Below are 110,453 nucleotides of genomic sequence, written 5' to 3' on the forward strand. Positions count from 1 at the left end.
GGACTTCGTGCTCCCGCCCGACCGGGCCTACTCGGAGACCTGCGCCGGGGTCGCCACGATCCAGCTGGCCCACCGGCTGCTGCTGGCGACCGGCGAGACGCGCTACGGCGACATCGTCGAGCGGGTGCTGCACAACGTGATCGCCACCGCGGTCGCCGACGACGGCCGTTCCTTCTTCTACGCCCACACGCTGCACCAGCGCGTTCCGGCCGAGCCGCTGCGGACCGACCGCGAGCAGCTGCGGTTCTCGGGCGGCGTGCGGGCGCCCTGGTTCGAGGTGTCCTGCTGTCTCAACAACGTGGGCCGCCTGGTCGCCTCCCTCGGCACCTACATGGTCACCGAGGATCCGGGCGGCGTGCAGATCCATCAGTACGCGCCGATGCGCGTCGAGGCCGGCGGCATGGTGCTCGACGTCGACACCGACTACCCCGACTCCGGCGTCGTCACCGTGACCGTGGTCGAGGCCCCTCCGGCCCCGCGCACGGTGACGCTCCGCATCCCCGAGTGGGCCAGCGGCCCCGAGGGCGTGCACCGCCGGGTGTTCCGGCCGGGCGACGAGATCCGGCTCGAGCTCCCCATGCGTCCTCGATGGACGTTCCCCGATCCCCGGGCCGACGCCCTGCGCGGATGCGCGGCGGTCGAGGTCGGCCCGATCGTGATGTGCGCCGAGTCGGTCGATCTCGACGGGGTACGCCTCGACGAGCTCCAGGTCGACACCTCGGTCGCGCCCGAGGCCGGCGCCGTCAAGGGACATCATTTCCATCCCGCCGACACCGGCTGGCCCTACCAGAGTCACCGCACCGCCACCGAACGCCCCGATCCGGTCGTGGTTCCCCTCGTCCCGTACCACCGATGGGCCCGTCGCGGCCCGTCCACGATGCGGATCTGGTTGCCCACCAACCCGTCCTGAGTTCGTCCGAAAGGGAGGTGACGCGATGCCAAACCCCCGGCTGGCACTCGCGTTGACGACAGTTCTCATCGGCTCCACCGCTGCGATCGCGCTGACTCCCACAGCCGCGTCCGCGGCCCAGACGATCGGCTATCCCACGTTCTCGGGCTCGTCGATCCCGGCCCCGCCGGTGGCGATGACCACCGGCAACACCATGCAGGCCATCTACCACGCGGAGAAGGGCGGCACCGATTTCTGGATGGACCGGCTGCTCGCCCGCTCCGGCAACGATCCCTCCGGCACCTGGCTGATGAGCCGGGGCCGGGCCGTGTTCATGAAGACCCACACGCCCTCGGTGCTCGGCTTCGGCGGCACGGTGGCGTATTGGGAGAGCATCAACGACCAGCCCGCGTTCACCGTCACGGCGGGCTCGGGCACCTGGACCGAGCAGGTGGCGCAGCGCTGGCAGGCGCCCAGCCACTGGAAGAGCGTGCACACCAACGGCTCGCTGCGGATCAACCAGACGAAGTTCATCACCCAGAACGACGTCGCGGTCGACAATCTCGCTCTCACCAATACCGGCTCGTCCTCGGCCACGGTGGCGTTGCGCGTCACGTCTCCGTACGCCACTTCCGGCAGCGGCTCGGAGCTGACGGGCCAAACCACCGTCAAAAACGGGCTTACCACGATATTTCCCCGCCTCAGTGCGGATGGTTTCGCGGCCGCCAGCGGCGCGCTGACCCGCTCGGTCACGGTCGCGGCCGGCGCCACGGTCACGGTCAAGGTCCAGCTCGGCTTCGTGGCCAACGAAATCCCTGAGTCTTTGTCCGAATATAACGCGTATAAGGCGTACACACCGGACACGGCCTTCGCGACTCAGGTCCGGGCGTACAACCTCTGGTGGGCGCAGAACCTGCCGTACATCGACGTGCCCGAGCCGGCCATCAAGAAGGAGATCTACTACCGCTGGTGGCTGATGCGGTTCAACAACCTCGACGCCAACATCCCGGGTCAGGACTTCCAGTTCCCGACCAGCGTCGAGGGCGCGCTCGGCTACAACAACGCGATCGCGCTGACCCAGCCGATGCACATCGACGACCTCAAGTACCTGCGCAACCCGGCCTACTCGTACGGCGACTGGCTGTCGGTCGGCCAGGTCTCCAAGGGCGGCCGGTTCATGGACAACCCGGGCGACCCGGAGAACTGGTCGAACAGCTACACCCAGTACATCTCCGAGGCGGCCTGGCGCAGCTACGAGCTGCACGGCGGCCAGCCGGGCATCGCCGGCAACCTCGCGAAGTACGCGGAGGGTGACGCCAAGGGCCAGCTGTCCTACTACGACCACAACAACGACGGACTGATCGAGTACGACTGGGCCGCGCTCACCGGCAACGACGCCGACGCCGTCTCGTTCGACTGGAAGTCCGGCAACATGGACCGCGCCGAGTCGGCCTACGTCTACAGCGGCGCCCTCGCGTCGGCCCAGGCCTACGCCGCGATCGGCAACACGGCCAAGGCGAACGAGATGCAGGCGGTCGCCGACCGGATCAAGAACGCCATCGTCACGTACCTCTGGGACTCGACGAACAAGCTCATCGAGCACCGGCACGTGGCGTCCAACAGCCTCGTGCCCTGGAAAGAGATCAACAACTATTACCCGTACGCCGTGGGCGCCATGCCCAACACGGACGAGTACCGCCAGGCACTGCGCCTGTTCGCCGACCCCGCCGAGTACCCGATCTTCCCGTTCTACACGGCGAACCAGAAGGACAAGGCGACGGCCGCGGCGGCCGGCTTCCCGGGCAGCAACAACTTCTCGACGATCAACTCGACCGTCCAGTTCCGGCTGTACTCCTCGGTGCTGCGCAACTACCCCAACCAGTGGATGACGGCCGACGACTACAAGAAGCTGCTCTACTGGAACACCTGGGCGCAGTACGTCGGCGGCAACACGGCCTGGCCGGACGCCAACGAGTTCTGGGCCGACTGGAACGCCGGCACCAAGACCATCGACTACCGGTCCTGGATCCACCACAACATCCTCGGCAGCAGCAACTGGACCGTCATCGAGGACGTGGCGGGTCTGCGGCCGCGCACCGACAAGCAGGTCGAGCTGTGGCCGATCAACATCGGCTGGCCCAACTTCGCGGTCAACAACGTGCGCTACCGCAACGCCGATCTCAGCGTCGTCTGGGACGACCCGGCCGATGGCATCGTGAAGTACTCGGGCATCCCGCAGGGCTACTCGATCTTCATCAACGGCACCCGGGTCGCGACCGTCGACAAGCTCGTGCACCTCATCTGGAATCCGGACACCGGCGCGGTGAGCCTGCCCTCGGGCGGTTCCGTGCTGGCGAGCCAGGCCTATGCCGGGCTGCAGTCGCCGGCGCAGGTGACCCAGAGCAGTGCCCAGATGGTCGACATGTTCAACAAGGCCGGCGTCGATCTGACGGCCGACCTGCCGAACTATGCCGCCGGCGTGGCCACCTCCGCGTCCTACACGGCTTCCGGCACTTCCGGGACGAACGCGGTGGACGGCTTCCCGATCAACGAGCCGCTCTGGGGGACGTACGGATCGCCGAACGCGACCGACTACCTCGAGCTCAACCTGGGGCAGCAGCGCACGGTCAACGAGGTCCGGGTCTGGTTCCGCAACGACCGCGCCACCAACCATTACCGGCAGCCCTCGTCGTACCAGATCCAGTATTTGAACGGCAGCACCTGGACCACCGTGGCCACCGCCTCCGGTCAGGCCAACTACAACGTGGTGCAGTTCCCGGCCGTGAACGCGACGAGGCTGCGGGTGCAGGTCACCCACGCGTCGGGCGTCAAGACCGGCATCACCGAGGTCAAGGTCTACAACCGCGGGGGAGTCGTGACCCCGCCGACCGACACCAACAAGGCGCTGACCGCCACCCCGACGGCCAGCTACACGTCGGCCTGGGAGAGCGTGGCCGCCCTCAACGACGGCATCGACCCGCCCTCCTCCAACGACACCGTCAACCGCCGGTGGGGCACCTGGCCCAACACCGGCGAGCAGTGGGGCCTGCTGACCTGGTCGTCCGCGCAGTCCCTGTCCAGCGCCGACGTCTATTTCTTCGACGACAACGGTGGCGTCCGCGTCCCGGCGTCGTGGAAGTTGCAGTACTGGAACGGCACCGCCTACGTCGACGTGGCCGGCGCGTCCGGCTACCCGACCGCCCTAAATCAGTACAACCACGTCACTTTCACGCCGGTGAGCACCACCCGGCTGCGGGTGCTGCTCCAGAGCGGCGCCGGGTCGGTCGGGTTGCTCGAGGTCAAGGCGTTCTGAGGAAGGATCGACCCTTGAAACGATGGCTGTGCAGCACCGTCGCTGCCCTTCTGGTGGTCGGCGTGGCCGGCTGCGGCGGGGGCGACGATGGCACCGCGTCCGCCGATGCGGACAGCGGCGTCAACCTCACCCTCTGGACTCGGGCGGCGACCGAGTCCATCTCGAAGCAGTACGCCGAGGCGTACAACGCCACGCACAAGAACAAGGTCCAGGTCACGGCGTACCCGAACGAGGAGTACCCCGCGAAGATCGCCTCGGCGGCCGGGGCCAAGGCCCTGCCCGACCTGTTCGCCTCGGACGTGGTCTTCGCGCCGCAGTACGCCTCGCAGGGGCTGTGGCTCGACATCACGGACAAGTTCAACGCGCTGCCGGTCAAGGACAAGGTCGCGCCGGCCCACGTACGCAACGGGACGTGGAACAAGCGCAACTACGCGGTCCCGCACACCATCGACATGTCCGTGCTGCTCTACAACAAGGACCTGTTCAAGAAGGCGGGCCTCGACCCCGAGAAGCCGCCGACGTCGCTGAAGGAGTTCGCCGACGACGCCCGCAAGGTCAACAAGCTCGGCGGGGGCGTCCACGGCACCTACTTCGGCGGCAACTGCGGCGGTTGCAACGTCTTCACGCTGTGGCCGTCGGTCTGGGCCGCCGGCAGCGACGTGATGAACGAGGACGGCACCGAGAGCACGATCAACAACCAGGCGATGAGCGACGTCTTCGGGCTCTACAAGCAGCTGTACGACGAGGGCGTGGCCGCGCCGGCATCGAAGGACGAGGCCGGTCCGACCTGGCTCGGCGCCCTCCAGAACGGCAAGATCGGTATCGCGCCGGGCCCCTCGGCGTGGCTCGGCATCATCGAGGAGAAGTCGAGCTTCAAGCTCGGCGTCGCGCCGATCAGCGGCCTCGACGGCGGTGAGTCGACCTTCGTCGGCGGCGACTCGATCGGCATCGGCGCCACCACCAAGAACGCCAACGCGGCCTGGGACTTCCTGTCCTGGACGCTCGGCGACGACGCCCAGATCGAGGTCGTCGCCAAGAACAAGGGCGTCCCGGTCCGTACCGACCTGGCGTCGAACAAGTACTCCACGGCCGACCCCCGGATCGTGGAGATCAACACCCTGATGGCCAAGGGCAAGACGCCGTACGCGAAGAACTTCAACGCGACCTACAACGACCCGCAGAGTCCGTGGGTCACCGCCTTCCGGGGCGCCCTCTTCGGGCCCGATCCGAAGAAGTCGCTCGACGACGGTGCGGCCGCTCTCACGGCCAGCCTGCAGAAGTGACCGCCGGTCCGCCCTTCCCGTTGCCGCGGGGAGGGCGGGCCACCCCTTCCGGAGAGACTGATGACCTTGCTAGCCCCTGGTTCGGCCGACGCGACGACGATGCGCGAGACGGTCGCGCCCCGCCGCATCGGCCGCCGGCGGCGTCAGTGGATCGGCGCGCTCTACGCGGCGCCGACGGCCTTCGTGGTCGGCCTGTTGTTCGTCGTCCCGCTCGGCCTGGTCGCCTGGATGTCGCTGCACCACTGGCCGCTGCTCGGGCCGCCCACGCTGAACGCGCCCGACAACTTCAAGACCCTCAGCGACGACGACCTGCTGCGCACGGCCGTGTGGTTCACGCTCAAGTACACGGTCGTGGTCACCGTGCTGCTGTTCGCCCTCTCCTTCGGCCTGGCGCTGATCGTGCAGCACCCGTTCCGCGGCGTCGCCACGCTGCGCACCGCCTACTTTTTGCCCGCCGCCGTCGGTTTCGCGAGCGCCTCGGTGCTGTTCCTCGGCATGCTCAGCGACCAGATCGGCCCGCTCGGCGGCATCGTGTCGGTGAGCGCGTCCCCCGGGCAGGCGCTCGGCTCCGCGGTCGGCCTCGTGCTCTGGCGCTTCGCCGGCTTCAACATGCTGATCCTGCTCACCGGCCTGCAAGCGATCCCCAACGAGGTGTACGAGGCGGCCAAGCTCGACGGCGCGTCGGCGCTCCAGACCTTCCGCCGCATCACGCTCCCGCTGATGCGCACCACGATCGCGCTCGTGCTGACGCTGATGGTGACCGGGTCGCTGCTCGCCTTCGACCAGTTCTGGATCCTCACCCGAGGCGGCCCCGACAACAGCACCACGTCGCTGGTCATGGTGATCTACCGCAAGGCCTTCATCGAGCTGGACCTGGGCTCGGCCGCCGCCGTCTCGGTGGTCCTGCTCGTGGTCCTAATCGTCCTCAACGCGGTGCAGCTGACCGTGCTGCGCCGCCGGTCGTAGGGAGTCCGCCATGCCTTCAGACGCGACCCGCCCCGGCCCGTCCGCGCGCGACGCCTCCCGCCCTGGCCGGTCCGTGCGCGACGCCTCCCGGTCTGGCCCGTCCGCGCGCGACGCCTCCCGCCCTAGCCGGTCCGTGCGCGACGCCTCCCGGTCTGGCCCGTCCGGGCCGGGCGTCGGCCGGCTGGGTCTGTCCCGGGTGTCCGGCGCCGCGCTAGCCGTGCTGTTCCTGTTCCCGCTGGCGTGGAGCGCGTGGGCCTCGGTGCGCACCCCGAGCGGCTTCGGCCTGGAGAACTACTCCCGCCTGTTCACGGCCGACAACGGCATCCGCTTCGAGAACGTCTTCAACAGCGTCGTGGTCAGCCTCCTCACGGTCGGCGGCACGCTCTTCGTCGCCACCCTCGGCGGCTACGCCTTCGGCCGTTTCCAGTTCCCCGGCAAGAACGCCCTGTTCCTGCTGACCCTGGCGATCCTGATGGTCCCGTACGCCACCATCCTGATCGCCCTCTACGTCCTGCTCGGCTGGATCGGCCTCCAGGACTCGCTGATCGGCCTCAGCCTGGTGCTCATCATGTTCCAGTTGCCGTTCTCCATCTTCATGATGCGCAACGCCTTCGAGGCCATCCCGAACGAGCTCGAGGAGTCCGCCCAGATCGACGGCTGCGGCAGCATCGCCGTGCTGACCAAGGTGCTGCTCCACGCCGTACGCCCCGGCCTGGTGACGGTCTCGCTCTTCGCCTTCCTGACCTCGTGGGGCGAGTTCTTCGCCCCGCTGATCCTCCTCAACTCCACCAACAAGTTCACGATGATGCTCGCCGTGGTCAACATGCGAACCGCCACCTTCGGCGCCATCGACTACCCCGCGTTGGAAGCCGGCGTCACCGTCATGGCCATCCCCTGCCTCCTCCTGTTCCTGATCCTCCAGCGCAGTTACGTCCGAGGCTTCATGTCCGGCGCCCTCCGCAGCTGATCCCCGGCGCCCGCTCACGGCGGCGCCCCACCCAACCGAATACCGACTCCCCAAACGGCCCGCCCACGACACGGGCGGTCCGGCGATAACCCCCGTCCCCGTTTCGCCTGGGAGGTCCCCGTGTCACGCCCCCTGTCCGATCAACCCGCTTCCGGCCCGTCCCACGCCGACGTCCCACGGCCGGCTCTCTCCCGTCGCGCGCTGCTTGCCGGCTCGGCCGCCGTCGGCGCCGCGGCCACTCTCCCCGGTGCGCGGCCCGCCGCCGCCGCGCCCGGCGCGCCGGCCGCGCTTCCGGGTTCCGCACGCGCCGCATTCCTCGACGCCGCGGCCGCCGCGGCCGTCCGGCCCGACACCGGCGTCTCCGCCTACGCCTTCCCGCTCACCGCCGTTCGCCTGCTGACCAGCCCCTTCACCGCCAACGCCGGACGCACCCAGTCCTACCTGCTCTTCCTCGACGTCGACCGGCTGCTGCACACGTTCCGGCTCAACGTCGGCCTCTCCTCCTCGGCCACGCCCTGCGGCGGCTGGGAGTCGCCGACCACCGAGCTACGGGGGCACTCCACCGGCCACTACCTGTCGGCGCTCGCCCAGGCCCACGTGAGCACGGGCGACACCGCGTACAAGACCAAGGGTGACCAGATCGTCGGCGTGCTGGCGCAATGCCAGTCGCGCGCGGCCACGGCCGGCTTCAACACCGGGTACCTCAGCGCGTTCCCGGAGAGCTTCATCGACCGGGTCGAGCAGCGGCAGAGTGTCTGGGCGCCCTACTACACGCTGCACAAGATCATGGCGGGCCTCCTCGACATGCACCTGCTGGCCGGCAACGCCCAGGCGCTGACCGTGCTGACCGGCATGGCGTCGTGGGTGAAACTCCGCAACGACCGGCTCACGCTCACCCAGCGCCAGAACATGCTCGACACCGAGTTCGGCGGGATGAACGAGGTGCTGACCAACCTCTACCAGCTCACGGGCGACGCCGCGCACCTGGCCGCGGCCCAGCAGTTCGACCACGCCGAGATCTTCGACCCGCTCGCGTCCAATGTCGACAGCCTGAACAACTACCACGCCAACACCCAGATCCCGAAGATCATCGGGGCGATCCGCGAATACCACGCCACGGGAACGACCCGCTATCGGGACATCGCGGTCAACTTCTGGGACATCGTGACCCGCCATCACACGTACGCCATCGGTGGCAATTCCAACGGCGAGTACTTCAAGGCGCCCGACCGGATCGCCAGCGAGCTGTCGGACACCACGACCGAGTGCTGCAACACGTACAACATGTTGAAGTTGACCCGGCAGTTGTTCCTGACCAACCCGGCGCGCGCCGACTACATGGATTACTACGAGAAGGCCCTTTACAACCACACGCTCGCCTCGCAGGACCCGTCGTCGGCGCACGGCTTCCAGTGCTATTACGTCCCGCTGCGGGCGGGCGGGATCAAGACCTACAGCAACGACTACAACAGCTTCGTCTGCTGCCACGGCACGGGCATGGAAAGCAACACGAAGTACGGCGACAGCATCTACTTCCACGACGGCGGCACCACCCTCTACGTCAATCTGTTCGTTCCCTCGGTTCTCACGTGGTCGGCGCGGGGCGTGACGATCCGGCAGGACACGTCGTTCCCGGAGGCCGGCTCCACCAAGTTGACCGTGACCGGATCCGGCGCCTTCACGATGCGGATCCGCATTCCCGCCTGGGCCTCGGGCGCGCAGATCCGCGTCAACGGCACGGTCTTCTCCTCGCCGGCCGCCGGCGCCTACGCCACGATCAACCGAACCTGGACGTCCGGCGACGTCGTCGACGTGACGCTGCCGATGGCGCTCTCGCGCGAGGCCACCAACGACAACAGCACCGTCCAGGCGGTGAAGGTCGGGCCGATCGTCCTCGGTGGACTCTTCGGCACATCGAATCTGACGGCGTTGCCGGTGCTGGACCCGGCGTCGCTGTCTCCCACGACGACGCCGCTTCAGTACACTGCCAACGGTGTCTCCCTGGCTCCTTTCTACAAGGTGCACGGGCAGCGATACAGCGTCTATTGGTCGGTGAGTGGATCGACTTTGGTCGCGAACTACCCGTTCGATGGGTCACCCGCCGACGCCTCCGGAAACGGCCGCACCGCGACGGTCTACGGAGCCGGCTATGTGGCCGGGCGCAGCGGCAACGCGCTCGACCTCAACGGGACCAGCGGCTATGTGGCGCTGCCGGGCGGAATCCTGGCCGGTGCGACCAACTTCACCATCGCTTTGTGGGTACGGCTGGACGCCGTGGCCACCTGGAGCCGCCTCTTCGACTTCGGGACCGGGACGGGCGCCAACATGTTCCTGACCCCGCGATCGAGCGCCGGCACGGCCCGGTTCGCCATCACCACCGGCGGCTCCGGCGGCGAGCAACGGATCGAGGGACCGGCCGCCCTGCCGTCGGGCGCGTGGACGCACGTGGCCGTCACCCGCGGCGGCAACCTGGGCGTGCTCTACGTCAACGGCGCCGAGGTGGCCCGGAACAGCGCGCTCACCCTCACACCCGCGGCTCTGGGCAACACCACGCAGAACTGGCTGGGCCGCTCACAGTACGCCGACCCGTACCTGGACGGCGCCCTCGACAACGTCCGGCTCTACAGCCGGGCCCTCACCGCCGCCGAGGTCTCGTCCCTGTTCTCGGCCGGTTCCTGAGAGCGGCTGGTTCCTGAGACGCGGGGCCGGGATGTGGGGCACACATCCCGGCCCCGGTTATCCACAGGGGGCAGCGGCGAATCGCGCGCGGTGGCATGGTGTGGCGCATGGACCACAACGAGTCGGCAGTGATCAAGGCGCATCTCGAGGCGCGGCCGGAGCGGGTCTGGGCGGCGCTCACCGAGGCCGGGGCGCTCGAGGCCTGGTATTGGCCGGCGTCGGTGCATCCGGCCGTCGAGTCCGACCCGGTCGTCGGCGGTCGCTTCGGCATCGCGGCAGACGGCATGGGCTTCGCGGGGGAGTATCGCGAGCTCGACCGCCCGCGGCGGATCGTGCAGTCGTGGCGGTGGGAGGGCGACGACCGCGACAGCCGGGTGACGATCGAGCTGACTCCCGCCGGCGACGGCACCGACCTGGTCGTGGTGCACGACCAGGTCGACGCGGCCACCGCGGAGATGTATCGCGCCGGCTGGGAGAGCTGCCTGGCGCGGCTGCCGGACTATCTGGCCGGAAGCTGAGGACCGGAAACTAAGAGGAGGCGGCGAGGAAGAGCTGGCGGCTAACGACCCCCGCCCAGGAAGTCGGTGATCAGGCCGGCCAGGACGGTCGGCTGCTCGATCACCATGGCGTGCGACGCGTCCGCGAGGGAGAGGTATCGCGGGTGGGACGCCGCCGACACCTGGTCGACCAGGTAACGCCGGTGCGCCGCGTAGAGGTCGGCGAACGGCGCCTGCTCGGGGAGGTCGCGCGTGGCCAGCACGATCAGCTCGGGGCACGTCGTCGAGGCGTAGACCGGTCCGAGATCGAGCGCGTTCATCAGCGTACGGAGCTGGGAAGTGGTCGCCGCGGAAGGGCGAGTCGAGGTCTCACCGTTCGCATGCACGAGGTTGCGCCGGAAGCCCTCGATCCACACCTTCTCGTTCGCGCCCATGTCGCGCGCCGCCATCTGCTGGCGTTCGACCAGGTCGGGCAGCTGGTCGGCGGGAATGACCTGGCCCGCTGCCGCCTCGAACTGGTCGAAGATCGTGTGCAGGCGGGCGAGCTCGGCCGTGGCCTTCTCCGGGTCGAGGCCGGGCACGTGCTCGGGCCGGGTGGGCGGCGGGTTGCCGTCGAGGCTCACGACGCCCGGCGACTCGGGGTGACGCTGGCCCCAGAGCGCCGCCAGCATGCCGCCGAGCGAGTGACCGACGACGGCCGGCCGCTCGATCTCCATCTGCACGCAGACGGCCGCGAGGTCGCCGAGGGCGGCGTCCCAGGTCCAGGCGCCGTCGCCGGAACGCCCGTGCCCGCGCAGGTCCACAGTGATCACCCGGTGGTGCGGACGCAGCGCCCGGGCCAGCGTGGTCATCTGGGCGAGATTGCCGCCGGCGCCGTGCAGCAGGAGCATGGGGGGCTGGTCGCCGCCGAAGTCACGGACCGCGATGGGCAGATCCCCAGCGTCGATCAGGCGGTCGTTGATCACGATGTCTCCTCGGATTCGGGGCGGAAGCGGGTGCGGAGCCGGTCGCGTACGGCCGCGGACGGCACGCCGCCGTCCGGATGCCGCGGCAGACGGCCGCGTTTGACCAGGTCGTGCACGCCCTGCCGGGTGATGCCGAGCATCGCGCCAGCCGTGGCGTAGGAGACCGACTCGGCCCACGGGTGACCGGCGCGGACGGCGACGACCTGGCCGAGCGGGGTGGCCCACCACTCGGAGGGCGGGTCGAAGGCGCGGTCGCCCGGATAGATGGTGGCGATCAAGCGGGCGGCGGCGAGCGTGGCGGCCCGGTCGTCGCCGTGACGCATGGTGTCGGCCCAGCGGCGGGCGCGCAATCGCACCAGCCGGCGCAGCGCGTCGACCGCGTCGTCGCCCTCGAGCAGGACCTCGAGCGGGTCGAGGAGGCGGATGTCGAGCAGCCGGACGATCTGCTCGACGAGGTCACTCACGGTCGCCATGCTACTTGACAGCGGCTGTCAAGCAAAGTGGGCCTTTCGCCCGATCGCCGGGCAAAGTACGGTGTGCCCCGAAACTCTTCGGGAGGACTCCTCGTGCGATCGCGTTCCGTCGTGCTCGGCGCCGCCGCGCTTCTCGCCATGGCCGGCTGTGCCATGGCCGGGTGCGACAACAAGGCCGAGGCGAAGGCGGAGGAGACGCTTCCGCCGGTCGGTCTGGTCGAGCAGCCGGCGGCCTCGGCCGGCGGGGCCTGCATCCTGTGGAACTACGAGTTCATCAAGACCAAGATCGGCGTCACCTTCGACGTGGCCGCCTCCGACCAGGTCGACGACACCTCGACCTGCGTGGTGCAGACCGTCGGCGGCAAGTGGCCCGACCTGGCGCTTTCCGTGGTGGAGAGCACCCAGGCCGATGCCAAGCTCTTCCTCTCCGACCTCAAGCCGGACAAGGCGACCACGCTCAAGGGACTCGGCAAGGCCGCCTATCGCCTGAACTCGGCGGCCGCCGGCGGGCACGGGCCGGTCATCGAGATCGGCTGGCTCAGCGAGGCGAAGCAGCTGCAGACGCTGCGCTTCACCTTCGCTAAGGACGCCAAGACCACCGATGTGAACGCCATGAACGGCAAGCTGCTCACGCTGGCGAAAGCGATGGACACGACCGCCGGCTGACGTCGTTAGTGCGCGGCCACGAACACCCGGGAAGCGACCTCGCGCGGCAGGCGGATCTTGTCACCCGAGCGGTCGATCGTCACGGCGTCGCGCTCCTGCGCCACGGTCACGGTGGTGCCCGGGTCGATGCCGGCCGCGTGCAGCTGGCGCAGCACGTCGGCGTTGGTCTGCACGCTCTCGCAGATGCGCCGCACGACCACGCTGCCGGTCAGCCCCGGGAACGCCAGGTTGCGCTCGCCGCTGCTGCTCGCCGTGCTGCTGCTCTCACCCGACTCATCATCGGGCAGGCCGAGCACTTCCAAACCGGGAATCGGATTTCCGTACGGCGATCGCGTCGGCCGGTTGAGCAGCTCATAGACCTTGCGCTCGACCGAGTCGCTCATCACGTGCTCCCACCGGCAGGCCTCCTCGTGGGCCTCCTCGTAGGGCATGCCGATCACGTTGACCAGCAGAAGCTCGGCGAGACGGTGCTTGCGCATGACCGCCACGGCGGCGACCCGGCCGGCCGCGGTCAGCACGAGGTGGCGGTCGCCTTCGACGGTGAGCAGCCCGTCACGCTCCATGCGCGCGACCGTCTGGCTGACCGTGGGGCCGCTCTGGTGCAGCCGCTCGGCGATGCGCGCGCGCAGCGGTGGGACGCCCTCCTCTTCGAGCTCGAGGATGGTGCGGAGATACATCTCCGTGGTGTCAACAAGATCATTCAAGGTGCGGCCCTCCCGGGTGCGATATTACCTCGTTAACGGGCCTTGACAGCGCGCCGAACCGGTGGTGGCCGGGAGCCTACCCGAACGCGGTCCCCGGAAACTGTCGGTGGCTCGTGGCAGCATGACCGTCATGGCCGACCGGACGACTGCCGTGGTGTGGGATCAAGCCCTGCTCGACTACGACATGGGCGATCACCCGCTCAACCCCGTGCGGGTCGAGCTGACCATGGCGCTCGCCCGCGAGCTCGGGGTGCTCGACCGCGCCGGAGTGCAGATGGTCACACCGCGCCCCGCCACCGACGACGATCTCACGCGCATTCACCGCGCTGACTATCTCGACGCCGTTCGGCTCGCGCCCGGCGACCCGTTCTTCCGTGGCTGGGGTCTCAACACCGCCGACAATCCGGTCTTCGAGGGCATGCACGACACCTCGGCGCGCATCTGCGGCGCCACCATCGCCGCGGCCGACGCGGTCTGGGAGGGGCGGACCACCCGGGCCGTCAACGTCGCCGGCGGGCTGCACCACGCGATGGCCGCCCGGGCCGCCGGCTTCTGCGTCTACAACGACCCCGCCGTCGCGATCGCCCGCCTGCTCGACCGCGGCGCCCAGCGGGTGGCCTATGTGGATGTCGACGTCCATCACGGCGACGGCGTGCAGACCGCCTTCTACGACGACCCGCGGGTGCTGACGATCAGCCTGCACGAGTCGCCGCTCGCGCTCTTCCCCGGCACCGGCTTCTCCGACGAGGTCGGCGGCCCCTCCGCCGAGGGCATGGCGGTCAACGTTCCGCTGCCGCCCGGCACCTCCGATCGGGGCTGGTTGCGGGCCTTCCACGCCATCGTGCCGTCGATCCTCCGGGCCTACGCGCCCGAGGTGATCTTCAGCCAGTGCGGCGCCGACGCCCACCGCCTCGACCCCCTGGCCGACCTCAGCCTCTCGGTCGACGGGCAGCGCGCCGCCTACCTGGCCATGCGCGACCTGGCCGACGAGCTCTGCGACGGCCGCTGGATAGCCACCGGTGGTGGGGGATACGCCCTGGTCGAGGTGGTTCCCCGGGCCTGGACCCACCTGCTCGCGGTGGCCACCGGCGACCCGCTCGACCCCGCGACCCGCACACCCCCGGGCTGGCGTGCGCTCGCCGCCGAGCGATGTCCCCGGGCCGTCGTTCCCGAGACGATGACCGACGGCGCCGACCCGGTGATCGAGCCCTGGCAGCCCGGCACCGAGCCCGACGCGGTCGATCGGGCCATCCTCGCCACCCGCACGGCCGTGTTCCCGCTGCACGGCCTCGACCCGCACGACCCCCGCGACTAAGGGGAGGCCGCGATGGAGAAGCGACCAGGCGAGGGCGCCGCGGAGATGCGACCGGGCGAGGGCGCCGCGGAGATGCGATCGGGCGAGGGCGCCGCGGAGATGCGATCGGGCGAGGGCGCCGCGGAGATGCGATCGGCCGAGGGTGCCGCGGAGGTGCGACCGGCCGAGGGCGCCGCGGAGAAGCCCTCTGGCGACAGCGCCCTGGAGAAGAGCGCGGACGTCCTGCTGTCCGACGGCACGGCCGCCCACCTGCGGCAGATCCGGCCCGACGATGCCCCCGCCATCGTGGAGTTCCACTCCCGCATGAGCGACCGCACGCGCTATCTGCGCTATTTCTCCCCCTATCCGCGCATTCCCGAGCGCGACCTCGAGCGGTTCGTCAACGTCGATCATCGTGATCGGGAGGCGTTCGTCCTGCTCAACGGCCCGCGCATCACGGCGGTCGGCCGCTACGAGCGCCTCGGTCCCGACGCGCCCGAGGCCGAGGTCGCGCTCGTGGTGGAGGACGCCCACCAGGGCCGCGGCATCGGGTCGGTGCTGCTCGAGCACCTCGCCGAGGCCGCTCGCGAGAACGGCATCGCCCGTTTTGTCGCCGAGGTTCTGCCCGAGAACGGCGGCATGCTCCGCGTCTTCAGCGACTTCGGGTATCAGATCCAGCGCCAGTACGCGGACGGCGTGGTCCACCTCGACTTCCCGATCGCGCCGACCGAGAAGTCGCGCGAGGTGCAGGAGTCACGCGAGCAGCGCACCGAGGCGCGGTCGATCGCCCGGCTTCTCGCGCCGCGGGCGGTCGCGGTCTACGGTGCCAGCGCCAGCGGGCAGGGCATCGGCGCCGCCATGCTCGGCCACCTGCGCGACGGCGGGTTCACCGGCACGATCATTCCGGTCCATCGCCGGGCCGATCGGGTGGCGGGCCTTCCGGCGTACCGGTCGGCGGCCGAGGCCGGCGTCGCGGTCGACCTCGCACTGATCGCGGTGCCGCCCGAGGCGGTGGCCGGGGCGGTGGCGGACGCGGCGGCAAGCGGCGCGGGCGGCCTCGTGGTGGTCTCGGCCGGGTTTGCCGAGGCGGGCGCCGACGGTGCCGCGACCCAGCGTGCGCTGGTCGAACGCGCGCACGGCGCGGGGTTGCGCGTGGTGGGGCCGAACAGCATGGGGATTGCCAACACCGATGCGTCCGTACGCCTCAATGCGACGCTTTCCCCTCTGCTGCCGGCCGCCGGGCGGGTCGGGTTCTTCAGCCAGAGCGGCGCCCTCGGTGTCGCCCTGCTGGCCGAGGCCGATCGTCGCGGGCTCGGCCTGTCCAGCTTCGTCTCGGCCGGCAACCGCGCCGACGTCTCCGGCAACGACCTCCTGCAGTACTGGCAGGACGACCCCGGCACCGACGTCGTCCTGCTCTACCTCGAGACGTTCGGCAACCCGCGCAAGTTCGCCCGCCTCGCCCGCCGCATGTCCCGGGTCAAGCCGGTCGTCGCGGTGGCCTCGGCGACCCGCCCGCCGGGCCTCGCCGGCGACGTGCCCGGTCCCGACGCGCACGCGGTGACCGCCCTGTTCGCCCGCTCCGGCGTCATCCGGGTCGACACGGTGCAGGAGCTCTTCGACGTCGGCCTGCTGCTGGCCCATCAGCCGCTGCCGGCCGGCCGCCGGGTGGCCGTGGTCGGCAACTCGTCGGCGTTGTCCCAGCTGGCGGTGGCCGCCTGCCGCGCGACCGGTCTCACCGTGGCCGAGGGCTACCCGCACGACATCAACCCGCAGGCCGGCGCCCACGAGTTCGCCGACGCGCTGGCCGACGCCGCCGTCGACGACCGCGCCGACGCCCTGGTCGTGGTCTTCGCGCCGCCACTGCCCGGCCAGCTGCCCGACGATGACGACGACTTCGCCACGGCCCTGGCCAGCGTCGCCCTGGCCGGCGAGAAACCCACGGTCGCCACCTTCCTGCTGGGCAACCTGCCGCCACGCGTGCCGGCCTATCCCTCGGTCGAGGAGGCGGTGCGCGCCCTGGCCCGCGTCGCGTCCTACGCCGAGTGGCTGCGCCGGCCGCCGGGCGTGCTGCCGGCGTTGCCCGACGTGGACCCGGCGGCGGCCGACATCGAGGGTCCGCCGTCCGAGCTGCTGGCGGCGTACGGCATCGACGTGGTGCCGTCGACGCTGGCCACCTCGGTCGAGGCGGCCCTCGGCGCGGCGTCGGCGCTCGGCTACCCGGTGGCGCTCAAGGCGGCCGGCGGCGCCCTGCGTCACCGCATCGACCTCGGCGCGGTCCGGCTCGCGCTGGCCGACGAGGACGATCTCCGGGCGGCGTACGCGGACCTGGCCACGAACTTCGGACCGGACGTCCTGGTGCAGTCCATGGTCGCCCCCGGCGTGGCGTGCACGGTCGAGGTGGTGGAAGATCCCGCGTTCGGCCCGGTCGTCGGCTTCGGCCTCGGCGGCGTGGCCAGCGAGCTGCTGGGCGACCTGGCCTGGCGCGCGGCCCCGCTGACCGATCGCGCCGCCGAGGCCCTGGTGATCGAGCCAAGGGCCGCGCCGCTGCTGCACGGTTACCGCGGTTCGGCCCCGGTCGATCGCGCCGCCCTCATCGACCTGCTCCTGAGAGTGGGCCGTCTCGCCGACGACCACCCTCGCCTCCGCTCGCTCGTGCTCAACCCCGTGCTGGCCCGCCCCGACGGCATCTCGGTCCTGCACGCCGCCACCGAGCTCGGGCCGCCCGCATCCCGCCCCGACACCGGCGCCCGCCGCCTCCGCAGCCCATAGAAGACCCCCGAAGTGTGGGCGGTTAACCGATCGCCCGCGCGGCCGCATTCTGGTGCGATACCTGCGGCCGGACTGTGGAGGTGGACCATGCGAGCGTTCAACCTGGCGCTGCGATTCGCTCTGGAACTGTGCGCCCTGGCGGCGCTGGCGTACGGCGGGTGGCACCTGCCCGGCCCGGTCTGGTTCCGCATCCTGGCCGCGATCGCCCTGCCGTTGCTGGGCGCCGTGGTGTGGGCCCGCTGGGTCGCCCCGCGCGCGAGCCACCCCCTGCCCGACCCGCAGCGCCTGATCCCGGAGTGGGTCGTCTTCGGCGGCGCGACCGTGGCGCTGGTGCTCACCGGCCACGTCATCCTCGGCGTGATCCTCGCCGTCCTGGCCGCCGCCAACCGCTGGGCGCTGCACGCGCTTCGGACCACCACCGGCGGCCAACCGATGTAGCGCATGGCCCCGCGAGCCGAGACCGGCCGGCGTCCGGCGGCGGCTTGTGGGCGGCGGCTTATGGGTGATGGCGGCTTATGGGTGATGGCGGCTTATGGGTGATGGCGGCTTATGGGCGGCGGCTTGTGGGTGGCGGCGGCTTGTGGGTGGCGGCGGCTTGTGGGTGGCGGCGGCTTGTGGGTGGCGGCGGCTTGTGGGTGGCGACGGCTTGTGGGTGGCGGCGGCTTGTGGGTGGTGGCGGCTTGTGGGTGGTGGCGGCTTGTGGGTGGTGGCGGCTTGTGGGTGGTGGCGGCTTGTGGGTGGTGGCGGCTTGTGGGTGGTGGCGGCTTTATGGGTGGCGGCGGCGTTCGGGTGACGGCGTTCGGGTGACGGCGTTCGGGTGGCGGCGTGGGGGGAGGCGGCGTGGGGATGGCGGCCGCATGTGGGTGGCTCGGTGGTGGGTCGGGCGGAGGAGGGCGACGCGGCCGCGTTGGGCGGGGACCGTCGGCAGGGTGACCACCCCTCTCACGCGAGAGGCGCGCTCCGGCCCTGTGTTGCACTTGGTCGCGCTGGTAGGCGGGGACCGGTGCGTTCCTCGTACGGGAAAATGTGCTTTAGGTTGAGAAAGGCGGAAAATGCGCGCGCTGGTGCAGACCGTGAGCCGGGCTAGTGTGACGGTGGGCGAGGAGGTCGTCGGGAAGATCGGGGACGGGCTGCTCGTGCTGGTGGGGGTCACGCATGATGACACGCCGGTGAAGGCGGCCGAGCTTGCGCGCAAGACGGTTGAGCTGCGGATTCTTGATGATGAGGCGTCCGCGGCCGACGTGGGGGCGCCGCTGCTGGTGGTCAGTCAGTTCACGCTCTACGGGGACGCTCGGAAGGGGCGGCGGCCCACCTGGAGCGCGGCGGCGCCGGCCGAGATCGCGGAACCGCTGGTCATGGCCTATGTGGACGCGCTGCGCGCCCGGGGAGCAACCGTTGAGACCGGGCGCTTCCGGGCGCACATGCTGGTCGAGAGCGTGAACGTGGGGCCGCGAACGATCTTGCTGGAGCTTTAGAAGGCTGTGTTTCAGAAGAACAGGCCCCGGCGGTGGGCGGATTGGCGCAGCCAGTTGTCGAGCTGGCCGGACCAGTCGACGCGGTCGACCGTCGCGTAGTCGACATCGAAGTTGCCGAACGCGTCGTGGCCGTCGGTGAACATGCCGCCGCGCTTGTCGATCTCGAGGATCACCTGGAGGCGGTGTGGCGTCGGGATGAAGGTCAGCTCGAGCTGGTTGATCCCGTGCGCGTAGGCCGACGGCGGGTAGAACTCGATCTCCTGGTAGAACGGCAGCGTCTGCTCGGCGCCGTAGACGCGACCGCGCTCGACGTCGGCGCGGCTGAAGCGGAAGCCCAGCCGCAGCAACGCGTCGAGGATGCGCTCCTGCGCGGGCAGCGGGTGCACGGCCACCGCGTCGAGATCCGACTTGTCGACGGCGCGCGCCACCTCGAGCTCGGTCGTCAGGCCCATGGTCATGCCGTGCAGATGCTGCCCGTAGACCTCGGTGATCGGCGTTTCCCACGGCACGTCGAAGCGGAACGGGACGTCGTAGCGGGCGCCCGGATCGAGCCGGAACGATCCGGTGAGGCGCTGGCGGTGGAACTCCTGATCGGTGTTGTACTCGCTGTCGCCGCTCTCCACCTCGACCCGGGTGATCAGGCCGACGGCGAGATATTCCACGTCAACGGCATGATCGCCGCCGACCACCTGGATCTGGCCCTCGAGGAATCCGCCCGGCCGGCAGTTGGGGTTGACCAGCTCGGTCTCGACCGACGGACCGCCCACACCCATCGCCTGCAACATTTTCTTGAAGACCATGAACCGATCCCTCTCGCCCGGCGTTTGGAAGACATTATCGGCCTTCCACAACAACTCAGATCCGGCATTCCACCCAGTTGTCGGCTTGGCGACGTCAGGGTTCTCCCTGATTCATGCCACACGGACGCTTGCCTCACCTCCGCTTAACGCGTCCCGGGCCAAGCTATCGATCACCGGCACGAATGCGGCTGGGAACGCACGAGACGGTTATCAGCGGGGAGGGGACTGAAAGGTGGTCCTGCAGATGAAGGCGTCGGAGTCTACGGCGGCGGTTGCCGCCGACAACATCATGACGGACGGTGTCGAGCTCCTGACCGACCTGGACGCGACGGACGAGCGCGGCGTTTCCGCCGACCTGGTTCGGGCCTACTTGAACGGGATCGGTCGCACCCGCCTGCTGACCGCCGTCGAGGAGGTCGAACTTTCCAAGCGCATCGAGGCCGGCCTGTACGCCGAGGAGAAGCTTCCCGCGGCCGGCGACGATCTCGCTCCACTCCTCAAGGTCATCATCCTCGAGGGCAAGGCCGCCAAGAACCACCTGCTCGAGGCGAACCTGCGACTCGTGGTGAGCATCGCGAAGCGGTACACCGGCCGGGGGATGGCGTTCCTGGATCTGATCCAGGAGGGCAACCTGGGTCTGATCCGCGCGGTGGAGAAGTTCGACTACACCAAGGGCTACAAGTTCTCCACGTACGCGACCTGGTGGATCCGCCAGGCGATCACCCGCGCGATGGCCGACCAGGCCCGCACCATCCGCATTCCGGTGCACATGGTCGAGCAGGTCAACCGCATGGTCCGCGCCCGTCGCGACCTGGCCGCCACGCTGGGCCGGGAGCCGAGCATCGCCGAGATCGCCAAGGCGATGGCGGTGCCGGAGTTCCAGGTCATCGAGCTGATCTCGTACGACCGGGAGCCGGTCAGCCTCGACCAGGCCGTCGGTGAGGACGGCGAGAGCGCACTCGGCGACTTCGTGGCCGCGGTCGACGCCGGCAACCCGGCCAACACCATCGGCCAGGGCGAGCTCCGCAACGAGGTGGAGATCGTTCTGGCGACCCTCTCCGAGCGGGAGTCCGCGGTGATCCGGCTGCGCTTCGGCCTGGACGACGGCCGGCAGCGCACGCTCGACGAGGTGGGCCGCGAGTTCGGCCTGAGCCGCGAGCGGATCCGCCAGATCGAGAAGGTCACGATGCTCAAGCTGCGCGATCCCGAGCGGGCTTCCCGACTCGAGGCGTACGCGGGTTGATCGTCCCCTGCTAGCTGATCAGCGCCCGGCGGATTCGTCCGCCGGGCGTTTTCGTGCTCCGGTGTTGATCGGGCCCGGTGTTGATCGGGCCCGGTGTTGATCGGGCCCCGTGTTGATCGGGCCCCGTGCTGATCGTTGCCTTGCTGGGGTTCCGCCGGCTGGTCAGCGTTCGGCGGATTCGTTCTTTCGGACCCGGGCGGCGGCCGCGCCGAGCTCGGCGATCTCGTCCGGTGACATCGTGAGTTGCGTGCGGCGGAACGCGACGGCGTCGTCGAGCATCGCCAGCGGGTCGCCGGGCGCCACCCCGACGAAGTGGTCGAGCATCTCGCCGGCGCCGTCCATCAGGTCGTGCTCGATCGAGCCGATGGCGACCTGGGCCAGGATCAACGCGGTCAGGGCGGTGTCGAGGTCGGCCGGGCCGTCGCCCGCGTTCCGCCAGTCGATCACGACCGGGCCGCGGCCGGTGAGCAGGATGTTCTCCGGGTGCAGGTCGAGGTGGATGATCGTGCCGTCGCCCTTTTGCGCCGGCAGCTCGTGCAGCCGCCGGAGCAGGTCGGCCATGATGTCGGCGCCCTCGATCAGGCCGATCCGGCCCGCCAGCCCGGCCTGCGCCAGGGTCGGGCCGTCCAGCCGTTCCATGACCAGGTCGGGGCCGGCGGCGGAGAAGACGGCCGGCACCGGGTAGCCGAGGCCGGCCACGTACGCCATCACCCCGGCCTCGCGCGTCGCGTCGTCGCCGTTCCGGTAACGCCGCAGCACCCGATCGGGTCCGAGCGCGAAGACATCGGCCTCGCGACCGGCCGCGAACGGTTCGGTTTCGGCCGCCCTCTTCGCTTGCTCGGCCTTCTCCGCCCTGCCCGCTTCCTCGGCCTTCTCCGCTTCCTCGGCTTTGTCCGCCCGCTCCGCCCGCTCCGGCCGCTCCGCTTTCTCCGTCACGGTGCGACCGTAATGGCCGGCGCCAAGCTCAGTCGATCGCGTTGCTGCTGGCGTCGCTCGTGTAGCCGTCGACCGGCGTCTCCATCGCGCCCGTGGTCGCGTCGCCGGTCGTCGTGTTCGCGACACCGGGACCCGTACGCGGGTGCGTCTTGAAGCTGTTCGGCCCCGCCGTGCCGCCGGTCGTGGTCATCACGCCGTGCTCGGGGTGCGGGCCGCCGTCCTGAAGCTGGTCGATGTCGGAGCCCGCGGCGAGCGTGCTGGACAGCCCCGGGTCGTCGTCGCCCTTCTCCGGCCGGTACGTCTCCGGCTCATCGAAGATCCCCGGGCCGTAGTCGCCGCCCGCGATCTCCCGCTCGATGCTCTCGTCCGAATCGCTCATCGTCGTCTCCCCCTCTGGTCCCCTTGCCGGACCAGCTTGACACGCGCCGCTCGCACTCTTGAACCGGCACGGCATGATGCCGAAGTGCTGAAGGCGATCATCTTCGATCTGGACGGGACGATCCTCGACACCGAGACGCCCGAGTTCATCTCCTGGCAGGAGGCGTACGCCGCCCGCGGCGTCGCGCTCGACCCCCTCGTCTGGGCGCAGGGGATCGGCACCGCCGACTCGGGCTGGAGCCCGTACGCCCACCTCGAGACGCTGGTCGGCGGCCCGGTTGACCGCGCGGCGATCCGGGCGACCCGGAACGCCCGCTTCGACGAGTTGATGGCCGGCGCTTCGCCGCGTGACGGGATCGTCGCTTGGCTCGACGAGGCCCGCGACCTGGGGCTGCGCGTCGGGCTGGCCTCCAGTTCGGGCGTCGCCTGGGTGACGCGCTTCCTGGACGCGCTCGGGCTGCGGGACCGCTTCGAGTCGCTGGCCACCCGCGACCGGGTCGAGTGGACCAAGCCGGCGCCCGACCTGTACGAGCTGGCGCTGAGCGAACTCGGCGTGGTGGGGGCCGAGGCGCTCGCGGTCGAGGATTCGCCAAACGGGGTGGCGGCGGCCAAGGCGGCGGGCATGTTCTGCGTGGCGGTGCCCAATCCGCAGACGGCGGCCCTGCCGCTGGACGGGGCGGACATGCTGCTGGGCTCGCTGGCGGACCGGTCGATCGGGGAGGTCGCCGACCTGCTCGGTGTTTGAGTCGTCGTTGTGGTGGCCCGGGTCTTCGCCGCGCCGGCCGGATCGGGTCGGCCTGGGCGGGTGGTGGCTCGGGTCTTCGCCGCGCCGGCCGGATCGGGTCGGCCTGGGCGAGTGGTGGCTCGGGTCATCACCACACCGGCCGGATCGGCTCGGCGTGGGCGAGTGGTGGCTCGGGTCATCACCACGCCGGCCGGATCGGCTCGGAGCGGGCCAGGCGGGCTCGGGCCGGCAGCACGCTGGCGGCCAGGGCGAGCAGCAGGCAGACGGCGAGCGAGCCGGCCGCGATCGGCCACGGGATGGTCAGCGGCACGTCGGTGCCGGTCTGCTGGCGCAGGCCGGCAATGCCGCCCCACAGGGCCGCGATCGCCGCGGCGCACCCCAGCACCGCCCCGATCACGACCGCGAGTGCGGACTCCCCGGCGACGGCCAGCAGCACCTGACGCGGGGTCGCGCCGGCCAGCCGGAGCAGGCGGTAGTCGGGGGCACGGCGAGCCGTGGCCATGAACAGCGTGTTCGCCACCGCGAGCGCGCCATAGCCGACGGACACGCCGATCAATAGCAGCGTGAAGATCCAGACGAGCCGGTCCTCGTCGGCGTCGGCCTGGCGGGCGTAGGCGTCCACATTGACCGTTCGTGCGCCGAGCACGGCCGGTCTTTCCCCGTCGGTGAGAGCCATGGCGTCGGCCAGGGCGGACGGGTCGTGCTCGCGGACGGTCGCGCGGCCGAGCATGACCTCGGCCGTCCCGGCGCCGTGCTCGACGACCGCCCCCACCCGGAACATCGCCCGGACGCCATCCGCGAAGGTCAGCGGGACCGTGTCGCCCACTTTCAGCCCATTCTGGGCGGCCAGGCCCGCGGTGATGGCGGCCGTTCCGGGCTCGGTCGCCGTGCTAGCGCCGCCGGGCTCGGTCGCCGTGCTGGCGCCGCCGGGCTCGGTAGCCGTGCTGGCGCCGCGGGCCGCGGACACCGCGGTGTCGCCGCCGACCGCGGACACCGCGGTATCGCCGACGTAGACGGTGGTCGGCAGCGGGGCTCCCGGCGCGGCCGCGTCGGTCAGGCCGGGCGTTCCGTCGGGGACGAGGACGGTGCCGGCGCCGATCGCGTCGGCTCGATGGCCCGCGTACGCATCGGTGGAGGTCCGCACGTTGCCGGCGATGAAGACCGCGAACGCGATCGTCAGCAGCACCGGGGCGGCGGTCGATGCAGTGCGCCGCGCGCCGGTGAGCGCGCTCTCCCGCATCACCGTGCCGATCGGGCCGCGCGCCGGGCGCAGCAGCACCCGGACGATCAACGGCACGGCAGCCGGCGCCAGAACGGTGGCGCCGACCACCAGCGCCATCGCGCCGAGCAGCGCGAGCGTGGCGAGGTCGGTGACGTCGTCGGTCATCGTGGTGGCGGCCCCGGCCAGCGCGCCCGCGGCGGTGCAGAACAGGCCCAGGGCCCACCGGAAGCGGGTCATCGGCTTGGCCTCGACCTCCGCGTCGCGCAGCGCCTCGAGCGGCCGGACCCGGGCCGCCCGCCGCGCGGCGACCAGCGATCCGGTGGTGGCGAGGAGCGGGCCGGCGGCGAGACCGGCCAGGATCGGCCAGAGGTGCGGGGCGACCGCGAACGAGTGCGGCTGGAACCCGGCGTCGACCAGCACCTCGCCGATCAGCGGCGAGACGGCGACCCCGAGCAGCGTGCCCAGTGCCCCGGCGACCACGCCGACTATCGCGGCCTCCCTGACGATCGATCGGCGTACCTGCTTCGGCGTCGCGCCGGTCGCCCGCAGCAGGCCGATCTCGCGCCGGCGCTGGTGGACGACGAGCGCGAAGGTCGAAGCGATCACGAAGGCGCAGGCGAACGCCGACAACGCGGTCATGGCCGTGACCACCTGGAGGCCGATCCACCTCGTCCGGGCGTCGGACCTCGGCTCGAGCTCGCCCAGGCTTGCGCCGTGCAAAACCGTGGCGCCGGTGGCGACCGACTCGACCCGGGCCACTTCGGGACGGCCGGTGAGGCCGATGACGCGGACGCCGGGAGCCAGTCGCGCCGCGGTGGCGTCGGCGACGTAGAGGCGGTCGGCGTCGATGAGGCCGGTCACGGCCCAGGTCGACGGGCCGGCCGCGGTCAGGATCGAGACCGTGCCGCCGACCGGGACGCCCGATCGCCGGGACAGGACCACCTCGTGATCGGCGGTCGCGGGCCGGCCGCCGACCAGCGTGTCGGATGCCAGGGCGGCGGCGGCCCAGCCGTGGCCTTCCTGGATCGACGGCGACGGGCGGCCGCCGAGCACGGGCTGGGCGTAGAAGCGCCGGTCGGGGACGGCCGCGGTCACGCCCGGGATCGTGGCCAGGCGAGTGGCCAGCGCGGTCGCGTCGGCGGAGGACCACGGCCGGGACTCGGGGAACGGGTCGGCCGGGGTGGCCGCTCGCGGGTTCAGGACGGCCACGGTGGTCGCGGCGTATCGGTCGGGAACCCGGGGGCGCGCGGAGGCGAGCAGGCTGAGGGTGAGCGCGACCACCGCCGTACCAAAGAGGACGGCGACGAACGCGCCCAGCCGGTCGCGCGTCAGCATTTCGCCTCCACCGCGGCCATGCGGGCCGCGATCGACTCGGCCGAGGTCGCCTCGACGCGGTCGATCAGGCGGCCGTCGGCCAGCAGCAGCACCTGGTCGGCCATGGCGGCCGCCACCGGATCGTGGGTGACCATCACGATGGTCTGACCACGCTCCTCGACCAGGTCGCGCAGCAGGCCGAGCACCTGGCGGGAGGTGGCGCCGTCGAGCGCGCCGGTCGGTTCGTCGGCGAAGAGCACGGCCGGACCGGTGAGCAACGCGCGGGCGATCGCGACCCGCTGCTGCTCGCCGCCGGACAGCTCGCTCGGCCGATGTCGGCCACGGTCGGCGAGACCGACCCGGGCCAGGGCCCGTGCCGTCTCGGCCGGATCGACCCGGCGACCGGCCAGGCGGGCGGGGAGAGCGACATTCTGCGCCGCGGTCAGCGAGGAGATCAGGTTGAAGGCCTGGAACACGAAGCCCACGCGCTCACGGCGGAGCACCGTCAGGCCGGTCTCGTCGAGCCCGCCCAGCCGGACGCCGTCGAGGACCACCTCGCCGGCGGTCGGCCGGTCGAGGCCGGCCGCGCAGTGCAGCAGCGTCGACTTGCCGGAGCCGGAGGGGCCCATCACGGCCGTGAACGTGCCGGGCGGGAGCTCGACCGTGACGCCGTCGAGCGCCGCCACCCGGTCCCGGCCGGCGCGATACTCCATCCGTAGGTCGTGGAGCGCGACCATCGCTGTCGTCATGGGCGTCGACGATCCCCGGCTCGGTGCGGGAAATCGTCCGACCCAGGTCCACAGTTGAAGATCGCAAAGTTCAGACCGTGGTCTGACGCGCCCGGCCCGCCGCCTGATTACTGTCGCGGGCATGACCACCGCAACGCCTTCCGTGCTCCTCCGCGGGCTCAGCCGCGGCCAGCTCATCGCGTGCGACGCCGGGCTGGCCGTCGGCGTCGCGCTGGTCGGCTGGATCGCGGCGCTCGAGGTTCCGGTCCCGGCGTCGCGCGCCTCCTGGCACGAGCCGGGCTGGGTGTCGATGCTGGCCGGGCTGCTGCTGGGAGTGCCGGTGGCGGTGCGGCGGTTGCGGCCCGAGGCGGCGGCCTGGTCGGCCCTCGTGCTCGGCGCGCTCGTGTCGACCAGCGGGCTGATACCGGACTACGCCGGGGTGGCGCCGACACTGATGCTGGCGTTAGTGCTCTACACGGTGGGCACCGACGTCGGCCGGCGGCGATCGGTGACGATCGTCATCGTGAGCATCGCGGTGCTCGCGGCGTCCTTCGGGTGGGCGGCGGGAGACGCGTTCGAGGTCGGGCTCGTGCTGTGGGTGCTCGGCGGGTGCTGGACGACCGGGCGCACGATTCGGGAGCGCCGGGCCTACGCGGCTCGCAGCGCCGCGCAGGCCACCGAGCTGGCGCTGGGCGAGGAGCGGCTGCGGATCGCGCGCGACCTGCACGACATCGTGGCGCACAACATGAGCGTGATCGCGGTCCGGGCGACGGTGGCCGACCACATCGCCGACGCCCAGCCGCAGCAGTTGCGGGAGTCGTTGCGCGACATCGCGGCGACCAGCCGGGAGGCGCTCGCGGAGCTGCGGCGGGCGCTCGGGGCGCTGCGGGCCGAGGCGATCGTCGTGCCCACGCCGGGACTGTCCGATCTCGACGGTGTGGTCGCCGCGGCGCGTTCGACCGGGTTGGTGGTCGAGCTCCAGGTGCGGGGCGATCGGGACGTGCCGGAGGGTGTGGGCGTGGCGGTGTTCCGGCTGGTGCAGGAGGCGCTCACGAATGTGCTGAAGCACGCAAGGGCGACGAAATGCCGGATCGCGGTCGATCTCGCGCCGGGCGAGGTGTGGCTCGAGGTGATCGACGACGGCGTCGGGGCGATCGGCGAGGGCCGGGCGGCGGCGCCAACGGATGACGGGCCGGCGGGCCAGGGGTTGATCGGCATGCGGGAGCGAGCGGCGATGTTCGGCGGCGAGCTGGCGGCGGGGCCCTGGGCGGCGGGATCCTGGGCGGCGGGACCCTGCGCGGCGGAACCCTGCGCGGCGGGACCCTGCGCGACGGAACCCTGCGCGGCCGGTCCGGGCGGGATGAGGACGAGACCGGCGGGGACGGGCGCGGTGGGTGGCTGGCGGGTGGCGACGACTTTGCGGTACGCGCGATGACCGAGCAGCGGGTTCGGGTGGCTCTGGCGGACGACCATGCGCTGTTGCGGGCCAGCTTTCGGCTGCTCATCGACAACACGCCGGGGCTTACCTGCGTGGGGGAGGCGAGCACGGGGCGGGAAGCCGTCGACATCGCGCGGCGGGAGGAGCCCGATGTCGTGCTCATGGACGTGCGGATGCCGGAGATGAGCGGGATCGAGGCGACCAGGCTGATCTGTCAGAGCGCGGCGGGGCTCGGGACGCGGGTGATCGTGCTGACCACGTTCGATCTGGATGAGTACGTGTTCGGGGCGCTTCGGGCGGGGGCGAGCGGGTTTCTGCTGAAGGAGGTTCTTCCCGATGAGCTGATCAAGGCGATCCGGGTGGTGGCGTCGGGGGAGGCGCTGTTGACGCCGGCGGCTACCCGGCGGCTGATCACGGCCTACGTCGAGCAGCCGGAGCGGAAGGTGACGGCGCTGCGGGAGATCACGGCGCGGGAGCGCGAGGTGCTGGCGCTGGTGGCGCGCGGGCGGTCGAACGATGAGATCGCGACGGATCTGCACGTGAGCATGGGCACGGTGAAGTCGCATGTGGGGCGGCTGCTGCTGAAGCTCGAGGCGCGGGACCGGGCCCAGTTGGTGGTGATGGCCTACGAGGCCGGCGTCCGCTGATGGGGTGGTCGCGCCTAGGCAACGCGGGGCCACGGGCCGGGGCGGCGAGGGCGGCCGGCGGCGCGGCGGGCGGAAGGGCCGGCGGGCGGAAAGGGCGGCGGGCGGAAGGGGTGACGGGCGGAAGGGGTGACGGGCGGAAGGGGCGACGGGCGGTGAGGGCGGCCGGCGAGGCGGGCGGCCAACTACAGCGGCTGGATGCGGATTCCGTGGGGAAAGGGTTCGCGGCAAGATAGGGCCATGACGCTCACCCTGCCGATCGACGCCGACGCCAACAAGCTGCTCTCGACCGATCCGCTGGCGCTGCTTATCGGGATGGTGCTCGATCAGCAGATTCCGCTCGAGAAGGCGTTCTCGTCGCCGCATGTGTTGGCTCTTCGGCTGGGGCATGTGCCTACGGCGGTGGAGCTGGCGGAGTTCGACCCGGAAGGGCTGGTGGCGATCTTTGCCACGCCGCCGGCGCTGCATCGGTTTCCGAAGGCCATGGCGGCTCGGGTTCAGGAAGTGTGCCGGGGGCTCGTCGAGGAGTATGACGGCGAGGCGGCCAACCTCTGGACCGGCGTCGCCGACGGCAAGGAGCTGCTCAAGCGGGTCGCGTCGCTGCCGGGGTTCGGCAAGCAGAAATCGCAGATCTTCGTAGCGCTGCTCGGCAAGCAGTACGGCGTCGAGCCGGTCGGGTGGCGGGAGGCTGCCGGGGCGTACGGGGAAATGGGGTCCTTCAAGTCCGTCGCCGACATCGTCGACGCCGAGTCGCTGGGCAAGGTGCGCGCCTACAAGAAGGAGATGAAGGCGGCCGCCAAATCCGCATAATCCGGGCAAAACCGCAGAGATTGCCGTCTCACCTTTCGGTAACCGTCCTGCGCCGTGCGTTCGGTGACGGTGTCCCGTCGATTCAAGTGGGTGCATATCGGCTCGCCGGGTCGGCGGCCGGTGCCAGGATTTTCCGAGTAGGCGGGGGAAGCAAAAAGCAGCGATCAAGGGCCATGGATGGCGCGCGTTCCCCGACCCGTTTCGACGAGAGGGGAGCCCACTCCATGCCCTTGACCACCAGCACCGCCAACGGGCGCGCCGAGACCGTTCGGTCGGTGCGGCCCACGTCGAACGCCGGCTCGACCCGGCCACCGCGCGGCGGTGATCCCGAGGCCACCCGGCGCCAGGCGCGCAGCGTCGCCAAGCAGCAGCAGGCCGCCGAGCGGATCGCCTCGGCCACCTCCGAGATCTCCGCGCAGAACGCCGAGGCCGCCGAGGCCTCCCGGCAGCTCGCCGAGTCGATGCAGCAGATCTCGGCCGGCGCCGAGGAGGCGTCCGGCGCCACCCAGCAGAGCCTCGCCGCGATGAACCAGGTCGAGGAGCGGGTCGGCCGCCAGGAGCAGACCACCCGGCAGGTCGCCGAGCTCAGCCAGGCCCTGCAGAACCTGCTGAACGAGACCCGCACCGGCATCAGCAACCTGCTCGGCAACGTCGAGGGGGCCTCCAGCCGGCAGTCCGAGTCGGTCGTGACGATCACCGAGCTGGAGAAGCAGGCGGACGAGATCGGCGAGATCGTCAAGACCGTCGCACACATCGCCGACCAGACGAATCTGCTCGCGCTGAACGCCGCCATCGAGGCCGCCCGCGCCCGCCAGCACGGCAAGGGCTTCGCGGTCGTCGCCGACGAGGTCCGCACGCTCGCCGAGACCAGCGAGCGCAGCGCCCGGCAGATCCGCGACCTGATCGACGAGGTGCGCGCCAGCGTCACCACCATCGCCTCCGGCGTGCAGTCGTCGGCCGACACCGCCCGCGGCGAGGTCGAGAAGGGCAAGTCGATCACCGACCAGCTCGAGACGATCCGGGCCGACATGGGCTCGATCATGACCGGCGCCACCGAGATGGCCGCGGCCGCCGACCAGTCCAAGATCGCCACGGCCGCGGCCAAGGCCCGCTCTGAGGAGATCGCCGCGGCGGCCGAGCAGCAGTCCGCGGCCTGCGAGGAGTCGCTGCAGACGGTCGGCCAGCAGACCCAGGCGCTGCGGCAGAGCGAACAGGCCGCCGAAACGCTCGCCGAGATCTCCGAGACCTTGCGCAACAGCACCGACATCGCCAAGAGCGCCGAGGACGTGGCGAGCGCGGCCGAAGAGCTGTCGGCGGCGGTCGAGGAGATCAACCGGGCGGCCGGTCAGATCAACACGGCGATCAACGAGATCAACTCGGGGGCGCGGACGGCGTCCGAGAAGGGGCAGCAGACGGCCGAGCTGGTCAACCGGATCGAGCAGGGCGCCCAGCTCTCCGAGAACCGGGGCGGCGCCGCCGTCGAGCGGGCCGACGCGATCCTGGGCCTGCTGTCCACCAACAAGGACGCGGTCGACTCGATGATCCAGGCGATCGGCCAGGCGGCCCGGGACGGCATCGAGAACGTCCGCAAGGTCAGCGAGCTCGAGCAGATCTCCCGCCGGATCGACAAGATCGTCGACGCCATCGCGAACGTGTCGATCCAGACGAACATGCTGGCCGTGAACGGCTCGGTCGAGTCGGCGCGGGCCGGCGAGTTCGGCAAGGGCTTCGCGGTCGTCTCCACCGACATCCGCAACCTGGCCCGCGACTCGGCCGACAACGCCGACCGGATCAAGGACCTGGTCAAGGCCGTGCAGGACCGGATCGTCGAGGTGCGCGCCGACCTCGAGGAGACCAGCCGGCAGGCGCTCGCCGAGGTCGAGGCGGCCAAGGCGACCACCGACCGGCTTGCCGAGATCGAGCGCGACATGCAGCAGGTCCGCTCCGGCAACGAGGAGGTGCGCGAGTCGGCCCAGCAGATCGCGTCCGTCCTCGCCGAGGTCAAGACCGGCCTGGAGCAGATCTCGTCGGCCGCCAACGAGGCCGAGCAGCTCGCCGGGCAGGCCTCGACCGCGGCCAAGGAGCAGGCGCAGGGCGCCGAGGACCTGGCCGCGGCCGTTGAGGAGATCGCGGCGCTGGCCGACGAGCTCCAGAACGCGGCCTGAGGAGGCGCGGATGAGCGTCGACGACGAACAGACGGTCGAGGACGACAACGCCGACTACGTCACCTTCGACATGGCGGGGGAGCGGTACGCGTTCCCGATGAGCCGCGTCCAGGAGATCATCCGGATGCCCGCGGTGGTGAGGGTGCCCCTCGGCCCGCCGAGTCTCGAGGGCCTGGCCAACCTGCGCGGCCGCGTGCTGCCGGTGGTCAGCCTGCGGGTGTGCTGCGACATGGACGCGACCGAGCACGACGAGACCACCCGGGTGATCATCGTGGACGGCGGCGTGCCGCTGGGCTTCGTGGTCGACCGCGTCTCGAGCGTGATCAGCATCGACCCGGCCGACATGGAGTCGGCCGACTCGGTGCAGTCCACGGTCCACTCCGACGTGCTGATCGGCGTGATCAAGTCGGGCGGCGGCGAGATGACCACCGTGCTCGACGTGGACCGGCTGGTCGGCAGCCAGTTCGATCGGCTGGCCGCGGCCGCCGTCAAGACCGACGTCGCGGCCGGGGCCCGGCGCGACCCGGGCACCGAAGACGAGGACGCCGAGAGCGACGACACGCTCGAGCTGGTCAGCTTCGCGGTCGAGGGCCAGGAGTACGCGCTGCCGATCGACCAGGTCCAGGAGATCGTGCAGGCCCCGGAGTCGGTCAGCCACGTCCCGAACGCGGGCAGCCGGGTCCTCGGCGTGATCGACCTGCGTGGCCGGCTGCTCCCGGTGGTCAGCATGCGCCGGGTCTTCGGGCTGCCGGTCACCGACCTCGAACCGCAGAACCGGATCGTCGTCGTCTCGCTGAACGACGGCGAAGGAGGCGGCGGCGTGGTCGGGGTCGTGATGGACACCGTCCGCGAGGTGCTGCGCGTCCCGCACGAGCTGGTCGCGCCCCTGCCGAACTTCATGGCGGGCGAGGGCGGCGGGCGCAAGAGCGAGGTCGAGTCGGTGGTCCGGCTCGAGGACGGCAAGCGCCTGGTGTCGGTGCTGAGCGTGAACCGGATGTTCGACTCGCCCGAGGTACGCAACGAGATCGCCGAGCACCAGAGCCGGGAGGGGACCGCCGAGATGGCCGAGGACCAGCGGGTCGCCGACGACGGCCGGGGCGACGAGGAGCTGTTCGTCGTGTTCCGGCTCGACGAGGAGGAGTACGCCGTCGACGTCGACGCCGTGCAGGAGATCATCCGGGTGCCGGACGCACTCATCCGCGTGCCCAAGTCGTACGACTTCGTGGAAGGTCTCGTCAATCTGCGCGGGACCGTCCTCCCCGTGGTCGATCTCCGTACCCGCCTCGGCCTGGAGAAGAGCGAGCGCGACGAGCGCCAGCGGATCGTGGTTCTGATCATCGGGGGCGTGCGCACCGGCTTCATCGTCGACTCGGTGGCCGAGGTGGCCCGGGTCGGCCGGCACGTGCTGGAGCCGGCCCCGGAGCTGTCCGCCGAACAGGCTCGCATCATCGAACGGGTCGCGAACCTTCCGGACCAGAAGCGGATGCTCCTCCTGGTGCAGGTCGACCAGCTGCTGGCTGCCGACCAGGCCCGCGCGCTCAAGGAGGGCGTGGTCGAGGAGACTGCGGAAGCCCTGGCCACCGTCTGAGATGTCCACTTCTGTCCTCGTCGTCGACGACTCGGCGCTGATGCGCCGGGCGCTCAAGGGGATCCTGGCCGAGACGGGCGAGTTCCGGGTGGAGACCGCCCGCAACGGCACGGACGCCCTCGAGCAGCTCGATCGCGTCCAGCCCGACGTGATCACCCTGGACGTGAACATGCCGGAGATGGACGGCCTCACCTGCCTCTCCAGGATCATGGAGCACCGGCCGACGCCGGTGGTCATGGTCTCGTCGCTGACCGAGAGGAACGCGCTGGTCACGCTGGAGGCGCTGGAGCTCGGCGCGGTCGACTACGTGGCCAAGCCGGGCGGGACGGTCTCGCTCAACATCGACGAGATCTCCGGCGAGCTGGTGGAGAAGGTGCGGGCGGCGTCGGCGGCCCGCATGCGAAGGAAAGCCGTCGCCGAAATCACGATAAATCCCATAAAAAAGGACAAAAAGCAAACCGACCTCGTCCTCATCGGATCATCGACCGGCGGCCCCCAGCTACTGACCGAACTGCTGCCCCAGCTACCGGCCGACCTGGGCGCCCCGGTCGTGGTCGCCCAGCACATCCCGGCCTCCTTCACGGCGCCCCTGGCCCGGCGGCTCGACGAGAACTGCCGGCTGCGGGTGCACGAGGTCAACCGGATCACCACGATCCACAAGGGCAACATCTACCTGGGCCGGGGCAGCGCCGACGTCGTGATCGCCCGGCGCACCGACGGTCTGATCGTCAAGTCGGTGCCCTCGGGCGCCGAGTACCGCTGGCACCCGAGCGTCGACCGCCTGGTCGCCTCGGCCCGCCGGCACTGCGATCCGTCGCGCCTGGTCTGCGTGCTGCTGACCGGTATGGGCGACGACGGCGCCGCCGAGATCGCCGAGGTGCACGCCGGCGGCGGTCGCACGATCGCGGAGTCCGAGGAGACCGCCGTGGTCTGGGGGATGCCGGGCGAGCTGGCCCGGCGGGGTGGCGCCGACGTGGTGCTGCCGTCCCACGAGATCGCCGCCCGCGTGGCCGACTGGGTTCGCTGAGAGGAGCGAGCACATGGGACTCGTCCGCAAGAAGACGCCGGAGCCGGAGCAGCGCGAGCTGACGGCCGATGACCTGCTGAATCAGCTCGACGACCCGGATCCGGACCGGCGGCGGGAGGCGGCGCTCGGCCTGGACGGCGTGGCCGGGGCGGTGGGACCGCTGCTCGACCGGATCCCCGAAGAGGATCAGCCGGCCGTACGCGACGCGCTGCTCACGACGCTGGCGGCGCACGACACCGACGAGGTCGCCGAGCGGCTGGCCGTCCACCTGGCCAGCGACGACGCGGGACTTCGCACGGCCGTGGCCGAAGCGCTGGCCACGATGCCGATCTCGACGCCCGCCATCGTTCCCCGTCTTCTTCAAGATCCCGATCACGACGTACGGGTGATGACCGCGATGGTCCTCGCCGACCTGCCCCACCCCGCGTCGCTGACCTGGCTCGCCGAGATGATCCGCGACGACACCCACCCGAACGTGGTGGCCTCCGCCATCGACGCGCTGCTGCCCTCGCTCGGCCCCGAGCACCACGAGCTGCTGGAGCGGGCGGTGCGCCGCTTCCCCCACGATCCCTTCCTGCGCTTCACGGTCGAGGCGGCCCTGCGATGACCTCAGCCGTCGGGACCGGGCTGACCGGCGCCGACTTCGAGAAGTTCCGCGAGTACTTCTACAAGCGGACCGGCATCCAGTTCACCGCGACCAAGCGCTACTTCGTCGACAAGCGGATCGACGCCTGCATCCGGGCCGGCGGCTTCGACTCGTTCACCGGGTGGTTCGCGGCGCTGCGGCTGAGCGACCGCCCCGACCTGCTCCAGGAGCTGATCAACCAGCTCACCGTCAACGAGACGTACTTCCTGCGCGAGGACTACCAGTTCGACGCTCTGCTGAGCAAGGTCCTGCCCGACGTGCTGGCCGCGCGGGGCGGGCCGGGCCGGATCGTCGGGCCGGTCAAGATCCTCTCGCTGCCCTGCTCGACGGGCGAGGAGCCGTACTCCATCGCCCTTCGCCTCCTGGAGGAATGGGAGCACATGGACACCGTGGACGTGGAGATCCACGGCGCCGACATCGACAGCGAGGTGCTGGCCCGCGCCCGGCACGCGAGCTACGGCGAGCGGTCGCTGCAACGCGTGCCGAAGCCGTGGGTGGCCCGGTACTTCACCGCGGTCGGCGCCGGCCGCAATCAGCTCGACGACGGCATCCGCGACGCGGTCACGCTGCACCAGGTCAACGTCTGCGACACCGCGGCCATGCGGGTCTTCCGCGACTTCGACGTGATCTTCTGCCGCAACGTGCTCATCTACTTCGACGAGCTGTCCAGCCGGCGGGCGGCCGAGAACCTGTACGGCGCGATGCGGCCGGGCGGCTACCTCTTCCTCGGGCACTCCGAGTCGATGAGCCGGATCTCCCCGATCTTCACGCCGAGCCGCCTGCCGGAGGGCATCGTCTACCAACGACCGACCGGAGCCAAGTGATGACCGAGACCGAGCCGAGGGTGCTCGTGGTGGACGACGCCGCGACGGTGCGGCTCTACCACAACAAACTGCTGAGCGACGCCGGCTTCGAGGTGGCCGAGGCGGCGAACGGCCTGGAGGCGGTCGAGGCGGCCCTCGGCACCCCCTTCGACCTCTTCGTGGTGGACGTGAACATGCCGAAGATGAACGGGTACGCCTGCGTGGAGACGCTGCGGTCGGAGACGGTCGGCACCCCGGCGCCGGTGGTCATGATCAGCACCGAGGACCGGCCGGGTGACGCCGATCGGGCGTACGCGGCGGGGGCGAACCTCTACGTGGTCAAGCCGATCGCCGCCGATCGCCTGGTGCGGATCGCCCGGATCCTCACGGCCGGACGGGGCGTGGCGGCATGAACCCCCTGCTCGCCCAGTTCCTGGCCGAGGCCGCCGACCTGCTCACCCAGGTCGACGAGGGCCTGCTCCAGCTCGAGCGCACGCCCGGCGACCCGGAGCTGATCAACGAGGTGTTCCGGGCCGCGCACACGTTCAAGGGCTCGTCCGGCCTCTTCGACTTCCCGGAGCTGACCAAGCTCACCCATGCCGCCGAAGATCTCCTCGACCAGGTACGCGGCGGAGCCCTCCCGCTGGACTCCGGGATGACCGACGACCTGCTCGCCGCGTTCGACCTGATCCGGGGCTGGCTGGCCCACGTGACCACGCACGAATGCCTGCCGCCGACCGCCGGGGCCGACGCGGCCAGCCTGATCGTCCGGCTGCGCGCCCCGATCGGCGGCGAGAAGGCCGCGCCGGTGGCAGTGGCCGCCGTATCGGAAAGAGACGTCGCTCCCGCCTGGCTCGAGCACTTCGACACGGAGTGGCTGACGGAAACGGCCACCTGGCTGCGCACCACTTCATCAAATATGCGATTCATCCGGTACGCGCCGGACTCCGGTTGCTTCTTCCGGGCCGAGGACCCGCTGCACCTGATCCGGCAGGTCCCGGCCCTGGACAAGATCGGCGTGGTCGAGCCGGACGAGTGGCCGGCCGCCGACGACTACGACGAGTACGCCTGCCTGCTGTCGTTCGTGGTCGCCACCCGCGCCGGGCCCGGCGAGATCGGCTACCTGTTCCGCTACGTGAGCGACCAGATCGAGGTCGTCGATCTGGACGGCGACACGCTGCGCCACTACCTGGACGGTGACCCGGTGGAGGCGCCGGCGGGGGCGCCGGAACCCGCCCCGGCGGGCGACCCCGAGCTGGTCGCCGACGCGCGGGCGATCCTCACCGCCGCCCTCCGGAGCCTGGCGATCAACCCGACCGGCGGCCCGCACCTGCTGTCGATCGCCCACGCGATCACGGCGGCCGCGCACGCCCTCGGCGATCCGGTCGCGATCACCGATCCCGACGCCGTCACGCTCACCGCGACCGCCACCCGGCTGCTCGGCGACACGCCACCGCCGGAGACCGCCACCGCGCCGCCGCCCGCGGCGCCCGCGATGGATCTGCCGATGGACCGCGGCCGCGCCGACGACCCCGGCGGCCAGGTCGGCAGCCGCATCCTCAAGGTCGACCAGGAGAAGGTCGACCACCTGATGGAGCTGGTCGGCGAGCTCAACGTGGCCAAGAACGGCCTGACCTTCCTGGCTCAGTCGGCCGAGGAGGAGTTCGGCAGCCGCGCCCTCTCCCGCCGGATCAAGGATCAGTACTCGGGCATGCACCGGATCGCCGAGGAGCTCCAGGCCGCGGTCATGGACATCCGGATGCTGCCGCTCTCGGTCGCCTTCTCCCGCTTCCCGCGCCTGGTGCGTGACCTGAGCCGCCGGCTCGGCAAGAGCATCGAGCTGATCATGGAGGGCGAGGACACGATGGCCGACAAGGACGTCATCGAGGCGCTCGCCGACCCGCTCGTCCATCTCGTGCGCAACAGCCTGGACCACGGCGTGGAGACGACCGAGGAGCGGCTCGCGACCGGCAAGCCGGCGACGGCGAAGATCACGCTCGGCGCGGTGGCCGACGGGGACGCGGTGATCGTGGAGATCGCGGACGACGGGCGGGGAGTGGATCCGGACCGGGTGAAACGGAAGGCGTACGAGAAAGGCCTGATCACCGAGGACGAGTTGGAGTCGATGAGTGACCCCGACGCGGTCGACCTGGTTTTCCGCCCCGGCTTCTCGACCGCCGAGCAGGTCTCCGACCTCTCCGGGCGCGGCGTCGGGATGGACGCCGTACGCGCCAGCGTCGAGAAGCTCGGCGGCTCGGTGACCATGCGCTCCCAGTTCGGCCGCGGCACCTCGACCCGGCTGCGGCTGCCGCTCTCGATGGCGGTCACCCAGGTGATGGTGGTCAGCGTGGCCGGCCAGCGCTTCGGCATCCCGGTCGACCTCGTCGTCGAGACCGTGCGCGTCCCGGCCGCCGAGATGAGCCGGGTCCTGCACCAGGAGGTGGTCGTGCTGCGCGGCGAGGTGGTCCCGGTCGTCGACCTGGCCCGCGCCCTCGACATGCCCTGGATCCCGGACGAGACCAAGGACCGGGCGATCCTGATCGTCAGCCTGAACGGCCAGCGCGTCGGCCTGCTGGTCGAGCAGTTCCACCGCGAGGTCGACGTGATCCTCAAGCCGATGGAGGGCCTGCTCGCGTACGCCGAGGAGTTCTCCGGCACCGCGCTGCTCGGCGACGGGCTGGTGCTGCTGGTGCTCAACATGAAGGAGGTGCTGGGCCTTGCCGCTCGAGTTGGGTGACACCACCGCCACGCTCACCGGAGTCGTCACCGTCGACGAGGTCGAGCAGCTGGCCGGCTGGCTGCGGACGACCGCGAAACCCCGCGTCAACTTGCGTAAATGCAACCATCTGCATACCGGCGCATTCCAGTCCCTGATGCGGTTCCGGCCGAAGATAACGGCGGCACCGACCGACGTCTTCTTGGCCGGGCAGGTGCTGCCGCTGCTCGAGGGGAGCAGCGGCGTGCCGACCAGACAAGGGACCGAACCACCATGACCACCGTGATGCTCGTCGACGACTCCGCCACCATGCTCATGAGCCTCAAGTCGATCCTGACCAAGGCCGGTTACTCCGTGGAGACCGCGGGGCACGGCAAGGAGGCCCTCGACAAGCTGGGCAAGGGCGTCAAGCCGAATCTGATCATCAGTGACGTCAACATGCCGCAGATGGACGGGATCACGTTCGTCCGGGAGGCCCGCAAGGCCCCCGGCATGCGGTTCACCCCGATGCTCATGCTGACCACCGAGTCGGAGCAGACCAAGCGCACCGAGGCCAAGACCGCGGGCGCCACCGGCTGGCTGGTCAAGCCCGTCGCCCCGGAGCAGCTGCTCGGGGTGATCAAGCAGGTTCTTCCCGGCGCCTGACGCGCCGTAGTCAGTCTGGAGGCATGCATGCCCGGTCTGCTCCGCCGATCGGACCCACCGGCCGTCACCGGCGAGCCGCGGGTCAGCGGGGAGGTGGTGGCCGATGCGCTGCGTCCGGTACCCGAGTTCTGCGACGTCATGGATGCCCACATCAGCGACGTCATCGAGCAGACCGGGGAGGCCGCCGAGTCGATCGTCCAGCAGCTCGTGAAGGTCGACTCGCTGGCCGACGTGATGGCCGGCGACGTCGCCCAGCTGGCCTCGACGCTGAGCCGCACCGAGACCGAGCTGACGGGCGTGACCGGCGCGAACGACCAGCTGGTGGACCGCCTCATCCGGTACTTCCTGTACCGCGACGAGCAGATCCACCAGCTGGTCGAGGAGATGCGCGGGCTCAAGGACTACGTGAAGCAGATCGAGGACGTCAGCCGGGCCACGAACATCCTCGCCCTGAACGCGATGATCGAGGCGGTCCGGGCCGGCGACGCGGGCGAGGGCTTCGCGGTGGTGGCCGACGAGGTACGCAAGCTGGCCGACCGGTCCCGCACGGCGGCCACCGGCATCGGCAGCAACCTCGCCGACCTGACCACCCGGCTCGACCGGGTGCTCTCCGACGACAGCCAGTTCGACCGGGACAACGGATCGGCCGACACCACGGTCGACACCGCGATGACCCGCCGGCTCTCCGGCATCGCCAACGCGCAGCGCGAGATGTCGGAGATGGTGGCCGGCATCCTCCAGGACACGGTCCGGGCCGCGCAGCAGGTCGAGTCCAGCTCGGCCGCCCTCTCCAGCGAGACCACCGCCGCCGTCGGCCACGTGCAGTTCCAGGACATCAGCCGGCAGATGCTCGAGCACGTCTCCGCCGCCCTCGCCGACGTGCGCCGGCAGAACGAGGACGTGACCGCGTACGCCGAGGGAGCTCTCCCGCCCGAGGCCGTGAAGGAGCGGATGATTCGGGTGGACGACCTGCGTGCCCGCCACGTGATGGGACGGCAGCGCTCGACGCATGCCACCAGCACCGGAGAGCAGGCCGAGGCGGACGCCGCGCCGATGATCGAACTCTTCTGAGCGGGGGACCCGGATGACGACGGGCAATCGGTACGGGCCGGAGCGTCCCACCGAGGACGAGGCGCTGCGCGCGCTGGCCGACCTCCTCGGCCCGCGGATCGCCGAGGGCATCTGGGAGCTGTCGGCGCGCGAGCTCGGCCTGAGCCGCCCGCTGGAGAGCACCGCCGACGTGCGCCGGATGGCCGAGCACCTGATGGGCGTCGGCGACCTGTTGCGGGTGGCCGGCCGGTCGACCAAGGTCCGCGTGATCACCTACGAGGCGCTGTGCCGGTCGGTGCCGTCGTGACGTCCGGCGGCTGAGTGGGCATCGGCCCTCCGGCGGTGCAAGGATGGGGGGTCGATCGGAGTACCCCACCGTGAAGAAGCAGCCGGAGCGGCCGGTCCTGATCACCGACGCGGCCCGCAGCCAGGACGAGCAGTTCCACAGCCGGCAGATCCGTTACGGGATCATGATGGGATTGCGCGTCCTCTGCCTGATCGCCGGCGCCATCCTGGTCAGCGTGCGGCCGCCGTTGCTGGGGTTGTGGCTGGTCCTGTGTGCCATCGGCGTGGTCCTGCTGCCGTGGATGGCCGTGCTCATCGCGAACGACCGGCCGGCCCGCAGCAAGGCCGAGCGCGCCGCGTCCGACGCCGCCCGGGAGAAACCGCAGGCGTCGCTGGCCCAGCAGTCCGAGGAAGAGATCGAGTACCTCACCATCGACTCCGAGGTCGTGTTCCCCGAGCGCGAGCGAGATCGCGAGCGTTAGTTCCCGCTCGGCCGGGCGCCGATCCGGGCGACGGCTTCCGCTCCGAGCGCGGCGCCGGCCGCGAGCGCTTCCGCCGGCCCGAGGCCGGAACACCATGCGTCGAGCAGGCCTGCTGCGAAAGCGTCACCCGCCCCGGTGGGATCCTTCACCGGTACGCGCGAGGCCGTCCCGTGCCACCGACGGTTCGCCCGGTCGGCCCAGACCGACCCGGCCGCACCCCGTTTCACCACGGCGTTCGCCACGTGCGCGGTCAGCCGCGCCGCCTGCTCGGCCGCGTCGCCCGGTCCCGCCAGCACCTCCGCCTCGTCGGCGTTGCACAGGAGCAGGTCGGCCCCGCGTACCCAGGCCAGGAAGCTCGCCGCACCCACCGACCGCAACGGCGCCGCCGAGGCCGCGTCGACGCTCGTCGTGAGCCCCCGCCCGGCGGCCGCCGCCAGAGCCGCGAGACCGGCCGGCCGGGAGCCGTCGTGCAGCAGCGGATAACCGGAAAGATGCAGGTGGGAGGCCTCCGCCCGGTCGATCGCGGCGACCACGTCGGCCGGGTCGAGCAGCAGCGACGCGCCGCGGTCGGTGACCATCGTGCGCTCCTCGGGCCCGGCCAGCACCACCACGCTGCCGGTCGGCGCCCCCGCGTGGGCGCGCACCGCGCAGCGCACGCCGGCCGCGACCAGCTCGGCCACCCGCTCCCGCCCGGCCGGATCGTCGCCGACGGCGGCCACCAGCGTCACCCGGCGCCCGGCCCGGGCCAGCCAGGCCGCCGTGTTCGCGGCCTGGCCGCCGCCGCGCACGGTGATCGCGGCGGCCGTGTCCGAGCCGATCTCGATCGGCCCGTCGTGCGCCACCAGCACATCGGTGACCAGGTCACCGACGACGATCACCCGGGCGTCGGCCGCGCTCACCCGGGCGTCGGCCGCGCTCACCCGGGCGTCGGGCGCGCTCACCCGGGCGTCGGGCGCGCTCACCCGGGCGTCGGCCGCGCTCAGGCCGGCGTCGGCCGCGGGCTCGCCGGTGCTCACGCCGCGGAGAAGCCCAGCGGGGCCGGCGCGGACGTGCTCGCCACCGCGATCCGCGCGGCCAGCGCCGCGTTGCGCAGGATGATCCGCACGTTCACCGCGAGGCTCTGCCCCTCGGTGCTCTCGTGGAAGTGCGAGAGCAGGAACGGCGTGACCGCCTTGCCGGTGACGTGGTCGCGGGCCAGCAGCTCGAGCCCCTCGGCCAGGGTGCGGTCGTGCAGCGCCGGGTCGAGCTGCTCGTCGGCGGGCAGCGGGTTGGCCAGGATCAGCGCGCCGGCCCCGACGGCCTGGTCGGCCCGGGCCCGGATCACGTCGGCCACCTGCTCGGGGGAGTCGAGCTCCCAGTCGATGTCGAAGCCGCCGTCGGTGATGAAGAAGCCGGGGAAGCGCTTGGTGCGGTAGCCGGCCACCGCGACGCCGAGCGTCTCGAGGCGCTCGAGGGTGGCCCCGACGTCGAGGATCGACTTGACCCCGGCGCAGACCACCACGATCGGCGTGCGGGCCAGCGTGACCAGGTCGGCCGACTCGTCGAAGGTGACGCTCGCCTCGCGGTGCACGCCGCCGAGGCCGCCGGTCGCGAAGACGCCGATCTCGGCCGCCGCCGCGACCGCGCTGGTCGCCGCGACCGTGGTGGCGCCGTCCGCCCGGCGGGCCGCGGCCACCGCCAGGTCGCGCACGCTCAGCTTGGCCACGCCCTCGGCCAGCGCCAGGTGCTCGACCTGCGCGTCGTCGAGGCCGACGACCAGCTCGCCGCCGATCATGCCGATCGTGGCCGGCACCGCGCCGTTGTCCCGGACGGTCTGCTCGATCTCGCGCGCCACCCGCAGGTTGTCCGGGTGCGGCAGACCGTGCGAGATGATCGTGCTCTCCAGCGCGACCACCGGCCGGCCGTCCCGGCGGGCACGGGTCACGTGCTCGCCGTATCGAATCGCGAAATCAGTCACGACAGCTACCGTACGGTGCCCCGCGCCCCGGATGACGTTGGACCGCTCCGGCGTGAGGTGTCAGACTTGCGGGCTGGAGCTTCGTACTTTCCGCCGCGCTTGGGGGCGCCGGCGGTATGACTCGAGTTGCGACTGAAGGGCAAATTGTCGTGAGCACCCAGATCCTGGAGAAGCCGGAAACCCGGGACGCCGACACCGGACCGGAGATGTTCCACTACGTCCGCAAAGAGAAGATTGCGGAGAGTGCGGTCATGGGCACCTTCGTCGTGGCGCTCTGCGGCGAGAAGTTCCCGGTGACCAAGACGCCGAAGCCGGGCTCGCCGGTGTGCCCGCAGTGCAAGGAGATCTACGAGGCGATGATCAACTGAGTGGCTACGGCCTCCTCGTCGGTGATCTGATCGGCGTCGCGGTCTTCGCCGCCTCGGGCGCCTCGGCCGCGATCGCCAAGCGGCTCGACCTGTTCGGTGTCGCGTTCGTCGGCTTCGTGGCCGCGCTGGGTGGGGGGATCCTGCGCGACCTCGTGATCGGCGCGGTGCCGCCGCTGGCGTTCGCCGACTGGCGCTACCCGGTGACCGCCGTGCTCGCGTCGATGGCCGTGTTCCGGCTGCATCCCCAGCTCTCCCGGCTGCGCCGGACGGTGCTGCTGCTCGATGCGGCCGGCCTCGGCCTGTTCACGGTGACCGGCACGCTCAAGGCGCTGGACGCGAACGTGCCGCCGGTCGGCGCGTGCCTGATCGGCATGCTGACCGCGATCGGCGGCGGTCTCGCCCGCGACCTGCTGACCGCCGAGATCCCCGTGGTGCTCCAGCGGGACATCTACGCGGTGGCGGCACTCGGCGGCGCGATCCTCGTCACTGTTCTGTACGGGTTCGGGCTGGCCGGTCCGATCCCGACAGTGCTCGCGGCCGTGCTCATCACCGGTGTGCGCCTGCTCGCGCTCTATCGGCGCTGGTCCGCGCCGATCGCCGTGCCCTGAGCCTTCTCTGGTTATGCTGGCGCTTTGTGTTTTGGTCCGTCAGATGTGAAAGGGATCTGCTTCGCGTGAGCCCGCAACTGCCGGATCTGGAAACCTTCCCGCCGCTCCGGGCCTGGCAACGCAAGGCCCTGGTGGAATACCTGCGCCGCCGCAGCGACGACTTCATGGCCGTGGCGACGCCGGGCGCCGGCAAGACCACGTTCGCCCTGCGCATCGCGGCCGAGCTGCTGGCCGACGGCACGGTCGAGGCGGTCACCGTCGTCTGCCCCACCGAGCACCTGAAGAGCCAGTGGGCGACCGCGGCGGCCCGGGTCGGCATCCAGCTCGACCACGCGTTCCGCAACGCCGACGTGCACTCGTCGCGCGACTTCCACGGCGCGGTGCTCACCTACGCGCAGGTCGGCATGGCGCCCGCGGTGCACCGGCGGCGGACGATGACCCGGAAGACCTTCGTCATCCTCGACGAGATCCACCACGCCGGCGACTCGCGGACCTGGGGCGACGGCGTCAAGTCCGCGTTCGAGCCGGCCGTGCGCCGGCTGATGCTCACCGGCACGCCCTTCCGCTCGGACGACAACCCGATCCCGTTCGTGATCTACGAGCGCGGCGAGGACGGCCTCCAGCGGTCCCGGTCCGACTCGTCGTACGGCTACTCGGACGCGCTGCGCGACGGCGTCGTCCGGCCGGTGCTGTTCATGGCGTACTCGGGCGAGACCCGGTGGCGCACGAATGCCGGCGACGAGCTCGCGGCCCGGCTCGGCGAGCCGATGACCAAGGACCTGATCGCCCAGGCCTGGCGCACCGCCCTCGACCACCGCGGCGGTTGGATGCCGCAGGTGCTGCGGGCCGCCGACGCCCGGCTGACCAAGCTGCGCGAGCACGGCATGCCCGACGCGGGCGGCCTGATCATCGCCAGCGACCAGCAGACCGCTCGCGCGTACGCGAAATTGATCCATGATCTGACCGGCCAGCCGGCCGTGGTCGTGCTCTCCGACGACGAGGGCGCCTCCGGCCGGATCGCCTCGTTCGCCCTCTCCGACCAGCGCTGGCTGGTCGCGGTGCGGATGGTGTCCGAGGGCGTCGACATCCCGCGCCTGGCCGTCGGCGTCTACGCGACCAGCGCCTCCACCCCGCTCTACTTCGCCCAGGCGATCGGCCGCTTCGTGCGGGCCCGGCGCCAGGGCGAGACCGCCACCGTCTTCCTGCCCAGCGTGCCGCACCTGCTCGGGCTCGCGAGCGAGATGGAGGCGCAGCGCGATCACATCCTCGGCGCGCCCAAGCAGAAGGACGGGCTCGACGACGACCTGCTCGAGCGCGCCCAGCGCGAGGAGGACGCCTCCGGCGACCTGGAGAAGCAGTTCGAGGCGCTCTCCGCCACGGCCGAGCTCGACCAGGTCATCTACGACGGCACGTCGTTCGGCACCGGGGCGATGAGCGGCAGCGCCGAGGAGGCGGAGTACCTCGGCCTGCCCGGCCTGCTCACCCCCGACCAGGTGTCGATGCTGCTGACCAAGCGGCAGGCCGACCAGGTGGCCGCGCAGAAGCGGCAGAAGGCGGCCGAGCCGGTGCCGGCCCAGCGCGAGCCGGTGCCGGTGCCGATGAGCGCCGGGGAGCGGCGCAACAGCCTGCGCCGCCAGCTGAACACGCTGGTGGCGGCCCATCACCACCGCACCAACCTGCCCCACGGCAAGATCCATGCCGAGCTGCGGCGGCTCTGCGGCGGCCCGCCCAGCGCCCAGGCCACGATCGAGCAGCTCGAGGAGCGCATCGCCACCATCCAGACGCTGTGATGGACGCCTTCGCCTGGATCGCCACGGTCCCGTTCGACGGGGACGACCTCTACGAGGGCGCCGCCGGCGTGCTGCTGGGGTGCGCCGAGGCGGCCGCGGCCGGCCTCGACGTCGCCGGGCTCGCGGTGGAGGCCCGCGATCGGCTGCTCTACGCGACCCCGCCCGAGGACGGGCTCTTCGCCGGCACGGCCGGGGTGGCGGTCGGGCTGCGGGCCTGGGGCCGGGTCGCCGGCGACCGGATCGCGCTGGCGGCGGCCGACGCGCACGCGCGCCACCTGGCCGGGCGCATGCTGAGCCGGCCGCTGGACCCGGCCCGGTGCACCGACATCATCTCGGGCGACGCCGGCATCCTGCTCGCGCTGGTGGAGGCGGGGCGGCACGACGCGGCGGCGCGGATCGCGGACGGCCTGGCCGGGCTGGCCGACGATCGGCCGGACGGCCTGCACTGGTGGATGAGCCCGGACTACCCGAACCTCATGCCCGGCTTCTCGCACGGGACGGCCGGGGTCGCGTACGCCCTCCTGACCGCCGCGATCGCCCTGGGCCGCACCGACCTGAGGGAGGTGGCCGTTCGCGCCGCGGACGGCCTTCTGGGGCTGGGAAACACCCCCGACGGCTGGGCGCTACCGCTGCTGATCCCGCCCAAGGCCGGCCGCCCCGCCGTGAACTTCGGCTGGTGCCACGGACCGGCCGGAACCATGCGGCTCTTCATGCTGCTCGACGAGATCGAGCCGCACCCGCGCTGGCGGCAGGGGATCGAGGCGTGCCTGGGCGCGCTGCGGGACAGCCGGCTGCCCGCGCGGCTCTACCCCGGGTACTGGGACAACCTGGCCCGCTGCTGCGGCACCGCCGGGGTCGGCCAGGTGCTGCTGGATCGTTACCTGGCGACCGGCGACGCGTCCCTGCTGGCCTGGTCGCGGGCGCTGGCCGAGGACGTCCGGGCCCGCACCGTGACCATGCCGGTCGGCGTCGCCTGGTCGAACACCGAGCACACCGCGACCCCGCCCGAGCTGCCGCCGTCGCCCGGCTTCATGCAGGGCGCCGCCGGGATCGCCGGCTGGCTCGCCCGGCTCGACGCGCCCTCGACGCCGGCGGTCCTGCCCTGGGTCTGATGTTAAGTCGACTTGACGTCAAGAGGACTTAACACGATGATGAACGCATGACGACTTCGGTGCTCGATCGCGTGGTGCGGTGGAATCTGGATCTCGACGGCGACCTCTACGGCGACGAGCGGGAGCGGTTCCGGTGGTACGAGGGCATCGCCACCGCCGCCTCGCTGCAATGGGTGCTCGTGCCCTGGGCTGCGGCGATCATGGTGTGGCCGCTCGGCAGGCCCGCGGTCGTGCCGCTCGCCGTGATCCTGGCCGTCCTGGTCGGCCCGATGATGCTGTGCACGCTCTACGTGCAGCGCCGCCGGGTGGACACCACGCCGCGCTCCTGGCACGCCAAGCGGGTCCTGCTGACGGTCCTCGGGACCACGCCGTTCGTGGTGTTCCTGATCGGCGCCCTCTACTCGTACGAGCCGCGGGGCGACGCCTGGAAGGGCGCGATCGTCGGGGGCGTCCTCGGCGGCGTCGCCGGCGCCATCGCCAAGACGGTCGAGGGGCGGCGTCGTCGTCGCCGGGAGGCACTGGCCGGGGACGAGGACTGATGGCGCCACCGTCCGGCCCGGTTCGCGCCGCGGAGCCCGACGGGGCGGCCGGGTCGCGCATCCGGGCCGCGCGCAAGGAGGCCGGCCTCACCCAGCAGGGGCTCTCGGCGGCGGTCCAGGTGAGCCGGCAGACCATCATCGCGATGGAGACCGGGGATTACGCCCCTTCGGTGTACCTGGCCATCAAGATCGCGCGGGCCTTGGAGGTCACCGTCGAGGGGTTATGGGGGACCGAGATCTGACCTGGAGAACGTGAAAGGGACGCCACACACCGGGCGTCCCTTTTCCACGTCTGAGTCGGGGGAACGGGGATCTAATTGGAGTTAGACATCTTGTCCGCGCCACGCCAGGTGAAGTCCGGGTCGGCCGCGTACTGAACCGCGATCTTCACCAGGTCCTCGGCGTACCGGTTGGCGTGGTGTCCGCAGAACACCAGCTCACCGCCACCAGCCAGAGTCAAACGGAGCTTTCCTGCTGCATTGCAGCGGTCGCACCGTTCATCGGCTGCGGTGCCGGCCAAACTACCCGCCGGCGGCGTGAGAGTCGGGGTCATCGCCTTCCTCCTCTGTTCGAACCGATGAACATGTTCCTCGGCTACTGCTCACATCGTGCAACACCCTGCACCGTTGCAGCCTTCCCACTGTGCCCCGGGGGGACCGAAGTCACACGTGCTGGGCCTAGTGTGCCGTGGTCCAAGGGTGCCACGTCAACGATCACTTCTGCACAACGGTCTGATCACCACCCGTTGATGTACGGGTGGTGACCAAACAGACACGTTGGGTTGACCAAACGATCTAGTCCAGGTAGTCCCGGAGAACCTGTGACCTGGACGGGTGACGCAGCTTCGACATCGTCTTGGACTCGATCTGCCGGATGCGCTCCCGGGTGACCCCGTAGACCTGGCCGATCTCGTCCAGCGTGCGCGGCTGGCCGTCGGTCAGGCCGAAGCGCAGCCGGACCACGCCGGCCTCGCGCTCGGAGAGCGTCTGGAGCACCTGCTGGAGCTGGTCCTGCAGGAGCGAGAACGAGACCGCGTCGACCGCGACGACCGCCTCGGAGTCCTCGATGAAATCACCCAGCTGGCTGTCACCCTCGTCGCCGATCGTCTGGTCGAGCGAGATCGGCTCCCGGGCGTACTGCTGGATCTCCAGCACCTTCTCCGGGGTGATGTCCATCTCCTTGGCCAGCTCTTCCGGAGTGGGCTCGCGGCCCAGGTCCTGGAGCAGCTCACGCTGTATGCGGCCGAGCTTGTTGATGACCTCCACCATGTGCACCGGGATGCGGATGGTGCGGGCCTGGTCGGCCATCGCGCGGGTGATCGCCTGGCGGATCCACCAGGTCGCGTACGTGGAGAACTTGTAGCCCTTGGTGTAGTCGAACTTCTCCACCGCGCGGATCAGACCCAGGTTGCCCTCCTGGATCAGATCCAGGAACGCCATGCCGCGGCCGGTGTAGCGCTTGGCCAGCGACACCACGAGTCGGAGGTTCGCCTCGAGCAGGTGGTTCTTGGCGCGCTCGCCGTCACGGCCGATCCAGCGCAGGTCGCGCTCCATCGTCCGCTCGAGCTTCTCCTCGCCCTCGTCGCAGGCGCGCAGCCGCTCGGCCGCGTAGAGCCCGGCCTCGATGCGCTTGGCCAGCTCGACCTCCTGCTCGGCGTTCAGCAGGGGGACCTTGCCGATCTGCTTGAGGTAGGCCCGGACGGAGTCGGCCGAGGCGGTCAGCTCGGCGTCGCGACGGGCCTGCTTGAGGGCCTCGGACTCCTCGTCGTCCCACTCGAAGTCGCCGTCGGTGGCCGAGCTCGCCGCGTCGGTGGCGGCGGCCTCGACCAGGGCGGGCGGTTCCTCGACCACCACGTCCTCGATCTCGGCGGCCAACTCGGCGGGATCGATCTCCTCGCCGTCCTCGGGACCGCCCTCGCCGGGCGCGGCGGCCTTGCCGGGCGCGGCCTTCTTGGCGGGCACCGCACCCTTGGCCGGAGCGGCCTTCTTGGCGGCGGCCGCCTTCTTGGCCGGGGCGGCCTGGGCGTCGGCCGGGCTCCCGGCAGCGGGCGCCGCGGCGGCGGCCTGCTTCGGGGGCGCGGCCTTCTTCGTGGCCGGGGCCGCCTTGGCGGTCGTGGCCTTCGAGGCGGGAGTCGCGGCCCGCGCGGCGGCGACCTTGCGGCGAGTACTCGCCGAGCCGTCGACGACGACGGTGACGCCCGCGTCCACGAGGCCGCGGAGAATCTTCTTGGCCTGGGGAGGACTCACCTCGGCTGACTCGAGCGTGCGAGCAACCTCCGCCGACGTGAGCTGCCCGCCGGCGCCCTGCGCATGGGCGATCAGGGCCTCGGTGAGGGAACGAACGTCGGCACCGTTCTGGTGGGCTTCTGTCACGAATGACCTTCCGAAGGCGATGAGGTTGTGCACGGCCATGTGCCCAGCACAGCGCACGGCGAGGAGGCTGGCCGGTGTTGGTGTGGGGACCCCCGGGACGCTCTCTTACGTTCGCGAAGCGGTGGGTAGGCGTGAATTGTAGCGCCGTCCAGCGAGATCCTCCCGCCGCAGCACGCCGCAGGGGGTCGCCGACCTCGCCGGAGAGGCGCGGCGCGAGAATGGTACCGGCGGAAAGGGCGAACAAGTGAGCGAGTTTCGAGTGTCCGAGGAGCTGCTCGCGATCGCGTTGCCGGTGGCGCGCGAGGCGGCGGCCACGGCGCGGCGGATGCGGGCCGAGGCGATCACCGATGTCGAGACCAAGAGCACGCTGACCGACGTGGTCACGGCCGCCGACCGGGCGGTGGAACGCCAGGTCGTGGCGGCGCTGCGGGCCCTGCGGCCGTCCGACGGCGTATTGGGCGAGGAGTACGGCGAGTCGGCCCCCGCTCCGGGCGCGGTGCGCTGGATTCTCGACCCGATCGACGGCACCGTGAACTACCTCTACGGCATTCCGGCGTACGCGGTGTCGCTGGCGGCCGAGGTGGACGGCGAGGTGCTCGCCGGCGTGGTGATCAACGCGGCCACCGGCGACGAGTGGACCGCGACCCGCGGCGGCGGCGCGTGGCGGGCCGGCCGGCGGCTGCACTGCTCGGAGCGCACCGATCTCTCCCAGTCCCTGGTCGGCACCGGCTTCGGCTACGACGCCAAGCGCCGGGCCCACCAGGGAGCGGTGGTGGCCCAGCTGATCACCCGTGTGCGTGACATCCGGCGCATCGGCGCGGCGTCGATCGACCTGTGCTCGGTCGGCGAGGGCGTTCTCGACGCGTACTACGAGAAGGGTCTCAATCCGTGGGACCACGCGGCCGGCGGCCTGGTCGCGACGGAGGCCGGCGCGGTCGTCGGCGGCCTCGAGGGCGCCCCGCCCGGCCTCGACATGGTCGTGGCCGCGCCGCCGGCGCTCTTCGGCGCCCTGCACGACGCCCTGGTCGAGCTGGACGCCGCCGGCGGGGCCTAGGAGTCCTCGTCGTCCTTCTTCTTGACCGGCTTGATGCAGGCGCCCGGCGGCAGCGTCGGCTCGCCGACCTCGACCAGCGACTGGTTGACCTCGGTGGTCGTGGCCAGCTGGCGGAACTCGTTGCCGATCACGATGTCGATGACGGCGCCCTTGCGCTTCGCGCTGTACTCCATCTTCGACTGGGCCAGGAAGTACGCCCGCAGCAGCTGGGCCCGGCCGACGGCGTCGGGTCCGAACCGGATCTCGGCCACGCCCTTGTACTTGGTCTTGCTCTCGGCCGGCTTCTGGACGGTGAAGCGGCGGTTCTTGAACTCGTTGGTGACGCTCTCGGCCAGCCCCGTCTTGTTCGTGCCGTTGTACACCTTCACGGTGACCTCGGCCGGGTCGTCGGGGAGGGTCACGTCGGCCAGCGGAGCGCCCGCCGGGCAGTCCGAGCCGTTCGTCGCGCCGCCCTGGGAGTCCTTGACGAGGGCGGTGATGACGAAGACCACCGCGGCCACGGCAAGCACGCCGACGACGACGAGCGCTCGGACGCGGGCAAAGCTCATGGGGCTGGCTCCAGATCGGGTGTGCCCGGGTGGCGGGCGGGACCTGTCGAGAGGTTAGCGTCTACGCGCCAGGCATGCGGAAACAGGGAATCCTTCCGGCGCGCCGACGATGATCCAGACCGTTGTGCCCCTACTTTGATGTCGCCTCGGTCACATCGGGAACAATGGGCCGCCTGTACGCGTACAACGATGCCGCGACGACGGTAAGGTTCCGCGCTCGCCGGGGCAGTTTCTTCAGGTACGCAAGAGTGTCAGAAATCGTCCGGCGGAACCGGGAACCGAAACCTCGTCACAGGCGTTACTAACGCCAAGTGACTCATCGATACAGGAGAGTGAAATCCGATGGCCACCGACTACGACGCCCCGCGTCGCGATGAGGTCGACCTCGGCGAGGACAGCCTCGAGGAGCTCAAGGCCCGTCGCGCCGATTCGCAGTCGGGCTCAGTGGACGTCGACGAGGTCGAGGTGGCGGAGAGCTTCGAGCTTCCCGGCGCCGACCTGGCCGACGAGGAGCTGACCGTCAAGGTTCTGCCCATGCAGTCCGACGAGTTCCGCTGTGCCCGATGCTTCCTGGTTCACCACCGCAGCCAACTGGCCGTGGAGCGGAACGGGGAGCTGATCTGCCGCGAGTGCGCCTGACGGCGTCTCGCGCGCAGCGCGCCACCACCCGGCCGCGGGCAGGCGGTCGGGCGTGCGGGCGTTCCCTAGTTTGGACAGGGGAGACGGCAGGGCATTTGAGAGACCAGATGCCACGCACGACGGGAGGACCTCCATGAGCCACCCGGAGCACACCGAGGACGAGACGACGGTCGAGCCGGGCGCCGCCACGCCCGAACCCGACGCGCCTGGTTCGGGCACGCCCGCCACCGACAGCGCGCTTGGTTCCGGCGCGCTCAGCACTGACACCGCGCCTGGTTCCGGCGCGCCCGCCACGGACATGGCGCTCGGTTCCGCCGCGCCGGCCGACGACGACTCGCTCGGGAAGACGGTCGCGGCGCTCACCTCGGACGACCTCGAACCGGCGAGCCGCCGCGAGCTGCTCGGCCGCCTGGTCGGCGACATCCGCCGGCGGGGGCTGGGCCAGCTGTTCCGGCCGAAGGCCGCGCTGCGCTGGATGGCCGACGTGGTCACCGACATCGCGCCGCACGTGCCGATCCGCGACCGGGCCACCCTGCACCGCCACTTTCCCGGCCTGGACGAGGACGACCTGGCCGAGCGCCTGATCCGCAACTCCGCGCGGGCCACCGCCGGGATCGGCGCGGTCGGCGGCGGCGTGGCCGCCGTGGAATGGGTCGCCACCCCCTCCCTGCTCTCCGCGCCGGTGCTGCTGGCGGCCGAGACGGTCGCCGTCGTGGCGATCGAGCTGAAGCTGCTGGGCGAGCTGCACGAGGTCTACGGCCGGCCGGTGCAGGGCGCCACCGGCGAGCGCGCGCTCGCGATGCTCCAGGCCTGGTCACAACAGCGCGGCATCAACCCGCTGCTGCCCGGGGTCGGCGTGGCCACCGTGCTCGGCACGGCCGCCCGCCGCGACCTGCAGAGAAGCCTGCTGCGCCGCTTCGGCCGCAGCCTGAGCACGATGGGACCGCTGCTCACCGGGGCCGCGGTGGCCGGCTACCTGAACCGCCGGGCCACCCGCATGCTGGGCGAGCACGTGAAGAAGGACCTCAGGCGGAACCGTCCCGCTTTGCCGCCAGGAGAGCGGTAGCCAGCTCCACCGGCCGCCGGGTCGAGATCACCCAGAAGGGTGTCGGGTCGGCCGGGTCGTCGAGCAGCACCTGCACCGCCGGGCCGATCCACGGCCGCTGGATGATGAAGGCGAGCGGGTGGGCGCCGACGCCGAGCGCCTCGCGTTTGCCGGCCGCGTCGAGCGCCACCACGTCGGAGATCGCCGAGAGCGGCAGCCGGGCGTCGTCGACCAGGAGCTCGTGGGCCGTCACGGTCACCCGGATGCGGCCGAACCAGAGCAGCAGGGCGGCCGTGGCCGGCAGCAGGAAGGCGAACGGGACCCAGGCCGGCATGTCCGGGAAGCCGATCAGGAACTCGAGCCCGATGATCACGTCGACCGCGAGCGCGGCCGGCCACGCGGGCCAGGAGAGACCGAGCCGCTCGGCGTAGACGGCCGGCTCGGTGCTGCGCGCGGGGGACTGCGGTGTCACCCTGGAAGGGTACGGCGCGCCTCCGCTGCCGGGCACGGCAGGATGGCAGGGTGAGTGCGCCCTCAGCCCATGGTTCAGCTCGTGAAGGAAAGCCAGTCTTGACCGACGTCGTGATCCCGATCCGCCGCCTCGACCCCGACCTGCCGCTTCTGGCCTATGCCCACCCCGGCGACGCCGGCGCCGACCTGGTCGCCGCCGAGGACGCCGAGCTCGTGCCGGGCGGCCGCGCGACGGTGCGCACCGGCATCGCCGTGGCGATCCCGGAGGGCTACGTCGGCCTCGTGCACCCGCGCTCCGGGCTGGCCGCCCGGCTGGGTGTGACCGTGCTCAACGCGCCCGGTACGGTCGACGCCGGCTACCGCGGCGAAATTCTGGTCATCCTGGTCAATCATGACCGGGAGAAGACGGTCAAGATCTCTCGTGGCGACCGCATCGCCCAGCTGGTGGTCCAGCGGGTCGAGCGAGCCGTGTTCCACGTGGTCGACACCCTCGACGACACCGCGCGCGGTGCCGGCGGCACGGGGTCGACCGGCGGGCACCAGTCTTTGATGACGGAAGGTGGCACTGATGTTCTCCCGTAAGCGCGGCGGCCCGAAGCACGTGCGTGCGACCGACGCGCCGCCGTCCGAGGCGCTGGCGCAGAGCCTCGCGGCCGACGACGAGCCGGCGGCGCCCGAGCACGGCCCGTGGGACGAGAGGTGGGCGCCCGAGGGCGTGCAGCGGCTCGACCTGGGCAGCCTCCTGATCCCCGCGATCGAGGGCGTCGAGGTGCGCGTGCAGGCCAACCCGGACGGCGCGGTCGAGCAGATCGTGCTCGTCGACGGCGACAGCGCGCTCCAGCTCGGCGTCTTCGCGGCGCCCCGCTCGGAGGGCATCTGGAACGAGGTCCGCGCCGAGATCGCCCAGGCGATGAAGTCCGACGGCGTGACGCCCCGCGAGATCCAGGGGCCGTACGGCGTCGAGCTCACCGCCCGGGTGAACACGCCCGAAGGGCCGGCCGACGTCCGGTTCGTCGGCGTGGACGGCCCGCGCTGGATGGTGCGGGCGCTCTACCAGGGCGCGGCGGCCGCCGCCCAGGGTCACGAGGGCGCGCTCGGCGACGTGCTGTCCGGCCTCGTGGTGATCCGCGACCAGGAGGCCCGGCCGGTGCGCGAGGCGCTCCCGCTGCGCCTGCCCAAGGAGATGACCGAGCAGGCCGCGGCCGCTCAGGAGCAGCAGGGCGCGAACGGCAACCACCCGTGATTCGCACGCCCCGACGGCGTACCTTAGATGGACGGCATGTGCCCCGAACGATGCCGTCCATCCCCGTCGGGGCAAGGAGAGGGTCATGACGACCGACGAGCGCACCGGCCTGCGAAAGTTCTTCGATCGGCTGACCGCGTCCGACTCCGAGCTGGACGCCGAGCAGCTGCAGCGGGAGAGCGCGAAATGCGGCGCGATGCCGGCCGGCCAGTGCATGCGGGGCCAGGTCGTCTCCGTGTCGGGCCGGTTGCGCACGGTGGCGTACACTCCTCGCACCAACCTGCCGACGCTGGAGGCCGACCTCTACGACGGCAGCGATGTGGTGACGCTCGTCTTCCTGGGTCGCCGGTCGATCGCCGGCATCGAGCCGGGACGGCAGCTGACCGCCCGCGGGCGCATCGCCGTCCGGGACGACCGCAAGGTGATCTACAACCCGTACTACGAGCTGGAGGCGCCCCGGTGACACCCGGCAGCGAGCCGCGTCACGCCGCGCACGAAACCGTGGAGGAACGGCTCGCCGAGGAGGTCGTCGAGGAGCTCGAGCTCCACGAGGTGCCCTCCGGCGAGGAGGAAGAGCCTCTCCCGTCGATGAGCGAGCAGATCGCCGAGCAACTGGGCGGCGTGCGCGGCCTCATCGAGTCGAGCCTGCCCGTTCTGGCGTTCGTCCTGTTCAACGTGGTGCTCGGCGACGCGGTCATCGGGCTCGACAAGAAGACGGCGCTCTACTGGGCCCTGGCCGGCTCGGTGATCTCCGCGGTCGGCATCGGCGTCTACCGCCTGATCCGCAAGGAGCCCGTCCGGCACGCGATCAACGGCCTGTTCGGCATCGCGATCGGCGCGTTCCTGGCCTGGCGCACGGGCGAGGCCAAAGACTTCTATCTCCCCGGCATCCTGCTGACGTTCGGGCAGGCCGCGGTGCTGCTGCTCTCGGTCGTGGTGCGCAAGCCCATCATCGGGTACGCCTGGGGGATCATGGCGAACAAGGGTCACCAGGACTGGTTCGGGAACGCCCGTCTGTTCCGTACGTTCCAATGGTTGACCTTGGTTTGGGTCGTCTCGCTGAGCCTCCGCGCCGGCATCCAGTACTACCTGTGGGCCCTCGGCGAGGCGAACGCGCTCGGCATCGTCCGGATCCTGATCAGCTGGCCGATCTACGCCGCGACGTTCGCCTTCACCGCCTGGGCCATCCACCGCGTCACGAGCACGCCGGAGCCGGCCTCCGCCTGATTCTCCGGCTCAGCCCGAGCCTCAGGCGCCGGCGTCGCGGCCCTCGCTGCCGAGCACGACGGCCCGGATCTGGTCCTCCACCTCGGTGGTGCAGACGAAGATCAACTCGTCGCCGGCCTCGAGCGTGTCGTCGCCGGTCGGCACCACGACACGCTTGCCCCGCAGGATCGCCACGAGGGCCGCGTCCCGGGGCAGGGGAACACCGCGGACGGGCTTCCCCTCGTACGGCGCATGGCGGGGAAGTGTGATCTCGACCAGGTTGGCCTCGCCCTGGCGGAACGTCATGAGGCGTACGAGATCACCGACCGTGACCGCCTCCTCGACCAGCGCCGCCATCAGGCGCGGCTTGCTGACCGAGACGTCCACGCCCCACTGCTCGTTGAACAGCCACTCGTTCTCGGCGCGATTGACCCGGGCCACCACCCGCGGCACCGCGAACTCGGTCTTCGCCAGCAGCGAGACCACCAGGTTGGCCTTGTCGTCCCCGGTCGCGGCCACGACCACGTCGCAACCGGCCACGTCGGCCTCCTCGAGGCTGGACAGCTCGCAGGCGTCAGCGAGCACCCACTCCGCCTCGGGCACCCGCTCGGGGCGCAGCTGGCGGGGCTGGCGCTCGATCAGCATGACCCGGTGGCCGTTGCCGATCAGCTCCTGCGCGATCGACCGGCCCACGTTGCCGGCCCCGGCGATGGCGATCCGCATGTCAGTGCCCCTCCCTGTGCTCGCCCGAGGCGATGTCCAGCACGGCGCTCACGGTGTCGTCGGTGACCAGCATGAACACCTGGTCGCCGTCCTGGATGACGGTGGACGGGGTGCCGAGCGTGCCCATCCCGAAACGCATCAGGTAGGCGACCCGGGCGCCGGTGACCTCCTCCAGCGACTTGAGCGTGCGGCCCACCCACTCGCGATGCAACGGCACCTCGACGATCGAGACCACGCTGGTCGGGTCGCGGAAGACCTCGACCGTGCCCTCGGGCACCAGGTGGCGGACCATGCGGTCGGCGGCCCAGCGGATCGTCGCCACCGTCGGGATGCCCAGCCGCTCGTAGACCTGGGCGCGGCGGGCGTCGTAGATGCGGGCCACGACCCGGGAGACGCCGAACGTCTCACGCGCGAGCCGGGCCGAGATGATGTTGGAGTTGTCGCCGCTGGAGACGGCCGCGAACGCGTCGGCCCGCTCGATGCCGGCCGCGCGGAGCACGTCCCGGTCGAAGCCGATGCCGGTCACCGTGATGCCGCCGAAGTCGGCGCCGAGCCGGCGGAAGGCGTCCGAGTTCTGATCGATGACCGCGACCGAGTGGCCGCGCGTCTCGAGGTTCTGGGCGAGCGTGGAGCCGAGCCGGCCACACCCCATGATCACCACGTGCACGCGTCGCGCCCTCCCGGATCAATGCTCACAGTGTGAGCGTGCCATGCGCCTCGGAGGGGCGGCGGCCGGGGCGGGATACGGCGGTCGAGATGCGCCCGTACCCTTGGCACTCGTGGCAAGTACGACCTCCCTCGCCAAGCGGCTGCTGCTGGGCAGACCGTTCCGCTCCGACAAGCTGCAGCACACGCTGCTGCCCAAGCGGATCGCGCTGCCCGTGTTCGCCAGTGACGCGCTGTCGAGCGTGGCGTACGCACCCGACGAGATCCTGCTGACGCTCTCGATCGCGGGCGCCGGCGCCTTCGTCATCTCCCCCTGGATCACCCTCGCGGTCGCCATCGTGATGATCACGGTGGTGGCCAGCTACCGGCAGAACGTGCACGCCTACCCGTCCGGCGGCGGCGACTACGAGGTGGCCACGGTCAACCTCGGTCCCCGCGCGGGCCTGGGCGTCGCCAGCGCGCTGCTGGTCGACTACATCCTCACGGTCGCGGTGTCGACGGCCTCGGGCGTGAACAACCTCGGCTCGGTGGTGCCCTTCGTCGCCGACCACAAGGTGCCGTTCGCGGTCGGCGCGATCGTCATCCTCACGGCGCTCAACCTGCGGGGCCTGCGCGAGTCGGGCACGGCCTTCGCCATTCCGACGTACACGTTCATCATCGTCATCGTCGGCATGATCCTCACCGGCCTGTTCCGCGTCTTCGTCCTCGGGCAGGACCTGCGCGCGCCCAGCGCCGACCTGGTCATCACCGCCGAGCACAGCAACCTGACCAACTTCGCGTTCGCCTATCTGCTGTTGCGGACGTTCTCCTCCGGCTGCGCGGCGCTGACCGGGGTCGAGGCCATCTCCAACGGCGTGCCCGCCTTCAAGCCGCCGAAGAGCAAGAACGCGGCGACCACGCTGATGCTGCTGGGCGGGATCGCGATCGTCATGCTGGTCGGCATCATCGTGCTGGCGCGGATCACCCACCTGCAGTACGTGGAGGACCCGACCACGCAGATCGTCTCCGGCCCGGCCGGCTACGACCAGAAGACGGTGACGGCGCAGCTCGGCGAGACGGTGTTCGGGAACGGCTTCCTGCTGTACGTGGTCGGCGCGGTCACCGCATTGATCCTGTTCCTGGCCGCGAACACCGCCTTCAACGGCTTCCCGGTGCTCGGCTCGATCCTGGCCCAGGACCGCTACCTGCCGCGCCAGCTGCACACCCGCGGCGACCGGCTGGCCTTCTCGAACGGCATCATCTTCCTGGCGATCGCCGCGATCGTGCTGGTGGTGGCGTTCCAGGCGGAGGTGACCAGGCTCATCCAGCTCTACATCGTGGGCGTGTTCGTGTCGTTCACGCTGTCCCAGGGCGGCATGATCCGGCACTGGAACCGCCTGCTGCGCACCCAACGAGATCCGCAGCGCCGGGCGAAAATGATCCGGTCGCGGGCCATCAACGCGTTCGGCATGGGCCTGACCGGCGCCGTGCTGATCGTCGTGCTGGTCACGAAGTTCCTGCTCGGGGCCTGGATCGCGATCGCCGCGATGCTGGTCATCTACGTCACGATGCTGGGCATTCGCAAGCACTACACGCGGGTCGCGCAGGAGCTCCAGCCGACCGACGAGCGGCCGGTGCTGCCCAGCCGCAACCACGCGGTGGTGCTGGTCAGCAAGGTGCACATGCCGACGCTGCGGGCGGTGGCGTACGCCCAGGCGACCCGCCCCGACACGCTCACGGCGGTCACCGTCAACGTCGACGACAAGGACACGCGGGCGATCCAGGCCGAGTGGGAGCGACGGCAGATACCGGTCCCGCTCACGGTGGTGGACTCGCCGTACCGGGAAATCTCCCGCCCCATCATCGATTTTGTGAAGGGCGTCCGGCGCGGTTCCCCGCGCGACGTGGTGACGGTGTTCGTGCCCGAGTACGTGGTGGGCCGCTGGTGGGAAAACTTGCTGCACAACCAGAGCGCGCTGCGCATCAAGGGCCGTCTGCTGTTCGAGCCCGGCGTGATGGTGACGAGCGTGCCGTGGCAGTTGCGCTCGAGCCAGGACCGCGACCTGGACCGCTTCGACCGCGGTTTGAGCCGGGGCCCGTCGCGTGGCCCGCGGACGCGTTCCGAGGAGACCCCGCCCCCCAGCCCACCCTCGTCCTCATCCTCGTCGTCATCGGAAGAGGCCCGCACATGACCGATCCCAGCGTCGACCTGGTCGAGGGCGACCGCGTGGAACTGGTCGTGGGCGCGCCTGCCCACGGCGGCCATTGCGTGGCCCGCCTCGACAATCGCGTCTACTTCGTCCGCCACGCCCTACCAGGCGAGCGCGTGGTAGCCGAGATCACCGAGCGCCACAAGAGCTACTTGCGAGCCGACGCCGTGGCCATCCTCGACCCGTCGCCCGACCGCGTAGAGCCCCCGTGCCCATACGCCCACCCCGGCGGTTGCGGCGGCTGCGACTTGCAACACGTAGCCGACAACGCCCAGCTGCGCTGGAAAACCGCGGTGGTCCAGGAGCAGCTGACCCGCCTGGCCGGTTTGCGCGATTTCCCCGTACGCGTGGAAGCCCTCCCACCGATCCAGCCAACCTCCTCAGCCGTTGTGCCCTTCGCCTCGCCCGCCGCCTCCGGCCCTGTCGCCGATCCCGGCCTTGCCGCCGCCTCCGGCCCTGTCGCCGATCCCGGCCTTGCCGCCGATCCCGGCCTTGCCCCGGACGCCGGCCCTGCCGCCGATCCCGGCCCGGTCGCGGACGCCGGCCCTGCCGCCGATCCCGGCCCGGTCGCGGACGCCGGCCCCGAGTCGAGGCTGCTCGGTTGGCGCAGCCACGTGCGCTACGCGGTCGACGCCGCGGGCCGCCCCGGCCTGTTGCAGCACCGCTCCCACCAGGTGGTCCCGATCGACCGCTGCCGGATAGCCCACCCCGCCATCCAGCACCTGGACCTCCTCCAGCGCCCGTGGCCCGACGACGACGCCATCGAGGTCACCGCGTCCTCGGCCGGCGACGTGGCAGTCCTGGCCCGCCCGTCGGGCAGCGGCGCCACCCTCCCGCCGGACGACGTCGCCGACGGCCCCGCCCCGGTCGGCAACCGCCGCCGCCTGTCCGGCCCCGCCGAGGTCAGCGAAGAGGCCGTAGCCCGCCACTGGTCGGTGCCGCCCGAGGGCTTCTGGCAGATCCACCCCGCCGCCGCCGACACCCTGGCCGCGACCGTGGTCGACCTCCTCCGCCCGGCCGAGGGCGAGGTCTCCTGGGACCTCTACGGCGGCGCCGGCCTGTTCGCCGCCGCGCTGACCACCCACACCGCCGCCCGCACGACGCTGGTGGAGTCGTCCCCGCTGGGCTGCGCCGCGGCCCGAGCCAACCTGGCCGACCTCCCCACCGTCGAGATCGTCCAGGCCCGGGTGGAAACGGCCCTGCAACGCCGCCGAGTGACCGCCCCGGTAGACCTGGTCGTCCTCGACCCGCCCCGCTCCGGCGCCGGCGCCCAGGTGGTCAAGGCCATCGCCGCGGCCCGCCCCCGGGCGGTCGCCTACGTAGCCTGCGACCCGGCCGCCTTGGCCCGAGACATAGCGACATTCCGCGCCCAGGGTTGGCGATTGACGGAACTGCGCGCTTTCGACTGCTTTCCCATGACGCAGCACGTGGAATGCGTAGCCCTTTTGGAGCCCTGACCTCCTGACGGTGATGGCCAATGAAAGGGAACATTCCCGAAGGGTCGAATAAGGCCCGGCCAGTTGACACAAACAGGGAAACAAAACCCTGTCGTGAAAGCAGCGGACGAGGCATCGCGCCGCAATTGGAAGCGGGTGCCGCTGCCGCCTCCGATACTGGCGTCATTTCTGGTTCCGTCGCTGCCATTGCCGTCGCCGTCGCCGTCGCTGCCGTCGCTGCCGTCGCCGTCGCCGTAGCTGCCGTCGCCGTCGCCGTAGCTGCCGTCGCCGTCGCCGTCGCCGTCGCCGTAGCTGCCGTCGCCGTCGCCGTCGCCGTCGCCGTCGCAGGCGCAGGCGCAGGTGCAGGCGCAGACGACAGTGATGGTGCCGTCAGATCGGAAATAGCGGCCTGATCTGCCGGGTGCTCCGCGGAGATTGACCGAATGTCCGCAGCAGGTCCGGCACCACGGATCTCGTGTGTGCGGCGCAAGCGTTCGGCGTGCCGGCGGGTCAAGCCCCACGCTCGGTGGCGTTCGTGGTCACGTCGGAATTGGTCGCGGGCGGGAGAATGGTTGCGCGACCTTGTCGGATGGCGCATTGCGGCCAGCTCTGCTCTGGTGAACATCTGAAGCTGCCGCATATATAGATTGTCTCGCGCCTCAGGGCCGCGCTGTAATCATTCGATTATGCCACTTTGAGATCCACTGGAATCATCGACTTAAGTCGTCATACCTGGGTTGGATGTGCTCGGCGGCGGTTCCTGGCATGGTGGTCGGCATCGGCAGAGCAATCTCGGCGAGAGGGGAAGCGACTGGAGGGGACATACCACAGGTAAGTGTCGCGCGCGCAGATCAGCCAGGTGCGGCGGCATTGAGTAGGGCATGCCAGAAATTGAGCTGCCTTACGGCTTCATGCGCTCGGCGGCCCTGCTTCGTGCGCTAGGCGGCGCTGGTTCAAGCGCTCGGCGGCACTGCGCACGGCGGCACAGCGCACGGCGGCACAGCGCACGGCAGCACAGCGCACGGCAGCACAGCGCACGGCGGCACAGCGCACGGCGGCACAGCGCTCGCCGGCACAGCGCTCGGCGGTGCTAGTTCATGCGCTCGGCGGCCTCGATGACGTTGCGGAAGAGCATGGCGACGGTGGTGGGGCCTACGCCGCCTACGCGAGGGGTGATGGCGCCGGCCACGGTGGCGCAGGACTCGTCTACGTCGGGGAGCAGGCGGCGGCCCTCGTAGCGGACGCCGGCTCCGATGACTACGGCGCCGGGCTTTACGTGTTCGGGGCGGATTATGCCGGGGACGCCGGCGGCGCCTACCAGGATGTCGGCGCGCTGGGTATAGCGGGGCCAGTCGGCTACGCCGGTGTGGACGACCGTTACGGCGGCGTTGGCGGTGGGGCGCTTCTGGGCCAGGAGCATCGCCAGGGGGCGGCCCAGGGTGGCGCCGCGGCCGAGGATCACGACCTCGCGGCCGGCTACGGGGATCTCGTAGTGGGCCAGCAGGGCCTCGATGCCGGCGGGGGTGCAGGGGAGCGGGCCGGGCATGCCCAGCGCCAGGCGGCCCATGTTGAGGGGGTGCATGCCGTCGACGTCCTTGTCGGGGTCGAGGGTCTGCAGCGCGGCGTCGTAGTCGAGGTGGGCGGGGATGGGGTACTGGATGAGCACGCCGTGTACCGCCTTGTCGGCGTTGAACTCGGCGATCACGCGGTGCAGCTCGTCCTGGGTGGTCCCGGACGGCAGGTGGCGGTGCGGGGAGTCGAAGCCGAGCTCGGTGGCCTGGCGCTGCTTGATGCGGATGTAGCCGGCGCTGGCGTCGTCGTCGCCGACCAGGATGGTGGCCAGGCTCGGCACGATGCCTCGGTCGCGGAGGCGGGAAGCGCGGGCGGTGACGTCGGCGAGCACGGCTTCGGCCACGGGGGCGCCGGGCAACAAGCGGGCGGCGGCGGAAGAAGAGCCGGGCGAAGAGGCAGCGGCCGAAGAGGCGGCCGGGGAAGGGGCGGCGGCCGAGGAAGGGGCGGCGGCCGAGGAAGGGGCGGCGGCTGAGGAAGGGGCGGCCGGGGAAGAGGCGGCCGGGGAAGAGGCGGCCGGGGAAGGGGCGGCGGGCGAAGAAGACGAGGGAGTGGAAGAAGACGAGGGAGTGGAAGAAGACATGGGGCGGCTCCTCGGCACGGGAACCCAGGCGGTCGACTCCCGTGGCCGGCTCCCCGATGGTTGACCCATCCTGTGCCGCCAGTTGCGCAGTGGGTCAAGGATGCCATATCCGGCATCTTGTGAGACAACTCACCGTTCTCAGCAATGTGCAGGTTGTGTGTAGGACCAGGCTCTGTCCGTTCGCGCGGCGTGCGACCCCACGCAGCGCCGATAGACTTCGCAGCCATGAGCGAAGCCCACCCCGCCTCGACCGGCCTGCTGGCGTCCATCACCTCACCGGGTGACCTGAAGCGCCTCACCCCGGAGCAGCTGACGCTGCTGGCCGCCGAGATCCGTGACTTCCTGGTGGCCAAGGTGTCGCGCACCGGCGGTCACCTCGGGCCCAACCTGGGCGTCGTGGAGACGACCCTGGCGATGCACCGGGTCTTCGACTCCCCGCGGGACAGCATGCTCTTCGACACGGGGCACCAGGCGTACGTGCACAAGATCGTCACCGGTCGGCAGGGCGGCTTCGACCAGCTTCGCCAGCGTGGCGGGCTGTCGGGCTACCCGAGCCAGGCCGAGAGCGAGCACGACCTGATCGAGAACTCGCATGCCTCGACCGCCCTCTCCTACGCGGACGGCATCTCCAAGGCGTACGCGCTGAGGGGTGAGGATCGCCACGTCGTCGCGGTGGTCGGCGACGGCGCGCTCACCGGCGGCATGTGCTGGGAGGCGCTCAACAACATCGCGGCCGCCAAGAACCGGCTGGTCATCGTCGTCAACGACAACGGGCGGTCCTACGCGCCGACGATCGGCGGGCTCGCCGACCACCTCTCCACGCTGCGGCTCAACCCGGGCTACGAGCGCGTGCTCGACCTGGTCAAGGACGCGCTCGGCTCGACGCCGGTCGTCGGCAAGCCGGTCTACGAGGTGCTGCACGCGGTCAAGAAGGGCATCAAGGACGCGGTCAGCCCGCAGCCGATGTTCGAGGACCTCGGCATCAAGTACATCGGCCCGGTCGACGGCCACGACGTGCAGGCCATGGAGTCGGCGCTGCGGCGGGCCAAGGGCTTCAACGCGCCGGTCATCGTGCACGCGGTGACCCGCAAGGGGTACGGCTACCGGCCGGCCGAGCTCGACGAGGCCGACCGCCTGCACGGCCCGGGCAGCGCCTTCGACGTCGAGACCGGCAAGCTGCTGGCCAAGCCGTCGGTGAAGTGGACCCACGTCTTCGCCGAGGAGCTCGTGCGGATCGCCGACGAGCGGCCCGACGTCGTCGGCATCACCGCGGCCATGGCCGAGCCGACCGGCATCGCCGCCCTCGCCCGCAAGCACCCCGACCGGGTGTACGACGTGGGCATCGCCGAGCAGCACGCCGCCACCAGCGCGGCCGGCCTGGCGATGGGTGGTCTGCACCCGATCGTCGCCGTCTACGCCACGTTCCTGAACCGCGCGTTCGACCAGGTGCTGCTCGACGTGGCCATGCACCGCCTGCCGGTCACCTTCGTGCTCGACCGCGCCGGCATCACCGGGCCGGACGGCCCGAGCCACTACGGCATCTGGGACATGAGCGTCTTCGGCGTGGTGCCGGGCCTGCGCATCGCGGCGCCGCGCGACGCGGCCACCCTGCGCGAGGAGCTGCGCGAGGCGGTCGCGGTCGACGACGGACCGACGATCGTACGGTTCCCGACCGGCTCCGTGGCCCCCGAGACTCCGGCGGTCCGGCGGCTCGGCCAGGTCGACGTCCTGCGGGAAAGCGCGGCCGACCGCAAGGACGTGCTGCTCATCCCCGTCGGCTCGTTCGCCGGTATCGGCCTCGAGGTCGCCGACCGGCTCGCCGAGCAGGGCTACGGCGTGACCGTGGTCGACCCCCGCTGGGTCCGCCCGGTCCCGATCGAGCTCATCGGCCTGGCCGGCCAGCACCGCATGGTCGTCACCATGGAGGACGGCGTCCGGGCCGGCGGCGTCGGCGACGCGGTGGCCAGCGCCCTGCGCGACTCGGCCGTGGACGTGCCGCTGCGTGACTTCGGCGTGCCCACCGGCTTCCACCCGCACGGCACCCGGGCCGAGATCCTCGCGGCGCTGGGCCTCACGGCGCAGGACATCGCCCGCGACGTCACCGAGTGGGTCTCCCGCCTGGAAGCGGTGGCGGAGCCGCAGACCCTGCCGTAGAACTTCCAAACCGCGCTAAAGACGCAGGTAACGGACCGCCGCGGGGCGGTTCCGTTATCCAGTCGTTATTTTTGGGCCATGGAAGACAACGGTGGCACGGTCGTCATCGATCTCGGGCTGGACCGTGGCGAGCCGCCGACGTACGACTCCCCGGGCCGCCCGACCCTCCCGCTGTGGTTCCCGGCCGCGATCCTGGCCGCCATCGTGCTGATGCTGACCGCCGGGTCGGTCGCGCCCACGAAGTCACCGCTGGCGGCGATCTTCCGGCTCCAGGTCGGCCCGGCCGACACCTATGCCCTGAGCGGCGACGGCCAGCTGCTCGCCCAAACCTTCGGGCTCCTGACCTCGTACGACCTGACCAGTGGCCAGATGCGCTGGCAGGCCGGCCAATCGACGCCCGCGTACCGGCTGCGGCTCAGCGACGACCTGGTGCTGATGCGTCCGTGGACGACCGGCGCCACCGAGCCGGGCACGACCGCGGTCTCGGTCTTCACCGGCGCCTCGCAGTGGGAGCGGCCCGGCAACGTGATCACGGTGGCCGGTTCCTCCCGGCTGCTCGCCGTCTCGTCGGTGCGCAGCCTGACCGGCACCGGCCGCCGGGTGCAGGGCCCGATCGAGGCCGTCGACGCCTCCACCGGCCGCACCCTCTGGACCGTGCGGGTTCCGTCGACCGCCGTCCTGCTCGGCGTGCCCGGCCTCGCCGACGAGGGCTCCCGGATGCTGCTGGTGAACGACGACCAGACGTTCACCGTGCACGATCTCGACACCGGCAAGCTGGTGGCCAAGGCCACGGTGCCGGCCGCCGACTACAGCCCGGACAACCCGGTGGTGGCCGACGGCAAGATCCTGCTGCGGCACCCGGGCAACTCGGGGGCGGAGATCTCGGCGTACGACCCGATCACGCTCAAGCAGCTGTGGACCGAGCCGGCCGGGAACGCGTACGAAATCCAGGCTTGTGGTGTTCTCGCCTGTCTGAGCGGCTCGAGTGGGGTGCGGGCGATCGACCCCGCGACCGGCGACACCCTCTGGACGCGGCGCGGATGGCAGGAGATCGAGCAGTTCGGCCGCCTCTTCGTCGCCTTCGGCGGATCCGACGGCACCGTCCCGCTCGGCGTGGTCGACGTGGAGACCGGCGCGCTCCGGCTCTCGCTGCGCGGCTGGCGACCGGTCACCGGTGGTGGGGAGGACGGCAACCTGCTGCTCGTCCGGGCCGCCGACGCTCAGGGTCGTACCATGGTCGCCGTCGCCCGCCCGGGCGACACACGACCGCAGGTCCTCGACAGCCTGCCGGCGGGCACCGGCGATTGTCAGGCCGCACCGAGCCGGCTGGTGTGCCGGACGATGTACGGCGAGCTGGTCGTCTGGTCGTACCAGGAGTCGTACCAGGAGGGTTGAGGCCTTGGCGTTGATCGAGCTGGACCTGACCGCCCAGCACGAGCCGCCGCCTCCGCGCGCGATCCCGCCCGCCTACCGCTACCGCCTGCCCGGCCTGGTGCTGGCCGCCGCTCTGCTGCTGGTTCTCGGCGGCGCCTCGACCGGCGGGCCCGCCCTCTGGCGCTACCTCGGCGCCGTGCCGTCGGTCGACAGCAGCGGCGTCCAGTCCCGGCTGGCCGGCGACCGCGTCTACACGATGACCTCGTCCGGCCCCGAGCGCACCGCCACCGCCTGGCAGATCGACGAGCCGCCGCGCAAGCTGTGGACCGTCGCCTATCCGGCCCGGGCGACCACCCCCGACGACGTCGGCTTCGGCGGCACCGACGCCCGGCCCGCCGGCGACCAGGTGCTGCTCTCCGACGGACCGGCCACCACGGTCGTCGACGCGAGGACCGGCGCGATCCGCTGGCGCTCCCCGGTCGACGTCACCCCGCTGCCCGGCGACCGGGTCGGCGTCACCACGACCCAGGTCTTCCGGGCCGGCACCCTCTACGACCAGTCCTCGGGCGATCCCGGCCTGCTCTACTTCTCGTCGACCGGCGAGCCGCACACCGAGCCCCCGGTCCGCACCGACGTGCACGGCGTCGACCTGCGCACCGGCGCCGTGCTCTGGACGGTGGCGCGGCCGGGCTCGATCAACGTCATTCCCGGCCCCGCGGGCGCCCCGGCCGTGCTCGTCATCGCCTCCGACCGCCTCGACCGGATCGACGCCGCCACCGGCACGGTGACGCACGGCGTCCCGCTGCCCCGGATCGGCAAGATCGGCCCGACCTACGGCGAGCTCGTCGGCGGCATCCTGGTGGTGCACTACGGCGCCTACGGCTCGCCCGGCCAGGAGGTCGGCTACGGCGCCGACCGCCTCGACCGGCGGTGGGAGCGGGCCGTCCCCGACCTGCTGGCCGACCCGCCGGCGTGCAGCGACGTGCTCTGCGTCGGCCCGCGGTCCCGCCTCGAGGTGCTCGACCCGTCGACCGGGCGGACCGCCTGGCGCGCGCCGAACACCGTCGACCTCGGCGCCCAGAACGGTCTCGTGGTCGAGATGGACACCTCCTCGGGCGCGCCGCTGCGGCTGGTCGACCCGGCCACCGGCGCCACCCGGGTGGACCTCGCCGGGTGGTACAGCGGGGTCACCAGCGACATCGGGCTGCCACTGGTCGTGCGCCGGTCGCTCGACGCCGGGCGCAGCGCGTTCGGGGTGGTGGCCGGCGACCGGGTGCAGCTGCTCGGCGCGACGACCGGGCCGGTCAGCGACTGCACCTCCGGGCCGCGCTACGTGATGTGCCGCGGCGGCGCCGGTCTCCAGTTCTGGAGATACCGGACGACATGAACGTCATCGACCTCGGTGAGGTGCCGGACCACCAGGCCACGCCGGTCGCGACGCGGGCGGCCTGGCCGCCGGTGCCCTACCGGCCGCTGCTCGGCGCCCTGGCCGTCGTGCTGGTCGTGCTGCTCGGCGGGGCGGCCGCCCGGCATCGGCCCGAGGCCCCGGTCGTCATCCCGGCCCGGCTCGGCGACACCACGTACCTCTCCGGGAATCTCTTGTTCCTGGTCGGCAGCGGCGGGGTGGAGAGGCCGACCGCCCAGGCCCGCACGATTTCCACCTATCGGCTGCCGGCCGCCCGCCTGGTCGCCCGGACCACGGTCTCGGTCGCCGGCGCGGTGGTCGGGGTCCAGCAGGCCGGCGACACGCTGGTGGTCGGCTACCAGCTCGACGCGAGCGGCAGCCAGGAGGTGGTGGCGCAGCGGGCGGGCGCGGCCACGGGCCTGCTCTGGCGGCGCTCGGCCCGGCTCATCGGCGTCTCCGAGGCCGACGGGCTGGCCCTGGTCAGCGAGGACGAGGGCGACGTCGCGATCGATCTGCGTACGGGCAAGGAGCGCTGGCGGGTCGCGCGACCGGTCGACGGTTTCGTCGCCGAGACCGGCCGGGGCGGCGACTACCCCGACTGGCTGGTCATCCTCACCGGCACCGGCGCGCTCGAGACCTGGGACGCGCACACCGGCCACCCCATCGCCTCCACCTCGGCGACCATCGGCGTCGACCGGGTCAACGGGCTGATCTGGCCGGTCAGCGACCTCCTGCTGGTCGCCGCCGGGGAGCACGGCTACGACGGCTACCGCCTGCCCGGCCTCGAGCGGATGTGGCGGACGACGGCGGATCTGTCGCAGAGCTGGCTCCAGTCCGACTGCGGCTCGGTCATCTGCACCTTCCGCCAGCAGCGCGGGATGACGGTGCTCGATCCGGCGACCGGGCGCCGGCTCTGGGATTCCGATCATTGGGCGTACGCGGAACCGCTCGGCCCCTATCTGCTGGCGACCGCCGGTCAGGTCGAGGGCGACGACGATCTGCCCTCGCTGACGGTGCTCGACCCGAAGACCGGCCGGGTCCTCGGCGACTTCGGCGCGTGGCAGGGGCTCGGCCTGGCCGGCGACGGCCTGCTCTACGGCAAGCGCGACGTGCCCGGCGGCAAGTACCAGGTCTACTACGGGCTGCTCGACCCGGCGAACCGCTCGATCGAGCCGCTCGGCCGGGCCGACCGCGTGTCCGGCGGCTGCGAGACGGGCGGCGGGGTGATGACCTGCCGGCTCATCGACGCCTCGGTTGCCGTATGGCGCCTTCGGTAGCCTTCTCTTACGGCCTCTTCACACCTGGTCGGGGAGGCTGTTGCCCTGCGGTTTGCTCGGGAGGTCGTGCGGTGCGCGTGCTGGTGGTGGAAGACGAGCGGAACCTGTGCGACGCGATCGCCCGGGGTCTGCGTCGCAAGGGCATGGCGGTCGACGTCGCGTACGACGGTTTGCAGGGCCACGAGATGGCGTACGTGACCCGCTACGACGTCGTCGTCCTCGACCGTGACCTGCCCGGCAAGCACGGCGACGAGATCTGCGCCGACCTGGTCGCGTCCGGGGCGCTGACCCGGGTGCTGATGCTGACCGCGAGCGGCACCGTCGCCGACCGGGTCGAGGGGCTGCAGCTCGGCGCCGACGACTACCTGGCCAAGCCGTTCGCCTTCGAGGAGCTGGTGGCCCGCGTGCAGGCGCTCGGCCGGCGCGCCACCCCGGCCGCCCCGCCGGTGCTCACCGTCGGCGACCTGATCCTCGACCAGACCCGCCGGGTGGTGACCCGCGGCGGCGCGCCGATCGAGCTCACCAACAAGGAGTTCGGCGTGCTGGAGGAGCTGCTCAAGGCCCGCGGCGGCGTGGTGTCCAGCGAGGAGCTGCTCGAGCGGGTGTGGGACGCGAACACCGATCCGTTCACGACCACCGTCCGGGTCACCGTGATGACCCTGCGCAAGAAGGTGGGCGACCCGCCGCTGATCGAGACCGTGGTCGGCGCCGGCTACCGCGTGCCCGAACCGGTCGGCCTGTCATGACCGTCTACCTCGGCCGCACCCGGCGAAAACTGGAGCTCAACCTCCGGCCCACGCTGCGGCTGCGCCTCACCCTGCTCAACGGCATCCTGCTGGTCGGGGCCGGTGCGATCCTGGTGCTGCTCGCCTGGCTGCTGGTCGGCGACGCCATGCACCCGGTCGACGCGCTCCGCGACGGCTCGACGGTCACCCTGGCCGACGGCACGCCGCGGGACGCGATCGCCTGGCAGACCGGGCTGGTCGACCGCGCCTCCCGCGAGGTGCTGGTCAAGGGCCTGGTGGCGTTGCTGGCCATCGGGATCATCGGCATTGCCGGCGCGTACGCGGTGGCCGGCCGTGCCCTTCGTCCGCTGCATCGCGTCACCCAGACCGCCCGGCGCCTCGGCGAGGAGACGCTCGACCAGCGCATCCGCTATTCCGGGGCGGACGACGAGGTCGCCGAGCTGGCCCGCACCTTCGACGCGATGCTCGACCGGCTGGCCGGCGCGTTCGAGGCGCAGAAGCGTTTCGTGGCGAACGCGTCGCACGAGCTGCGCACCCCGCTCGCCGTCATGCGCACCGAGATCGACGTGACCCTCAGCGACGACGAGGCCGACGTGGCCGAGTACCGCCGGATGGCGAAGGTCGTGCGCAACGCCTCCGAACGGGCGAACGGCCTGGTCGACGCCCTGCTGGTGCTGGCCCGCTCGGAGGCGCAGTCCGGCCGCCGGCTGGTCCGCAAGGTGCCGGCCGACCTGGCGACCAGCGTCTACAACGCGCTGTCGGCGGTGAAGGCCGAGGCCGAGCGGATGAAGCTGGACGTGACCACCGACCTCCAGCCGGCCCACGTGGTCGGCGACCCGAGCCTGCTCGACCGCCTGGCCGGCAACCTGATCGAGAACGCGATCCGCTACAACCACCTGCTCGGCAAGCTCTGGCTGCGCACCGAGATGGCCGACGGCCAGGCGCGGCTCATCGTCGGCAACACGGGCTACGAGGTCGAGCCGGCCGACGTGCCGGGCTTGTTCGAGCCCTTCCGCCGCGGCGGCTGGGAGCGCACCGGCTCGCGGGGGTCGGGCCTGGGCCTGTCGATCGTCCGCGCGGTCTGCGACGCGCACGGCGGCACGGTCTCGGCGGTGGCCCAGCCGGGCGGCGGCCTCGAGGTGACGGTGGCGCTGCCGTCCGCCGACGCTACGCCGGTGGTGGCGGCTTCGGCTTCGGTGCCGCGGGGCAAGAACGTGGGCCTCGCGACCTGAGTGCTCCGGCTCTGCTTACCTCGGCGCGCGGGTTGCCTGGGCTCGGCTCCGGGCGACCTGAGTGCTCCGGCTCTGCTTACCTCGGCGCGCCGGTTGCCCGGGGTGGCTCTGGCGACCTGAGTGCTCCGGCTCTGCTTACCTCAGCGCGCCGGTCGCCCGGGTCGGCTCGGCTCACGCATGCGCGCGCGGAGGCTCAGGCGGCGAGGGTGGCCTCGCGGCGCACCGCGCGCCAGCGTGACGCGGTGATGCCCAGCTCGGCGGCGATCTCGGCCTCGGTGAGCGACGGCCGCTCGGCCTTGATCTGGTTGCCGAGGGCCACGGTCTCGGCCGGGGTGCGCCGCGGCTTGGCGACGGCCGGAGACCTCGCGGCGCCACGGGCGGCAGGCACCGGGCTGGTGGCCGTGTGCGACCCGGCGGTGCCTCGCTGGGCGGGAACCGCGCGGGCGGCAGCCGTGGCGCGGCCCGCGCCGCCGGCGCCGGCGTTCACCGCGGTGCGGCCCGCGCCGCCGGCACCGGCGCTCGCCGGGGTGCGGCCTGTGGCGCCGGCACCGACGCTCGCCGCGGTGCGACCCGAGGCGCGACCCGAGGCGCGACCCGAGGCGCGACCCGAGGCGCGACCCGAGGCGCGACCCGAGGCGACGACGGCCGGGGCGGGGTGCTGCCGGGCTGTGGGCCGCATGTCGGCGGAATCGTCGCCGTTGGTGCGGGAGAGGGCGGCCGCGATCTCGGCCCGAGCGCGGCGGTCCATCGGCGCGGTGCGCCCGGCCGGGGCGGCGGGGATGGTCCGGATGGGCGTCGGGATCAGATCGGGAATCGCGGGCTCGGCCGACGCGACCGGGCGGAGAACCGGCGCGACGGCCTCGGGCGGCGCTTCCTCGGCGGCGCGCTCCAGGGTGGAGATGCGGCCGCCCAGCTCGACCAGGCAGATGCTGGCCACCACGATCAGGCCGTCCACCGACAGCGGCAGCAGGTACGGCGACGCGCCGGTCTCGCCGTAGCGGGCGGCCACGCCGGCCATGTGCCAGTACGAGACCCAGGCCGCGATGCCGGCGATCGTCGCGGTGGCGATCAGGCGGGTTGCCGCCAGCCAGCGGCGGTGGACCGGGACTCGGGAGATCAGCTCGACGGTCAGCAGCAGCGCGAGCGGGGGCCAGGCGGCGATGGCCTGGCTGATCGGGTTGTCCAGCGCGTGCAGGACGTTCGCCACCACGGAGGCGGCGACGCCCAGAAACAGGGTGGCGCGAACCGCCCACCGGACGCGACGCAGGTGCTGCAGTACCACCACCGGAACTACTCCTCGGGCCGTCGGGAAGGTCCGGACCATCCTGACCGAGGCGGGTTACAACAAAGCTCCCGGCACGGAACCGTGTCCGGTCCGTGCCGGGAGCGATACGACCATGTGATCGTGTCGAGCGGCGTGTCGGCTTGACTAGCTCTTCTTCTCGACCTGGGCGCGGAGCTTCGGGAACTCGGTCTTGGCCTTGGAAACCGACTTGTCGTACCAGATGAGCATGCCGATGCTGCCGTCGTCGGCCCAGCTGCACAGGGTCATGTCGGTGCCGGACGCGTCGGCGGTGCCGCACTTGGCCGAGCCGCCGAGCGAGCCGGTCGGGGCCGTCGAGATGCTGGAGACCTTGAGGCCGCCGATGCCGAGGCTCGAGAACATCTGGTCGAGCGTCTTGGCCGGGTCGTCGACCGGGGCCTCGGCCGCGGCGACCACCACGATGTCCTGCTTGCCGACGGTGCCGTAGAGCGCGCCGACCGAGTTGGTGGCGCCCGGGTACTGGCCCAGCGCCGACTTCAGCGCGTCGGCCATGCCGGCGAACTGCTCGTCGGTCAGCTTCGGCCGGCCGCCCAGCGTCTTCGGCGCGGCGATCGTGACCTTCTGCGCCGCCGGCTGGGTGGGCTCGTTGGTCGGGTCGGCCGTGTCGGTGGTGGGTGCCGTGGTCGCGCCCGTGTCGCCGCTGGTCGTCGTCTTGTCGTCGGACTTGTTGTTCAGCGTCATCGCGGCCGCGATCGAGCCGCCCACGCAGAGCACCAGCACGATGCCGATGACCGTGAGCACGATCGGCAGCGCCTTCGACTTCTGCTTCGGCGGGGTGGGCGGCGGCGGGAACCCGGGCTGGCCGAAGTCGGACTGCGCGTACGAGGGCTGGCCGTACTGCGGCTGCTCGTACGAAGGCTGGCCGTACTGCGGCTGCTGCTCGTACGAAGGCTGCGGCTGGCCGTACTGGGGCTGGCCGTACTGCGGCTGCCCCGAGGACGGGTAGGCCTGGGTGGGCGGGTAGCCCGGCTGCGGCGGCACAGAGGTCGGCACATCGGGGTTCGGCTGGCCACCATAGTTCGGCTGCTGGCCCTGATACGGCTGGCCCGAATAGGGCTGGCCGGAGGAAGGCTGCCCGGGATAGGGCTGGCCGGAATATGGCGGCTGCGGGGGCTGCGACATCAGGGCTCCATCAATAGCTAGACCGTTGTCGAGCCTATCGGTACCGGGCAACCGTGGTAGCCCCCACCAACGGGCGGTAGATCACATCCGACCGGACAAAACCACCGGCAAGGCGACAACGCCCCGCACCGGACGGGTGCGGGGCGTCGTCGATCCGACTTTCTAGGCCGGCAGGCTCGCCACCCCGCGGGGCAGGAACCGCTTGCCGGTGACCTGCTCGGCGATGCCGCTGCGGTCCAGGTAGGGCGTGACGCCGCCGAGGTGGAACGGCCAGCCCGCGCCGAGCACCATGCACAGGTCGATGTCCTGCGCCTCAGCTACCACGCCCTCGTCGAGCATGATCCGGATCTCCTGCGCGAGGGCGGCGAGGGCTTTCGCCCGTACCTCCTCGGCCGTGAGGGGAGCGGAACCGCCCGCGACCAGCTTGACCACCTCGGGGTTGATCTCGTCGTCGTCCATCAGAGGCAGCCCGGCGTCGACGATCTTCTTCAGGTTCGGCGAGTCCGCAAAACGAGAAGGGAACGCGTGGTGCAGCGTCTCGCCCACGTGGTAGGCGACGGCCGGCCCGACCAGCTGCAGCAGCGCGATCGGGCGCATCGGCAGGCCCAGCGGGTCGAACGCGGAGTCGACCACGTCGAGCGGGGTGCCGGCGTCGACGGCCTGGAAGACCTCGCTGGTGAAGCGGGTGAGCACCCGGTTGACCACGAACGCCGGGGCGTCCTTGACCAGCACCGACGATTTCTTCAGCTCGCGGCCGACCGCGAACGCCGTGGCCAGCGTGGCGTCGTCGGTCTGCTCGCCCTTGATGATCTCGAGCAGCGGCAGGACGGCGACCGGGTTGAAGAAGTGGAACCCGACCACCCGCGACGGGTGCTCGAGGTCGGCCGCCATCTCGGTGACCGACAGCGAGCTGGTGTTGGTCGCGAGGATGGCCTCGGGGGAGACGATCTTCTCGAGCTCGGCCCAGATCTGCTTCTTGAGGTCGAGGTTCTCGAAGACGGCCTCGATCACGAAGTCGGCGTCGGCGAAGGCGGACTTGTCGACCGAGCCCGACACCAGGCCGCGCAGCTTGGCCGCGGTGCCCTCATCCATCCGGCCCTTGGCGACCGTCTTCTCGATCTGGCCGAGCACGTAGCCGACGCCCTTGTCGACCCGGGTCTGGTCGAGGTCGGTCATCACCACCGGCACCTGGAGGCGGCGGGCGAACAGCAGCGCGAGCTGGGACGCCATCAGGCCGGCGCCGACGATGCCGACCTTGGTGACCTTGCGGGCGAGCGACTTGTCGGGCACGCCGACCGGCCGCTTGGCCCGGCGCTGCACCAGGTCGAACGCGTACAGCGAGGCCCGCGCCTCATCGCCCATGATCAGGTCGGCGAGCGCCTCGGTCTCGGCCGCGGTGCCGTCCTCGAAGGACGCGTCCTTGGCCAGGGCGAGCAGCTCGAGCGCCTTGTTGGCGGACGGGACGGCGCCGTGCAGCCGCGCGTCGAGCTGCTGCTTGGCGAAGAACAGCACCCCGTCCCACATGTCCTTGTCGACCTCGGGTCGCTGCGGCGTGACGTCGCCGTTGACCACGCCGGCGGCCCAGGCGAGCGAGCTCTCCAGGAAGTCGGCGGCCTCGAAGATCTCGTCGGCCACACCCAGCTCGCGGGCCTGCTTGGGCCGGAGCACCTTCTGGGTGAGCGGGTTCTGCAGGATGACCTGGGCGGCGCCGGGCGCGCCGATCAGGTTGGGCAGCAGCTGGCTGCCGCCCCAGCCCGGTACCAGGCCGATCGCGACCTCGGGCAGGCCGAGCGCGGCCGCGCCGGTCGACACCGTGCGGTAGTGGCAGTGCAGCGCCACCTCGAGACCGCCGCCGAGTGCCGCGCCGTTGATGAAGGCAAAAGTCGGAATTGTCGAGTTCTTCAGCCGCGCAAACACCCGATGCCCCAGCTCGCCGAGCTCCAGCGCCTGCGACTTGTCGGTAATATACGGAATCCCCGTGATATCGGCGCCAACGCAGAAGATGTACGGCTTGCCGGTCACCGCGATGAACGCCGGATCGCCATCGGTGGCAGCCGTGATGGCGGCGTCGAGAGAAGCAAGCCCCCCGGGCCCGAAGCTGTTCGGTTTCTTGTAGTCGAAACCGTTGTCCAAAGTGATCAGTGCGGCCTGCTTGGCCAGGCCGGGCACCCGGACGAACCGGACGAGGGCCTTGGTAACTACCTCATTCGGGTGCTCGATCACTTCGACTCCCAGTTCGGGTTCTCCCAGATGACGGTCCCGCCCATGCCGATGCCGATGCACATGGCGGTGAGGCCGTAGCGGACCTCGGGGTGCTCGGCGAAGTGCCGGGCCAGCTGGGTCATCAGCCGCACGCCGGACGAGGCGAGCGGGTGACCGATGGCGATCGCGCCGCCCCACGGGTTGACCCGCGGGTCGTCCTCGGCGATGCCGTAGTGGTCGAGGAACGCCAGCACCTGCACGGCGAACGCCTCGTTCAGCTCGAACAGCCCGATGTCGTCGATCGTCAGTCCGGCCTTCCGGAGCGCCTTCTCCGTAGACGGGATCGGCCCATATCCCATGATTTCGGGCTCAACACCGACAAATCCGAAAGAGACCAGCCGCATCGCGACGGGCAGCCCCAGCTCACGCGCCGAAGCCTCATCCGCGAGCAGTGCCGCCGTGGCGCCGTCATTCAGCCCCGCAGCGTTACCGGCCGTGACCCGTCCATGAGGGCGGAACGGCGTCTTCAGCGTCGCCAGCTTCTCGAGCGAGGTCTCCCGCGGCGCCTCGTCGACGGTCGCGAGCCCCCAGCCCTCCTCGGCGCTGCGAATCGCCACCGGCACCAGGTCGGGCTGGAGCTTGCCGTCCGCGTACGCCTTGGCCGTCTTGATCTGCGAATTGAGGCCGTACCGGTCGACCCGTTCCTTGGTGATCTCCGGCAGGCGGTCGTGCAGGTTCTCCGCGGTCGAGCCCATGACCAGCGCCGACGGGTCGACGAGCTTCTCGGCCAGGATGCGCGGGTTGGGGTCGACGCCCTCGCCCATCGGGTGCCGGCCCATGTGCTCGACGCCGCCCGCGATCGCGAAGTCGTAGGCGCCCATCGCGATGCCGCCGGCCACGTTGGTCACCGCGGTCATCGCGCCCGCGCACATGCGGTCGATCGCGTAGCCGGGCACCGTCTTGGGCAGCCCCGACAGCAGCGCCGCCGTGCGCCCGATGGTGAGACCCTGGTCGCCGATCTGGGTGGTGGCCGCGATCGCGACCTCGTCCACCCGCTCGGGCGGAAGCTGGGGATTGCGCCGCATCAGCTCCCGGATGCAGCGGATGACCAAGTCGTCGGCGCGGGTCTCGGCATACATGCCGCCCGCCTTGCCGAACGGGGTGCGGACGCCGTCGACGAAGACGACCTCACGTACTTCACGGGGCACTGCAGCCTCCTCGCGGATGTTTCGTACGATGCTACTCGTCAGTAACTAGCGGGAGCCAGCGGTCCCCAGAAATGTCACAGCGCGCGTCCAGCGGTGCGTTTCGGGAGATCAAATTCATGATGTCCTACGTGGGTGGGGTGTACGGACCGTCGCTCCCGCGGGGACCCGGCCGGGCCGAGCAGGGCGCCGGAGCGCCCAAAACACTCGACCCACCCGGGCGACGTGCGTGAGCGGTGGCGCTCACCCCACAAAACCACGCGGACCGTCACCCCGGGCGACGGTCCGCAGGTATTCAGATGCACTCAGCCCGCGCAGGCTCTCTCGCCCCGCGCCGGCCCGCTCAGGCCCTCAGGCCCGCTCAGGCCTCAGGCCCGCTCGGCCCTCAGGCCCGCTCGGCCCTGCGTAGCCCGCCTCAACCCTCAGTCCCGCCCAAGCCCCGCGCGAGTCCGCTCAGCCCGTCAAGCCTCGCGCGGGTCCGCTCAGCCCTCGCAGGTCCGCTCAGCCCCGCGCGGGCCGGGTCAGGTCGCGGGGGTGGGTGTGGGTGCGGGGTCGGGTAGGGCCTCGGCCAACTGAACGGCGAGCAGGCCCACCTGCCAGTTGCGGGCGCCGAAGCCGCGCAGCGTGTCGCCGACCGTGGCGGCCGAGACCTCGTCCGGCGGAGACCACGCCAACCGACGGATGAAATCCGGACTTATCAAGTTTTCGGGGGGCAGGTTGTTGGCCTCCGCGGTGGTGATGACGACCTGACGGCACCGGGCGAGCCGGGCCGCGGCCACCGGGTCGCGCTCGGCCCAGCGGTGCGGCGGGGGCGGTCCGTCCATCGGCTGGTTCACCGGCAGGGCGTCGTCGGGCAGGGCGCGCGCCTCGTCCAGGGCGTCGAGCCACACCCGGGCCAGCCGGCGGACCGATCGGCCGCCGAAGCCGGGGATGCCCAGCAGGGCACGCTCGTCCTTCGGGTCGATCTCGGCCGCGGCCACGATCGCCGAGTCGGGGAGCACGCGGCCGGGCGCCGAGTCGCGGCGGGCCGCCACCCCGTCCCGGGCGTACCACAAGGCCCGCACCCGGGACTGCGCCCGGGCTCCGCGCACGCGGTGTATCCCGGACGTGCGGCGCCAAGGGTCGGGGCGGACCCGTGGCGGGCGGTCGGCGCTCGCCACCAGCGCGGCGAACTCCTCCGCCGCCCACGCCGACTTGCCCTGCCGGTCGAGCTCGGCGGCCAGCAGGTCACGCAGGTCGGTGAGCAGTTCGACGTCCAGGGCGGCGTAGGTCAGCCACGACTCGGGCAGCGGCCGGGTCGACCAGTCCGCCGCCGAGTGGTGCTTCTCCAGCGAGAACCCGAGCAACTGCTCGGTCAGCGCGGCCAGCCCGACCCGCTCGAAGCCGGCCAGCCGGGCGGCCAGCTCGGTGTCGAACAGCCGGCGCGGCTTCATGCCCAGCTCGGCCAGGCACGCGAGGTCCTGGCTGGCGGCGTGCAGGACCCACTCGCTCTCGGCCAGGGCGGCGTCGAGCGTCCGGAGGTCGTCGAGGGGCAGGGGGTCGATCAGTACCGTGCCCGCCCCGGCCCGGCGCAGCTGCACGAGGTACGCACGTTGCGTGTAGCGGTAGCCGGAGGCGCGTTCGGCGTCCACGGCGACCGGCCCGCTGCCCGCCGCCATCTTGGCCACGACCTCGGCCAATTCGTCGTCGGACTCCACGGGGCGGGGGGTGCCCTCGCGGGGGGCGGTCAGTGGGACGGCGGCGGGCAGGGGGTCGGGACCGCCAGACGTCGGGTCGGGCGGCTCGGGGAGCGGTCGTCCGTCCCCTGCCGGCTCTGGCTCGTCCCGACGGCGCAGGGGTGCTTCGTCGGTCACTCCGTAACCGTACGGGTGCGTCACCCCCGCATCATGCAGCCGGGTACCGGCGCGTCGGTTCTCGATCGAATCCGGACTCATCCGAAACGGCTTCTCGTCCGTACTACCCCTCGCAGCGCCGATACCCGGGAGGCCGTGCCGGATGACCACCACGTACGACCCGTTCATCCCTGCCGACGGCACCGACCAGCGCCGATACGACGGCCGGAGGCGTGCCGAGGAGCGGGCCTCGTGGGGCGCCGATCCGTGGGGCGCCGAGCCGCAGCCCCCGCAATACCAGCAATTCGGGCAGCAGCCGCAGGATTTCGGGCAGCCGCAGGATTTCGGGCAGCCGCAGGATTTCGGGCAGTCGCAGTTCGAACAGCCGCAGCGCACCTGGTCGAGCGGCGCGTTCCCGGTCACGGCCGACCCCGAGCCGATGCCCGCCCGGTCCCGGGGCCGCGTCAAACCGGTGCTGGCCGGGCTGGTCGCCGTTCTGGTCGCGGTCGCGGCCTGGCAGGCGTACCGGCTGGAATCGATGAACAGCGACAACGCCGCCATGCACTCCGTCCTCGCCGCCGAGAAGGACCGCACCGACCGGCTGGAGAAGCAGCTCGCCGGGGTTTTCGACCCCGAGGCAGTCAGCTCGCGCGTGCTGCCGAGCGTTTTCCGGGTACGCGCCGGCGAGTTCACCGGCACCGCCTGGTCGGTCGGCAAAAAGGCCGCCGACGGTCAGTCCAACCTGCTCACGAACTATCACGTGGTCGCCGAGGTGTGGACCGGCGGCGGCAAGTTGGTGACGCTCGAGCGCGGCAGCACGAAGATCAACGCGACGATCGTGAAGGTCAGCAAGGGCAAGGACCTGGCGCTGCTGCGCGCCAACCAGAAGATCGTCGGCCTGCCGACCGCGACCGCCCAGGTCAAGCCCGGCCAGCAGGTGGTCGTGGTGGGCGCGCCGCTCGGCCTCGACGACACGGTGACCACCGGCGTGATCAGCGCCTACCGCCCCGACGACCCGGACGGCCCGACGATCCAGTTCGACGCGCCGATCAACCCCGGCAACTCGGGCGGCCCGGTGGTGAACGCGAACAACCAGGTGGTCGGCCTGGCCACGGCGAAGGCCAAGGACGCCGAGGGCATCGGCCTGGCCATCCCGGTGAAGACGGCCTGCGCCACGTTCGATGTTTGCTGAAAGGACCTAGCCGACCCGGTGGCGGTCATTCAAGGCGGTGACCCCCGGCGGCGGCAGGCCGGCCGTGGACGCGAGCATCGCGCACCACCCCAATAGGTGCGCGGCCGTGTCGGTGGAGGTCGGCGTCCACGAAGCGCGGACCTCGAGGTCGGCCGTGGGCGCCGGCCCGGCCAGCTCCCCGAACCGGGTCGAGGCGGTCTGCGTGATGGTGCCGCCGATCGCCGTGTAGGCCGCGTCGTGCTGCTCGAGGCCGTCGGTCAGCCAGGTCCAGGCCACGGCGGGCAGCAGCGGGTCGCCGGCCATGTCCGGCTCCAGCTCGGCCGTGACCAGCGTGACCAGCCGCACGTCGCCGCGCCAGGCCTCGTGCCCGGCCGGGTCGTGCAGCAGGATCAGCCGGCCGCTCGCCACCTCGTCGCCGGCGCGCAGCACGGTGGCGCTCAGCGCGAACGAGAACGGCGCCAGACGCTGCGGCGCGGCGATCTCCTCGAGCAGGATCTCCGGCCTCGGCGCGGCCGCCCGCAGCCCGTCGACGGCGCGGGTGAACGCCTCGGGGGTAGCGGAGGGGGTCGCCATGCCCGGAAGCCTATGCCGCTCGCCCGTGTCAGTCGTCGATCGCCGCGCCGAGGGGACATGGCAGGATTGCGCGGTGACTGCGAACGATTCAGCTTTCGTGCGGGCGTGCCGCGGCCGCGACGTGCCGCACACCCCGGTCTGGTTCATGCGGCAGGCCGGGCGCTCGCTGCCCGAGTACCGCAAGATTCGCGAAGGCATCGCGATGCTGGATTCCTGCCGGCGTCCCGACCTGGTCACCGAGATCACCCTGCAGCCGGTCCGGCGGCACCACGTCGACGCGGCGATCCTCTACAGCGACATCGTGGTGCCGATCGCGGCGGCCGGCGTCGACCTCGACATCGTGCCCGGCACCGGGCCGGTGGTCGCCGATCCGATCCGGACCGAGAAGGACCTCGAGCGCCTGCGCCCGATCGGCGCCGAGGACGTCTGGTTCGTCGCCGAGTCGGTGCGGCTGCTGGTCGGCGAGCTCGGCCCGACCCCGCTCATCGGCTTCGCGGGCGCGCCGTTCACCCTGGCCAGCTACCTCATCGAGGGCGGTCCCTCGCGGACGTACACCAAAACCAAGGCGATGATGTACGGCGAGCCGGGCCTGTGGCATGCCCTGATGACCCGCCTCGCGGGGATCACGCTGGCGTTCCTGCGCACCCAGATCGCGGCCGGGGTCAGCGCCGTGCAGCTGTTCGACTCGTGGGCCGGCGCGCTGTCCGAGGCCGACTACCGCGAGTACGTGATGCCCCACTCGCGCGAGGTGCTCGCCGGACTGGCGAACGAGGACGTGCCGCGCATCCACTTCGGCGTCGGCACCGGGGTGCTGCTGCCGGCGATGGGTGAGGCCGGGGCCGACGTGGTGGGCGTCGACTGGCGTACGCCGCTGGATCGCGCCACCGAGATCGTCGGCCCGGGCAAGGCCCTGCAGGGCAACCTCGACCCGGCCGTGCTGTTCGCGCCCTGGGAGGTCGTCGAGCGGGAGGCCCGCCGCGTGGTCGAGCAGGGCCGCGCCGCCCCCGGTCACGTCTTCAACCTCGGGCACGGCGTGCTGCCCGAGACCGACCCCGACGTGCTCACCCGCCTGGTCGAGCTGGTGCACTCGCTGTAAGGGTCACACCGGCGGACCCCGGTGGCCGCCGGGGCGCCCCGCCTGGGATGGTGGACTACGTGCGGAAGCGGGTTGCGGTCATCGGCGGCGGTATAGCCGGCCTCGCCGCCGCCGTGCGTCTGCGCGACCTGACGCCGGCGACGACCGACATCATCGTGTACGAGCAGGGCGGCGTGCTCGGCGGCAAGCTGCGCACCGGCGAGCTGGGCGGCCTGCCGGTCGAGCGCGGCGCCGAGTCGTTCCTGACCTCGGCGCCGGACGGTGGCGACTCGGCCGCCGTCGCCCTGGCCCGCCATCTCGGCCTCGACCTCGCGCACCCGGCGAAGGTGCCGGCGGCCCTGTCCATCGGCGGCCGGCTGAACCCGATCCCGGCCGGCACGCTGATGGGCGTCCCCGCCGATCCCGGGTCGCTGGCCGGCCTCGCCCGGGCGTCCGGCCACGACACCGACCGCGGTCAACCGCTGCTGGCCGAGGGCGCCGACGTCGCCGTGGGCCGGCTGGTCCGCGAGCGCTACGGCGACCAGATCGTGGACCGCCTCGTCGACCCGCTGCTCGGCGGCGTCTACGCGGGCCGCGCCGACCGTCTGTCGCTCGAGGTGACCGCCCCGCAGCTGGCCCGGGCCGCGCGCGTGGAGCACACCCTGGGCGCGGCCGTGCGCGCCGCCCAGCGGGCCAAGCCACCGTCCGGCCGGCCGGTCTTCAGCGCGGTCCGCGGCGGCATGACCCGGCTGGTCTCGGCGGCGGCGACGGCCAGCGGCGCTCGCATCAGCCTGGGCCTGCCGGTGCGCGACATCTCGCGTACGGCGCATGGTTGGCGGTTGCTTCTGGGCGCCGCGCCGATGCCCCAGACCGATGATGTCGATGCCGTGGTCATCGCCGTTCCCGCCCGTCCCGCCTCGCGCCTGCTCGCCGGCATCTCGGCCGAGGCCGCCGAGGCCGTGGGCGTGCTCGACTACGCGAGCGTGGCGCTGGTCGGCCTCGCGCTGCCGCCCGGCACGCCGCTGCCGACCCTCTCCGGGTTCCTGGTGCCGCCGAGCGAGGGCACGCTGGTCAAGGCCGCGACCTTCTTCACGCAGAAGTGGCCGCACCTGGCGGCGGACGCGGGGCCGGTCATCGTCCGGGCGTCGCTGGGGCGGGCCGGCGAGCAGGCGCGTCTCCAGTTCGACGACGAGGTGCTGCTCGACCGGGCCCGCCGCGAGCTGGGCGAGCTGATGGGCGGGGAGCTGCCGCCGCCGGCCGCGGCCTGGATCCAGCGGTGGGGCGGCGGCCTCCCGCAGTACGCGCCGGGCCACCGCGACCGGGTGGCGTTCGCCCGGGCCGCGCTGCCGCCGGGGCTGGCGCTGGCCGGCGCCGCCTTCGACGGTGTCGGCATCCCGGCGTGCATCGCCAGCGGCGAGAAGGCCGCCGAAGACGTGAGCAAGTCCTTGGAGGAAGCATGAGCGAGCAGTCGAACGCGTCGCGGATCAACGAGCTGAACGCGACCATCCGCTACACGATGTGGTCGGTGTTCCGGGCCTCGACCCCGTTGCCCGCGCTGCGCGACGAGCTGGCGAACGAGGTGGACGGGCTCTTCGAGCAGCTGGCCGGCAAGGACGTGACGATCCGCGGCACGTACGACGTCTCCGGCCTGCGCGCCGACGCCGACCTGATGATCTGGTGGCACTCCAGCTCCTCCGACGCGCTGCAGGAGGCGTACGGGCTGTTCCGCCGCACCGGCCTGGGCCGGCACCTGAGCCCGGTCTGGTCGCAGATGGCGCTGCACCGGCCGGCCGAGTTCAACAAGAGCCATCTGCCCGCGTTCCTGGCCGGCGAGGAGGCGCGGTCGTACATCTGCGTCTACCCGTTCGTCCGCTCCTACGAGTGGTACCTGCTCCCCGACGAGGAGCGCCGTTTCATGCTGGCCGAGCACGGGAAGATGGCGCGCGGCTACCCGGACGTGCGGGCCAACACGGTGGCGTCGTTCGCGCTCGGCGACTACGAGTGGATGCTCGCCTTCGAGGCCGACGAGCTGCACCGGATCGTCGACCTGATGCGCGACCTGCGGGCGTCAACGGCGCGGCGGCACGTGCGCGAGGAGGTCCCGTTCTACACGGGTCGCCGGCGCTCGGTCAGCGAGCTGGTGGCCGCGCTTCCCTGAACATCGGAATGTGCGGAATGCCGTCTTCGATGAACTCTGGGCCGGTCTGTTCGTAGCCGAACTTGGCGTAAAAATTCTTGAGGTACGCCTGGGCGTCCAGAACGCTGCCCCGCGCGCCGATGATCGTCAATGCCTCGGTCATCAGCCGGGCCGCCAGGCCGTTGCCCCGCGCCTTCGCCGCGGTCACCACCCGGCCGATGCGCTGCACGTCGCCGTCATCCAGAACGCGGAGATATGCCCCGATCTCCCCGTCGTGATTTATCCAGACATGGCGGGTGCCGGGCTCGGTGTCCCGGCCGTCCGGATCAAGGTAGACACACTCCTGCTCGACGACGAAGACCTCGCTCCGCAGCCTCATGATCGCGTAGAGCGTGCGGGCGTCGAGATCGGCGAACGACGAGGCGCGCACGTCGTCGCGGGGTTCCGGTCGCATGTGGCAGATCGTATGGCGGCGCGCCGTCACCCGTATCGCGGCCGCCCGTTGTACGGATGGAAGCCCGAGCTGTGGAGGACTTCATGATCAAGCGAAGCAGGCTCTTCGGCAACAAGACCCGGGTGACCTTCTGCCTGCCGGCCGACGACCCGTCGGGCACGGTGAGCGTGGTGGGCACGTTCAACGGGTGGACGCCCGGAGAGCACGAGCTGAAGCTGCGCCGGGACGGGACGCGGACCGTGAGCGTGCCGCTCCCGCCGGGCCGGTACTCGTTCCGCTACCTGGCCTCGGACGGCGTGTGGATGGACGACGACCACGCCGACGCGGTGGGGCCGCACGGAAGCGAGTTGCGGCTCTAAACGCGAAAAAGCCGGAAAAAGCCTCACTTATGGCTAATCTGGCAGCATGACCACGTACGAGGCCTCGGACCTGCAGAAGCGTGTCGCTCGGTACGAGGCGGCACTGGACGAGTTGCGGGCGGCACATCAGGACGTCCGGAACATCCTGCACGATCAGGTGCTGTACGAGCGCTGGCAGCTCGTCGGCGCCGACCTTGGATTCGTCGCGCCGGCACAGGCGCCGGGGCAACAACAGATGGCCGAAGCCTGGGCGGGGTGAGCACTCCGCCGTCGCCGCCCCCTCTGCCACCGGGGTGGCGCCGGCGGAGCCACCTGTAGGTTTGCAGCCATGGCTGCTGTCGACACCCAGTACGAGGACCTGCTGCGCCGCGTCCTCACCACCGGAACCCCGAAGAGCGACCGCACCGGCACCGGCACGGTGAGCCTGTTCGGCGAGCGCCTGCGCTACGACCTGTCGGCCGGGTTCCCGCTGATCACCACGAAGCGGGTGCACTTCAAGTCGATCGCCGTCGAGCTGCTGTGGTTCCTGCGCGGCGACAGCAACGTCGGCTGGATGCGCGACCAGGGCGTCACGATCTGGGACGAGTGGGCCGACGCCGACGGCGAGCTCGGCCCGGTCTACGGCGTGCAGTGGCGCTCGTGGCCGATGCCCGACGGCTCGCACGCCGACCAGATCTCCGGGGTGCTCGACACGCTGCGCAAGGACCCCGACTCCCGCCGCATGATCGTCTCGGCGTGGAACGTGTCCGACCTGCCGCGGATGGCGCTCGCGCCGTGCCACGCGATGTTCCAGTTCTACGTGGCCGACGGCAAGCTCTCCTGCCAGCTCTACCAGCGCAGCGCCGACCTCTTCCTCGGCGTGCCGTTCAACATCGCGAGCTACGCGCTGCTCACCCGCATGATGGCCGATCAGGTCGGGCTCGTGCCCGGCGACTTCATCTGGGTCGGCGGCGACACCCACATCTACAACAACCACGTCGATCAGGTACGCGAGCAGCTCTCCCGCGAGGCGTACGAGTTCCCCACGCTCGAGATCGCGCCGGCCGCCTCGCTGTTCGACCATGCCTACGACGACTTCACGCTGGTCGGCTACCGGCACCACCCGGCCCTGAAGGCGCCGGTGGCCGTGTGACCGTGCACATGATCTGGGCCGAGGCGCGCGGTCGGGTCATCGGCGCGGGCGGCGACATCCCGTGGAAGCTGCCGGGGGAGCAGGCCCTGTTCAAGGAGCGCACGACCGGCGCGACCGTGGTCATGGGTCGCGCCACGTGGGACTCATTGCCACGGCGGCCGTTGCCCGGGCGCCGCAATGTCGTCATTTCCCGCGATTTATCGTGGCGAGCGCCCGGCGCCGAAGTGATCCACGATCTCGATGAGACACCGGTCGACGACAATGTGTGGATCATAGGCGGCGCCGCGATCTACGCGGCATTTCTGCCGAAAGCCCGCCACATCGTGCGTACGCGTATAGATCTGGAAGTGGAGGGGGACACGCACGCGCCCGCGCTCGGCGACGAGTGGACCGTCTCCGCCGACTCGGGCTGGATCACCGCCCCGAACGGCCTGCGCTACGTCGTGGAGGACCTCACGCGGGTCTGACCTGGGGGGAAGCATGGTCACCGTCTCGGTCGTCACGCCCATGTACGACGAGGCGACGGCCGTCGACCGGTTCGCCGCCCGGCTGCGGCCGGTGCTGGACGGGCTCGGCCTGCCCTACGAGGTCGTCGCGGTCGACGACGGCAGCCGGGACGCCACCGTGGCTCGCCTGCTCGCGCTGCACGCCGGATGGCCGGAGCTGCGGGTGGTCGCCCTGCGCCGCAACGCCGGGCATCAGTCGGCACTGGCGGCCGGCCTGCGCGCGGCGCACGGGGACTACGTGGTCACGATCGACGCCGACCTTCAGGACCCGCCCGAGGTGATCGCCGCGATGGTGTCCGCCGCCCGGGTCCGGGGCGTCGACGTGGTCTACGGCGTACGAGTCGACCGCCGGACGGACTCGATCTTCAAGCGGCGCACGGCGGGGCTCTACTACTGGCTGATGCGGCGCCTGGTCGGCGACTTCGTCGGGACCCAGGCCGGCGATTTCCGGCTGATGAGCCGGGCCGTGGTCGACGTGCTCAACGACCTGCCCGAGCAGCGGCCGGTCTACCGCCTGGTGGTGCCGTCGCTGGGGTTCGCGAGCGCGTCGGTCGAGTACGCCCGGTCGGCGCGCGTGGCCGGCCGGACGAAATACCCACTGGGCAAGATGATCAGGTTGACCGTGGACAGCGTGACCAGCTTCTCGGCGGCGCCGCTGCGGGTGGCGACCTGGCTCGGCCTGGTCAGCTTCGTGGCGTGTCTGGCGCTCGTCGTCGGCGGCCTGCTGGCCTGGTCGCTGGGCGGGACCGTGCCGGGGTGGACGTCGCTCTACATCGCGGTCCTGCTGCTCGGCGGCATCCAGCTGATCTGCCTGGGCCTGCTGGGCGAGTACATCGGCCGCATCTACGCCGCGACCCAGAACCGGCCGTCGTTCCTGGTCGCCTTCGACACCGATACCGACACTGAAACCGGCACCGACACCGACTCTGAGTCCGGCACCGACACCGGCGATGAGGGGACCGCGCCGGCTCCGGTCGAAGCCGGCGCTGATACCGGGGCTCGGGCCGCCTAGGCCTTGGGGTCGAGGCGGATCGAGAGGCTGTTCACGCAGTGCCGGGTGTTCTTGTCGGTGAAGTGCTCACCGCGGAAGACGTGGCCCAGGTGCGAGTCGCAGCGGGCGCACCGGATCTCGGTGCGGACCATGCCGTGGCTGATGTCGTCGATCTCCTTGACCGCGCCGGGGATGGCGTCGTCGAAGGACGGCCAGCCGCAGTGCGAGTCGAACTTGTAGTCACTGGGGTAGAGCTGCGCGCCGCAGGCCCGGCACTCGTACGTGCCCTCGGTCTTGGTGTCGACGTACTCGCCGGACCAGGGCGCCTCGGTGCCGGCCTGACGCAGCACCCGGAACTCGGCCGGGGAAAGACGGACCCGCCACTCGTCCTCGGTGGTGGGCAGGGTGGTGTCGTTTGTTGCCATGTTCCAAATCTACGTCGGTGAACGCCGACGCACCCCGAGTGCGGCCGTTGCCGTCGCCACACCCGTTGGACCGGACATGGAAGATGCATCGCCCGCGACGTTCCGGCCCACCTGCCAGCAGGCCCTCGGCCGCGGCCTCTACCTCGGCGCCCTGGTCGCGGCGGTGGGCGTCGTCGCCGCCGTCCTCGCCGCCGCCGTCCTGGCCTGGGCCGACGCCGAGGCGCCGCCACCGTGGCTGTGGCCGCTGCTGGTCTTCGGGCCGCTCGGGCTCGGCGCGCTGACCGGCCTGCTCGTCGGGCGATGCACCGGCACCGAGTTCTGCCCGGGCGGCATCCGGACGCGGTCGCTCTTCGCCCGCGGCCTCGCGCCCTGGCACCGCGTCGTGGACATGCGGGCCGAGCGCCGGGGTGGCCGGACGGTGGTGTCCGTCTATCTCGACTCCGGCGCGAGTGTGCAGCTCAACGCCCCGTACAGCGGTGGTCTCCTGACCGCGGACCCGCAATTCGAGGTAAAAATGTTCGCTTTGTCCTATATATGGCGGAGTCACCGTTTCGGTGGTCTTCCGGGATGATGACCCGCCGGTGGGCATTAGCGGGTAAATCGGGCAATTGCCGCTATGCTCCCCACCGGACATGGAAATACCGCAACAGAACGGAAAACTCCTCATGAGTGCAACTCGCCGAATTCTCGTCGCCGGACTGCCCGCGGCGGCAGCCCTGTTCTTCGCGGCCTCGCCGGCCCTGGCCGCGCAGAGCCACGGCGCCCGCCCGGTCGTGACGGCGTCCCCGTGCGCCTCGGATCAGCGCGACAAATGCGACTACGGCGCGACCGGCGCCGGTGACACCGCCCCGGCCACCGCCGCGCCCACCACCGGTGGCGTGACCGGCCAGGGCCAGCACACCCGCGGTCACGGCGGCTACGGCACGCCGACCACGCCGGCGACCACGCCGGCGACCACCCGGCCGTCGAGCCCGGCCCCGGCCACCACCACGCCGACCGCCCACGTCGACACCGTTCCGCCGGCCGGCCCGAGCGTGCAGGGCGTCATCACGCCGTCGCCGACCACCAGCACGGGTGGTGGCGTCAGCGCCGGTCACGCGCTTCCGGTGACGGGCGCGCCGATGGGCGCCATCATGTCGCTGGGCGGCCTGATGGTGGCGGCCGGTGCGGCCTCCGTCTTCTACACCCGCCGTCGCCGGTCGGCCTGATTGGGCGTACGCCCGATTTGTCAGTGTTTGTGGTTGGAAGCCGCTCGGTCCGCCGGGCGGCTTCGCTGTTTCCGCCCGCCCAGCTGTTTCCGCCCGCATGGTGGGGCGGCTCCGGCCGCCTCGGCGGCATAGGGTCGGACGCATGCCGAAAGCCGCAGCGGAAGAGCACGAGATCGCCGGCCACACCGTCCGGCTGAGCAGCCCCGACAAGCTCGTCTTCCCGAGCAAGGGGTACACCAAGCGCGACGTCTTCGAGTACTACCTCGCGGTCGGCGACGGCATCCTGCGCGCGCTGAAGGACCGGCCCACCACGCTGCAGCGCTTCCCCGACGGCATCGAGGGCGAGGCGTTCTACCAGAAGCGCATGGCGACCCGCGGCGTCCCGGAGTGGGTGCAGTCGGCGCGCATCACGTTCCCCAGCGGCCGGCCCGCCGACGAGCTCTGCCCCGCCGACCTCGCGCACGTCGCCTGGGCCGCCCAGATGGGCACGATCGTCTTCCACCCCTGGCCGGTGCGGCGCGCGGCCGTCGACAACCCCGACGAGCTGCGCATCGACCTCGACCCGCACACCGGCACCGGGTTCGCGGAGGTGGTCGCCACCGCGAACGTGGTCCGCGAGGTGCTGGCCGACCTCGGCTGGGTCGGCTACCCGAAGACGTCCGGCGGCCGCGGCGTGCACGTCTACATCCGCATCGCGCCGCAGTGGTCGTTCGTGCAGGTGCGGCGGGCGGCGATCGCGCTGGCCCGCGAGGTGGAGCGGCGCAGCCCCGACCGGATCACGACGGCCTGGTGGAAGGAGGAGCGCGGCGAGAAGGTCTTCATCGACTTCAACCAGATGGCCCGCGACCGCACGATCGCCTGCGCCTACTCGCTGCGGGCGAACGGCCGGGCCACGGCGTCGGCCCCGGTCACCTGGGACGAGCTCACGGACGTCGAGCCGGACGACTTCGACCTGCGCACGATGCCCCCGCGCTTCGCCAAGATCGGCGACCCGCACGCGGCGATCGACGACGTGGCCCACGACATCACGCCCCTGCTGGAGTGGGTCGAGCGCGACGAGAAGAACGGCCAGGGCGACATGCCTTATCCGCCCGATCACCCGAAGATGCCGGGCGAGCCGCCGCGGGTGCAGCCGAGCAAGATGAACCACGCGAACTGGACGCAGCCGTAGCTTCCCCGCTCCCGGCCCTCGCGGCGCCCCCTTCAGCCCTCGCGGCCCTCACCTGAAGCCCTATGCGAGCCTCATGCCCTCGTGAGCGCGAGCTTCATGCCCTCGTGAGCGCGAGCTTCATGCCCTCGTGGGAAGCGGTGAAGCCGAGCGACTCGTAGAAGCGGTGCGCGTCGGCGCGGCGTTTGTCGGTGGTGAGCTGAGCGAGGCGGCAGCCGCGTTCGCGGGCGCGATTCAGCGCGTACGCCATCAGCTGTTTGCCGATGCCGCCACCGCGCCGGTCCGCGCTCACCCGGACCGCCTCGATGGTCATCCGCCAGCCGCCGCCGCGGCTCAGCCCGGGCGTGAACGTGAGCTGGCAGGTCGCGACGACTTCGCCACCGGCCTCGGCGACGACCAGCTCGTTGTTGGGGTCGGCGTCGATCGCCTCGAACGCCGCCCAGGTCGCCGCGTCGATCTCCTCGGGCACCACCCCGAAGCCGCGCTCCCGGCTGATGTCGTCGTCGGCGAGCAGATGGAGGATCGCGGGCACGTCCGCCCGGCCGGCCAGTCGGAAATCCAACGGTTGTTCCTTACCGTGTGTGCGCCGCTCGGGCACGATGTTCGCCATGTACGTCCTGCTCACGCCGATCCGGAGGGCCTACCGCGGGCTCGTCTGGCTGGCGAACTCACCGCGGACCCTGATCCTCGCCTACGCCATCCTGATCACGATCTGTAGCTTGCTCTACCACTTCTTCGAGAAGAGCGCGTCCTTCGGTGACTCGCTGTGGTGGGCGATCGTGACCGCCTCCACCGTCGGCTACGGCGACATCTCGCCCTCGACGTGGGAGGGGCGGGTGCTCGCCGGGTTGCTCATCTCGGTCATGGTGCTGGTCGTGATCCCGCTGATCACGGCTCACTTCGCCAGCAAGCTGATCGTCGATCAGGACGCCTTCCGCCACGAGGAGCAGGAGGAGCTCAAGAACAACCTGCGACGCGTACGGGCGCTGCTCGAAGCCTTCGCCGAGCGTGAGGGAGTCACGTTGCCCGCGCCGGACGGTTTCGCTCCGCCCGCGCCGGACGGTTTCGCTCCGCCCGCGCCGGACGGCCTCGCGTCGCCCGCGCCGGACGGCCTCACTTTGCCGGACAGCGCAGGCCCTCCTGCGGCACCTGGAGACCGATGAGGTAGTTGTCGACGGCCTTCACGATGCAGGGCGTGCTCGGGTAGGCCGTGTGGCCCTCGCCCTCCCACGTCAGCACGTGCCCGACGCCCAGCATGTTGGCCAGGTCGGCGGTGTTCTCGTACGGCGTCGCGGGGTCGCCGGTCGTGCCCACCACCACGATCGGCGGGGCGCCGGTCGCCGGGCCGGCCGGGTAGGGCTCGCGCTCGCCCGGCCAGAACGCGCAGGGCAGCATGCCGACCGCGAGGGACGCCCCGAACAGCGGGTACTTCGCGCGCCACTCGCCCTGGAGCTTGCGGATCTCGTCGACGCCCGGCGCGTCCTTGGTGTCGGCGCAGTTCACCGCGAGGTTCGCGTCGAAGAGGTTGCTGTAGGAGCCGTCCGGTTTTCGTTCCGCGTACTGGTCGGCGAGCGTGAAGATGCCCTTGGCGTTGCCCTGCTTGAGCTGCGCCACCGCCGCCGCCAGGGTCACCCAGCTCGACTCCGTGTAGAGCGACGAGATCACGGCCAGGAAGATCCAGCCCGAGGTCGCCTTGCGGCCGTCGGAGTAGGGCACCGGGTTCTTGTCGGCGGCGGCCATCGCGTCGGTGACCGCCTTGCGCGCGTCGGGCGCGATCGGGCACTTGGCCGGTGTCGCCTTGCACCAGGTGCTGAAGTTGGTGAACGCGCGCTCGAAGCCCTTGGCCTGCGACTCGGAGCCCTCGACGTAGCTCTGCTTGGGGTCGACCGCGCCGTCGAGCACCATCGCCCGGATGTTGCCCGGGAACTCCTGCGCGTAGGTGGCGCCGAGCAGGGTGCCGTAGGAGAAGCCGAGGTAGGTCATCTTGCTGTCGCCGACCGCCTCGCGGATGGCGTCCATGTCCTTGGAGGCCTGCACGGTCGAGAAGTTGACCAGCTCGTCGCCGTACTTGCTGCCGCAGGTCGTCGCGATCTTCTTGTTCAGCGCGACGTAGCTGTCGAAGGCGGCCTGGCTCGCCGGGTCGGGCGGGGCGGCGAAGCTCGCGTCCTGGTCGGCGCTGCTGATGCACTTGATCGGGTTGGACCGGCTGACGCCGCGCGGGTCGAAGCCGATCATGTCGAACTGGTCGGTGATCGCCGTCGGCAGGCCGCCGAGCGCCTCGCCGTAGGACAGGTAGACCGCGGTGTCGATGCCGGAGCCGCCGGGGCCGCCCGGGTTGATCAGCAGGGAGCCGATGCGGTTCTTCTGCGTCTTGGACCGAACCCGGATCAGCGCGACGTCGTACGTCTCGCCGGAGCTCTGGTCGCCCCAGTTCTTCGGCACCTGGACGGTGGCGCAGTCGTAGCTCATCCCGGCGGCGCCGCGGCCGACCAGCTCCTCGGGGATGTCGTCGCAGTTCTGCCAGTCGGCGGTGCCGGCGCCGGGGCTGGGCGCGGCCGAGCCGGTCGGGGTGGCCTCGCCCGACCCGTCCGGGGCGAACGTGGGCACGGTGCAGCCCGCGACGGCGAGGACCGTCGCGAGGAGGATCCCGGCGACGAGGCGGAGACGACGCGGCACGATTGCGGCCTTTCGACGGCTGGGTTGCTGGGGTCGAGGCTAGCCGGTCGGTCCGACAACTTCGGTCAGCGGCTGGTGAGCACCTCGGCCAGATTGAACTGCACCGGCCGTTCCAGCTGGTCGTATGTGCACGAGTGCGGCTCGCGATCGGTGCGCCAGCGCTCGAACTGAGCGGTGTGCCGGAACCGGATGCCCTCCATGTAGTCGTAGCGCACCTCGACCACGCGCTCCGGCCGCAGCGGCGTGAAGGACAGGTCCTTGCCGTTGTTCCACCGGCTGTACTCGTTCTTGCGCGGGGTGCGCTCGCCCTGCTCGTGCGCGGCCCAGTCCCAGGGGTGGCCCTCGAACGTGGTGACCAGCGGCTGGAGCTCGCGGAACAGCTCCTCCCGGACGGCGACGGGAAAGGCGCCGATCACCCCCACCGAGACCAGGACGTCGCGTTCGTCGTACAGGCCGAGGAGAAGTGATCCGATCCGGTCCTCGGCGGACTTGTGCACCCGGTAGCCGGCGACCACGCAGTCCGCCGTGCGCTTGTGCTTGATCTTGGTCATCACCCGCTTGTCGGGCTGATAGGTCAGGTCCCGGCCCTTGGCGATCAACCCGTCCAGCCCGGCGCCCTCGAACTCGGCGAACCACCGCTCGGCGGTGGGAAGATCGTCGGTGGCCGGGGTGATGTGCACCGGTGGCCGCGCATCCTTGAGTACGTCGAGGAGCCGCTCGCGGCGTTCGGCGAAGGGACGCTCGGTCAGGTCCTCGTCGCCGATCGCCAGCAGGTCGAACGCCACGAAGCTGGCCGGGGTCTGCTCGGACAGCAGCTTCACCCGGCTCGCCGCGGGGTGGATGCGCTGCTGGAGCGCCTCGAAGTCGAGCGTGTTGCGCTCGGTGTCGGCCACGATGATCTCGCCGTCGATCACGGCCCGCTCCGGGAAGTTGGCCAGCACGGCCCGTACCACCTCGGGGAAGTAGCGGGTCATCGGCTTCTCGTTGCGGCTGCCGATCTCCACCTCGTCGCCGTCGCGGAAGATGATCGAACGGAAGCCGTCCCACTTCGGCTCGTAGACCTGCCCCGGCGGTATGTCGGCGACGGGCTTGGCGAGCATCGGCTTGACCGGCGGGTTGATCGGCAGATCCATGGCAACCAGTGTGCCGCTTCCGCCGCTTTCCGGAAGCCCCTCTTGACTCTCCCCCAGGGGGAGACTCCAAGCTCCGCACATGAACGTCTCGCTTCTGGCCATCGGGGAGTTCGGCCGTCAGGCCGGGCTGTCGGTTAAGGCGCTGCGCCTCTATGACGTGTCCGGCCTGCTGCCGGCCGACTCGGTCGACCCGGTCAGCGGCTACCGGCGATATCGCGCCGACCAGGTCGAGCGCGCCCGCCGCATCGCCTTGCTCCGCCGGCTCGACATGCCGCTCGCGGTGGTGGCCGAGGTGCTCGAGGCCCGCGACGACGAGCACGCGCTGGTGCGGCTCGACCGGTGGTGGGTCTCGCAGGAGGCCGCCATGCAGGCCCGGCGGGGGAGCTTCGGCTGGCTGCGCGCGCAACTCGCGGACGGCGCGGCGCTGCCCGAGCGGCGGTACGCGGTGGGCGTCCGCGACGTTCCGGCGGTCAAGGTCGCCAGTATCCGTGCCGAGGTCTATCAGCAGTCGCTGGTCGAGGCGATCCGGCTGTCGGAGTGTGCGATCCGCTGCCATCTCGACGACCAGCTGGCGGTCAGCACGGCGGAGCACTGGGTGATCTACCACGGCCCGGTCACGCCCGACACCGAGGCGACGATCGAGGTCTGCGTGCCGTTCCGGGGCAGCGTCGAGCCCGAGGGCGAGATCGTCATCCGGCTCGAGCCGCCGCACCGCGAGGTGTTCGCCACGGTCGCCCGCGACGACTGCTTCTATCCCCGCATCATGCGCGCCTACGAGGCCGTCTACACGCACATCGCGGCGCACGGGCTGAGGACCGCCGGGCCCGAGCGCGAGATCTACCTGAACTACTGGGACCGCATCGGCGGCGCCGACCCGTTCGCCCACGTGGCACAACCGATCGAGGAGTGACGAGATGGATTACACCCGCCAGACCAGGTTCTCCGACCCCCGCGCACACGCCGCGCTGTTCGACCCGTTGCCCGCCGACCCCGGCGCGATCGGGGAGGTGATCCGCAACCTCGTCGTGCACTACCGCGCCTCCGGCATCGCGTTCCCGCCCGACCGGCTGATCGAGATCGACAGCCGGTGGGCCGACCGGCTGCTCGACTCCGACCGGCGCCGGTTCGACAAGCCGCTGGCCGAGTCGCGCGCGCCCGAGGAGCGCATCGTCGGCTGCTGCCGCGACTTCACCCTGCTCACCGTCGCGGCCCTGCGGCACAAGGGCATCCCCGCCCGCAGCCGGATCGGCTTCGCCGACTACCTCGACCCGAGCTACCACTACGACCACGTGATCGCGGAGTACTGGGACGGCGCCCGCTGGGTCGCCACCGACACCCAGATCGACCTCGACGACGTGCGGCTCGACCAGGGCGGCCTGCGCCCCGCCTCGCAGGTGTGGGCGGCCCACCGGCGCGGCGAGATCGACGTGGAGACGTTCGGCGTCAGCCCCGACATCGCCGACCTGCGCGGCGAGTGGTTCGTCCGCAACTACGTGATCTACGAGCTGGCCCACCGCCGCGGCGACGAGCTCCTGCTGTGGGACATCTGGGGCGACGTGTCGGTCGAGACCGGCGACGATCTCGCGTCGATCGACGAGCTCGCCGACCTGCTCCAGTCCGCCGACGCGGGCGACACCCGCGCCGAGGAGAAGCTGGCCGCCCGCTACGCCGGCGACCCGCGCCTCCATCCGGGCGATCAGGTCCGGTGCCTGAGCCCACGCGGCGAGGACTACCAGGTCGACCTGCGCCGGTGACTACCTGACCAGCAGCTCCAGCAGGCGATCGAGCTCGGCCTCCGGGTCGGCGGCCAGGCCCATGTGGACCGGGCCGGCCCGCAGGATCGTGCTGCGCGGGGCGACCAGCCAGCGGAATCGCTCGCCCGGCTTCATCGCGGCGGCGGCGCCCGCGCCCGTGCAGGTCGCCTCCCACGACGCGAGGGCGGTGGCGATCGCGGGCACGTCGGCGCCGGGGTCGAGCGTGCGCAGCCGGTCCTCGTGCAGGTGCGTGCGGGCGGCCAGGAAGTCGGAGCGCTGGCTGTAGAGCACGACGCCGACGTTGATCAGCTCACCGCGCTCGATACGGGGGACGGCCTGGATGACGGCATATTCGTACGGGACTCTCATGGCAGCCACGCCTCCGGCCGCTCGGCCCGCTGGGTCAGGTGGCTCAGGTAGGCGTCGCGGCCGCCGTCGTCCAGCCATTCCTCGGGAACCAGGTCGATCACCTCGGCGAGCAGGGCCGGCGTCAGCCGCTCGGCCAGCGCGGGGCCCTCCGTGGCGAGCTCGGTGGCGTACGGCTTGAGCACGTGGTCGTCCCACTTGTAGGGGCGGTGCACCACGGCCTCGGCCCGCGGCCAGTTGTGGTGGAAGTAGAGCGTGGCCCCGTGGTCGATCAGCCAGAGGGCGTTGTGCCAGATGAGGAGGTTCGGGTTACGCCAGCTGCGGTCGACGTTCTCGACGAAGGCGTCGAAGGCGATGACGCGCGACGCCAGACCGTGGTCGACGGCGTGCACCACCGGGTCGTAGCCGAGCGAGCCCGGCAGGAAGTCCATGCCGAGGTTCGCCCCGGCGCTCGCCTTGATCAGCTCCTGGACCTCTTCGTCCGGCTCGGCGCGCGCCACGACCGGGTCGAGATGCACCACCGCGAGCTCCGGCACCGGCAGCCCGAGCCGGCGACCGAGCTCGCCCGAGATCACCTCGGCCACGAGCGCCTTGGGCCCCTGCCCCGCGCCGCGAAACTTCACCACGTAGGTCCCGAGATCATCGGCCTCGACGACGCCGGGCAGCGAGCCGCCCTCCCGGAGGGGCGTGACATACCGGAGAGCGGTGACCTCACGAAGCACGACGCCAACCCTAACGGCCGCGCCACCCCCCGCTCTGCTTACCTCTGCGCGCGGGCTTTCGCTCTGCTTACCTGTGCGCGCGGGGCTTTGGCTCTGCTTACCTCTGCGCGCGGGTGGGCCGGCCGCGACGGCGTCGGGGCCGGCCCACGTGCGCGGCGGTCAGACCGTGTTCGGGCCCTGCCGGCGCAGCTCGTCGACCTTGGTCATGGCCGAACGGAGCTCGCCCAGCCACTCCTCGGTGTGCTGACCGACCAGCTTCACGCACCAGGCCAGCGCCTCGGAGCGGGAGCGGGCCACGCCGGAGTCGACCAGCGTGTCGAGGATCTGGCGCTCGGGCTGGCGCAGGCGCGTCATCACCGGAGCCGCCAGGTGGGTGAACAACTCGTTGGTGTCGCCGCAGCGGATGCCCCAGGCGACCTTGCGCTGGTAGCGATGCTCGACCTGACGGGCCACCCGGATGCGGTCGTCGCGGGTGTCCTCGCGGAACTGGTTGATCCGGCCGGCCTGAGCGGCGGCCTTGTCGGCGTCGGTGACCTCGGCGCCCAGGTCGGGCTCGCCGATGCGGCCCCAAATGATGATCTCGTCGCGGTCGATGACCACCTCGGGCCGCTCGGTGAACCAGCCGTCCGGGATCGCGCCGGTCACCCACGCGGCGGCGTCATCGGCGTTGGGCGGCTCGGCACGGCCTCCGGGCGGTGCAGGACGAAAACGCATCTCCAACCTCCCCTTGCTTACTTGATTACATAGTTACACCGTTACAGCGCATACGGCCAACCTTCTCGCCCGGCCTCACTTGACGTTACGCAGGTATCTGCCTGCATAATGGGAAGCATGGATCAGGTGTTCAAGGCGCTCGCCGATGCCTCCCGGCGCCGGCTGCTCGACAGCCTGCGCAAACGGGACGGCCAGACGCTCGGGCAGCTCTGTTCGCAGCTCGACATGGCGCGGCAGTCCGCGAGCCAGCACCTGGCCGTGCTCGAGGAGGCAAACCTGATCAGCACCGTGCGTCGCAGCCGGGAAAAGCTGCACTACCTGAACCCGGTGCCGATCCACGACATCCAGCGGCGGTGGCTCGCCCCGTTCGACGAGCCCCGGCTACGGACGCTGGCCGCCATCAAGCAGAACGCGGAGGACGCGATGACCACCGAGAAGCCGCAGTTCGTCTACGTGACCTACATCGAGAGCACGCCCGAGAAGGTGTGGCACGCCCTGACCGACGCCGATTTGACCGCCGCCTACTGGGGGCACGGCAACGTCTCCGACTGGCAGCCCGGCTCGCGATGGGAGCACGTGCGCACGGACGGCTCCGGCATCGCCGACGCGGTCGGCAAGGTGCTGGCCGCCACGCCGCCCACGCAGCTGGTGATCACGTTCGAGTCGCCGGGCGAGCAGGTCGAGAACCCGTCCGCGGTCACCTTCGACATCGAGCGCTACCAGGACATCGTCCGCCTGACCGTCACCCACGAAAACCTGGCCGGCGCCGAGGAGCTGGACGCGATCTCCCAGGGCTGGCCGGCCGTCATGGCCAACCTCAAGTCGCTGCTCGAGACCGGCCACGTGCTGCCGCAGGCCCCCTGGGAGATGCACGCCGAGATGCGCGACGCCCAGATGGCCGCCAACGACGCCCGCCGCTGACGGCGACGACCCAGCCGCGCGGGTTTCCGATCGCCTGGGGACAACCCGCCGAAAATGTCGTACTCAGGCCGTATGGTGCCGCCCACCCAACAAGGGCGGGGGAGGCGGCGGTCTCGGCGATCTGAACGATCAGGCGATCTGCTGCCACCAGCCGTCGACGGCGGGTGGGTTGTCGACGTCGACGCGCTCGCCGGGGCGGGGGATGGCCAGGCGCACGTCGCGGGCCTTCGCCTCGGTCCAGGTGCGGTCGGCGGGCTCGGACCAGTCGTGGAGGGCCAGGTTGAAGGTCGCCCAGTGCACCGGGATCATCAGGCCACCCCGTACGTCCACGTGGGTTGCCACCCCGTCCTCGGGAATCATGTGAATGTCGGGCCAGGCGTCGCCGTACGCGCCGACCTGCACCAGCGTGACGTCGAACGGACCGTGCTCCTCGCCGACCTCGGCGAAGCCCGGGAAATAGCCGGTGTCGCCGGAGTAGAAGGCCTTGCGGGTCGGCCCGTTGATCACCCAGCTGGTCCAGAGCGTCTCGTCGCGGGAGAAGCCGCGGCCGGAGAAGTGCCGGGCGGCCGTCGCGACGAACTCGAGGCCGCCGACCTTTGCCCGCTCGTTCCAGTCGAGCTCGATGATCCGGGTGGCCGGCACGCCCCAGCGCTCGAGGTGGGCGCCGACGCCGAGCGGCACCAGGAACGGCGCGGCCTGCAGGTCCACCAGGTTCTGGATGGTCTCCATGTCGAGGTGGTCGTAGTGGTCGTGCGAGATCAGCACGGCGTCCAGCGGCGGCAGGTCGCGCAGTGCCACCGGCGGCTCGTGCAGGCGCTTCGGGCCGGAGACCCGGCTCGGGGAGCAGCGCTCGCTCCAGACCGGGTCGAGCAGCACCCGGCGGCCCTCGATCTCGACCAGCGCCGAGGAGTGGCCGTACCAGGTGACGTGCAGGCCGTCGGCGTCGAGGCCGGGGACGGGCTTGACCAGCGGGATCGGCTGGTGCGGGTGACGGGCCTCGCGGTCGCGCATCGCGGCGAGGGCGAGCCGGGGCATCGAGGAGGGCGTGACCTCGCTGGCGGGGACGGTGTTGCGGAACTTGCCGCCGGCGTACTGCGGGGAGGCCAGCATGCGGGCCAGGCGATCACCCTTGGCCTTCGCGCCCATCTGGCGCGGGATGTCCCGCGCGACCCACGCCACCGCGGCGCCCAGCGCCAGCGCCACCAATGCTCCGGTACGTCCTCGCTTCGCCATCAGACCAGTCTGACGAACAAAGCACGGGTACGGCCACCGAGCCGCCGAGGATCTAGACTGCGCGGCCGTGACTATCGACACCCTTCAGATTCAGCAGCAACTCTTGGTCCGTCAACGCCTTCGCATGATGGTCAACCAGTACGAGATCCACGCGGTCACCCCGGACGGGCAGGAAGCGGGCATTCTCGCCTTCGCCCAGCAGAAGCGGATGGCGTTCAAGGAGCAGGTCACGCTGTACTCCGACGACACCAAGCAGAAGGCGGTGCTCGGCTTCAAGGCGCGCCAGGTGATGGACCTGGGCGCGACCTACGACGTCACCGACGAGAACGGCTCGGCGATCGGCCTCTTCCGGAAGAACTTCAAGGAGTCCCTGCTCCGCTCGACCTGGCACCTCGAGCAGCCGGGGTACGCCGACATGATCGGGCGCGAGACGAACATGACCGTCGCCGTCCTGCGCCGGTTCATCGATTCGCTGTCCTGGCTCCCGTACCACTTCGAGTTCCTGATCGGGGATCGCCCGGCGTTCTCGGTGGTCAAGAAGTGGGGCCTGCGGGACCGCTACCTGGTCACGATCCACGACCCGCAGGTGGACCGGCGCCTGGTCGCCGCCATGTCCGTCGCCCTGGACGCGCTGCAGGCCCGGTAACCTTCCCTCGCATGGACGATTCACGGGCTCAGCGCCTTTTCGGAGACAGCCTGGTCGCTCCCGGTGACCTTGCCTCCAGCCCGTTCCGGGTCGATCGCGACCGGATCGTCAGCTCACCGTTCTTCGCGCGGCTGGCCGGCGTCACCCAGGTGATCAGCCCGGGTGGGGCCGGCCTCCTCGTGCACAACCGGATGACCCACAGTCTCAAGGTCGCGCAGGTGGCCCGGGCGATCGCCGAGCGGGTCACGGCCGGCGCCGGCAAGGCGGACCTCGCCGACAAGCTGGGCGGCTGCGACCCGGACGTGGTGGAGGCGGCCGCGCTCGCCCACGATCTCGGGCACCCGCCCTTCGGCCACCTCGGCGAACGCGTGCTCGACCAGCTCGCGCGGCATCGGCTCGGGATACCGGACGGGTTCGAGGGCAACGCTCAGTCGTACCGGATCGTGACCAGCACGGAGATTCGCGGCCAAGCGACAATAGGCTTGAATCTCACCAACGCCGTACGCGCGGCAATCCTCAAATATCCCTGGACCAGGCACGGCGAGGCTCGTTTCATGGACCCGCCCCCGCGTGGCGCCACGTCCCCGCCGGACGACCCCGAGGGCGGCTCGGCGAAGTTCGGGGCCTACCTGACCGAGGTCGACGACATGGTCGCCGCCCGGATGCCGTTCGCCGGCCGGGTCGCCGACTGGCAGCAAACGGTCGAGGCCTCGGTCATGGACACGGCGGACGACATCGCGTACGCCATCCATGATCTTGAAGATGTGCACCGGGTCGGCGTGCTCCAGCAGGGCGACGTCGCCACCGAGTTGATGGCCTGGCAGCGCTGGGGCCGTTCGTCGGACCCGAACCGGGCCGGCGGCGCGATCGAGTCGTTGCGCCGGCAGCTGCACCGCAAGGACGGCTGGATGGCCGACGACGAGGCGTTCGCGGCCGCCGTCGAGCTGGTCCGCGCCGAGCTGGTGGATGGTCTGCTGCGCCGTCCCTTCGACGGCTCGCTCGAGGCGGAGTCGCAGGTGGCGGCGTTCTCGGCGACCTGGACCCGCCGTCTCGTCGAGTCGGCCGAGCTGGTCGAGCTGCCCGCGGTCCGCTCCGGGCACGTGCAGCTGGCCACGATGCAGTGGCACGAGGTGCAGATCCTGAAGTTCGTGCAGAACCGGTTCGTGCTGGCCCGCCCCGACCTGGCGCTGCACCAGCGCGGCCAGGCCCGCCTGCTGGCGTCGCTGGTCGAGGCGCTGCTGGCCTGGCTGACCGACCCCGACGAGGCGGAACGCATCCCGCGGCGGCTGGCCGATCTGGTCGAGCTGGCCGAGGCCGAGCTGCCGGAGGGCACGCCGGACCCGATCGGTCAGGCGCGCGGGCGTGCGGTGGTCGACTTCGTGGCCGGGCTGACCGACAACCAGGCGGTCGGCTTGATGGAGGCCCTGTCCGGCCGGTCGCGCCAGCTCTGGACCGATGCGTTCGTGCTCTAGTTTTCCCGGGGTGACAAGGGTTCGGCGGTGGGCGGTTGCCCTGACAATCGGTTCGCTCGCGCTGGCGTTCGGGATCCGCGCGTTCACCGGAACGTTCGTGGAGTCGACCGGCCTGCTGGAGCAGGCGAGCGGCACGGCGTTGTACGCCTCGGCGGTGTACGGCGTGGCGCTGTTCCTGTGGCCGCGCGGCCGGGTGGCGGCGCTGTCGGCGGTCGCGCTGGGCTTCTGCTGGGCGGTCGAGCTGTTCCAGCTGACCCCGGTGCCGGCCGACCTGTCAGACCACAGCGTGGTGGCGCGGTTGGTGCTGGGGCGGAGCTTCGATCCCGCGGACCTTTTCTGGTACGTGCCGGGCGTGCTGCTGGCGGCGGGTTTGCATCGCTGGTTCCGAGCCACTGTGGACAACGGTGAGGAAGTGTCATAGGCGGGACGCGATGTGCGGCGTGGACAACCGGACCGCGTACCCCATGAATGCTTTAGAAGGTTCTTGCCAGTTGAGCCAGCTTCACCAGGGTTGACCAGTTGCGTTCGGTGCCGTGCAACGCCAAGCGACGGGCGACCATGGCCGAGTTGAGTGGGTTGCCGTGCACCCCCGTTCGGTAGTCGATGTAGACCTCGCGGTCCCGGACCCGGACGTCGTCGTGCTCCTCCAGCCGCTTCGCGCGCTCGGGTGACGGATGCTCGGCCAGGAAGATGACGCGCATCAAGGTCGGGCGCTCGGTCGCGGCCGCGGGGAACGGGTTGGCGGCGAGGATCTCCTCCAGGCGGTCGCGGCTGCGGACCATGACGGGCTGGTCCACGCCGAAGCTCGCGCGGACGACCTCGCGGATGATGGGCGCCACCTCGTGCTCGGAGTCGACGACCACGTTGCCGCTCTGCAGGTGCGTGCGGGCGCCGGGCAGGCCGGCCCCGGCCAGGCGATCGCGCAACTCGGCCATGGGCACCTTGTTGCGCACACCGAGGTTGACCGCTCGCAGCAGCGCGACCCACACCGTCATCCCGTTTGTCTCCATCGCAGGTTGCTGACGCCCCAGATCTCGGCGACGCGGTCGTCGGCGACTCTGATCATCTCCATCGTCGTGGCCGGCTCGGCCGAACCGTGGAAGACACGCGCCCAGACCGCCACGCGATCGCCGTTGCTGATCATCTCGGCCGGCTCGATGCGAAGATCGCCCCCTGACCGGCGCCCGCCCCACGCCGGCCGAGCGGGCCGAGCTCGTCGAGGCCGCCCTGCGCGCCCTGGCCTGAGAGCGCGGGTCGGCGATGCCGAACGACTCACACCATGTGCGACTTTCACGTTCGACGCCGGCGCCTGGCACCAATTCGGCCATCGTGAGCGTTGCGGGACACCTGGGTGGTTTCTAGGCTTCCTCCTGTCCGTGAGCGATCAGGCGTGAGCGATCAGGCGTGGGGGGTCCTTCGATGACCAACAGCAACCCGATTTCGACGAACGCGTACGAATATCTCGACAATGTCGGTCCCGAGGAGCAGGCCCGCCTCGAGGCCGTTCGCCGGTACCGGCTCGTCGATCAGCCGGTCGAGGACGCGTACGACCGCATCGCGTTCGTGGCCGCCGCCATCTTCGACACTCCGATCGGGACCGTGAGCCTGGTCGAGCAGGACCGGGTGTGGCTCGCCGCCTGCAACGGGCTCAGCGGCGTACGCGAGGTGGGCAAGGAGCCCGGCCTCTGCGCCTCGGTGATCGCCCAGGACGACGTCTACGTGATCAACAACGCGGCCGTCGACCCCCGTACGCTCGAGCACCCCCTGGTCCGCGGCGAGCTGGGCCTCCGCTTCTACGCCGCCGCGCCGATCCGCACCCACGACGGCTACCGCCTCGGCACCGTCAACGTGATCGACAACCGCCCCCGCGAGGCCACCCCGCGCCAGCTCCAGGCCCTCGAGCACCTGGCCTCGATGGTCTCCGACGAGCTCGAGCTGCGCCTCATGGTGATCCGCAGCGCGGCCGCCGAGCAGCGCATGCGGGAAACCGTGAACTGATTACCGCGCGTCGATTTCGGGTAGTGCGCAGCACATGCGCACCCCCCGAACGATTGCCGTGGTCGCCCACCAGCGCAAGACGCTCGACGGTGGACTCGATGAGCTGCGCCGCCGCCTGACCAGCGGCGGCGGCGACAAGATCGACGACCTGATCTGGCACGAGGTCCCCAAGAGCAGCAAAGCCCCCAAAAAGGTGAAGAATGCGCTGAAAAGCGACCCGGACCTACTCGTCGTCTGGGGCGGCGACGGCATGGTCCAGCGCTGCCTGGACGTCGTCGCGGGCAGCAAGATCCCGGTCGCGATCATCCCGGCCGGCACCGGGAACCTGCTCGCCACCAACCTCGGCATCCCGCACGACCTCGAGCAGGCCGTGGACATCGCCTTCCACGGCCGCCGCCGTCGCATCGACCTCGGCAAGCTGGCCGGCGAGCACTTCGGCGTGATGGCCGGCGTCGGCTTCGACGGCGCGATGATCCACGACGCCGACCGCAAGATGAAGGACCGGCTGGGCAAGCTGGCGTACGTGTGGACCGGCCTGCGCCACGTGAACGGCGAGGCGGCGACGGCCCGGATCACCGTGGACGGCGTCAAGTGGTTCGACGACGAGGCCAGCTGCGTGCTCATCGGCAACGTCGGCACGATCACCGGCGGCATCCGGGCGTTCGACGACGCCGAGCCCGACGACGGCTGGCTCGATGTCGGCGTCGCGACCGCGCAGGGCGCACTCCAGTGGGCGCGGGCGCTGGGCACGATGGCGGTCGGCCGCTCCGATCGGTCACCCTTCGTGCGCACGACCCGGGCCCGGCACATCGACGTCAAACTCGAGAGCAAGATGGAGTACGAGTTGGACGGCGGCGCCCGCACGAAGACCAAGCACTTCACGGCGGCCGTCGAGCCCGGCGCCGTGAAGATCTGTGTCCCACGGCAATGAAACGTCCAAGTTAGACAAAAGCTATCGACACAGAGCGCTGCTGTGTGATCACATTCGGCTATGACGCACCCGAATCTGGATCGGGAGTCTTGGCAGCGCGACTTCGAGCGGCTGATGCGCGACGACCCCGGTGGCGCGGCGGACGCGTTGCTGGCGGTGTGGCCGGAGGTCGAGCGGGACGCGGCGCTGGTCGACCTGCTGCGAGCCGACGCCGAGGCGTTGCTGCAGAACTCGGGCGGCGAGCTGTGGCGGGACGGGTTGCATCAGGTGGTGTTCCGGGCCGGGAACAGCCTGCCGCGGCGGGGAATGCTGGCGGCCGCGGTGACGTACTGGGAGCGCCTGCTGCCGACGGCGAGCGAGCGACTCGGCCCCGAGCACCCCGACACGCTGACGATCAAGAACAACCTCTATTGGGCGTACGGGCGATCCGGTGACGTCGATCGGGCGCTGGCCGGCTTCCGGGAGTTGCTCGCCGCCCGCCGTCGCGTGCTCGGCGAGGACGACCCGAACACGCTGGCCACCCGGCACGCGGTGGCGACCTGGCGGGACGAGGCCGGCGACCGGCCCGCCGCCGTGCGGCTGCTGCGCGAGCTGATCGCGGACTACCGGCGCGCGCTCGGCCCCGACCATCGCGACACGCTCAACACCCGGATAGCGCTCGCCGAGATCCTCGGCAACGAGTCGGCGGCCGGCGCCGTGGCCGAGCTGCGCCCGTTGCTGGCCGACTTCCGGCGGATCCTCGGTCCCGACGATCCGGAGGTGCTCGAGGTCGAGGTCGAGCTGTGCGGCTGGCTGGCCGAGACCGGCACCCTCGACGAGGCCCTGGTGCGCATTTCCCGGCTGGTCGACGACTATCGGCGGGTGCTGGGCCCGGAACATCACGACACATTGACCGTACGCTTCGTGGCCCTCGACATGCGCGGCCGCATCTCGCCCTCGGCCACCGACGACATGCGTTCGCTGCTGGCCGAGGTGGACGAGTTGCTGGACCGTGGCCGCGACGACGTGGCCGACATCAAGGACTCGATCGAGTCCTGGCTCTCATGACAAATTACCGACAACAACGCCTGTGCCCGCTTAGGCCGTTTATATCGGTATAAGCCCGTGTATCCCCTGGAATTTCGCGCGGTGGTGCCCGCACACTGGCCTTCCATCCGGCACCGCTACGCCTCTCCAGGGGGTTCGACATGACGTACCACCAGGGTTCCGCAGTGAGCGTCGCCGTACTGCTGACCGCCGCCACCGTCATAGTCGCCGGCTACCGGCTGGGCCGCACCCACTCCGCCTGGCGTGACCTGCACCGGGCCCGCCAGGCGCTGCGCACCACCCGCCGAGACGCGCTGGCCCACACCATCCAGTTCATCACCAGCGCCGTCCTGATCCTGGCCATGCTCTTCGCCGCCGCCTTCAACGCGGCCCGCTGACCGGGGTTCGCCCCTGCCTTCAACGCGGCCCGCTGACCGGGGTTCGCCCCCGCCTTCAACGCGGCCCGCTGACCGGGGTTCGCCCCGCCTTCAACGCGGCCCGCTGACCGGGGTTCGCCCCCGCCGCGCTGCGCGTTGCCCCGCCGCGCGTTGCCCGCCGCGCGTTGCCCGCCGCGTCGCGTGTTATCCCGCCGCGCGCCCGCCTCGTTGCCTCGCCGCGTCCGCCTACCTCACCCCACCCCGTTACTGGGTGGGGTCGAGTAGAGCACCCGCCTACGACATTTCCTCGTCGTTGTCCACAGTCGCGATCCAGCCACCCGCCGCGCACGAGCATGACCTAGCGGGTCGCGCGTTCAACCAGGGCGCCGATCGCGGACCGGTGGTCCATGCCGATGATCAGGTCGCCTTCCGGGTGCCCGGGGGCTGCTGCGGGGCCGCGCCCGGGCCGGGCAGCAAGTCGACGTCGGTGGCGTGCATCGGCTTGCCGCAACGGTGGCAGCGCAGGTCTGTCGTGGCGATCTCGCCGCATGCGTGGTGGCGGTAGAGCACCGGCGGGCCGGCCTCGCCCGCCTCCCAGCGGTCGCCCCACGCGGCCATCACCATGAGCACGTCGACCAGGCCGAGGCCCTTCTCGGTCAGCACGTACTCGTAGCGCGGCCGGCGGTCGTACGGGCGCCGGTCCAGCACGCCCTGCTCGACGAGGTGATGCAGCCGCTCGGTGAGGACCTTGCGGGAGATGCCGAGGTCGGCCTGGATCTGGTCGAAGCGGGTGAAGCCGGCCCACACGTCGCGCAGGATCAGGGGCGTCCAGGGCTCGCCGAAGACGTCCAGGGTGCGCGCGATCGAGCACACCATCTCGCCGAAGTCGGTGCGTTGCATGGGGCTAGTCTAACCGCTGGGGTTCCTTCAGGGAACTCAGACTGCTACGGTCTTGGAGTCTCGTCAAGGAACTCTGATCGCTGGGAGAATCGCGATGCTCGAGCCCGAGGTACGCCGCATCCTCGACACCACCGTTGTCGCGCACCTGGCCACGGTCTTGCCGGACGGGTCGCCGCACTCGGTGCCGCTGTGGGTTACCACTCGGGGTGATCAGATTCTGTTCCTGACCGGGCCGGGGGCGCGCAAGGCCCGCAACCTGCGCCGCGATCCGCGGGTGGCGCTCTCGCTGACGCCGGCCGACAACCCGTTCCTGCCGGTGGTCATCCGGGGGCGGGTGGTCGACTGGATCGAAGGGGACGAGGCCTGGGAGTACGTCGACCGGATCGCCATGAAGTACCTCGGTCAGCCGTATCCGCGGGAGCAGGAACGGGTCATCGCGGTGATCGAGGCCGAGCGCCAGACCGTCGGCGTCGGCTGATCAGCGGGCCCGGGGGGTCAGTGGTTTTCGGTCTCCTCGGCCCAGACGCGCCAGTTCTCGATCACGCCGTACAGGGGCGGGGTCAGCCAGCCGGGGGCCGAGCGGCGGAAGACGCCCGGGTCCATGCTGCCGGCGCCCTCGGGTAGGGCGCCTACCAGGTGCGGGGCCAGGTCGCTCAGGTTGGCCCAGTGGACGAGTTCGGGCTGGGCGGGCCAGGCGCCGATGACCACGCCGGCCGGTACGCCGCGGCGGCTCAGGGCCTCGAGGGTCAGGGCCGTGTGGTTGAGGGTGCCCAGGCCGGCGCGGGCCACGACGATGGTCTTGACGCCGAGACTGATGGCCAGGTCGGCCACGGTCCAGGGCTCGCCGGACGGGCGCACGCCCATCGGAACCAGCAGGCCGCCGGCGCCCTCGACCAGGACCAGGTCGTGGGTTTCGGCCTCGGCGCGGATGGCGTCGACCACCTCGTAGAGCTCCAGCGGCGGCAGCTCGGCCACGGTCGCGGCGGCCAACGGTGCCATGGGCTCGGGGTACTCGGCCAGCACGCGCGTCGTCTCGGGGGCGGCCAGGCGGGTGACGACCTCGATGTCGGTCGGTGCGCCGGTCATCGTGCCGGTCTGGCCGGGCTTGATGACGGCTACCCGCAGACCGGACGCCTGGGCCGCCGCCGCCACGGCGGCGGTGACGATGGTCTTGCCGACGTCGGTGTCGGTGCCGGTCACCAGGACGATGCCGCGCCATTCGCCGGTGTCGGGACGCTGCGGGGCGGGCTGGGGATCGGGGGCCTGGGCCGAGAGCTCGGCGGCGATCTCCTGGCCGAGGGCCTCGCCGCTGGGGAGATCGTCGGGCGTGAGGTCGGGGGCCATGGCCGGGCCGACGGGGGCGGGCGAGACGGGGGCTTCGAGCGGAGGTGGCTCCGGGACGTCCTCGGCGGGGTGGGGGACGGGCTCGGCGGGGGGCGCGGTGTCCGACTCGGGAGCCGGGATGAATGCCGCGGGTCCGGCGTCGGGCGAAATTTCCGGGGAAGAGGGGGGCTCGGGCGAGATGCCGTCGCTGCCGAGGAAGTCGTCTTCGGACAGATCCGCGAGCGCGGTGCCGGGGGAAGGCGAGGTGGGGAAAGGCGAGGTGGGGGAAGGCGAGGAGGGGGAAGGCAGGGAAGGGGAGGAAGGCAGAGAAGGAGCGGAAGGCAGGGAAGGGGAGGCGGGGGACAAGGCAGCGGTGGCCAGGGCCGGCTCTCGGTCGGCGAGCGGGGGCGACGGGACGGCGGGACGCAGGGTCACCGAGCCGTCGGTGATCGCGGACGACGCCGGGAACGGGAACGGCGGCAAGGTGAAACCCGCGGGACCGGCGGTGAAGACCACGTTGGCGGCCGGCAGGCGGCCCGCGACCTCGGGCGAGCTGGGGGAACGACTCATGGTGCGCACTCCACGATCACGTCGAGGGCGTGGGCGAAGGCGTCCTCGCCGACGCCCGCGTTGAGGGTCAGGCGCAGGCGGGAGCTGCCGTCGGGGGTGGACGGCGGGCGGAAGCAACCCACCGCCACGCCGCGGTCGCGGCAGTCGGCGGCCCACGTCACGGCCGCCTCGGGGCCGGGGGCGAGCACCGACAGGACGCCGCCGGCCGGGGTGGCCACGGGGAAGCCGGCGGTGGTCAGGCGGGAGACCGTCCGGGCCGCCCGCGACGACAGCACCGCGCGGCGGTCGTCGGCCGCAATCGCCAGGGACACGGCGGCGCGGACGCCGGCCACGACCGCGGGCGGCAACGCGGTGTCGTAGATGAACGTGCGGCCGGTGTCGATCAGGTGGCGGATGAACGGCGGCGGGCCGGCCACGACGCCGCCCGCGCCGCCCAGGGACTTGGAGAGGGTCGCCGTGACGACCACGTCGTCGAGGCCCGCGAGGCCGGCCGCGAAGACGCCGCCGGCGCCGGTCTCGCCCAGGACGCCCAGGGCGTGCGCGTCGTCGACCAGCAGCAGGGCGCCGCGGCGGGACGTCACCTCGTGCAGCTCGGCCAGCGGGGCGAGGTCGCCGTCGACGGAGAAGACCGACTCGGTCACCACCACCGCCGACTGGCCGGGATGGGCGTCCAGGATCGAGGCGACACCTGCCGGATCGTGGTGCGGCGCGATCACCGTACGGGCGCCGGAGATCTTGCATCCGTCGATCAGGGAGGCGTGGTTGTACGCGTCGGACACCACCAGGTCGCACACCGCCGCCAGGCCGCGCACCGCCGCCAGGTTGGCCAGGTAGCCCGACGAGAACACGAGCGTCGACGGGAAGCCGAGCCAGGCCGCCAGCGCCGACTCGAGCGCCTCGTGGGCCTCGGTCGATCCGCGCACCAGCCGGGAACCGGTCGCTCCCAGCCCGTACCGCCGAAGTGCCCGGGCGGTCGCCTCGATCACCGCAGGATGGTCGCTCAGGCCGAGGTAGTCGTTGCCGGCCAGGTCGACGACGGCGTCATCGGCCGCACGCGGGCGCAACTCACGGGTGAGCCCGGCCTTGGACCGGCTCCCGGCGAGGCGCTCCAGCGCTTCCAACCAGCCCGACAAGGCACCTCCAGAGCGAGAAGGGAAGACAAGAGAGCGAGAAAGGGAACCTATCAACAGGCCTGTAGGGTACGGGCATGCAAGACCAGGTGCTGTCGACCGGCGTGGGCCTCGACGAGTCGGAAATTCTCGAAGTTCTCCGCACGCCCGACGAAGAGCTCCCCGAGCTGTTGCAGTTGGCCCACGACGTGCGCATGAAGTGGTGCGGCCCGGAGGTCGAGGTCGAGGGCATCGTCTCGCTCAAGACCGGCGGCTGCCCCGAGGACTGCCACTTCTGCTCGCAGTCGGGCCTGTTCGCCTCGCCCGTGCGCTCGGTCTGGCTGGACATCCCGTCCCTGGTCGAGGCGGCCCGGCAGACCGCCGCCACCGGCGCCACCGAGTTCTGCATCGTCGCCGCCGTGCGCGGGCCCGACCAGCGCCTGATGGACCAGATGCGCGAGGGCGTCAAGGCGATCAGGGACGCGGTCGACATCCAGGTCGCGGCCAGCCTCGGCATGCTCACCCAGGAGCAGGTCGACGACCTCGTCGAGATGGGCGTCCACCGCTACAACCACAACCTCGAGACCTGCCGGTCCTTCTTCCCGAACGTGGTGACCACCCATTCGTGGGAGGAGCGCTGGGGCACCCTCACGATGGTGCGCGACTCGGGCATGGAGGTCTGCTGCGGCGGCATCCTCGGCCTCGGCGAGACGATCGAGCAGCGGGCCGAGTTCGCCGCCCAGCTCGCCGAGCTCGACCCGCACGA

The 110,453-nt window shown here is 71.3% G+C and carries 112 protein-coding genes and 1 riboswitch (2 of these 113 running past the window's edge); of the genes, 75 read left to right on the forward strand and 37 right to left on the reverse strand.

Annotated features, from left to right (window positions below; all coding sequences use genetic code 11):
- The 7 genes from ACZ6TB_RS16180 to ACZ6TB_RS16210 all read left to right on the forward strand — a co-directional run.
- Positions 1-910: the 3' portion of a glycoside hydrolase family 127 protein gene (locus ACZ6TB_RS16180; RefSeq protein WP_465555562.1), read on the forward strand. It extends 884 nt beyond the left edge of the window; 910 of the gene's 1,794 nt are visible here — the last part of the coding sequence; the start codon falls outside the window, past its left edge; the stop codon is at positions 908-910.
- A gap of 25 nt (positions 911-935) precedes the next feature.
- On the forward strand, positions 936-4,202 hold the full coding sequence (locus tag ACZ6TB_RS16185; RefSeq protein ID WP_465554994.1) for a discoidin domain-containing protein: 3,267 nt from the start codon (positions 936-938) through the stop codon (positions 4,200-4,202).
- A gap of 14 nt (positions 4,203-4,216) precedes the next feature.
- A complete protein-coding gene (locus ACZ6TB_RS16190) occupies positions 4,217-5,485 on the forward strand; it encodes an ABC transporter substrate-binding protein (protein ID WP_465554996.1) in 1,269 nt (422 codons plus the stop codon).
- A 60-nt stretch (positions 5,486-5,545) separates the two neighbouring features.
- The gene (locus tag ACZ6TB_RS16195; RefSeq protein WP_465554998.1) at positions 5,546-6,451 is read left to right on the forward strand and encodes a carbohydrate ABC transporter permease; all 906 of its coding nucleotides are present in this window, start codon (positions 5,546-5,548) and stop codon (positions 6,449-6,451) included.
- Positions 6,452-6,584: 133 nt separating this feature from the next.
- On the forward strand, positions 6,585-7,418 hold the full coding sequence (locus ACZ6TB_RS16200) for a carbohydrate ABC transporter permease (protein ID WP_465555000.1): 834 nt from the start codon (positions 6,585-6,587) through the stop codon (positions 7,416-7,418).
- 120 nt (positions 7,419-7,538) lie between these two features.
- Positions 7,539-10,097 carry a glycoside hydrolase family 127 protein gene (locus ACZ6TB_RS16205; protein WP_465555002.1) on the forward strand — a complete coding sequence of 853 codons (2,559 nt, stop codon included), beginning with the start codon at positions 7,539-7,541 and terminating at the stop codon, positions 10,095-10,097.
- 107 nt (positions 10,098-10,204) lie between these two features.
- A complete protein-coding gene (locus ACZ6TB_RS16210; protein ID WP_465555003.1) occupies positions 10,205-10,615 on the forward strand; it encodes an SRPBCC family protein in 411 nt (136 codons plus the stop codon).
- A gap of 41 nt (positions 10,616-10,656) precedes the next feature.
- On the opposite strand, the gene ACZ6TB_RS16215 is transcribed toward ACZ6TB_RS16210, so the two are convergent.
- Together ACZ6TB_RS16215 and ACZ6TB_RS16220 are read right to left on the reverse strand one after the other, a co-directional pair.
- On the reverse strand, positions 10,657-11,559 hold the full coding sequence (locus tag ACZ6TB_RS16215; protein WP_465555005.1) for an alpha/beta fold hydrolase: 903 nt from the start codon (positions 11,557-11,559) through the stop codon (positions 10,657-10,659).
- On the reverse strand, positions 11,556-12,032 hold the full coding sequence (locus ACZ6TB_RS16220; protein ID WP_465555007.1) for a hypothetical protein: 477 nt from the start codon (positions 12,030-12,032) through the stop codon (positions 11,556-11,558). The genes ACZ6TB_RS16215 and ACZ6TB_RS16220 overlap by 4 nt, the downstream gene beginning before the upstream one ends.
- 93 nt (positions 12,033-12,125) lie before the next feature.
- Between ACZ6TB_RS16220 and ACZ6TB_RS16225 the strand changes: the two genes are divergently transcribed.
- A complete protein-coding gene (locus ACZ6TB_RS16225; RefSeq protein ID WP_465555009.1) occupies positions 12,126-12,698 on the forward strand; it encodes a hypothetical protein in 573 nt (190 codons plus the stop codon).
- Positions 12,699-12,703: 5 nt separating this feature from the next.
- Here ACZ6TB_RS16225 and ACZ6TB_RS16230 read toward each other — a convergent pair whose 3' ends face one another.
- On the reverse strand, positions 12,704-13,402 hold the full coding sequence (locus ACZ6TB_RS16230; protein WP_465555011.1) for a metal-dependent transcriptional regulator: 699 nt from the start codon (positions 13,400-13,402) through the stop codon (positions 12,704-12,706).
- Positions 13,403-13,532: 130 nt separating this feature from the next.
- Here ACZ6TB_RS16230 and ACZ6TB_RS16235 point away from each other — a divergent pair, with 130 nt between their 5' ends.
- The 4 genes from ACZ6TB_RS16235 to dtd all read left to right on the forward strand — a co-directional run bounded on the left by ACZ6TB_RS16235 (position 13,533) and on the right by dtd (position 18,940).
- Entirely contained in the window at positions 13,533-14,717 is a 1,185-nt protein-coding gene (locus ACZ6TB_RS16235; RefSeq protein WP_465555012.1) for an acetoin utilization protein AcuC, read from the forward strand.
- Positions 14,718-14,918: 201 nt separating this feature from the next.
- A complete protein-coding gene (locus tag ACZ6TB_RS16240; protein ID WP_465555563.1) occupies positions 14,919-17,465 on the forward strand; it encodes a bifunctional acetate--CoA ligase family protein/GNAT family N-acetyltransferase in 2,547 nt (848 codons plus the stop codon).
- 87 nt (positions 17,466-17,552) lie between these two features.
- On the forward strand, positions 17,553-17,903 hold the full coding sequence (locus tag ACZ6TB_RS16245; RefSeq protein WP_465555014.1) for a YrdB family protein: 351 nt from the start codon (positions 17,553-17,555) through the stop codon (positions 17,901-17,903).
- Between the two features lie 614 nt (positions 17,904-18,517).
- Complete coding sequence (gene dtd, locus ACZ6TB_RS16250; RefSeq protein ID WP_465555016.1) at positions 18,518-18,940, forward strand: D-aminoacyl-tRNA deacylase; 423 nt, start codon at positions 18,518-18,520, stop codon at positions 18,938-18,940.
- 11 nt (positions 18,941-18,951) lie between these two features.
- Here the strand turns inward: dtd and ACZ6TB_RS16255 are convergent, their stop codons facing one another.
- Complete coding sequence (locus ACZ6TB_RS16255; protein WP_465555018.1) at positions 18,952-19,740, reverse strand: sporulation protein; 789 nt, start codon at positions 19,738-19,740, stop codon at positions 18,952-18,954.
- Positions 19,741-20,029: 289 nt separating this feature from the next.
- Between ACZ6TB_RS16255 and sigB the strand changes: the two genes are divergently transcribed.
- Complete coding sequence (sigB, locus tag ACZ6TB_RS16260; RefSeq protein ID WP_465555564.1) at positions 20,030-20,983, forward strand: RNA polymerase sigma factor SigB; 954 nt, start codon at positions 20,030-20,032, stop codon at positions 20,981-20,983.
- Positions 20,984-21,145: 162 nt separating this feature from the next.
- Here sigB and ACZ6TB_RS16265 read toward each other — a convergent pair whose 3' ends face one another.
- Positions 21,146-21,919, reverse strand: a complete 774-nt coding sequence (locus ACZ6TB_RS16265) for a phosphotransferase (RefSeq protein ID WP_465555020.1) — start codon at positions 21,917-21,919, stop codon at positions 21,146-21,148.
- A 28-nt stretch (positions 21,920-21,947) separates the two neighbouring features.
- The gene (locus ACZ6TB_RS16270) at positions 21,948-22,298 is read right to left on the reverse strand and encodes a hypothetical protein (RefSeq protein WP_465555022.1); all 351 of its coding nucleotides are present in this window, start codon (positions 22,296-22,298) and stop codon (positions 21,948-21,950) included.
- Between the two features lie 84 nt (positions 22,299-22,382).
- Here ACZ6TB_RS16270 and ACZ6TB_RS16275 point away from each other — a divergent pair, with 84 nt between their 5' ends.
- A complete protein-coding gene (locus ACZ6TB_RS16275; RefSeq protein ID WP_465555024.1) occupies positions 22,383-23,042 on the forward strand; it encodes an HAD family hydrolase in 660 nt (219 codons plus the stop codon).
- A gap of 178 nt (positions 23,043-23,220) precedes the next feature.
- Here the strand turns inward: ACZ6TB_RS16275 and ACZ6TB_RS16280 are convergent, their stop codons facing one another.
- Positions 23,221-25,599, reverse strand: coding sequence for an ABC transporter permease (locus ACZ6TB_RS16280; RefSeq protein WP_465555026.1), 2,379 nt, complete (start codon positions 25,597-25,599; stop codon positions 23,221-23,223).
- Positions 25,593-26,327, reverse strand: coding sequence for an ABC transporter ATP-binding protein (locus ACZ6TB_RS16285; RefSeq protein WP_465555028.1), 735 nt, complete (start codon positions 26,325-26,327; stop codon positions 25,593-25,595). The genes ACZ6TB_RS16280 and ACZ6TB_RS16285 overlap by 7 nt, the downstream gene beginning before the upstream one ends.
- Before the next feature lie 121 nt (positions 26,328-26,448).
- Here ACZ6TB_RS16285 and ACZ6TB_RS16290 point away from each other — a divergent pair, with 121 nt between their 5' ends.
- The 15 genes from ACZ6TB_RS16290 (at position 26,449) to ACZ6TB_RS16360 (ending at position 40,605) form a co-directional block, all read left to right on the forward strand.
- The gene (locus ACZ6TB_RS16290) at positions 26,449-27,741 is read left to right on the forward strand and encodes a sensor histidine kinase (protein WP_465555030.1); all 1,293 of its coding nucleotides are present in this window, start codon (positions 26,449-26,451) and stop codon (positions 27,739-27,741) included.
- A complete protein-coding gene (locus ACZ6TB_RS16295; protein WP_465555032.1) occupies positions 27,738-28,391 on the forward strand; it encodes a response regulator in 654 nt (217 codons plus the stop codon). Before ACZ6TB_RS16290 ends, ACZ6TB_RS16295 begins: the two co-directional genes overlap by 4 nt.
- Positions 28,392-28,628: 237 nt before the next feature.
- On the forward strand, positions 28,629-29,198 hold the full coding sequence (locus ACZ6TB_RS16300) for an HhH-GPD-type base excision DNA repair protein (protein ID WP_465555034.1): 570 nt from the start codon (positions 28,629-28,631) through the stop codon (positions 29,196-29,198).
- A gap of 224 nt (positions 29,199-29,422) precedes the next feature.
- Positions 29,423-31,363, forward strand: a complete 1,941-nt coding sequence (locus ACZ6TB_RS16305) for a methyl-accepting chemotaxis protein (protein WP_465555036.1) — start codon at positions 29,423-29,425, stop codon at positions 31,361-31,363.
- 10 nt (positions 31,364-31,373) lie between these two features.
- Positions 31,374-32,951, forward strand: a complete 1,578-nt coding sequence (locus tag ACZ6TB_RS16310) for a chemotaxis protein CheW (RefSeq protein ID WP_465555038.1) — start codon at positions 31,374-31,376, stop codon at positions 32,949-32,951.
- A gap of 1 nt (position 32,952) precedes the next feature.
- A complete protein-coding gene (gene cheB, locus ACZ6TB_RS16315) occupies positions 32,953-33,978 on the forward strand; it encodes a chemotaxis-specific protein-glutamate methyltransferase CheB (RefSeq protein ID WP_465555040.1) in 1,026 nt (341 codons plus the stop codon).
- A 13-nt stretch (positions 33,979-33,991) separates the two neighbouring features.
- Positions 33,992-34,585 carry a HEAT repeat domain-containing protein gene (locus ACZ6TB_RS16320; RefSeq protein ID WP_465555042.1) on the forward strand — a complete coding sequence of 198 codons (594 nt, stop codon included), beginning with the start codon at positions 33,992-33,994 and terminating at the stop codon, positions 34,583-34,585.
- Positions 34,582-35,448: a CheR family methyltransferase gene (locus ACZ6TB_RS16325; protein WP_465555044.1), complete on the forward strand. Its 867-nt coding sequence runs from the start codon at positions 34,582-34,584 to the stop codon at positions 35,446-35,448. The genes ACZ6TB_RS16320 and ACZ6TB_RS16325 overlap by 4 nt, the downstream gene beginning before the upstream one ends.
- A complete protein-coding gene (locus ACZ6TB_RS16330; protein ID WP_465555046.1) occupies positions 35,448-35,840 on the forward strand; it encodes a response regulator in 393 nt (130 codons plus the stop codon). The genes ACZ6TB_RS16325 and ACZ6TB_RS16330 overlap by 1 nt, the downstream gene beginning before the upstream one ends.
- On the forward strand, positions 35,837-38,164 hold the full coding sequence (locus ACZ6TB_RS16335) for a chemotaxis protein CheA (protein WP_465555048.1): 2,328 nt from the start codon (positions 35,837-35,839) through the stop codon (positions 38,162-38,164). The genes ACZ6TB_RS16330 and ACZ6TB_RS16335 overlap by 4 nt, the downstream gene beginning before the upstream one ends.
- Positions 38,145-38,420, forward strand: coding sequence for a hypothetical protein (locus ACZ6TB_RS16340; protein WP_465555050.1), 276 nt, complete (start codon positions 38,145-38,147; stop codon positions 38,418-38,420). The genes ACZ6TB_RS16335 and ACZ6TB_RS16340 overlap by 20 nt, the downstream gene beginning before the upstream one ends.
- Entirely contained in the window at positions 38,417-38,788 is a 372-nt protein-coding gene (locus ACZ6TB_RS16345; RefSeq protein WP_465555052.1) for a response regulator, read from the forward strand. Before ACZ6TB_RS16340 ends, ACZ6TB_RS16345 begins: the two co-directional genes overlap by 4 nt.
- A gap of 27 nt (positions 38,789-38,815) precedes the next feature.
- The gene (locus ACZ6TB_RS16350) at positions 38,816-39,859 is read left to right on the forward strand and encodes a methyl-accepting chemotaxis protein (protein WP_465555053.1); all 1,044 of its coding nucleotides are present in this window, start codon (positions 38,816-38,818) and stop codon (positions 39,857-39,859) included.
- A gap of 13 nt (positions 39,860-39,872) precedes the next feature.
- Positions 39,873-40,145 carry a hypothetical protein gene (locus tag ACZ6TB_RS16355; RefSeq protein ID WP_465555055.1) on the forward strand — a complete coding sequence of 91 codons (273 nt, stop codon included), beginning with the start codon at positions 39,873-39,875 and terminating at the stop codon, positions 40,143-40,145.
- A 43-nt stretch (positions 40,146-40,188) separates the two neighbouring features.
- Complete coding sequence (locus ACZ6TB_RS16360; protein ID WP_465555057.1) at positions 40,189-40,605, forward strand: DUF3099 domain-containing protein; 417 nt, start codon at positions 40,189-40,191, stop codon at positions 40,603-40,605.
- Here ACZ6TB_RS16360 and ACZ6TB_RS16365 read toward each other — a convergent pair.
- Both ACZ6TB_RS16365 and ACZ6TB_RS16370 read right to left on the reverse strand, forming a co-directional pair.
- Positions 40,602-41,504 (reverse strand): carbohydrate kinase family protein, encoded by a 903-nt coding sequence (locus ACZ6TB_RS16365; RefSeq protein ID WP_465555565.1) that lies wholly within the window; start codon positions 41,502-41,504, stop codon positions 40,602-40,604. The genes ACZ6TB_RS16360 and ACZ6TB_RS16365 overlap by 4 nt on opposite strands.
- Positions 41,505-41,617: 113 nt before the next feature.
- Entirely contained in the window at positions 41,618-42,562 is a 945-nt protein-coding gene (locus ACZ6TB_RS16370) for a pseudouridine-5'-phosphate glycosidase (protein WP_465555059.1), read from the reverse strand.
- Positions 42,563-42,711: 149 nt separating this feature from the next.
- Here ACZ6TB_RS16370 and ACZ6TB_RS16375 point away from each other — a divergent pair, with 149 nt between their 5' ends.
- The 6 genes from ACZ6TB_RS16375 to ACZ6TB_RS16400 all read left to right on the forward strand — a co-directional run bounded on the left by ACZ6TB_RS16375 (position 42,712) and on the right by ACZ6TB_RS16400 (position 47,221).
- Positions 42,712-42,930: a DUF3039 domain-containing protein gene (locus tag ACZ6TB_RS16375; RefSeq protein WP_465555061.1), complete on the forward strand. Its 219-nt coding sequence runs from the start codon at positions 42,712-42,714 to the stop codon at positions 42,928-42,930.
- On the forward strand, positions 42,897-43,538 hold the full coding sequence (locus ACZ6TB_RS16380; RefSeq protein WP_465555063.1) for a trimeric intracellular cation channel family protein: 642 nt from the start codon (positions 42,897-42,899) through the stop codon (positions 43,536-43,538). The genes ACZ6TB_RS16375 and ACZ6TB_RS16380 overlap by 34 nt, the downstream gene beginning before the upstream one ends.
- A gap of 65 nt (positions 43,539-43,603) precedes the next feature.
- The gene (locus ACZ6TB_RS16385; protein ID WP_465555065.1) at positions 43,604-45,328 is read left to right on the forward strand and encodes a DEAD/DEAH box helicase; all 1,725 of its coding nucleotides are present in this window, start codon (positions 43,604-43,606) and stop codon (positions 45,326-45,328) included.
- The gene (locus ACZ6TB_RS16390) at positions 45,328-46,440 is read left to right on the forward strand and encodes a lanthionine synthetase LanC family protein (RefSeq protein WP_465555067.1); all 1,113 of its coding nucleotides are present in this window, start codon (positions 45,328-45,330) and stop codon (positions 46,438-46,440) included. The genes ACZ6TB_RS16385 and ACZ6TB_RS16390 overlap by 1 nt, the downstream gene beginning before the upstream one ends.
- A 47-nt stretch (positions 46,441-46,487) precedes the next feature.
- A complete protein-coding gene (locus ACZ6TB_RS16395) occupies positions 46,488-46,979 on the forward strand; it encodes a hypothetical protein (protein ID WP_465555069.1) in 492 nt (163 codons plus the stop codon).
- Positions 46,979-47,221 (forward strand): helix-turn-helix transcriptional regulator, encoded by a 243-nt coding sequence (locus tag ACZ6TB_RS16400; RefSeq protein ID WP_465555071.1) that lies wholly within the window; start codon positions 46,979-46,981, stop codon positions 47,219-47,221. Before ACZ6TB_RS16395 ends, ACZ6TB_RS16400 begins: the two co-directional genes overlap by 1 nt.
- A gap of 71 nt (positions 47,222-47,292) precedes the next feature.
- On the opposite strand, the gene ACZ6TB_RS16405 is transcribed toward ACZ6TB_RS16400, so the two are convergent.
- Together ACZ6TB_RS16405 and ACZ6TB_RS16410 are read right to left on the reverse strand one after the other, a co-directional pair.
- A complete protein-coding gene (locus tag ACZ6TB_RS16405) occupies positions 47,293-47,532 on the reverse strand; it encodes a DUF7455 domain-containing protein (protein ID WP_465555073.1) in 240 nt (79 codons plus the stop codon).
- A gap of 241 nt (positions 47,533-47,773) precedes the next feature.
- Complete coding sequence (locus ACZ6TB_RS16410; RefSeq protein ID WP_465555075.1) at positions 47,774-49,390, reverse strand: RNA polymerase sigma factor; 1,617 nt, start codon at positions 49,388-49,390, stop codon at positions 47,774-47,776.
- Positions 49,391-49,595: 205 nt separating this feature from the next.
- Between ACZ6TB_RS16410 and ACZ6TB_RS16415 the strand changes: the two genes are divergently transcribed.
- Positions 49,596-50,405: an inositol monophosphatase family protein gene (locus tag ACZ6TB_RS16415; RefSeq protein ID WP_465555077.1), complete on the forward strand. Its 810-nt coding sequence runs from the start codon at positions 49,596-49,598 to the stop codon at positions 50,403-50,405.
- Here ACZ6TB_RS16415 and ACZ6TB_RS16420 read toward each other — a convergent pair.
- Entirely contained in the window at positions 50,402-50,953 is a 552-nt protein-coding gene (locus ACZ6TB_RS16420; RefSeq protein WP_465555079.1) for a LytR C-terminal domain-containing protein, read from the reverse strand. The genes ACZ6TB_RS16415 and ACZ6TB_RS16420 overlap by 4 nt on opposite strands.
- 342 nt (positions 50,954-51,295) lie before the next feature.
- Between ACZ6TB_RS16420 and ACZ6TB_RS16425 the strand changes: the two genes are divergently transcribed.
- Both ACZ6TB_RS16425 and ACZ6TB_RS16430 read left to right on the forward strand, forming a co-directional pair.
- Complete coding sequence (locus tag ACZ6TB_RS16425; protein WP_433296636.1) at positions 51,296-51,592, forward strand: DUF4193 domain-containing protein; 297 nt, start codon at positions 51,296-51,298, stop codon at positions 51,590-51,592.
- Between the two features lie 298 nt (positions 51,593-51,890).
- The gene (locus tag ACZ6TB_RS16430) at positions 51,891-52,658 is read left to right on the forward strand and encodes a hypothetical protein (protein WP_465555566.1); all 768 of its coding nucleotides are present in this window, start codon (positions 51,891-51,893) and stop codon (positions 52,656-52,658) included.
- Here ACZ6TB_RS16430 and ACZ6TB_RS16435 read toward each other — a convergent pair.
- Positions 52,618-53,109 (reverse strand): DUF3093 domain-containing protein, encoded by a 492-nt coding sequence (locus tag ACZ6TB_RS16435; RefSeq protein ID WP_465555081.1) that lies wholly within the window; start codon positions 53,107-53,109, stop codon positions 52,618-52,620. The genes ACZ6TB_RS16430 and ACZ6TB_RS16435 overlap by 41 nt on opposite strands.
- Positions 53,110-53,207: 98 nt before the next feature.
- Here ACZ6TB_RS16435 and dut point away from each other — a divergent pair, with 98 nt between their 5' ends.
- The 4 genes from dut (at position 53,208) to ACZ6TB_RS16455 (ending at position 55,578) form a co-directional block, all read left to right on the forward strand.
- A complete protein-coding gene (gene dut, locus ACZ6TB_RS16440) occupies positions 53,208-53,690 on the forward strand; it encodes a dUTP diphosphatase (RefSeq protein WP_465555083.1) in 483 nt (160 codons plus the stop codon).
- A complete protein-coding gene (locus ACZ6TB_RS16445) occupies positions 53,677-54,351 on the forward strand; it encodes a DUF3710 domain-containing protein (protein WP_465555085.1) in 675 nt (224 codons plus the stop codon). The genes dut and ACZ6TB_RS16445 overlap by 14 nt, the downstream gene beginning before the upstream one ends.
- Positions 54,352-54,436: 85 nt before the next feature.
- Positions 54,437-54,814: an OB-fold nucleic acid binding domain-containing protein gene (locus ACZ6TB_RS16450; protein ID WP_465555087.1), complete on the forward strand. Its 378-nt coding sequence runs from the start codon at positions 54,437-54,439 to the stop codon at positions 54,812-54,814.
- The gene (locus tag ACZ6TB_RS16455; RefSeq protein ID WP_465555089.1) at positions 54,811-55,578 is read left to right on the forward strand and encodes a DUF3159 domain-containing protein; all 768 of its coding nucleotides are present in this window, start codon (positions 54,811-54,813) and stop codon (positions 55,576-55,578) included. Before ACZ6TB_RS16450 ends, ACZ6TB_RS16455 begins: the two co-directional genes overlap by 4 nt.
- A 21-nt stretch (positions 55,579-55,599) precedes the next feature.
- Here the strand turns inward: ACZ6TB_RS16455 and ACZ6TB_RS16460 are convergent, their stop codons facing one another.
- The gene (locus tag ACZ6TB_RS16460) at positions 55,600-56,280 is read right to left on the reverse strand and encodes a potassium channel family protein (RefSeq protein ID WP_465555091.1); all 681 of its coding nucleotides are present in this window, start codon (positions 56,278-56,280) and stop codon (positions 55,600-55,602) included.
- 1 nt (position 56,281) lies between these two features.
- On the reverse strand, positions 56,282-56,947 hold the full coding sequence (locus ACZ6TB_RS16465) for a potassium channel family protein (RefSeq protein ID WP_465555093.1): 666 nt from the start codon (positions 56,945-56,947) through the stop codon (positions 56,282-56,284).
- A 112-nt stretch (positions 56,948-57,059) separates the two neighbouring features.
- Between ACZ6TB_RS16465 and ACZ6TB_RS16470 the strand changes: the two genes are divergently transcribed.
- Positions 57,060-59,117: an APC family permease gene (locus ACZ6TB_RS16470; protein WP_465555095.1), complete on the forward strand. Its 2,058-nt coding sequence runs from the start codon at positions 57,060-57,062 to the stop codon at positions 59,115-59,117.
- Positions 59,114-60,592: a class I SAM-dependent RNA methyltransferase gene (locus ACZ6TB_RS16475; RefSeq protein WP_465555097.1), complete on the forward strand. Its 1,479-nt coding sequence runs from the start codon at positions 59,114-59,116 to the stop codon at positions 60,590-60,592. Before ACZ6TB_RS16470 ends, ACZ6TB_RS16475 begins: the two co-directional genes overlap by 4 nt.
- A gap of 1,069 nt (positions 60,593-61,661) precedes the next feature.
- On the opposite strand, the gene ACZ6TB_RS16480 is transcribed toward ACZ6TB_RS16475, so the two are convergent.
- Complete coding sequence (locus tag ACZ6TB_RS16480; RefSeq protein ID WP_465555099.1) at positions 61,662-62,486, reverse strand: bifunctional 5,10-methylenetetrahydrofolate dehydrogenase/5,10-methenyltetrahydrofolate cyclohydrolase; 825 nt, start codon at positions 62,484-62,486, stop codon at positions 61,662-61,664.
- A gap of 252 nt (positions 62,487-62,738) precedes the next feature.
- Positions 62,739-62,819: riboswitch (ZMP/ZTP riboswitch) on the reverse strand.
- A gap of 129 nt (positions 62,820-62,948) precedes the next feature.
- On the opposite strand from ACZ6TB_RS16480, the gene dxs reads away from it, so the two are divergent.
- The 6 genes from dxs to ACZ6TB_RS16510 all read left to right on the forward strand — a co-directional run bounded on the left by dxs (position 62,949) and on the right by ACZ6TB_RS16510 (position 70,911).
- Positions 62,949-64,877, forward strand: a complete 1,929-nt coding sequence (dxs, locus tag ACZ6TB_RS16485; RefSeq protein WP_465555101.1) for a 1-deoxy-D-xylulose-5-phosphate synthase — start codon at positions 62,949-62,951, stop codon at positions 64,875-64,877.
- Between the two features lie 78 nt (positions 64,878-64,955).
- Complete coding sequence (locus ACZ6TB_RS16490) at positions 64,956-66,272, forward strand: outer membrane protein assembly factor BamB family protein (RefSeq protein WP_465555103.1); 1,317 nt, start codon at positions 64,956-64,958, stop codon at positions 66,270-66,272.
- Positions 66,273-66,276: 4 nt separating this feature from the next.
- The gene (locus ACZ6TB_RS16495) at positions 66,277-67,638 is read left to right on the forward strand and encodes an outer membrane protein assembly factor BamB family protein (RefSeq protein WP_465555105.1); all 1,362 of its coding nucleotides are present in this window, start codon (positions 66,277-66,279) and stop codon (positions 67,636-67,638) included.
- A complete protein-coding gene (locus ACZ6TB_RS16500) occupies positions 67,635-68,933 on the forward strand; it encodes a PQQ-binding-like beta-propeller repeat protein (RefSeq protein ID WP_465555107.1) in 1,299 nt (432 codons plus the stop codon). Before ACZ6TB_RS16495 ends, ACZ6TB_RS16500 begins: the two co-directional genes overlap by 4 nt.
- Before the next feature lie 71 nt (positions 68,934-69,004).
- Positions 69,005-69,679, forward strand: a complete 675-nt coding sequence (locus ACZ6TB_RS16505) for a response regulator transcription factor (protein ID WP_465555109.1) — start codon at positions 69,005-69,007, stop codon at positions 69,677-69,679.
- On the forward strand, positions 69,676-70,911 hold the full coding sequence (locus ACZ6TB_RS16510) for a sensor histidine kinase (RefSeq protein WP_465555111.1): 1,236 nt from the start codon (positions 69,676-69,678) through the stop codon (positions 70,909-70,911). The genes ACZ6TB_RS16505 and ACZ6TB_RS16510 overlap by 4 nt, the downstream gene beginning before the upstream one ends.
- Before the next feature lie 193 nt (positions 70,912-71,104).
- Here ACZ6TB_RS16510 and ACZ6TB_RS16515 read toward each other — a convergent pair whose 3' ends face one another.
- The 5 genes from ACZ6TB_RS16515 to ACZ6TB_RS16535 form a co-directional block, all read right to left on the reverse strand.
- Complete coding sequence (locus tag ACZ6TB_RS16515; RefSeq protein WP_465555113.1) at positions 71,105-72,196, reverse strand: DUF2637 domain-containing protein; 1,092 nt, start codon at positions 72,194-72,196, stop codon at positions 71,105-71,107.
- 144 nt (positions 72,197-72,340) lie between these two features.
- Complete coding sequence (locus tag ACZ6TB_RS16520) at positions 72,341-73,357, reverse strand: hypothetical protein (RefSeq protein ID WP_465555115.1); 1,017 nt, start codon at positions 73,355-73,357, stop codon at positions 72,341-72,343.
- Positions 73,358-73,519: 162 nt separating this feature from the next.
- Positions 73,520-75,580 carry a 3-hydroxyacyl-CoA dehydrogenase NAD-binding domain-containing protein gene (locus ACZ6TB_RS16525; RefSeq protein ID WP_465555117.1) on the reverse strand — a complete coding sequence of 687 codons (2,061 nt, stop codon included), beginning with the start codon at positions 75,578-75,580 and terminating at the stop codon, positions 73,520-73,522.
- A complete protein-coding gene (locus tag ACZ6TB_RS16530; protein WP_465555119.1) occupies positions 75,577-76,767 on the reverse strand; it encodes a thiolase family protein in 1,191 nt (396 codons plus the stop codon). Before ACZ6TB_RS16530 ends, ACZ6TB_RS16525 begins: the two co-directional genes overlap by 4 nt.
- 518 nt (positions 76,768-77,285) lie before the next feature.
- A complete protein-coding gene (locus ACZ6TB_RS16535; RefSeq protein ID WP_465555121.1) occupies positions 77,286-78,617 on the reverse strand; it encodes a ribonuclease D in 1,332 nt (443 codons plus the stop codon).
- Positions 78,618-78,759: 142 nt separating this feature from the next.
- Between ACZ6TB_RS16535 and ACZ6TB_RS16540 the strand changes: the two genes are divergently transcribed.
- Positions 78,760-79,788, forward strand: coding sequence for a S1C family serine protease (locus ACZ6TB_RS16540; protein WP_465555123.1), 1,029 nt, complete (start codon positions 78,760-78,762; stop codon positions 79,786-79,788).
- A gap of 6 nt (positions 79,789-79,794) precedes the next feature.
- Here ACZ6TB_RS16540 and ACZ6TB_RS16545 read toward each other — a convergent pair whose 3' ends face one another.
- The gene (locus ACZ6TB_RS16545) at positions 79,795-80,361 is read right to left on the reverse strand and encodes a DUF3000 domain-containing protein (RefSeq protein WP_465555125.1); all 567 of its coding nucleotides are present in this window, start codon (positions 80,359-80,361) and stop codon (positions 79,795-79,797) included.
- Between the two features lie 73 nt (positions 80,362-80,434).
- On the opposite strand from ACZ6TB_RS16545, the gene hemE reads away from it, so the two are divergent.
- The 3 genes from hemE to hemQ are packed head-to-tail and all read left to right on the forward strand — an operon-like array spanning position 80,435 to position 83,594.
- Positions 80,435-81,457, forward strand: a complete 1,023-nt coding sequence (gene hemE / locus ACZ6TB_RS16550; RefSeq protein ID WP_465555127.1) for a uroporphyrinogen decarboxylase — start codon at positions 80,435-80,437, stop codon at positions 81,455-81,457.
- Between the two features lie 47 nt (positions 81,458-81,504).
- Entirely contained in the window at positions 81,505-82,896 is a 1,392-nt protein-coding gene (hemG, locus tag ACZ6TB_RS16555) for a protoporphyrinogen oxidase (RefSeq protein WP_465555129.1), read from the forward strand.
- The gene (gene hemQ / locus ACZ6TB_RS16560) at positions 82,893-83,594 is read left to right on the forward strand and encodes a hydrogen peroxide-dependent heme synthase (protein WP_465555131.1); all 702 of its coding nucleotides are present in this window, start codon (positions 82,893-82,895) and stop codon (positions 83,592-83,594) included. Before hemG ends, hemQ begins: the two co-directional genes overlap by 4 nt.
- On the opposite strand, the gene ACZ6TB_RS16565 is transcribed toward hemQ, so the two are convergent.
- The gene (locus ACZ6TB_RS16565; RefSeq protein ID WP_465555133.1) at positions 83,566-84,027 is read right to left on the reverse strand and encodes a GNAT family N-acetyltransferase; all 462 of its coding nucleotides are present in this window, start codon (positions 84,025-84,027) and stop codon (positions 83,566-83,568) included. The genes hemQ and ACZ6TB_RS16565 overlap by 29 nt on opposite strands.
- A gap of 83 nt (positions 84,028-84,110) precedes the next feature.
- Here ACZ6TB_RS16565 and ACZ6TB_RS16570 point away from each other — a divergent pair, with 83 nt between their 5' ends.
- The 5 genes from ACZ6TB_RS16570 to ACZ6TB_RS16590 all read left to right on the forward strand — a co-directional run bounded on the left by ACZ6TB_RS16570 (position 84,111) and on the right by ACZ6TB_RS16590 (position 87,036).
- Positions 84,111-84,386, forward strand: coding sequence for an isoamylase early set domain-containing protein (locus ACZ6TB_RS16570; RefSeq protein ID WP_465555135.1), 276 nt, complete (start codon positions 84,111-84,113; stop codon positions 84,384-84,386).
- 46 nt (positions 84,387-84,432) lie between these two features.
- Positions 84,433-84,645 (forward strand): hypothetical protein, encoded by a 213-nt coding sequence (locus ACZ6TB_RS16575; protein WP_465555137.1) that lies wholly within the window; start codon positions 84,433-84,435, stop codon positions 84,643-84,645.
- A gap of 69 nt (positions 84,646-84,714) precedes the next feature.
- Positions 84,715-85,518, forward strand: a complete 804-nt coding sequence (locus ACZ6TB_RS16580; RefSeq protein WP_465555139.1) for a thymidylate synthase — start codon at positions 84,715-84,717, stop codon at positions 85,516-85,518.
- Between the two features lie 8 nt (positions 85,519-85,526).
- Positions 85,527-85,985, forward strand: coding sequence for a dihydrofolate reductase (locus ACZ6TB_RS16585; protein WP_465555141.1), 459 nt, complete (start codon positions 85,527-85,529; stop codon positions 85,983-85,985).
- A gap of 13 nt (positions 85,986-85,998) precedes the next feature.
- Complete coding sequence (locus ACZ6TB_RS16590; RefSeq protein ID WP_465555143.1) at positions 85,999-87,036, forward strand: glycosyltransferase family 2 protein; 1,038 nt, start codon at positions 85,999-86,001, stop codon at positions 87,034-87,036.
- Here the strand turns inward: ACZ6TB_RS16590 and msrB are convergent.
- On the reverse strand, positions 87,033-87,440 hold the full coding sequence (gene msrB / locus ACZ6TB_RS16595) for a peptide-methionine (R)-S-oxide reductase MsrB (protein ID WP_465555145.1): 408 nt from the start codon (positions 87,438-87,440) through the stop codon (positions 87,033-87,035). The genes ACZ6TB_RS16590 and msrB overlap by 4 nt on opposite strands.
- A 76-nt stretch (positions 87,441-87,516) precedes the next feature.
- Between msrB and ACZ6TB_RS16600 the strand changes: the two genes are divergently transcribed.
- The 3 genes from ACZ6TB_RS16600 to ligD all read left to right on the forward strand — a co-directional run bounded on the left by ACZ6TB_RS16600 (position 87,517) and on the right by ligD (position 89,819).
- Positions 87,517-88,011: a hypothetical protein gene (locus ACZ6TB_RS16600; protein WP_465555147.1), complete on the forward strand. Its 495-nt coding sequence runs from the start codon at positions 87,517-87,519 to the stop codon at positions 88,009-88,011.
- Positions 88,012-88,105: 94 nt separating this feature from the next.
- Positions 88,106-88,648, forward strand: coding sequence for an LPXTG cell wall anchor domain-containing protein (locus ACZ6TB_RS16605; protein WP_465555149.1), 543 nt, complete (start codon positions 88,106-88,108; stop codon positions 88,646-88,648).
- A gap of 142 nt (positions 88,649-88,790) precedes the next feature.
- Positions 88,791-89,819, forward strand: coding sequence for a non-homologous end-joining DNA ligase (gene ligD, locus ACZ6TB_RS16610; protein ID WP_465555151.1), 1,029 nt, complete (start codon positions 88,791-88,793; stop codon positions 89,817-89,819).
- A gap of 94 nt (positions 89,820-89,913) precedes the next feature.
- On the opposite strand, the gene ACZ6TB_RS16615 is transcribed toward ligD, so the two are convergent.
- Entirely contained in the window at positions 89,914-90,378 is a 465-nt protein-coding gene (locus tag ACZ6TB_RS16615) for a GNAT family N-acetyltransferase (RefSeq protein WP_465555153.1), read from the reverse strand.
- A 46-nt stretch (positions 90,379-90,424) separates the two neighbouring features.
- Between ACZ6TB_RS16615 and ACZ6TB_RS16620 the strand changes: the two genes are divergently transcribed.
- Complete coding sequence (locus ACZ6TB_RS16620) at positions 90,425-90,979, forward strand: potassium channel family protein (RefSeq protein WP_465555155.1); 555 nt, start codon at positions 90,425-90,427, stop codon at positions 90,977-90,979.
- Here the strand turns inward: ACZ6TB_RS16620 and ACZ6TB_RS16625 are convergent.
- Together ACZ6TB_RS16625 and ACZ6TB_RS16630 are read right to left on the reverse strand one after the other, a co-directional pair.
- A complete protein-coding gene (locus ACZ6TB_RS16625; RefSeq protein WP_465555157.1) occupies positions 90,930-92,492 on the reverse strand; it encodes an alpha/beta hydrolase in 1,563 nt (520 codons plus the stop codon). The genes ACZ6TB_RS16620 and ACZ6TB_RS16625 overlap by 50 nt on opposite strands.
- Positions 92,493-92,557: 65 nt before the next feature.
- Positions 92,558-93,625, reverse strand: a complete 1,068-nt coding sequence (locus ACZ6TB_RS16630; RefSeq protein WP_465555159.1) for an ATP-dependent DNA ligase — start codon at positions 93,623-93,625, stop codon at positions 92,558-92,560.
- Between the two features lie 79 nt (positions 93,626-93,704).
- On the opposite strand from ACZ6TB_RS16630, the gene ACZ6TB_RS16635 reads away from it, so the two are divergent.
- Both ACZ6TB_RS16635 and ACZ6TB_RS16640 read left to right on the forward strand, forming a co-directional pair.
- Positions 93,705-94,535, forward strand: a complete 831-nt coding sequence (locus ACZ6TB_RS16635) for a MerR family transcriptional regulator (RefSeq protein WP_465555161.1) — start codon at positions 93,705-93,707, stop codon at positions 94,533-94,535.
- Between the two features lie 4 nt (positions 94,536-94,539).
- A complete protein-coding gene (locus ACZ6TB_RS16640) occupies positions 94,540-95,379 on the forward strand; it encodes a transglutaminase-like domain-containing protein (RefSeq protein WP_465555163.1) in 840 nt (279 codons plus the stop codon).
- Here ACZ6TB_RS16640 and ACZ6TB_RS16645 read toward each other — a convergent pair whose 3' ends face one another.
- The 3 genes from ACZ6TB_RS16645 to ACZ6TB_RS16655 form a co-directional block, all read right to left on the reverse strand.
- Complete coding sequence (locus ACZ6TB_RS16645) at positions 95,380-95,748, reverse strand: DUF3037 domain-containing protein (protein ID WP_465555165.1); 369 nt, start codon at positions 95,746-95,748, stop codon at positions 95,380-95,382.
- A complete protein-coding gene (locus tag ACZ6TB_RS16650) occupies positions 95,745-96,467 on the reverse strand; it encodes a HipA family kinase (protein WP_465555167.1) in 723 nt (240 codons plus the stop codon). Before ACZ6TB_RS16650 ends, ACZ6TB_RS16645 begins: the two co-directional genes overlap by 4 nt.
- Before the next feature lie 159 nt (positions 96,468-96,626).
- Complete coding sequence (locus ACZ6TB_RS16655) at positions 96,627-97,181, reverse strand: hypothetical protein (RefSeq protein ID WP_465555169.1); 555 nt, start codon at positions 97,179-97,181, stop codon at positions 96,627-96,629.
- Positions 97,182-97,298: 117 nt separating this feature from the next.
- Between ACZ6TB_RS16655 and ACZ6TB_RS16660 the strand changes: the two genes are divergently transcribed.
- Complete coding sequence (locus ACZ6TB_RS16660; RefSeq protein WP_465555171.1) at positions 97,299-98,102, forward strand: ArsR/SmtB family transcription factor; 804 nt, start codon at positions 97,299-97,301, stop codon at positions 98,100-98,102.
- Positions 98,103-98,231: 129 nt separating this feature from the next.
- Here ACZ6TB_RS16660 and ACZ6TB_RS16665 read toward each other — a convergent pair whose 3' ends face one another.
- Positions 98,232-99,335 carry an MBL fold metallo-hydrolase gene (locus ACZ6TB_RS16665; RefSeq protein ID WP_465555173.1) on the reverse strand — a complete coding sequence of 368 codons (1,104 nt, stop codon included), beginning with the start codon at positions 99,333-99,335 and terminating at the stop codon, positions 98,232-98,234.
- Positions 99,336-99,459: 124 nt separating this feature from the next.
- Between ACZ6TB_RS16665 and ACZ6TB_RS16670 the strand changes: the two genes are divergently transcribed.
- Genes ACZ6TB_RS16670 through ACZ6TB_RS16680 form a run of 3 tightly spaced genes read left to right on the forward strand, consistent with a single transcriptional unit; the run spans position 99,460 to position 101,874 of the window.
- Positions 99,460-99,981 (forward strand): LURP-one-related family protein, encoded by a 522-nt coding sequence (locus tag ACZ6TB_RS16670; protein ID WP_465555567.1) that lies wholly within the window; start codon positions 99,460-99,462, stop codon positions 99,979-99,981.
- Between the two features lie 11 nt (positions 99,982-99,992).
- Entirely contained in the window at positions 99,993-101,453 is a 1,461-nt protein-coding gene (locus tag ACZ6TB_RS16675; protein WP_465555175.1) for a deoxyguanosinetriphosphate triphosphohydrolase family protein, read from the forward strand.
- A 10-nt stretch (positions 101,454-101,463) separates the two neighbouring features.
- Positions 101,464-101,874: a ribosomal maturation YjgA family protein gene (locus tag ACZ6TB_RS16680; RefSeq protein WP_465555177.1), complete on the forward strand. Its 411-nt coding sequence runs from the start codon at positions 101,464-101,466 to the stop codon at positions 101,872-101,874.
- Between the two features lie 52 nt (positions 101,875-101,926).
- Here ACZ6TB_RS16680 and ACZ6TB_RS16685 read toward each other — a convergent pair whose 3' ends face one another.
- Both ACZ6TB_RS16685 and ACZ6TB_RS16690 read right to left on the reverse strand, forming a co-directional pair.
- The gene (locus tag ACZ6TB_RS16685) at positions 101,927-102,448 is read right to left on the reverse strand and encodes a DUF1697 domain-containing protein (protein ID WP_465555179.1); all 522 of its coding nucleotides are present in this window, start codon (positions 102,446-102,448) and stop codon (positions 101,927-101,929) included.
- A complete protein-coding gene (locus tag ACZ6TB_RS16690; protein ID WP_465555180.1) occupies positions 102,445-102,597 on the reverse strand; it encodes a hypothetical protein in 153 nt (50 codons plus the stop codon). Before ACZ6TB_RS16690 ends, ACZ6TB_RS16685 begins: the two co-directional genes overlap by 4 nt.
- 275 nt (positions 102,598-102,872) lie before the next feature.
- Here ACZ6TB_RS16690 and ACZ6TB_RS16695 point away from each other — a divergent pair, with 275 nt between their 5' ends.
- The 4 genes from ACZ6TB_RS16695 (at position 102,873) to ACZ6TB_RS16710 (ending at position 105,806) form a co-directional block, all read left to right on the forward strand.
- Entirely contained in the window at positions 102,873-103,451 is a 579-nt protein-coding gene (locus tag ACZ6TB_RS16695) for a GAF domain-containing protein (protein ID WP_465555182.1), read from the forward strand.
- A 34-nt stretch (positions 103,452-103,485) separates the two neighbouring features.
- The gene (locus tag ACZ6TB_RS16700; RefSeq protein ID WP_465555184.1) at positions 103,486-104,382 is read left to right on the forward strand and encodes a diacylglycerol/lipid kinase family protein; all 897 of its coding nucleotides are present in this window, start codon (positions 103,486-103,488) and stop codon (positions 104,380-104,382) included.
- Positions 104,383-104,442: 60 nt separating this feature from the next.
- Positions 104,443-105,429, forward strand: coding sequence for a tetratricopeptide repeat protein (locus ACZ6TB_RS16705; protein ID WP_465555186.1), 987 nt, complete (start codon positions 104,443-104,445; stop codon positions 105,427-105,429).
- 164 nt (positions 105,430-105,593) lie between these two features.
- Entirely contained in the window at positions 105,594-105,806 is a 213-nt protein-coding gene (locus tag ACZ6TB_RS16710) for a hypothetical protein (protein WP_465555187.1), read from the forward strand.
- 396 nt (positions 105,807-106,202) lie between these two features.
- Here the strand turns inward: ACZ6TB_RS16710 and ACZ6TB_RS16715 are convergent, their stop codons facing one another.
- Positions 106,203-106,685: a winged helix-turn-helix transcriptional regulator gene (locus tag ACZ6TB_RS16715; RefSeq protein WP_465555189.1), complete on the reverse strand. Its 483-nt coding sequence runs from the start codon at positions 106,683-106,685 to the stop codon at positions 106,203-106,205.
- A 94-nt stretch (positions 106,686-106,779) separates the two neighbouring features.
- Between ACZ6TB_RS16715 and ACZ6TB_RS16720 the strand changes: the two genes are divergently transcribed.
- Entirely contained in the window at positions 106,780-107,163 is a 384-nt protein-coding gene (locus ACZ6TB_RS16720; protein WP_465555191.1) for a TIGR03618 family F420-dependent PPOX class oxidoreductase, read from the forward strand.
- A gap of 17 nt (positions 107,164-107,180) precedes the next feature.
- Here ACZ6TB_RS16720 and bioD read toward each other — a convergent pair whose 3' ends face one another.
- Positions 107,181-108,029: a dethiobiotin synthase gene (gene bioD / locus ACZ6TB_RS16725; protein WP_465555568.1), complete on the reverse strand. Its 849-nt coding sequence runs from the start codon at positions 108,027-108,029 to the stop codon at positions 107,181-107,183.
- 545 nt (positions 108,030-108,574) lie between these two features.
- Complete coding sequence (locus ACZ6TB_RS16730) at positions 108,575-109,711, reverse strand: 8-amino-7-oxononanoate synthase (protein ID WP_465555193.1); 1,137 nt, start codon at positions 109,709-109,711, stop codon at positions 108,575-108,577.
- A 74-nt stretch (positions 109,712-109,785) separates the two neighbouring features.
- Here ACZ6TB_RS16730 and bioB point away from each other — a divergent pair, with 74 nt between their 5' ends.
- On the forward strand, positions 109,786-110,453 hold the 5' portion of the coding sequence (bioB, locus tag ACZ6TB_RS16735) for a biotin synthase BioB (RefSeq protein WP_465555195.1). Its footprint extends 307 nt past the window's final position; the window shows 668 of its 975 coding nt (coding positions 1-668); its start codon is at positions 109,786-109,788; its stop codon lies beyond the right edge, outside the window.

Source organism: Actinoplanes sp. NPDC051537 (genome assembly GCF_055586105.1).

Excerpts from the sequence above, each read along its gene's own strand:
- ACZ6TB_RS16605 (WP_465555149.1), top strand. The coding sequence starts at position 88,106 with ATGAGTGCAACTCGCCGAATTCTCGTCGCCGGACTGCCCGCGGCGGCA.
- ACZ6TB_RS16410 (WP_465555075.1), bottom strand. The coding sequence starts at position 49,390 with ATGGCCGTGCACAACCTCATCGCCTTCGGAAGGTCATTCGTGACAGAA.
- ACZ6TB_RS16345 (WP_465555052.1), top strand. The coding sequence starts at position 38,417 with ATGACCACCGTGATGCTCGTCGACGACTCCGCCACCATGCTCATGAGC.
- ACZ6TB_RS16330 (WP_465555046.1), top strand. The coding sequence starts at position 35,448 with ATGACCGAGACCGAGCCGAGGGTGCTCGTGGTGGACGACGCCGCGACG.
- dxs (WP_465555101.1), top strand. The coding sequence starts at position 62,949 with ATGAGCGAAGCCCACCCCGCCTCGACCGGCCTGCTGGCGTCCATCACC.
- ACZ6TB_RS16445 (WP_465555085.1), top strand. The coding sequence starts at position 53,677 with ATGTTCTCCCGTAAGCGCGGCGGCCCGAAGCACGTGCGTGCGACCGAC.
- ACZ6TB_RS16300 (WP_465555034.1), top strand. The coding sequence starts at position 28,629 with ATGACGCTCACCCTGCCGATCGACGCCGACGCCAACAAGCTGCTCTCG.
- dtd (WP_465555016.1), top strand. The coding sequence starts at position 18,518 with ATGCGCGCGCTGGTGCAGACCGTGAGCCGGGCTAGTGTGACGGTGGGC.
- ACZ6TB_RS16675 (WP_465555175.1), top strand. The coding sequence starts at position 99,993 with ATGGACGATTCACGGGCTCAGCGCCTTTTCGGAGACAGCCTGGTCGCT.
- ACZ6TB_RS16290 (WP_465555030.1), top strand. The coding sequence starts at position 26,449 with ATGACCACCGCAACGCCTTCCGTGCTCCTCCGCGGGCTCAGCCGCGGC.
- ACZ6TB_RS16640 (WP_465555163.1), top strand. The coding sequence starts at position 94,540 with ATGGATTACACCCGCCAGACCAGGTTCTCCGACCCCCGCGCACACGCC.
- ACZ6TB_RS16390 (WP_465555067.1), top strand. The coding sequence starts at position 45,328 with ATGGACGCCTTCGCCTGGATCGCCACGGTCCCGTTCGACGGGGACGAC.
- ACZ6TB_RS16600 (WP_465555147.1), top strand. The coding sequence starts at position 87,517 with ATGGAAGATGCATCGCCCGCGACGTTCCGGCCCACCTGCCAGCAGGCC.
- ACZ6TB_RS16700 (WP_465555184.1), top strand. The coding sequence starts at position 103,486 with ATGCGCACCCCCCGAACGATTGCCGTGGTCGCCCACCAGCGCAAGACG.
- ACZ6TB_RS16270 (WP_465555022.1), bottom strand. The coding sequence starts at position 22,298 with ATGAGCGATTCGGACGAGAGCATCGAGCGGGAGATCGCGGGCGGCGAC.
- ACZ6TB_RS16630 (WP_465555159.1), bottom strand. The coding sequence starts at position 93,625 with ATGGATCTGCCGATCAACCCGCCGGTCAAGCCGATGCTCGCCAAGCCC.
- ligD (WP_465555151.1), top strand. The coding sequence starts at position 88,791 with ATGCCGAAAGCCGCAGCGGAAGAGCACGAGATCGCCGGCCACACCGTC.
- ACZ6TB_RS16430 (WP_465555566.1), top strand. The coding sequence starts at position 51,891 with ATGGCGCTCGGTTCCGCCGCGCCGGCCGACGACGACTCGCTCGGGAAG.
- hemQ (WP_465555131.1), top strand. The coding sequence starts at position 82,893 with ATGAGCGAGCAGTCGAACGCGTCGCGGATCAACGAGCTGAACGCGACC.
- ACZ6TB_RS16245 (WP_465555014.1), top strand. The coding sequence starts at position 17,553 with ATGCGAGCGTTCAACCTGGCGCTGCGATTCGCTCTGGAACTGTGCGCC.
- ACZ6TB_RS16545 (WP_465555125.1), bottom strand. The coding sequence starts at position 80,361 with ATGGCGACCCCCTCCGCTACCCCCGAGGCGTTCACCCGCGCCGTCGAC.
- cheB (WP_465555040.1), top strand. The coding sequence starts at position 32,953 with ATGTCCACTTCTGTCCTCGTCGTCGACGACTCGGCGCTGATGCGCCGG.
- ACZ6TB_RS16580 (WP_465555139.1), top strand. The coding sequence starts at position 84,715 with ATGGCTGCTGTCGACACCCAGTACGAGGACCTGCTGCGCCGCGTCCTC.
- ACZ6TB_RS16585 (WP_465555141.1), top strand. The coding sequence starts at position 85,527 with ATGATCTGGGCCGAGGCGCGCGGTCGGGTCATCGGCGCGGGCGGCGAC.
- ACZ6TB_RS16195 (WP_465554998.1), top strand. The coding sequence starts at position 5,546 with ATGACCTTGCTAGCCCCTGGTTCGGCCGACGCGACGACGATGCGCGAG.
- ACZ6TB_RS16320 (WP_465555042.1), top strand. The coding sequence starts at position 33,992 with ATGGGACTCGTCCGCAAGAAGACGCCGGAGCCGGAGCAGCGCGAGCTG.
- ACZ6TB_RS16475 (WP_465555097.1), top strand. The coding sequence starts at position 59,114 with ATGACCGATCCCAGCGTCGACCTGGTCGAGGGCGACCGCGTGGAACTG.
- ACZ6TB_RS16565 (WP_465555133.1), bottom strand. The coding sequence starts at position 84,027 with ATGCGACCGGAACCCCGCGACGACGTGCGCGCCTCGTCGTTCGCCGAT.
- ACZ6TB_RS16295 (WP_465555032.1), top strand. The coding sequence starts at position 27,738 with ATGACCGAGCAGCGGGTTCGGGTGGCTCTGGCGGACGACCATGCGCTG.
- ACZ6TB_RS16685 (WP_465555179.1), bottom strand. The coding sequence starts at position 102,448 with ATGACGGTGTGGGTCGCGCTGCTGCGAGCGGTCAACCTCGGTGTGCGC.
- ACZ6TB_RS16350 (WP_465555053.1), top strand. The coding sequence starts at position 38,816 with ATGCCCGGTCTGCTCCGCCGATCGGACCCACCGGCCGTCACCGGCGAG.
- ACZ6TB_RS16720 (WP_465555191.1), top strand. The coding sequence starts at position 106,780 with ATGCTCGAGCCCGAGGTACGCCGCATCCTCGACACCACCGTTGTCGCG.
- ACZ6TB_RS16310 (WP_465555038.1), top strand. The coding sequence starts at position 31,374 with ATGAGCGTCGACGACGAACAGACGGTCGAGGACGACAACGCCGACTAC.
- sigB (WP_465555564.1), top strand. The coding sequence starts at position 20,030 with ATGACGGACGGTGTCGAGCTCCTGACCGACCTGGACGCGACGGACGAG.
- ACZ6TB_RS16690 (WP_465555180.1), bottom strand. The coding sequence starts at position 102,597 with ATGATCAGCAACGGCGATCGCGTGGCGGTCTGGGCGCGTGTCTTCCAC.
- ACZ6TB_RS16400 (WP_465555071.1), top strand. The coding sequence starts at position 46,979 with ATGGCGCCACCGTCCGGCCCGGTTCGCGCCGCGGAGCCCGACGGGGCG.
- ACZ6TB_RS16360 (WP_465555057.1), top strand. The coding sequence starts at position 40,189 with ATGGGGGGTCGATCGGAGTACCCCACCGTGAAGAAGCAGCCGGAGCGG.
- ACZ6TB_RS16520 (WP_465555115.1), bottom strand. The coding sequence starts at position 73,357 with ATGTCGCAGCCCCCGCAGCCGCCATATTCCGGCCAGCCCTATCCCGGG.
- ACZ6TB_RS16510 (WP_465555111.1), top strand. The coding sequence starts at position 69,676 with ATGACCGTCTACCTCGGCCGCACCCGGCGAAAACTGGAGCTCAACCTC.
- ACZ6TB_RS16670 (WP_465555567.1), top strand. The coding sequence starts at position 99,460 with ATGATGGTCAACCAGTACGAGATCCACGCGGTCACCCCGGACGGGCAG.
- ACZ6TB_RS16635 (WP_465555161.1), top strand. The coding sequence starts at position 93,705 with ATGAACGTCTCGCTTCTGGCCATCGGGGAGTTCGGCCGTCAGGCCGGG.
- ACZ6TB_RS16450 (WP_465555087.1), top strand. The coding sequence starts at position 54,437 with ATGACGACCGACGAGCGCACCGGCCTGCGAAAGTTCTTCGATCGGCTG.
- ACZ6TB_RS16255 (WP_465555018.1), bottom strand. The coding sequence starts at position 19,740 with ATGGTCTTCAAGAAAATGTTGCAGGCGATGGGTGTGGGCGGTCCGTCG.
- ACZ6TB_RS16325 (WP_465555044.1), top strand. The coding sequence starts at position 34,582 with ATGACCTCAGCCGTCGGGACCGGGCTGACCGGCGCCGACTTCGAGAAG.
- ACZ6TB_RS16280 (WP_465555026.1), bottom strand. The coding sequence starts at position 25,599 with ATGCTGACGCGCGACCGGCTGGGCGCGTTCGTCGCCGTCCTCTTTGGT.
- ACZ6TB_RS16425 (WP_433296636.1), top strand. The coding sequence starts at position 51,296 with ATGGCCACCGACTACGACGCCCCGCGTCGCGATGAGGTCGACCTCGGC.
- ACZ6TB_RS16305 (WP_465555036.1), top strand. The coding sequence starts at position 29,423 with ATGCCCTTGACCACCAGCACCGCCAACGGGCGCGCCGAGACCGTTCGG.
- ACZ6TB_RS16655 (WP_465555169.1), bottom strand. The coding sequence starts at position 97,181 with ATGCGTTTTCGTCCTGCACCGCCCGGAGGCCGTGCCGAGCCGCCCAAC.
- ACZ6TB_RS16395 (WP_465555069.1), top strand. The coding sequence starts at position 46,488 with ATGACGACTTCGGTGCTCGATCGCGTGGTGCGGTGGAATCTGGATCTC.
- ACZ6TB_RS16665 (WP_465555173.1), bottom strand. The coding sequence starts at position 99,335 with ATGGCGAAGCGAGGACGTACCGGAGCATTGGTGGCGCTGGCGCTGGGC.
- ACZ6TB_RS16420 (WP_465555079.1), bottom strand. The coding sequence starts at position 50,953 with ATGAGCTTTGCCCGCGTCCGAGCGCTCGTCGTCGTCGGCGTGCTTGCC.
- ACZ6TB_RS16460 (WP_465555091.1), bottom strand. The coding sequence starts at position 56,280 with ATGCGGATCGCCATCGCCGGGGCCGGCAACGTGGGCCGGTCGATCGCG.
- ACZ6TB_RS16715 (WP_465555189.1), bottom strand. The coding sequence starts at position 106,685 with ATGCAACGCACCGACTTCGGCGAGATGGTGTGCTCGATCGCGCGCACC.
- ACZ6TB_RS16335 (WP_465555048.1), top strand. The coding sequence starts at position 35,837 with ATGAACCCCCTGCTCGCCCAGTTCCTGGCCGAGGCCGCCGACCTGCTC.
- ACZ6TB_RS16355 (WP_465555055.1), top strand. The coding sequence starts at position 39,873 with ATGACGACGGGCAATCGGTACGGGCCGGAGCGTCCCACCGAGGACGAG.
- ACZ6TB_RS16695 (WP_465555182.1), top strand. The coding sequence starts at position 102,873 with ATGACCAACAGCAACCCGATTTCGACGAACGCGTACGAATATCTCGAC.
- ACZ6TB_RS16235 (WP_465555012.1), top strand. The coding sequence starts at position 13,533 with ATGGCCGACCGGACGACTGCCGTGGTGTGGGATCAAGCCCTGCTCGAC.
- ACZ6TB_RS16500 (WP_465555107.1), top strand. The coding sequence starts at position 67,635 with ATGAACGTCATCGACCTCGGTGAGGTGCCGGACCACCAGGCCACGCCG.
- ACZ6TB_RS16575 (WP_465555137.1), top strand. The coding sequence starts at position 84,433 with ATGACCACGTACGAGGCCTCGGACCTGCAGAAGCGTGTCGCTCGGTAC.
- ACZ6TB_RS16570 (WP_465555135.1), top strand. The coding sequence starts at position 84,111 with ATGATCAAGCGAAGCAGGCTCTTCGGCAACAAGACCCGGGTGACCTTC.
- ACZ6TB_RS16405 (WP_465555073.1), bottom strand. The coding sequence starts at position 47,532 with ATGACCCCGACTCTCACGCCGCCGGCGGGTAGTTTGGCCGGCACCGCA.
- hemG (WP_465555129.1), top strand. The coding sequence starts at position 81,505 with ATGGTGGACTACGTGCGGAAGCGGGTTGCGGTCATCGGCGGCGGTATA.
- ACZ6TB_RS16705 (WP_465555186.1), top strand. The coding sequence starts at position 104,443 with ATGACGCACCCGAATCTGGATCGGGAGTCTTGGCAGCGCGACTTCGAG.
- ACZ6TB_RS16490 (WP_465555103.1), top strand. The coding sequence starts at position 64,956 with ATGGAAGACAACGGTGGCACGGTCGTCATCGATCTCGGGCTGGACCGT.
- ACZ6TB_RS16185 (WP_465554994.1), top strand. The coding sequence starts at position 936 with ATGCCAAACCCCCGGCTGGCACTCGCGTTGACGACAGTTCTCATCGGC.
- ACZ6TB_RS16660 (WP_465555171.1), top strand. The coding sequence starts at position 97,299 with ATGGATCAGGTGTTCAAGGCGCTCGCCGATGCCTCCCGGCGCCGGCTG.
- ACZ6TB_RS16540 (WP_465555123.1), top strand. The coding sequence starts at position 78,760 with ATGACCACCACGTACGACCCGTTCATCCCTGCCGACGGCACCGACCAG.
- msrB (WP_465555145.1), bottom strand. The coding sequence starts at position 87,440 with ATGGCAACAAACGACACCACCCTGCCCACCACCGAGGACGAGTGGCGG.
- ACZ6TB_RS16220 (WP_465555007.1), bottom strand. The coding sequence starts at position 12,032 with ATGGCGACCGTGAGTGACCTCGTCGAGCAGATCGTCCGGCTGCTCGAC.
- ACZ6TB_RS16620 (WP_465555155.1), top strand. The coding sequence starts at position 90,425 with ATGTACGTCCTGCTCACGCCGATCCGGAGGGCCTACCGCGGGCTCGTC.
- ACZ6TB_RS16285 (WP_465555028.1), bottom strand. The coding sequence starts at position 26,327 with ATGACGACAGCGATGGTCGCGCTCCACGACCTACGGATGGAGTATCGC.
- ACZ6TB_RS16645 (WP_465555165.1), bottom strand. The coding sequence starts at position 95,748 with ATGAGAGTCCCGTACGAATATGCCGTCATCCAGGCCGTCCCCCGTATC.
- bioD (WP_465555568.1), bottom strand. The coding sequence starts at position 108,029 with ATGGCCCCCGACCTCACGCCCGACGATCTCCCCAGCGGCGAGGCCCTC.
- ACZ6TB_RS16210 (WP_465555003.1), top strand. The coding sequence starts at position 10,205 with ATGGACCACAACGAGTCGGCAGTGATCAAGGCGCATCTCGAGGCGCGG.
- ACZ6TB_RS16590 (WP_465555143.1), top strand. The coding sequence starts at position 85,999 with ATGGTCACCGTCTCGGTCGTCACGCCCATGTACGACGAGGCGACGGCC.